Origin of the sequence: Streptococcus sp. 2018110 (assembly GCF_019754115.1) — a bacterium.
Lineage (GTDB): Bacteria > Bacillota > Bacilli > Lactobacillales > Streptococcaceae > Streptococcus > Streptococcus hashimotonensis.
Genome location: NZ_JAIJZO010000007.1, coordinates 1 through 106,239, shown reverse-complemented (window position 1 = coordinate 106,239; position 106,239 = coordinate 1). Strand labels below are relative to the sequence as shown.

90 protein-coding genes, 2 pseudogenes and 1 riboswitch are annotated in these 106,239 nt (G+C 42.6%); of the genes and pseudogenes, 70 read left to right on the top strand and 22 right to left on the bottom strand.

All coding sequences use genetic code 11. The annotated features are described in order from the left end of the window. The 7 genes from K5Q34_RS06075 to glnA form a co-directional block, all read left to right on the top strand. Window positions 1–2,468 (top strand): isopeptide-forming domain-containing fimbrial protein (locus tag K5Q34_RS06075; RefSeq protein WP_221864678.1); only part of this gene is annotated, 2,468 nt, incomplete at its 5' end. A gap of 146 nt (window positions 2,469–2,614) precedes the next feature. Beyond that, a complete protein-coding gene (locus K5Q34_RS06070) occupies window positions 2,615–3,187 on the top strand; it encodes a TlpA disulfide reductase family protein (RefSeq protein WP_014637336.1) in 573 nt (190 codons plus the stop codon). A 249-nt stretch (window positions 3,188–3,436) separates the two neighbouring features. Beyond that, a complete protein-coding gene (gene gap, locus K5Q34_RS06065; RefSeq protein ID WP_002938507.1) occupies window positions 3,437–4,447 on the top strand; it encodes a type I glyceraldehyde-3-phosphate dehydrogenase in 1,011 nt (336 codons plus the stop codon). 258 nt (window positions 4,448–4,705) lie between these two features. Next, window positions 4,706–5,905 carry a phosphoglycerate kinase gene (locus tag K5Q34_RS06060; RefSeq protein WP_014637337.1) on the top strand — a complete coding sequence of 400 codons (1,200 nt, stop codon included), beginning with the start codon at window positions 4,706–4,708 and terminating at the stop codon, window positions 5,903–5,905. A 631-nt stretch (window positions 5,906–6,536) separates the two neighbouring features. Continuing rightward, the gene (locus tag K5Q34_RS06055; protein WP_221864677.1) at window positions 6,537–7,052 is read left to right on the top strand and encodes an aromatic acid exporter family protein; all 516 of its coding nucleotides are present in this window, start codon (window positions 6,537–6,539) and stop codon (window positions 7,050–7,052) included. A gap of 75 nt (window positions 7,053–7,127) precedes the next feature. Further along, window positions 7,128–7,499 carry a MerR family transcriptional regulator gene (locus K5Q34_RS06050; protein WP_002940041.1) on the top strand — a complete coding sequence of 124 codons (372 nt, stop codon included), beginning with the start codon at window positions 7,128–7,130 and terminating at the stop codon, window positions 7,497–7,499. A gap of 28 nt (window positions 7,500–7,527) precedes the next feature. Then, window positions 7,528–8,874 (top strand): type I glutamate--ammonia ligase, encoded by a 1,347-nt coding sequence (glnA, locus tag K5Q34_RS06045; protein ID WP_011921751.1) that lies wholly within the window; start codon window positions 7,528–7,530, stop codon window positions 8,872–8,874. A gap of 222 nt (window positions 8,875–9,096) precedes the next feature. On the opposite strand, the gene rnjA is transcribed toward glnA, so the two are convergent. Together rnjA and K5Q34_RS06035 are read right to left on the bottom strand one after the other, a co-directional pair. Next, on the bottom strand, window positions 9,097–10,776 hold the full coding sequence (gene rnjA, locus K5Q34_RS06040; RefSeq protein ID WP_002938522.1) for a ribonuclease J1: 1,680 nt from the start codon (window positions 10,774–10,776) through the stop codon (window positions 9,097–9,099). Window positions 10,777–10,779: 3 nt separating this feature from the next. Then, window positions 10,780–11,010, bottom strand: coding sequence for a DNA-dependent RNA polymerase subunit epsilon (locus K5Q34_RS06035; protein WP_002938523.1), 231 nt, complete (start codon window positions 11,008–11,010; stop codon window positions 10,780–10,782). Between the two features lie 654 nt (window positions 11,011–11,664). Here K5Q34_RS06035 and tsaB point away from each other — a divergent pair. Genes tsaB through tsaD form a run of 3 tightly spaced genes read left to right on the top strand, consistent with a single transcriptional unit; the run spans window position 11,665 to window position 13,782 of the window. Next, window positions 11,665–12,348: a tRNA (adenosine(37)-N6)-threonylcarbamoyltransferase complex dimerization subunit type 1 TsaB gene (gene tsaB / locus K5Q34_RS06030; protein ID WP_172115698.1), complete on the top strand. Its 684-nt coding sequence runs from the start codon at window positions 11,665–11,667 to the stop codon at window positions 12,346–12,348. Continuing rightward, the gene (gene rimI, locus K5Q34_RS06025; RefSeq protein WP_221864676.1) at window positions 12,345–12,785 is read left to right on the top strand and encodes a ribosomal protein S18-alanine N-acetyltransferase; all 441 of its coding nucleotides are present in this window, start codon (window positions 12,345–12,347) and stop codon (window positions 12,783–12,785) included. Before tsaB ends, rimI begins: the two co-directional genes overlap by 4 nt. Then, window positions 12,775–13,782 (top strand): tRNA (adenosine(37)-N6)-threonylcarbamoyltransferase complex transferase subunit TsaD, encoded by a 1,008-nt coding sequence (gene tsaD, locus K5Q34_RS06020; protein ID WP_024384205.1) that lies wholly within the window; start codon window positions 12,775–12,777, stop codon window positions 13,780–13,782. The genes rimI and tsaD overlap by 11 nt, the downstream gene beginning before the upstream one ends. 37 nt (window positions 13,783–13,819) lie before the next feature. On the opposite strand, the gene K5Q34_RS06015 is transcribed toward tsaD, so the two are convergent. Further along, window positions 13,820–14,656 (bottom strand): AraC family transcriptional regulator, encoded by an 837-nt coding sequence (locus K5Q34_RS06015; RefSeq protein WP_014637344.1) that lies wholly within the window; start codon window positions 14,654–14,656, stop codon window positions 13,820–13,822. 214 nt (window positions 14,657–14,870) lie between these two features. On the opposite strand from K5Q34_RS06015, the gene K5Q34_RS06010 reads away from it, so the two are divergent. From K5Q34_RS06010 to K5Q34_RS05980, 7 genes are all read left to right on the top strand, one after another. After that, complete coding sequence (locus K5Q34_RS06010; protein WP_074391343.1) at window positions 14,871–16,145, top strand: sugar ABC transporter substrate-binding protein; 1,275 nt, start codon at window positions 14,871–14,873, stop codon at window positions 16,143–16,145. A 67-nt stretch (window positions 16,146–16,212) separates the two neighbouring features. Further along, a complete protein-coding gene (locus tag K5Q34_RS06005) occupies window positions 16,213–17,106 on the top strand; it encodes a carbohydrate ABC transporter permease (RefSeq protein ID WP_029178229.1) in 894 nt (297 codons plus the stop codon). A gap of 10 nt (window positions 17,107–17,116) precedes the next feature. Then, window positions 17,117–17,947, top strand: coding sequence for a carbohydrate ABC transporter permease (locus tag K5Q34_RS06000; protein WP_024406860.1), 831 nt, complete (start codon window positions 17,117–17,119; stop codon window positions 17,945–17,947). A 9-nt stretch (window positions 17,948–17,956) separates the two neighbouring features. After that, complete coding sequence (locus K5Q34_RS05995; protein WP_221864675.1) at window positions 17,957–20,158, top strand: alpha-galactosidase; 2,202 nt, start codon at window positions 17,957–17,959, stop codon at window positions 20,156–20,158. 288 nt (window positions 20,159–20,446) lie between these two features. Further along, window positions 20,447–21,148 carry an AzlC family ABC transporter permease gene (locus tag K5Q34_RS05990; protein ID WP_024406858.1) on the top strand — a complete coding sequence of 234 codons (702 nt, stop codon included), beginning with the start codon at window positions 20,447–20,449 and terminating at the stop codon, window positions 21,146–21,148. Then, on the top strand, window positions 21,135–21,458 hold the full coding sequence (locus K5Q34_RS05985) for an AzlD domain-containing protein (protein WP_105151009.1): 324 nt from the start codon (window positions 21,135–21,137) through the stop codon (window positions 21,456–21,458). Before K5Q34_RS05990 ends, K5Q34_RS05985 begins: the two co-directional genes overlap by 14 nt. A gap of 9 nt (window positions 21,459–21,467) precedes the next feature. Beyond that, window positions 21,468–22,490 carry a YeiH family protein gene (locus tag K5Q34_RS05980; protein WP_221864674.1) on the top strand — a complete coding sequence of 341 codons (1,023 nt, stop codon included), beginning with the start codon at window positions 21,468–21,470 and terminating at the stop codon, window positions 22,488–22,490. A 140-nt stretch (window positions 22,491–22,630) separates the two neighbouring features. On the opposite strand, the gene K5Q34_RS05975 is transcribed toward K5Q34_RS05980, so the two are convergent. The 3 genes from K5Q34_RS05975 to K5Q34_RS05965 form a co-directional block, all read right to left on the bottom strand. Next, window positions 22,631–24,256 (bottom strand): hypothetical protein, encoded by a 1,626-nt coding sequence (locus K5Q34_RS05975; protein WP_172115703.1) that lies wholly within the window; start codon window positions 24,254–24,256, stop codon window positions 22,631–22,633. 9 nt (window positions 24,257–24,265) lie between these two features. After that, window positions 24,266–24,964, bottom strand: a complete 699-nt coding sequence (locus tag K5Q34_RS05970; RefSeq protein ID WP_172115704.1) for an ATP-binding cassette domain-containing protein — start codon at window positions 24,962–24,964, stop codon at window positions 24,266–24,268. A gap of 359 nt (window positions 24,965–25,323) precedes the next feature. Continuing rightward, complete coding sequence (locus tag K5Q34_RS05965; RefSeq protein ID WP_172115705.1) at window positions 25,324–26,499, bottom strand: NAD(P)/FAD-dependent oxidoreductase; 1,176 nt, start codon at window positions 26,497–26,499, stop codon at window positions 25,324–25,326. Window positions 26,500–26,736: 237 nt separating this feature from the next. Here K5Q34_RS05965 and K5Q34_RS05960 point away from each other — a divergent pair, with 237 nt between their 5' ends. The 8 genes from K5Q34_RS05960 (at window position 26,737) to K5Q34_RS05925 (ending at window position 36,633) form a co-directional block, all read left to right on the top strand. After that, window positions 26,737–28,137, top strand: a complete 1,401-nt coding sequence (locus tag K5Q34_RS05960; protein ID WP_172115706.1) for a glycoside hydrolase family 1 protein — start codon at window positions 26,737–26,739, stop codon at window positions 28,135–28,137. Between the two features lie 169 nt (window positions 28,138–28,306). Beyond that, window positions 28,307–28,801: a DUF536 domain-containing protein gene (locus tag K5Q34_RS05955; RefSeq protein WP_012774919.1), complete on the top strand. Its 495-nt coding sequence runs from the start codon at window positions 28,307–28,309 to the stop codon at window positions 28,799–28,801. A 373-nt stretch (window positions 28,802–29,174) separates the two neighbouring features. Beyond that, a complete protein-coding gene (locus tag K5Q34_RS05950; RefSeq protein ID WP_172115707.1) occupies window positions 29,175–31,217 on the top strand; it encodes a BglG family transcription antiterminator in 2,043 nt (680 codons plus the stop codon). Window position 31,218: 1 nt separating this feature from the next. Further along, window positions 31,219–31,503 (top strand): PTS sugar transporter subunit IIB, encoded by a 285-nt coding sequence (locus K5Q34_RS05945; RefSeq protein ID WP_002935998.1) that lies wholly within the window; start codon window positions 31,219–31,221, stop codon window positions 31,501–31,503. Window positions 31,504–31,556: 53 nt separating this feature from the next. Continuing rightward, window positions 31,557–32,903, top strand: coding sequence for a PTS ascorbate transporter subunit IIC (locus K5Q34_RS05940; protein ID WP_221864673.1), 1,347 nt, complete (start codon window positions 31,557–31,559; stop codon window positions 32,901–32,903). 1 nt (window position 32,904) lies between these two features. Beyond that, a complete protein-coding gene (locus K5Q34_RS05935; RefSeq protein ID WP_044674546.1) occupies window positions 32,905–33,753 on the top strand; it encodes a transketolase in 849 nt (282 codons plus the stop codon). Then, complete coding sequence (locus tag K5Q34_RS05930) at window positions 33,750–34,676, top strand: transketolase family protein (protein ID WP_172115709.1); 927 nt, start codon at window positions 33,750–33,752, stop codon at window positions 34,674–34,676. Before K5Q34_RS05935 ends, K5Q34_RS05930 begins: the two co-directional genes overlap by 4 nt. 190 nt (window positions 34,677–34,866) lie before the next feature. Then, window positions 34,867–36,633 (top strand): glycerophosphodiester phosphodiesterase, encoded by a 1,767-nt coding sequence (locus K5Q34_RS05925; protein WP_221864672.1) that lies wholly within the window; start codon window positions 34,867–34,869, stop codon window positions 36,631–36,633. Between the two features lie 37 nt (window positions 36,634–36,670). On the opposite strand, the gene K5Q34_RS05920 is transcribed toward K5Q34_RS05925, so the two are convergent. Beyond that, window positions 36,671–36,970, bottom strand: a complete 300-nt coding sequence (locus tag K5Q34_RS05920) for a YbaB/EbfC family nucleoid-associated protein (protein WP_221864671.1) — start codon at window positions 36,968–36,970, stop codon at window positions 36,671–36,673. Between the two features lie 275 nt (window positions 36,971–37,245). Between K5Q34_RS05920 and K5Q34_RS05915 the strand changes: the two genes are divergently transcribed. The 3 genes from K5Q34_RS05915 to K5Q34_RS05905 all read left to right on the top strand — a co-directional run bounded on the left by K5Q34_RS05915 (window position 37,246) and on the right by K5Q34_RS05905 (window position 42,684). After that, on the top strand, window positions 37,246–38,409 hold the full coding sequence (locus K5Q34_RS05915) for an SIS domain-containing protein (protein ID WP_221864670.1): 1,164 nt from the start codon (window positions 37,246–37,248) through the stop codon (window positions 38,407–38,409). A gap of 250 nt (window positions 38,410–38,659) precedes the next feature. Further along, on the top strand, window positions 38,660–39,862 hold the full coding sequence (locus K5Q34_RS05910) for an IS110 family transposase (RefSeq protein WP_301182776.1): 1,203 nt from the start codon (window positions 38,660–38,662) through the stop codon (window positions 39,860–39,862). 311 nt (window positions 39,863–40,173) lie between these two features. Next, the gene (locus K5Q34_RS05905) at window positions 40,174–42,684 is read left to right on the top strand and encodes a G5 domain-containing protein (protein WP_221864669.1); all 2,511 of its coding nucleotides are present in this window, start codon (window positions 40,174–40,176) and stop codon (window positions 42,682–42,684) included. 71 nt (window positions 42,685–42,755) lie between these two features. Here the strand turns inward: K5Q34_RS05905 and K5Q34_RS05900 are convergent, their stop codons facing one another. Then, entirely contained in the window at window positions 42,756–45,023 is a 2,268-nt protein-coding gene (locus K5Q34_RS05900) for a Xaa-Pro dipeptidyl-peptidase (RefSeq protein WP_172115547.1), read from the bottom strand. A gap of 181 nt (window positions 45,024–45,204) precedes the next feature. Between K5Q34_RS05900 and K5Q34_RS05895 the strand changes: the two genes are divergently transcribed. Both K5Q34_RS05895 and K5Q34_RS05890 read left to right on the top strand, forming a co-directional pair. Further along, entirely contained in the window at window positions 45,205–45,939 is a 735-nt protein-coding gene (locus K5Q34_RS05895; RefSeq protein ID WP_172115549.1) for a CppA N-terminal domain-containing protein, read from the top strand. After that, window positions 45,936–46,883 carry a serine hydrolase domain-containing protein gene (locus K5Q34_RS05890; protein ID WP_172115551.1) on the top strand — a complete coding sequence of 316 codons (948 nt, stop codon included), beginning with the start codon at window positions 45,936–45,938 and terminating at the stop codon, window positions 46,881–46,883. The genes K5Q34_RS05895 and K5Q34_RS05890 overlap by 4 nt, the downstream gene beginning before the upstream one ends. Window positions 46,884–47,337: 454 nt before the next feature. On the opposite strand, the gene pflB is transcribed toward K5Q34_RS05890, so the two are convergent. After that, entirely contained in the window at window positions 47,338–49,683 is a 2,346-nt protein-coding gene (pflB, locus tag K5Q34_RS05885; protein ID WP_024406841.1) for a formate C-acetyltransferase, read from the bottom strand. 315 nt (window positions 49,684–49,998) lie between these two features. Here pflB and dinB point away from each other — a divergent pair, with 315 nt between their 5' ends. From dinB to K5Q34_RS05860, 5 genes are all read left to right on the top strand, one after another. Then, window positions 49,999–51,066: a DNA polymerase IV gene (gene dinB, locus K5Q34_RS05880; protein ID WP_105184024.1), complete on the top strand. Its 1,068-nt coding sequence runs from the start codon at window positions 49,999–50,001 to the stop codon at window positions 51,064–51,066. Window positions 51,067–51,108: 42 nt separating this feature from the next. Beyond that, window positions 51,109–51,528: an Rrf2 family transcriptional regulator gene (locus K5Q34_RS05875; protein ID WP_044767603.1), complete on the top strand. Its 420-nt coding sequence runs from the start codon at window positions 51,109–51,111 to the stop codon at window positions 51,526–51,528. Window positions 51,529–51,767: 239 nt separating this feature from the next. After that, window positions 51,768–52,394, top strand: a complete 627-nt coding sequence (locus tag K5Q34_RS05870) for an NAD(P)-dependent oxidoreductase (RefSeq protein WP_172115553.1) — start codon at window positions 51,768–51,770, stop codon at window positions 52,392–52,394. A gap of 106 nt (window positions 52,395–52,500) precedes the next feature. Then, on the top strand, window positions 52,501–53,421 hold the full coding sequence (locus K5Q34_RS05865) for a 1-phosphofructokinase family hexose kinase (protein ID WP_172115555.1): 921 nt from the start codon (window positions 52,501–52,503) through the stop codon (window positions 53,419–53,421). 47 nt (window positions 53,422–53,468) lie between these two features. Then, window positions 53,469–54,107: an endonuclease III domain-containing protein gene (locus K5Q34_RS05860; protein WP_161949725.1), complete on the top strand. Its 639-nt coding sequence runs from the start codon at window positions 53,469–53,471 to the stop codon at window positions 54,105–54,107. A gap of 167 nt (window positions 54,108–54,274) precedes the next feature. Here the strand turns inward: K5Q34_RS05860 and K5Q34_RS05855 are convergent, their stop codons facing one another. The 3 genes from K5Q34_RS05855 to rnhC all read right to left on the bottom strand — a co-directional run bounded on the left by K5Q34_RS05855 (window position 54,275) and on the right by rnhC (window position 58,358). Then, window positions 54,275–56,764 carry an ATP-dependent RecD-like DNA helicase gene (locus K5Q34_RS05855; RefSeq protein WP_208541991.1) on the bottom strand — a complete coding sequence of 830 codons (2,490 nt, stop codon included), beginning with the start codon at window positions 56,762–56,764 and terminating at the stop codon, window positions 54,275–54,277. 64 nt (window positions 56,765–56,828) lie between these two features. Beyond that, window positions 56,829–57,458 carry a signal peptidase I gene (lepB, locus tag K5Q34_RS05850; protein ID WP_105143673.1) on the bottom strand — a complete coding sequence of 210 codons (630 nt, stop codon included), beginning with the start codon at window positions 57,456–57,458 and terminating at the stop codon, window positions 56,829–56,831. A 9-nt stretch (window positions 57,459–57,467) separates the two neighbouring features. Then, window positions 57,468–58,358, bottom strand: a complete 891-nt coding sequence (gene rnhC, locus K5Q34_RS05845; protein ID WP_172115559.1) for a ribonuclease HIII — start codon at window positions 58,356–58,358, stop codon at window positions 57,468–57,470. An 84-nt stretch (window positions 58,359–58,442) separates the two neighbouring features. On the opposite strand from rnhC, the gene K5Q34_RS05840 reads away from it, so the two are divergent. Next, a complete protein-coding gene (locus K5Q34_RS05840; protein WP_221864668.1) occupies window positions 58,443–59,426 on the top strand; it encodes a Gfo/Idh/MocA family protein in 984 nt (327 codons plus the stop codon). A gap of 262 nt (window positions 59,427–59,688) precedes the next feature. Then, window positions 59,689–60,822 carry a LysM peptidoglycan-binding domain-containing protein gene (locus K5Q34_RS05835; RefSeq protein WP_221864667.1) on the top strand — a complete coding sequence of 378 codons (1,134 nt, stop codon included), beginning with the start codon at window positions 59,689–59,691 and terminating at the stop codon, window positions 60,820–60,822. 571 nt (window positions 60,823–61,393) lie between these two features. Here K5Q34_RS05835 and treC read toward each other — a convergent pair. Both treC and treP read right to left on the bottom strand, forming a co-directional pair. Beyond that, window positions 61,394–63,019, bottom strand: coding sequence for an alpha,alpha-phosphotrehalase (treC, locus tag K5Q34_RS05830; RefSeq protein WP_221864666.1), 1,626 nt, complete (start codon window positions 63,017–63,019; stop codon window positions 61,394–61,396). 340 nt (window positions 63,020–63,359) lie between these two features. Next, entirely contained in the window at window positions 63,360–65,354 is a 1,995-nt protein-coding gene (gene treP, locus K5Q34_RS05825) for a PTS system trehalose-specific EIIBC component (RefSeq protein WP_114866154.1), read from the bottom strand. A 233-nt stretch (window positions 65,355–65,587) separates the two neighbouring features. Here treP and treR point away from each other — a divergent pair, with 233 nt between their 5' ends. From treR to K5Q34_RS05695, 26 genes and pseudogenes are all read left to right on the top strand, one after another. Beyond that, window positions 65,588–66,301: a trehalose operon repressor gene (gene treR / locus K5Q34_RS05820; protein ID WP_044683691.1), complete on the top strand. Its 714-nt coding sequence runs from the start codon at window positions 65,588–65,590 to the stop codon at window positions 66,299–66,301. Window positions 66,302–66,358: 57 nt separating this feature from the next. Beyond that, window positions 66,359–66,670 (top strand): hypothetical protein, encoded by a 312-nt coding sequence (locus K5Q34_RS05815; protein ID WP_002935948.1) that lies wholly within the window; start codon window positions 66,359–66,361, stop codon window positions 66,668–66,670. Continuing rightward, complete coding sequence (locus K5Q34_RS05810) at window positions 66,667–67,215, top strand: CvpA family protein (RefSeq protein ID WP_002935945.1); 549 nt, start codon at window positions 66,667–66,669, stop codon at window positions 67,213–67,215. Before K5Q34_RS05815 ends, K5Q34_RS05810 begins: the two co-directional genes overlap by 4 nt. Window positions 67,216–67,553: 338 nt before the next feature. Further along, a complete protein-coding gene (locus tag K5Q34_RS05805; RefSeq protein ID WP_221864665.1) occupies window positions 67,554–69,887 on the top strand; it encodes an endonuclease MutS2 in 2,334 nt (777 codons plus the stop codon). A 169-nt stretch (window positions 69,888–70,056) separates the two neighbouring features. Beyond that, window positions 70,057–70,446, top strand: a complete 390-nt coding sequence (locus tag K5Q34_RS05800) for a DUF1310 family protein (protein WP_205028769.1) — start codon at window positions 70,057–70,059, stop codon at window positions 70,444–70,446. Continuing rightward, window positions 70,439–70,612: a hypothetical protein gene (locus tag K5Q34_RS05795; protein WP_205028770.1), complete on the top strand. Its 174-nt coding sequence runs from the start codon at window positions 70,439–70,441 to the stop codon at window positions 70,610–70,612. Before K5Q34_RS05800 ends, K5Q34_RS05795 begins: the two co-directional genes overlap by 8 nt. Before the next feature lies 1 nt (window position 70,613). Continuing rightward, window positions 70,614–71,003, top strand: coding sequence for a DUF1310 family protein (locus K5Q34_RS05790; protein ID WP_221864664.1), 390 nt, complete (start codon window positions 70,614–70,616; stop codon window positions 71,001–71,003). After that, window positions 70,996–71,400, top strand: a pseudogene (locus K5Q34_RS05785) (triacylglycerol lipase); the annotation flags it as partial. The gene K5Q34_RS05790 and the pseudogene K5Q34_RS05785, both read left to right, overlap by 8 nt. A 65-nt stretch (window positions 71,401–71,465) precedes the next feature. Continuing rightward, window positions 71,466–71,843 carry a DUF1310 family protein gene (locus K5Q34_RS05780; RefSeq protein ID WP_044762595.1) on the top strand — a complete coding sequence of 126 codons (378 nt, stop codon included), beginning with the start codon at window positions 71,466–71,468 and terminating at the stop codon, window positions 71,841–71,843. A 2-nt stretch (window positions 71,844–71,845) separates the two neighbouring features. Beyond that, window positions 71,846–72,634: pseudogene (locus K5Q34_RS05775) on the top strand (esterase/lipase family protein); the annotation flags it as partial. Window positions 72,635–72,719: 85 nt separating this feature from the next. Next, complete coding sequence (locus K5Q34_RS05770) at window positions 72,720–73,112, top strand: DUF1310 family protein (RefSeq protein WP_221864663.1); 393 nt, start codon at window positions 72,720–72,722, stop codon at window positions 73,110–73,112. Beyond that, window positions 73,105–73,509: a hypothetical protein gene (locus K5Q34_RS05765; RefSeq protein WP_253214094.1), complete on the top strand. Its 405-nt coding sequence runs from the start codon at window positions 73,105–73,107 to the stop codon at window positions 73,507–73,509. Before K5Q34_RS05770 ends, K5Q34_RS05765 begins: the two co-directional genes overlap by 8 nt. A gap of 47 nt (window positions 73,510–73,556) precedes the next feature. After that, window positions 73,557–73,955 carry a DUF1310 family protein gene (locus K5Q34_RS05760; RefSeq protein WP_221864662.1) on the top strand — a complete coding sequence of 133 codons (399 nt, stop codon included), beginning with the start codon at window positions 73,557–73,559 and terminating at the stop codon, window positions 73,953–73,955. Further along, a complete protein-coding gene (locus K5Q34_RS05755) occupies window positions 73,942–75,207 on the top strand; it encodes an alpha/beta fold hydrolase (RefSeq protein ID WP_221864661.1) in 1,266 nt (421 codons plus the stop codon). Before K5Q34_RS05760 ends, K5Q34_RS05755 begins: the two co-directional genes overlap by 14 nt. Continuing rightward, a complete protein-coding gene (locus K5Q34_RS05750; protein ID WP_024413256.1) occupies window positions 75,186–75,572 on the top strand; it encodes a hypothetical protein in 387 nt (128 codons plus the stop codon). The genes K5Q34_RS05755 and K5Q34_RS05750 overlap by 22 nt, the downstream gene beginning before the upstream one ends. 12 nt (window positions 75,573–75,584) lie before the next feature. After that, on the top strand, window positions 75,585–75,905 hold the full coding sequence (locus K5Q34_RS05745) for a hypothetical protein (RefSeq protein ID WP_221864660.1): 321 nt from the start codon (window positions 75,585–75,587) through the stop codon (window positions 75,903–75,905). Between the two features lie 397 nt (window positions 75,906–76,302). Then, a complete protein-coding gene (gene trxA, locus K5Q34_RS05740; RefSeq protein ID WP_012775426.1) occupies window positions 76,303–76,617 on the top strand; it encodes a thioredoxin in 315 nt (104 codons plus the stop codon). Window positions 76,618–76,757: 140 nt separating this feature from the next. Continuing rightward, the gene (locus K5Q34_RS05735; protein WP_221864659.1) at window positions 76,758–78,287 is read left to right on the top strand and encodes an AMP-binding protein; all 1,530 of its coding nucleotides are present in this window, start codon (window positions 76,758–76,760) and stop codon (window positions 78,285–78,287) included. Window positions 78,288–78,326: 39 nt separating this feature from the next. Beyond that, window positions 78,327–79,265 (top strand): peptide-methionine (R)-S-oxide reductase MsrB, encoded by a 939-nt coding sequence (msrB, locus tag K5Q34_RS05730; RefSeq protein ID WP_074391370.1) that lies wholly within the window; start codon window positions 78,327–78,329, stop codon window positions 79,263–79,265. Window positions 79,266–79,401: 136 nt separating this feature from the next. Then, window positions 79,402–80,259, top strand: a complete 858-nt coding sequence (locus K5Q34_RS05725; RefSeq protein WP_221864679.1) for a helix-turn-helix domain-containing protein — start codon at window positions 79,402–79,404, stop codon at window positions 80,257–80,259. Window positions 80,260–80,440: 181 nt separating this feature from the next. Further along, window positions 80,441–82,426 carry a DUF1430 domain-containing protein gene (locus K5Q34_RS05720; protein WP_105115835.1) on the top strand — a complete coding sequence of 662 codons (1,986 nt, stop codon included), beginning with the start codon at window positions 80,441–80,443 and terminating at the stop codon, window positions 82,424–82,426. Window positions 82,427–82,445: 19 nt separating this feature from the next. Further along, a complete protein-coding gene (locus tag K5Q34_RS05715; RefSeq protein ID WP_221864658.1) occupies window positions 82,446–84,428 on the top strand; it encodes a DUF1430 domain-containing protein in 1,983 nt (660 codons plus the stop codon). Window position 84,429: 1 nt separating this feature from the next. Next, window positions 84,430–85,062: an ABC transporter ATP-binding protein gene (locus tag K5Q34_RS05710; protein ID WP_221864657.1), complete on the top strand. Its 633-nt coding sequence runs from the start codon at window positions 84,430–84,432 to the stop codon at window positions 85,060–85,062. Between the two features lie 262 nt (window positions 85,063–85,324). Beyond that, a riboswitch (glycine riboswitch) is annotated at window positions 85,325–85,429 on the top strand. 109 nt (window positions 85,430–85,538) lie between these two features. Continuing rightward, complete coding sequence (locus K5Q34_RS05705) at window positions 85,539–86,873, top strand: sodium:alanine symporter family protein (RefSeq protein ID WP_221864656.1); 1,335 nt, start codon at window positions 85,539–85,541, stop codon at window positions 86,871–86,873. A 257-nt stretch (window positions 86,874–87,130) separates the two neighbouring features. After that, the gene (locus K5Q34_RS05700; RefSeq protein WP_221864655.1) at window positions 87,131–87,979 is read left to right on the top strand and encodes a mechanosensitive ion channel family protein; all 849 of its coding nucleotides are present in this window, start codon (window positions 87,131–87,133) and stop codon (window positions 87,977–87,979) included. 10 nt (window positions 87,980–87,989) lie between these two features. Continuing rightward, window positions 87,990–88,577: a DUF4352 domain-containing protein gene (locus K5Q34_RS05695; protein WP_221864654.1), complete on the top strand. Its 588-nt coding sequence runs from the start codon at window positions 87,990–87,992 to the stop codon at window positions 88,575–88,577. Window positions 88,578–88,801: 224 nt separating this feature from the next. Here the strand turns inward: K5Q34_RS05695 and gdhA are convergent, their stop codons facing one another. Continuing rightward, complete coding sequence (gene gdhA / locus K5Q34_RS05690) at window positions 88,802–90,148, bottom strand: NADP-specific glutamate dehydrogenase (RefSeq protein ID WP_014636785.1); 1,347 nt, start codon at window positions 90,146–90,148, stop codon at window positions 88,802–88,804. Window positions 90,149–90,379: 231 nt separating this feature from the next. On the opposite strand from gdhA, the gene K5Q34_RS05685 reads away from it, so the two are divergent. The 4 genes from K5Q34_RS05685 to K5Q34_RS05670 all read left to right on the top strand — a co-directional run bounded on the left by K5Q34_RS05685 (window position 90,380) and on the right by K5Q34_RS05670 (window position 96,562). Then, window positions 90,380–93,019: an LPXTG cell wall anchor domain-containing protein gene (locus K5Q34_RS05685; protein WP_221864653.1), complete on the top strand. Its 2,640-nt coding sequence runs from the start codon at window positions 90,380–90,382 to the stop codon at window positions 93,017–93,019. Window positions 93,020–93,216: 197 nt separating this feature from the next. Further along, the gene (locus K5Q34_RS05680) at window positions 93,217–94,155 is read left to right on the top strand and encodes a dihydroorotate oxidase (RefSeq protein WP_172115596.1); all 939 of its coding nucleotides are present in this window, start codon (window positions 93,217–93,219) and stop codon (window positions 94,153–94,155) included. 332 nt (window positions 94,156–94,487) lie between these two features. Beyond that, entirely contained in the window at window positions 94,488–95,720 is a 1,233-nt protein-coding gene (locus K5Q34_RS05675) for a CapA family protein (protein ID WP_221864652.1), read from the top strand. An 11-nt stretch (window positions 95,721–95,731) separates the two neighbouring features. Then, window positions 95,732–96,562 carry a Cof-type HAD-IIB family hydrolase gene (locus tag K5Q34_RS05670; protein WP_221864651.1) on the top strand — a complete coding sequence of 277 codons (831 nt, stop codon included), beginning with the start codon at window positions 95,732–95,734 and terminating at the stop codon, window positions 96,560–96,562. 265 nt (window positions 96,563–96,827) lie between these two features. Here the strand turns inward: K5Q34_RS05670 and K5Q34_RS05665 are convergent, their stop codons facing one another. The 4 genes from K5Q34_RS05665 to K5Q34_RS05650 form a co-directional block, all read right to left on the bottom strand. Continuing rightward, on the bottom strand, window positions 96,828–97,610 hold the full coding sequence (locus tag K5Q34_RS05665; RefSeq protein ID WP_024400374.1) for an ABC transporter permease: 783 nt from the start codon (window positions 97,608–97,610) through the stop codon (window positions 96,828–96,830). A 1-nt stretch (window position 97,611) separates the two neighbouring features. Further along, entirely contained in the window at window positions 97,612–98,391 is a 780-nt protein-coding gene (locus K5Q34_RS05660) for an ABC-2 family transporter protein (RefSeq protein WP_024410263.1), read from the bottom strand. After that, complete coding sequence (locus tag K5Q34_RS05655) at window positions 98,384–99,367, bottom strand: ATP-binding cassette domain-containing protein (RefSeq protein WP_074391377.1); 984 nt, start codon at window positions 99,365–99,367, stop codon at window positions 98,384–98,386. Before K5Q34_RS05655 ends, K5Q34_RS05660 begins: the two co-directional genes overlap by 8 nt. Before the next feature lie 84 nt (window positions 99,368–99,451). Continuing rightward, window positions 99,452–99,985 carry a TetR/AcrR family transcriptional regulator gene (locus K5Q34_RS05650; protein ID WP_015646379.1) on the bottom strand — a complete coding sequence of 178 codons (534 nt, stop codon included), beginning with the start codon at window positions 99,983–99,985 and terminating at the stop codon, window positions 99,452–99,454. Window positions 99,986–100,110: 125 nt separating this feature from the next. Here K5Q34_RS05650 and K5Q34_RS05645 point away from each other — a divergent pair, with 125 nt between their 5' ends. Further along, the gene (locus tag K5Q34_RS05645; protein ID WP_221864650.1) at window positions 100,111–102,570 is read left to right on the top strand and encodes a YhgE/Pip domain-containing protein; all 2,460 of its coding nucleotides are present in this window, start codon (window positions 100,111–100,113) and stop codon (window positions 102,568–102,570) included. 49 nt (window positions 102,571–102,619) lie between these two features. Here the strand turns inward: K5Q34_RS05645 and K5Q34_RS05640 are convergent, their stop codons facing one another. Genes K5Q34_RS05640 through K5Q34_RS05630 form a run of 3 tightly spaced genes read right to left on the bottom strand, consistent with a single transcriptional unit; the run spans window position 102,620 to window position 104,749 of the window. Further along, complete coding sequence (locus K5Q34_RS05640) at window positions 102,620–103,684, bottom strand: DUF4097 family beta strand repeat-containing protein (RefSeq protein ID WP_221864649.1); 1,065 nt, start codon at window positions 103,682–103,684, stop codon at window positions 102,620–102,622. Continuing rightward, window positions 103,681–104,436, bottom strand: coding sequence for a DUF1700 domain-containing protein (locus K5Q34_RS05635; protein ID WP_012775489.1), 756 nt, complete (start codon window positions 104,434–104,436; stop codon window positions 103,681–103,683). Before K5Q34_RS05635 ends, K5Q34_RS05640 begins: the two co-directional genes overlap by 4 nt. Beyond that, entirely contained in the window at window positions 104,423–104,749 is a 327-nt protein-coding gene (locus K5Q34_RS05630; protein ID WP_002937550.1) for a PadR family transcriptional regulator, read from the bottom strand. Before K5Q34_RS05630 ends, K5Q34_RS05635 begins: the two co-directional genes overlap by 14 nt. Window positions 104,750–105,042: 293 nt before the next feature. Between K5Q34_RS05630 and K5Q34_RS05625 the strand changes: the two genes are divergently transcribed. Together K5Q34_RS05625 and K5Q34_RS05620 are read left to right on the top strand one after the other, a co-directional pair. After that, complete coding sequence (locus K5Q34_RS05625) at window positions 105,043–105,423, top strand: CidA/LrgA family protein (RefSeq protein WP_044757765.1); 381 nt, start codon at window positions 105,043–105,045, stop codon at window positions 105,421–105,423. Continuing rightward, window positions 105,416–106,111, top strand: coding sequence for an LrgB family protein (locus tag K5Q34_RS05620; protein ID WP_002937552.1), 696 nt, complete (start codon window positions 105,416–105,418; stop codon window positions 106,109–106,111). The genes K5Q34_RS05625 and K5Q34_RS05620 overlap by 8 nt, the downstream gene beginning before the upstream one ends. The last annotated feature ends 128 nt before the right edge of the window (window positions 106,112–106,239 follow it).

Here is a 106,239-nt window from a genome sequence, read left to right as displayed (position 1 = left end):
ACGCAAGTGCCGACGCAACGATTGCGGTTCAAGACCAACGCTTGACAGTCACCCTTTCAGAAGCACAAGTGAAAGCTAACGGCGGTAAAGAAGTCGTAGTGACATTTAAAGCTAAGATTCGTCCAGGCGCGAACCTCTCAGCCTATAAGGTAGACGGCAAGACCGAGATTCCGAATACGGCCGATTATGTGATCAATAACAACCCAGAGACGAAGAAGAAATCAAATGAAGTACCAGTAACTCCACCAAGTCCAGAGAATCCACCGATTGTCAAGGACGTAAATGGTAAGGAAAGTGATACATTAGCGAATCGTTATGATGTCTTTACTTACCATATTTCTACAAGTGTACCGAACGATGCAACAGCATTTACAATCACGGACACTCTTGTTCCTGTTCTTGAATTCAGTGGTGATATCGCTGTTGAAATTGATGGAAAACTTATTTCAGCAAATACAACAATAGATAACCAAACATTAACAGTAGACTTGACAGAAGAACAAGTACGAAATAATGGTGGTAAACCTGTAGTTGTTACCTTCAATGCTAAGATTCGTTCAGGAGCAAATCTTTCAGCATATATTGTTGATGGAAAAACTGCTGTTCCGAACACAGCGGAATATGTAATCAATAACAATCCAGAGACGAAGAAGAAATCTAATGAGGTTCCAGTTTATCCTCCAACTCCTGAAGGAGGAGAACCAGAGATTGATAAGAAAATCAATAAAACATTGGATTACTTAGAAATTGCACGAGGTAAATCTTACAATTACGATATAGCAACAACTATTCCAGAAGATATTGTTGATTATAAAGAATTTGTAATTACCGACCAGGTTGATTCAGCTCTTCAAATCAATGGAGATGTAGTAGTTGATATCGATGGATATAGTGCAGAAGGAATTGTAGATGTAGTTGTTGATGGACAAGCTGTCACAGTAGCAGTAAAAGATTTCTCTAAACTAGAGGGACGTTCAGCAATTCATATCTTTATTCCAGCTACAATTCGTCCAGAAGCGGACTTATCTACTTATGTGGATAATTCGGTTCCGAATACGGCTAATCTTCACTTTACGAATGGTCCAGGAGTGACAAAAGATAAGTCAACTGTTCCAGTTATCGTTACTCCACCAACTCCACCGACACCAGTACCACCGACACCAGGGGATCCTACTAAGACGGTGAATACAGCTGATGGTAATGAACAAGCATTCCATTTGGATCTGTTGCAACGTACCTCAGACTTCCGATATGATATTGCGTATACAATTGAAGCGGATAGCCAGTATACAGCATTCACAATGGAAGATACTTTGGAATCTGTTTTAAATATCCAACGTGTGGCAATTAAAGTTGGATCTGGTGAAAACTTAGTGTTAAAAGAGTTTGCTGAATTAGAAGCGAAGTTGGCAGAAGCCAAGGCGACTCTAGAAACTCTAGAAGCTAAGAAAACAGAGATTACCAATACTGTAAGTTCGGTCGCTACTATGGCTACTGAATTAGAAGCTCAAAAAGTGCGTATAGCTGAAATTGAGCAAGAGTTGGCAATAAAAGAAGCAGAATTAGCTACAGCATCTACAGCATCTACAACAACTCCTTCAACAACAGAGGAGACAGATGGAACATCAGTAGTAGATGAAAATACTGACAATAGTCAGCCTGTAGTTGATAAGCAGGCAGAAATTCAAGCCTTGACTGTTGCGATAGAGCAGTTGAAGGCAAGTAAAGACCAGGTTCAACAAACAGTTGTGGAATTGGAACAACAAATCGAAGTTGCAAATACTAGCGAAGCAAGTCTTGCAGCATTAGAAGTTGAAATTCGAAATGCTACAGCCTCAATTGAAGAGCTTGAAAAACAACTTGCTGAAAAAACTCCTAAAGCAACCGTTGCCCGTGAAGTTGAAGCGGCTCTCTTGGCAGTCAATGAGAAGGGTGAATTAACAGATGCGTCAGCAGCTATTTTAGGACAAGTAAGTATCGATAAAGCTACAAACCATGTAGTGTTTGATATTACGAACCCAGATGTGCTGGCTAGTCTACGTGGTCGTCAAGTGACTATGTCGATTTATGCGATGATTAATCCTGAAGCTGATTTATCAAACTATGTTACTGATAAGGGAATTGAGCTCGTTCCTAACACAGCTTCTGTAACATTTGATCGTAATCCACAGACTAAGAAGAAGACAAATACTGTTACAGTAACTCCTCCACCACTTCCAGAACCACCGGGACCACCAACACCGCTTCCACCGCTTCCACCAGTGGAACCACCGGTACCATCGGATCCACCAACTCAACCAACCCCACCAACCCCACCAACACCGCCTACAACTCCACCAGCAGAATCAACCCCACCAACTCCAGGAAAAACACTTCCTAAGACGGGTGTTGCTGAGAATGGAATGTATGCCCTTGTTGGAATGATTCTAGGAACTCTTACACTTGTGTTTAGAAGACGGAAGCAGTAAGATAAACTCTGAAGAATCAATAAGCATGTATTAGGTGCTTAAACACAGATGACTCGGGTTCAAGTTAACATTAACAATGAACCTGAGTTATTTTTGTTTTTTAGTTAAAAATTATGATATAGTAATAGAGAAGAATGGAGGAAAATATGAGAAAAAGAGATATTTTTGCTACCGGTGTAGTTGCAACCCTTGTGGTAGGTGGTGCAGTCTACTTGGGGACGACAGCTAATCTAACACAGAGTGCACCGACGACTGAAGTTAGCCAAAGCTCTAGTCAGCCTTCGGACGGTGAATTACTTTCATTGACGGAAAAAATTAGCAAGATTACATTTTTGGATAAAAGCAATAAGGAAACTAGTCTGGCTGATTTTGCAGGCAAGCCATCCATTGTTGTATTCTGGGCAAGTTGGTGTCCAGATTGTCAGGCACAATTACCTATTTTGGCAAAGCTATATGAAAAATACGGAAAAGATGTTAACTTTATTTTTCTAAATGTTGTAGATGGTACACGCGAAACGGCAGAGAATGGTCAAAAATATTTGGCTGACAACTATAAGTTCACCTACTATCAAGATAAAGATATGGTTGCAGCAGACAGTATGGAAGTCACTAATATTCCAACGATGTTTATTCTGAATAAAGACCAAGATGTGGTATCTGTATTCCGTAGCAATCAAACAGAGCAGACATTGGCTGATGTATTAGATACTGTGAAGTAGTCTAAATTTCGTCAATCGCTAGATTGAACAAGAGTGATATATCATTATTTCCCAGGCAGCTTCGGCTGCCTTTTTCTATGTAAGTTCCTGCATTAAAGTATGCAAACTCTTGCAATTTTCGGTAAATAGTTATATAATAAAAACGTTGAAAAGATGCTTGTAGGCTTACAAGTTAATATTTTCACAAAAGGATTAAAAGGCTTGCCTTTTAAAATAAAGAACTCGATTTTCATAAGGAGGAAATCATTCATGGTAGTTAAAGTTGGTATTAACGGTTTCGGACGTATCGGTCGTCTTGCTTTCCGTCGTATCCAAAACGTAGAAGGTGTTGAAGTTACTCGTATCAACGACCTTACAGATCCAGTAATGCTTGCACACTTGTTGAAATATGACACAACTCAAGGTCGTTTCGACGGTACTGTTGAAGTTAAAGACGGTGGTTTCGAAGTTAACGGTAAATTCGTTAAAGTTTCTGCTGAGCGTGAGCCAGGAAACATCGACTGGGCTACTGATGGCGTAGATATCGTTTTGGAAGCTACAGGTTTCTTTGCTTCTAAAGAAAAAGCTGAGCAACACATCCACGCTAACGGTGCTAAAAAAGTTGTTATCACTGCTCCTGGTGGTAACGATGTTAAGACTGTTGTTTTCAACACTAACCACGACATCCTTGATGGTACTGAAACAGTTATCTCAGGTGCTTCATGTACTACAAACTGTTTGGCACCAATGGCTAAAGCTCTTCACGATGCATTTGGCGTTCAAAAAGGTTTGATGACTACAATCCACGGTTACACTGGTGACCAAATGGTTCTTGACGGACCACACCGTGGTGGTGACCTTCGTCGTGCACGTGCTGCTGCTGCAAACATCGTTCCTAACTCAACTGGTGCTGCTAAAGCTATCGGCTTGGTAATCCCAGAATTGAACGGTAAACTTGACGGTGCTGCACAACGTGTTCCAGTTCCAACAGGTTCTGTAACTGAATTGGTTGCAACTCTTGACAAGAAAGTAACTGCTGAAGAAGTAAACGCTGCTATGAAAGCTGCTGCTACTGAATCATTTGGTTACACTGAAGACCAAATCGTATCTTCAGATATCGTAGGTATCTCATTCGGTTCATTGTTTGATGCAACTCAAACTAAAGTTATCGAAGTTGATGGCGAGCAATTGGTTAAAGTTGTTTCATGGTACGACAACGAAATGTCTTACACTGCACAACTTGTTCGTACTCTTGAGTACTTCGCAAAAATCGCTAAATAATCCTTAGTGAAAATCGAAGAGGCTTCGGCCTCTTTTTTTGTATTTTCGGATTGCTGGAATATGGCTGTTTTCTTATGCTAAAAATATGAATGAGATGAGTTGTTTCTGATTTGGCAACCTTAGAATTTGAAAAATCTGATTACGAGGCGATAGTTTTAGATTTCATAACATTTGTGAAAAAAATATCTTTATGCAAGAAAAAATACAGAAAATATGATACAATGGTAAAGTAAATATAATTTAAGGAGTTCTTATCTAATGGCAAAATTGACTGTTAAAGATGTAGAATTGAAAGGCAAAAAAGTTCTTGTTCGCGTGGACTTCAACGTGCCTTTGAAAGATGGCGTTATCACTAACGATAACCGTATTACAGCAGCTCTTCCAACTATCAAGTATATTCTTGAGCAAGGTGGACGTGCAATTCTTTTCTCTCACCTTGGTCGTGTGAAAGAAGAAGCTGACAAAGAAGGTAAATCATTGGCTCCTGTAGCAGCTGACTTGGCAGCTAAATTGGGTCAAGACGTTGCTTTCATCGCAGGTGCTACTCGTGGTGCTGAATTGGAAGCTGCAATCAATGCTTTGGAAGATGGACAAGTTCTCCTTGTTGAAAACACTCGTTTCGAAGATGTTGATGGTAAGAAAGAATCTAAAAACGACGAAGAACTTGGTAAATACTGGGCTTCACTTGGTGATGGTATCTTTGTTAACGATGCATTTGGTACTGCACACCGTGCACACGCATCAAACGTTGGTATCTCAGCAAACGTAGAAAAAGCAGTAGCTGGTTTCCTTTTGGAAAACGAAATTGCTTACATCCAAGAAGCTGTTGAAACTCCAGAGCGTCCATTTGTGGCAATCCTTGGTGGTTCAAAAGTATCTGATAAGATCGGTGTTATCGAGAACCTTCTTGAAAAAGCAGACAAAGTTCTTATCGGTGGTGGTATGACGTACACATTCTACAAAGCTCAAGGTATCGAAATCGGTAACTCACTTGTAGAAGAAGATAAGCTTGATGTGGCAAAAGCACTTCTTGAAAAAGCTAATGGTAAATTGATCTTGCCAGTTGACTCAAAAGAAGCTAACGCATTTGCTGGATACACTGAAGTTCGTGACACGGAAGGCGAAGCAGTTTCAGAAGGATTCCTTGGTCTTGACATCGGTCCTAAGTCAATCGCTAAGTTTGACGAAGCTTTGACTGGTGCGAAAACAGTTGTTTGGAATGGTCCTATGGGTGTATTTGAAAACCCAGACTTCCAAGCTGGTACAATCGGTGTAATGGACGCTATCGTGAAACAACCAGGCGTGAAATCAATCATCGGTGGTGGTGACTCAGCAGCAGCAGCTATCAACCTTGGCCGTGCAGACAAGTTCTCATGGATCTCAACTGGTGGTGGTGCATCAATGGAACTTCTTGAGGGCAAAGTGCTTCCAGGACTTGCAGCTCTTACTGAAAAGTAAAAACTTGCGACGAAAAGAGTTGGGCAACCAGCTCTTTTCTAGTGCAAAGGCTAGATTTTCTGTGAACGTAGTGAGTTAGAAAATCAGCCTAGGTAAAGGCTAAAATGCAACGGATTTCCGTTGCATTTTGTGCATCGTGTAGAGTTTCTATGAAGCTAAGCGAGTTAGACAGTCTAGCAAGGTGTACTTCCAGGGCTTGCGGTGCTTACTGAAATGAAAAATAGGCGGTAAGTTAACTCAACATATCTGGGAGATATTTTGAGGTTGGAAATAGAAGAAGCGAAGCTTCTGTCAAAAATGATTCTGTAGCTTGTTGCTTTGTTTTTTTCTTGGTGCTAACTTCAAATAGTCCACTGGGCTATTTGAACCCCTCAAGGCTGAATCTTGGTCACAACTGCCATTCAACTACTGCGCACAAAATATAAAATTCAAAAAAGACGTTGTTTTTTTGCAGCGTCTATTCGTTTATCTTACTTCTGGGTTCCTTCTTGCAGCTGATTTAAAGTGACAGATTATTGGTTTTTTGAAAAGCTGGCGTGAACAGGAGGCTTTTCCAGTCGAGCTTAGGAGAAAAGAAAAGCTGGGCAGGTATTTGCTATTCTATTTTCCGAAATCATGTTAGAATAGAGGTATGTTAAAAAAATATACATTTGATCCAAAGAAATTTCGGTTGGGGATGCGGACGTTCAAATCGGGTTTGGCAGTCTTCCTAGTTATTCTTTTGTTTGGTTTTATGGGGTGGCAAGGGATTCAGATTGCGGCTTTGACGGCTGTGTTTAGTTTACGAGAAGACTTCGATCAGAGTGTCCATTTTGGAGCTTCTCGTATTCTGGGTAATTCTATTGGTGGTTTTTATGCGCTACTTTTCTTTATTTTGGATAGATTATTCTTAGATCATTTTTGGGTAACTGCGATTTTTGTTCCGATATTTGTCATGTTAACGATTATGACAAATGTGGCGATGAATAATAAAGCGGGAATTATTGGTGGAGTGTCAGCTTTATTAATTATTACATTGTCTATTCCTGCTGGTGATACGATTCAATATGTGTTTATTCGTGTGTTTGAAACCTTTATCGGAGTTTTCATTGCGATTCTAGTTAATTATGATGTGAATGTTATAAAAAAACGTTTTCAGGATAAATGATGTCACAAAATATAACATCGTCTATTGACCTCAAAAAAAAATTCTCCTATAATGGTAGGCAGAAAGGAGTTCGTTATGAGAGAAAAAGAGTTTCGTCGTTCCTTAGCCATCTTTCCGATCGGTAGTGTGATGAAGTTGACAGATTTAACTGCTCGTCAAATTCGTTACTATGAAGATCAAGGCTTGATTAAGCCCGATCGCAATGAAGGGAATCGTCGCTTGTATTCTCTAAACGATATGGACTTACTTTTAGAAATCAAGGATTTTTTGGATGAAGGTTTGAATATTGCTGCGATTAAGAAGGAATATGCAAATCGGGAAGCGAAAGCTAAGGTCCAAAAACAGCAGAAAACCTTGACTGATGAAGATGTCCGTCGTATCTTACATGATGAATTCAGTCGTCAGGGACGATTTTCAAGTCCTAGTTCCATTTTCCGTTCGTCGTAATTAGCTTTTAAAATAGAGGAGAAAAATAATGACATTCACAGTGGCAGATATCAAGCGCGATATCAAAGAGAAAAACGTTACCTTTCTACGTCTTATGTTTACAGACATCATGGGAGTGATGAAAAACGTAGAAATTCCAGCAACTGATGAGCAGGTCGAAAAGGTTTTGTCAAATAAGGTCATGTTTGATGGTTCATCTATTGAAGGATTTGTTCGTATCAATGAATCAGATATGTATCTTTACCCAGACTTGGATACATGGACTATCTTCCCTTGGGGTGATGAAAATGGTCGTGTAGCTGGCTTGATTTGTGATATTTATACAACAGATGCTAAGCCTTTTGCTGGTGACCCACGTGGAAATTTGAAGAAATCGCTTCGTCACATGGAAGAGGCAGGTTTCTCTTCATTCAACCTTGGTCCAGAACCAGAATTCTTCCTCTTTAAGATGGACGAACAAGGAAATCCAACGCTTGAAGTAAATGATAAAGGTGGTTACTTTGACCTCGCACCAACGGACTTGGCTGATAATACACGTCGCGAAATCGTCAATGTCTTGACAGAGATGGGCTTTGAAGTTGAAGCGAGTCATCACGAAGTGGCAGTAGGTCAGCATGAAATTGACTTCAAATATGCGGATGTCTTAAAAGCTTGTGACAATATTCAAATCTTCAAGTTAGTTGTTAAAACAATTGCTCGTAAGCATGGTATGTATGCGACATTTATGGCCAAGCCTAAGTTTGGTATTGCTGGTTCAGGTATGCACTGTAACATGTCACTCTTTGATAAGGATGGGAATAATGCCTTCTTTGATCCAGAAGATCCTCGCGGTATGCAGCTGTCTCAAACTGCTTACCATTTCCTTGGTGGTTTGATTAAGCATGCTTATAACTATACTGCTATTACAAACCCGACAGTGAACTCTTACAAGCGTTTGGTTCCAGGCTTTGAAGCTCCTGTGTATATTGCTTGGGCTGGTAAAAACCGCTCACCATTGGTTCGCGTACCTGCATCACGTGGAATGGGAACTCGTTTGGAATTGCGCTCGGTTGATCCAACTGCCAACCCATACTTAGCTATGGCCGTTCTGTTGGAAGTTGGCTTGGAAGGTATTCAAAATAAAATTGAAGCACCAGCACCAGTAGAATCTAATATCTATGCAATGTCTGATGAGGAGCGTCGTGAAGCAGGTATCACTGATCTTCCTTCAACTCTTCACAATGCATTGAAAGCTCTTCGTGAAGACGAGGTAGTTCGTGCAGCTCTAGGTGATCATATCTATACGAATTTCTTGGAAGCTAAGAAAATCGAATGGGCAAGCTACGCAACCTACGTTTCTCAATGGGAAATCGACAACTATTTGGATATGTATTAAACAAAGGACCCCGACGGGTCCTTTGTTCATGAGCTGAGAAATTGGAAAGCGAGTAATGGTCCAGTGGAGTGAAGTAGTCTGGGAAGAGACTGTTTCAGCCTGAGCTAAGAAATAGAAGGGCGAGGGGATGGACATGAGCTTGAAATCGGTCTTTTTTCAAGCTGGGCTATCTTGTTACTATAAAATAAATCCCAGAGGTTTCACCTATGGGATTTTAGTGTGTTATCGGTCAGGTGTCAGAATCATTGGGATAATGATTGGTTCACGCTCTGTTTTTTCGTATAGGAATGGTCGTAGGGCGTTAACAATGGCGCCGTTGACTGTTTGGATATTTGCGTCTTTGTTGCGCATGGCGATGCGGATAGCGTTGAAAAGGACGCGTTGGCTTTCGCGAATGAGCTCGCCAGATTCTCTCATATAGATAAAACCGCGACTGAGGATGTCTGGTCCTGCTAATATCATCTTAGAATTAAAATCGACAGTGGCTACTGCAAGGACAACACCATCTTCTGAAAGATCGCGGCGGTCTTTGAGGACTGCTGCGCCGATTTCACCGATGCGGTTTCCATCGACATAGATGTCTTGGGCGTTGAATTGACCTGCGAGACGTGCAGAATCTTTTGTCAGAGCAAGGACATCTCCGTTTTCCATGATGAAGATATTATCTTTTGGAACGCCTGTATCAACAGCTAGGCTGGCATGGATTTTTTGCATGCGGTATTCACCATGGACAGGCATGAAGTATTTTGGCTTGATCAGGCGGAGCATGAGTTTTTGCTCTTGTTGACCACCGTGCCCAGAGGTGTGGATGTTGTTAATTTTACCGTGAATCACATCGACACCGGCTTCAATCAGGATATTGATGAGCTTGTTGACACCTGTGGTATTTCCCGGAATAGGGCTGGACGAGAAGATGACCGTGTCGCCTGGCTGGAGTTGCACTTGACGGTGGGTACCGTGGGCGATGCGAGAGAGTGCTGCCATAGGCTCCCCTTGGCTCCCTGTACAGAGAATCATGATCTCGCTGGCAGGGTATTCTTTGATCTCGTTTGGCTCGATGAAGGTATCCTTAGGCACCTTGATGTAGCCGAGCTCGATACCGTTAACAATGGCCTTTTCCATGGAGCGTCCAAAGACAGCGATCTTGCGTCCGGTCTTAACCGCTGCATCAGCCGCCTGTTGGAGACGGAAGATGTTGGAGGCAAAGGAAGCAAAGATAATGCGTCCGTGGATGCCTTCAATCAATTTCATAATGGACTGACCGACCACTTTTTCCGAGTTGGTAAAGGTTGGAACTTCAGCATTTGTCGAGTCGGAGAGGAGGCAGAGAACGCCTTCTTCACCGAGGGCAGCCATGCGGTGAAGGTCTGCTGGCTCGCCAACTGGAGTGAAATCGAACTTGAAGTCACCGGTACAGACGATTTTTCCTTGCGGGGTGTCAACGACGATACCGAGTGGTTCTGGAATGGAGTGGGTGGTACGGAAGAAGCTGACTTTGAGGTGCTTGAAGGTCAACTCTGTATTATGATTGATTTCATGCAGAGTCGCATCACGGAGCAGTCCGTGTTCTTCCAATTTGCCTCGAATGAGGGCGAGGGCTAAAGGTCCAGCATAGATTGGGACATTGGCTTGCTTGAGTAAGAAGGGAATGCCTCCGATGTGGTCTTCGTGCCCGTGGGTAATAACCAGACCTTTCACGCGGTCTAGGTTTTCAACGATGTAGGAGTAGTCTGGGATAACGTAGTCGATACCCAATAGGTCATCTTCTGGGAACTTGATACCGGCATCGACGATGAGAATTTCATCCTTGTACTCGATACCGTAGGTGTTTTTCCCGATTTCTCCCAAACCACCGATGGCGAAAACGCCAACTTCATGAGGTTTTAGATTGACTGATGACATGGATTAAAACTCCGTAATTTTGAAATCTGCGTGCTCTTTCTCGTATTCAAGATGATTGTCTGATAAGAGGTCGATAAATTCGATGTTGTATTCAGGGCGGTTGGTTTCCACCAATTCACGCGCGATAATACGACCTTCCAATTCTGATGCAGCATCGATGTCTAGATAAAGAGCGCGTGTTTGCTCGCGACGTGGGCTAATTTTTGATTCTTGATAGAATACTTTATAAATCATGTGTAGTATAGTTCCTTTCTTTTTGACTGGCAACTATGAAAAAAGCCCCAAACAGTTGGGTATGTTTGGTAATGTCTATTCAATTTTCTCGAGTTGTCAATTTATTCAGTCTAAATGTACTCTTCATTATACCATAAAATATGCTGATGGTAAAAGGGTTTGGTAGGAAAATGGAAAAGTGTCATGATTTTCAGAAATTCGGTATTTCAGAAGGGGATAAATCAAAGAAATGAGTTAGGATTCCGAGTGTGTTGGGATTACTAAGACTAAGTTCAATTGTGCCGAGAAATGCCTGTCAACTGCCAGATAGTGATGTGACTTACTAGAATGACAAATCGATTCGATCCATTAACCTACTTGAAATCACAACCGATTCTTTTCATTATTTGAAAAAATATCCAAGATGGCTTACAATAGAGAGTAGCATTGAAATACTCTTCGAAAATCAAAATCAGACGTTGTTGACTTGATTTGATGAGTGAAAGGCTCCAGTGGAGCCTTTCAGCCTGTTACCTTGAAATAAAATAGTAACAGGGTTCTATCTGCATAAGTAGAAACGAACTACGTTCGCCTATCTCCAACCTCCAAAGGTTCCCCAAACCTTTGGAGCTAGTCTGATTTTGATTTTCATTGAGTATAAGGAAAGAGGAGAAGATGAAAATACTAGCCCTAGACAGCTCCAACCAGGCCTTATCGGTTGCCTTGGTGGAGGACGGTCGCTTGCAGGCGGAAACCCTGCTGGCTGTCAAGAAAAATCATAGTATCAGCCTCATGCCTGTGGTCGATTTTTTGGTGGCACAGGTGGGCTGGACACCCAAAGACCTGGATCGGGTTGTGGTCGCTCAGGGACCTGGCTCCTACACGGGGCTTCGTGTGGCCGTGGCGACTGCCAAGACCTTGGCCTACACCCTCAAGATCGACTTGGTGGGGCTATCCAGTCTTCAGTCCCTGGTTCCGTCCAGCCTGACGGGTCTGGTGGTGCCCCTCATCGATGCCCGCCGTAACTGCGTCTATGCAGGTGTTTATGAAAATGGCAGAGCAGTCGAGGCAGACCGCTACTGGTCTTTTGAAGATTTACTTTCTAGTTTGTCTGGTAAGGAAAACATCACCTTTGTCGGAGAAGTAGAAAACTTCATGGAGCAAATCGAGCAAGCACTGCCAACTGCCCATTGCCAAACCAGTCAGCCGTCTGCCTATCAGCTGGCGGTGATTGGTCAAGACTTGCCAGCGGCAGATGTCACCAGCTTTGAGCCCAACTATCTCAAACGAGTAGAGGCAGAGGAAAACTGGCTTAAGGACAACCAAGCTGGCTCAGAAAGTTATATCAAACGTGTATGATAGAGATTAAACACTACGATGGTCAGGAAAATCTGGCAGAGGCTGTTTTGGCAGTTATGCAGTCGGTTTATGAGCAGTCTCCATGGACCTTGGAACAGATTGCCTCCAGTATGGCTAGTCAGGATGAGGATTATTATCTGGCCTATGAGGGTCAGGAATTAGTTGGATTTTTGGTTGTGCAGACGGTGCTGGATGAGATGGAAATCTTGCAGATTGCTGTCAGGGCTGATTTCCAGAGGTTGGGAATCGCCAGTCAGCTGATGGCTGCTGTGATGGACTGGGATGGGGACATCTTCCTCGAAGTGAGGGAGTCCAATAGCGCAGCTCAGGCCCTCTATGCACGCCAGCATTTTACCAAAATAGGAAAACGAAAAGACTACTACCGCCATCCTGTCGAGGACGCGGTGCTAATGAAGAGAGAACGTGATGAAAGATAGATTGATTTTGGCGATTGAGACTTCGTGTGACGAGACTTCGGTGGCTGTTTTGCGGAATGAGGCGGAGCTTTTGTCCAATGTCATTGCCAGCCAGATTGCCAGTCACCAGCGGTTTGGTGGGGTGGTGCCCGAGGTGGCCAGCCGTCACCATGTGGAAGTGATTACGGCCTGTATCGAGGAGGCCTTGTTGGAGGCGGAGGTGACGGCAGAGGACCTGACGGCTGTGGCGGTGACCTATGGGCCTGGCTTGGTCGGTGCCTTGCTGGTCGGGATTTCGGCTGCCAAGGCCTTTGCCTGGGCTAATGGTTTGCCACTCATTCCTGTCAACCACATGGCAGGGCATTTGATGGCGGCGCGTGCGGTCAAGGAGTTGGAGTTTCCGCTCTTGGCTCTTTTGGTCAGCGGTGGGCACACGGAGTTGGTCTATGTGTCAGAGGCGGGCGACTACAAGATTGTCGGTGAAACGCGAGATGATGCGGTCGGCGAGGCCTATGACAAGGTAGGACGGGTCATGGGTCTGCCCTATCCAGCTGGTCGTGTCATCGATGAGTTGGCACATGAGGGGAAAGACATTTATGACTTCCCTCGGGCTATGATAAAGGAAGACAATCTGGAGTTTTCTTTTTCAGGTTTGAAATCCGCCTTTATCAACCTCTACCACAATGCCCAGCAGAAAGGGGAAACCTTGTCCAATGCGGACCTGTCAGCTTCTTTCCAAGCCTGTGTTATGGACATTCTCATGGCTAAGACCAAGAAGGCCTTGGAGAAATACCCTGTTAAGACCTTGGTCGTAGCGGGCGGTGTAGCAGCCAATCAGGGATTACGAGAGCGGTTGGCAGCTGAAATCACCGATGTGGAGGTCATCATTCCCCCGCTTCGCCTCTGCGGTGACAATGCTGGTATGATTGCCTTGGCAGCCGTTAGCGAATACAACAAGGAAAACTTTGCTGGTTGGGATTTGAATGCCAAACCAAGTCTAGCTTTTGAGAATTTATAGAATAAAAACCTCTTACGTTTAAGGATACGTAAGAGGTTTATTTGTGGATTTTTCGCCAGCGATTTGGAGAAATTTGGTAATGCCTTTTAAAAGCAGTTGAAAAATTGAATTGGTTGGAGTAGCCGATTTCTTCAGCAATTTCCTGTAGTGTCTTAGTGGTGTTTTTTAAGAGTTCGCAGGCTTCGCTGAGTCGGTATTGGATGATAAATTGTTGAGGTGAGATGTTCATTTGCTCCTTGAATAGCCGACTGAAGTAGTGGCGATTGAGGTTGCATACTTGTGCCAAATCGTCGACGGATATAGCTTTCTCATAGTTTCGTTCTACGAAGTTGATGGCCTCTCGTATATAAAATTCCTTGTTTTCATCGTGTTTACTGCTTGTTTTGGTCAGAGAGCAGTCGATGAGATAGGAGATAAAGAGGTAGAGGTGCCCAAGAAGGCAGGCGCTTTTTTGGTGATGGAGCGCGAGAATTTGTTTCATTTCATGGTAGACAGGGCTAGAGGTTGGCATTTCTCGTTGCGAAAAAATAGGTTGTTCTTTCGAGAGCCCTGCTTGTCTGAGAAAATGCTCAGTTTTCAGACCGTCAAATTCAAGCCAGATATAGGTCCAGGGGTCCTTTGCGTCTGCTTCGTAGCTACAGATGGCATCTGGGGAGATAAGAAAGCCCTGTCCTGCGGTTAGGTGGTATTCACGTTGGTCGGAGGTATCGTAAAAAGTACCTGAACCAGAGATGATGTAGTGAAACAGATAGTGTTGTTTCATAGTTGGGCCGAATGAGTGAAGTGGTTTACAGGCCTCCATCCCAAATTGAATAGGGTAAAAATCTACATAGGATCTGTTATTAAAGACGTAAAATTCAGGTTGTATTTTCATTGTATTCTCTCCACAAAAATTGTAAAGGTTTACAAATAGTATAACATATTTATATGTAAATGTGACATTTTATTTGAAAAAATTAAAAAATATCCCAAAATCATATAGAAGATGTCAAATATTCCTATTTTATTATAAAGCGCTTACATGTTATAGTTATAGTAGAAACAACAAAGTTCGTCGACGTATTCGACAAAAGAAAAGGAGTATTACCATGAAGAAATTTGGTCGCTATGTTACCTTGCTTGCGGCTGCAGGCCTACTGGCAGCGTGTTCTACTTCGACTGAGTCTAGTAAAGCTACGGAAGGAAGTGGTTCAGGAAAGACAGAAATATCCTATGCCATTTGGGATTCTGGTCAGGAACCTGGTTTGAGAAAGATTGCGGATGAATTTGAGAAAAAGAATCCAGATATTAAAATCAATATTCAAGTATCGGATTGGGATTCCTACTGGACTATGCTAGAAGCTGGTGCGACAGGTGGTTCATTGCCTGATACCTTCTGGATGCATTCAAATGAGATTTATCGCTATGGTTCCAATGAAATGCTATTGCCGTTGGATGAATACTTAGCCAAGAGTGAAGATGCTAAACTAGCTAATTTCCCAGATGGTTTGAATGAAATCTACAATATAAATGGTAAGCAGTACGCTATTCCAAAAGATTTCGATACAATCGGTCTTTGGTACAATAAGAAATTGTTTGATGAAGCAGGTATTCCATATCCAGATGATACTTGGGATTGGAACAAGTTGAAGGAAGTGGCAAAACAATTGACCAAGCCAGATGGTAGTCAATATGGTTTTGGTGCTGGTTTGAGTAACCAAGAGGGCTACTACAACTTTATCTATCAAAATGGTGGTAAGGTCATTACTGATGATTTGAAATCAGGCTACGATGATCCTAAGACCATTGAAGCCTTGGATTACTACTTTAGCTTTGTCAAAGAGAAAATTTCACCAGCTATTACAGTGGATAAAGAGCGGGCCGAAGCATTCCAAAACGGTCAAGTGGCTATGAGCGTCTTCGGTTCTTGGAATTTATCTGGTTTCACTGCTAATGACTACATTCGTGAAAATGCTGATGTAGCTGTCTTGCCAAAAGGGCCAGATGGAACTCGTGCAACCATCTTTAATGGATTGGGTCATGCCATTGCTGCTACTACTAAACAGCCAGATGCTGCTTGGAAATGGGTTGAATACCTCAGCTCAAAAGAGGCACAAGAAATGCAGGCAACACTTGGTGTGGCAATCTCGGCTTATAAAGGCGCGGCAGATACTTGGGTAGATTCAAATAAAAACTTTGCTATCAAGAATTATGTTGACATGGTGGATTATGCACAGATTCGTCCATATTCACAAACAACCATTAAGTGGGAAGATAAGGCTTACGAGCTATTGAAACCTGCTTATCTTGGAGAAAAAGCAACTGAAGAAGCTGCCAAAGAAACAGCTGATATGATGAATGCTGAATTAGCAACTGAAAAATAGGTAGGAGGTCTTGGGAAGTTGATTCTTCCCCGGACCTTCTTATTAAATGAAGAAGGATGGGGATAAGATGTTCCGAAAAAAAGGAAGTTTAAATGAGGCAATTTGGGGATGGGCAATGGTAGCGCCGACCATTATCGGATTGGTTGTGCTCAATATTATTCCTATTTTCCAAACCATGAAGATGAGTTTCCATAAGAGTGGAGATTTCGGTAAAGGTGACATCTTTGTCGGCTTGGCAAATTACCAACGAATGCTAGGGGATGCGCAAGTGTGGCAGGCGACATGGAATACCTTGAAATATACGATTCTAGTTGTTCCAGCTACCGTTGCCTTGGCCATGTTGCTTGCGGTTTTGTTGAATTCTAAGATTAAAGGGAAGCATATTTATCGGACAATATTTTTCCTGCCTATGGTGGCAGCACCAGCCGCGGTGACTATGGTTTGGAAATGGCTCTACAATACGGACTTCGGCTTGATTAACTATGTCTTGCGTCGTTTGGGACTGGGTGCTGTGAACTGGATTGAAGATCCAAAGATTGCTCTCTATTCAATTGCTCTGATTGGAATTTGGAGTACTGTTGGCTATAGCATGATTTTAATTTTAGCTGGTTTACAAGAAATTCCGACGGATTTTTATGAGGCGGCTCGCATTGATGGAGCTAGTCCAGCCAAGCAATTTTTCTCCATTACCCTGCCCTTGGTTTCACCGACCTTGTTCTTTGTTGTGGTAACCAGTGTTATTCAATCCATGCAAGTCTTTGATGTTATCTATATGATGGAAGACATCCGAAGTCCTGCCTATGATAAGACGGTATCTCTGGTTTATCTGTTTTACAATAATTCCTTTAAATATTCGGATAAGGGCTACGGTTCTACCATTGTCATGTTGTTGTTATTGATTATTCTTGTCATTACTTTCGTTCAGATGAAGGTACAGAAAAAATGGGTGCATTACCGTTAAGGAGGTTCATGTGAAACAATCAGCTTTTAAATCAACTATTTGGATGCATGCCTTCTTGATTTTAGTGGCAATGGGCATGCTGATCCCATTCGTTTGGATGGTGTTGACGTCTTTTAAAACGGTGACCGAATCCACTCAGATGAATCCTTTCCAATTTTTACCAAGTAAGTGGATGGTGAGCAATTATACGGAGGCTATTCGGACTAATAATTTTCCGATACTCTATCTGAACACCATTTTGATGATGTTATGGCGTATCTTTAGCTCGGTTATGTTCTCAGCTATGGCAGCTTATGCCTTTGCTCGCTTGGAATTTCCTGGGCGGAATTTCTTGTTTGGTCTGGTTCTTTTCCAGATGATGGTGCCACCTCAGTTATTCGTCATTCCTCAGTATTTGATGATTGACCAACTTGGTATGCGCAATACGATTTTTGCTCTGGTATTTCCAGGAATTGTCAGTGCCTTTGGTACATTCTTACTCCGTCAATTTTTCATGGGTCTTCCAAAAGAATTGGAGGAATCTGCAAAATTGGATGGTTGTAATATCGGGCAGACCTTCTTTAAGGTCATGTTGCCTTTGGCCAAGTCTGGCTTGATTGCCTTAGCGATTTTTACGGCTTTGTTTGCTTTCAAGGATTTGTTGTGGCCATTGATTATCAACTCAGAAGCGGACAAGGCTACCCTGTCTAGCGCACTTTCTAAGATTCAGGGAGCTTACGCTGTTAACTATCCTCAGCTCATGGCTGCAAGTGTTTTGGCTATTTGGCCGATGTTGGTACTGTATGTGATATTCCAGAAGCAGTTTATCCAAGGGATTGCGACATCTGGTGGAAAATTATAGGAGGCTACAATGGGAATTATCTTTCATGAAAAGACAAAGGAATTCCATCTTTACAATGAGTTTATTAGCTATGTGTTGACGGTCTTGCCTAATGGTCATATTGGTAGTTTGTATTATGGAAAGCGGGTAACAGAAACTGCTTCCTATCAGTATGTACGTGAAGATGAGTATCGTGCTTTGACTTCCTTTGTAGAAGACGATGACCGTTTCTTCTCACTCCAATATGCCAATCCTGAATTTGCTTGTTATGGTACAACGGACTATTTTTCTCCGACTTTTGAGTTGGTGCAGAAGGATGGTAGCAGCCTATCGCACTTTGTTTATCAAGGGCATAGGATTTATGCTGGGCGATCGGCTTTGAAGGGTCTTCCTCATCTCTATCTGGATGAGGAGGAACAGGCAGATAGTTTGGATATTTATTTGTTGGATGAAGAGTCGCAGACCCGTCTGGTCTTGTCTTATACGATTTTTCGAGACTATCCAGCGGTGACCCGCTCTGCTCGTTTTGAACAACTCGGAGAACAATCTGTCTGTTTGAACCGTGCCTTGAGTATGACACTCTGTCTGCCTGATATGGACTATGACTGGTTGCATTTGGATGGGGCTTGGGGGCGCGAGCGGCATCTGCAATTATCGCCTCTTCATCAAGGTTGTCAGTCTATTTACAGTCTCAAAGGGGCTAGTAGTGCGGAGCACAATCCTTTCATGGCTTTGAAACGACCAAATGCGGATGAGCATCAGGGAGAGGTACTGGGCTTCTCGCTCGTCTATAGCGGAAACTTTTTGGCGCAGGTGGATGTGAGTTCTTTCCAAAAGACGAGAGTGAGTATGGGAATCCATCCTGAACGTTTTTCTTGGACATTAGATAAGGGAGAAGAGCTCCAGACACCTGAGGTGGTTATGGTTTATAGCGAGCATGGTTTGAATGGTATGAGCCAAACCTATCACCGCCTCTTCCAAAAACACCTGGTGCGTGGCTATTGGCGTGATAGAGAACGGCCTGTTCTCTTGAACAACTGGGAAGCTATGAGCTTTGATTTTGATGAGGAAAAAATTCTTTCCTTGGCTAAGGAGGCTGCAGGTCTTGGTGTTGAACTATTTGTCATGGATGATGGTTGGTTTGGCAAGCGAAACCATGATCGAGCAGGCTTGGGAGATTGGACGGTCAACCGAGAGAAATTACCAAGTGGCTTGACAGGGATTATTGACCAAGTTCATGCTATGGGAATGAAATTTGGACTTTGGATTGAACCTGAAATGGTCAATAAGGACAGTGATTTATACCGAGCGCATCCAGATTGGATTTTCCATCATCCTCAGCATAGTCAATCGCACGGACGCCATCAATATACCTTGGATTTATCAAGAGAGGATGTTTATCAAAATATTCATGACCAACTTCACCGGCTGTTGGCTGAGCATGACATTGATTATATCAAGTGGGATATGAATCGCTATATGACAGAGGTCTTTACATGTACACGGGAGGCGGAGCGGCAAGGCGAGACCTTCCATCGCTATATTCTCAATCTCTACCGTTTATATGATAGCCTGATAGCAGCTTTTCCGACGGTTCTGTTTGAATCTTGTTCAAGTGGTGGAGCTAGATTTGACCCGGGGATGCTCTACTATGCACCTCAAACCTGGGTCAGCGATGACACGGACGCCATGGAACGCTTGAAAATCCAATATGGAACGAGTCTGGTCTATCCTTTGAACAGTATGGGTTGCCATGTGTCAGCTAGTCCCAATCAGCAGTTGGGACGAGCTACGCCATTGAATACACGTGCCAATGTTGCATTCTTTGGAAGTTTTGGCTATGAGTTGGATTTGTTTGATTGTAGCCAAGAAGAGTTGGAAGAGATGAAAGAGCAGATTGCCTTTTACAAGGCTCACCGTGAGATTTTCCAACAGGGTATTTTCACTCGCCTGAAAAGTCCATTCGATGGTGAGATAACGGCTTGGCAGGTCCAATCCTTGGATGGTCAGCAAGTTATCGTGGGTTATTATCGTCGGTTAACAACTGCCAATCTTGCTTATCAACGCTTGTATTTGCAGGGGTTGGAAGAGGAAGCGGTCTATCACCTTGATGGAGAAGTTTATACTGGTAGCCAATTAATGCATACAGGTTTGTCGATTCGACATGGGGACCATGTTGGAGACAATAAGGACTTTACTTCTTGTTTGATGGTTCTCCAGAAACAACAGTAGCATCCCTATCCCTCTAGGTTCAGCCATTGGTTGAACCTATTTTGTGTGGAACTCAGGAAGTTTATTGCACTTTTTCAAGTATAAAGGCATAATGCTTGCTTAGCTATAAGGGAAGGCTTGAAAAACGAGTTGCAATGTGAGAAAATGAGAGAATACTTTTTATGAATTATAGTCTTTTAGTTTACTTTTAGTACTAGGCAACGAGCCGCAGGCGTAACTGGAGTTAGGCAAGGTGAATTAACGACGTAATAAAAGATAAACTAAATGACGATATTAAGGAGATATGGAATGAAGGAACACTCTTTTCGTGAGGGCTTGCGGGATGCCATTCCCACAGCTCTGGGCTATGCCAGTATCGGTTTAGCCTGCGGTGTGGTATCGGTCAATTCAGGCATTTCAGCAGTGGAAATGGCTTTGATGAGCCTCTTGGTCTATGCAGGGAGTGCCCAATTTGTCATGTGTGCCATGATTTTGGCAGGTGCTCCCTTGTTGTCGATTGCGGTGACGGTTTTCTTTGTCAACTTGAGGAATTTTCTCATGTGCCTGCATACGACGACCATTTTTCAGGGAAATAGGCTGGGCTCCAACATCTTGATTGGCTCATTTTTAACAGATGAATCCTATGCGGTTCTCTTGCGGAAACACATTGAGGGAAAGCAGATTGCCCCTAGCTGGATGTACGGCAACAACTTTGCTGGCTATGCTTCTTGGGCTATCTTTACCACTCTGGGCAATCTCATCGGTGGTTTGATTCCAAATCCCGAGCAGTTTGGCTTGGATTTTGCCTTGGTTGCCATGTTTGTCGGCATTTTCTCAGGTCAGTTGGAGGCTATGGCTCGGACCATTCCTTTGAAAAAAATCGGCTTGATTTTGCTGGCGGTTGGTCTAGCCTATGTCGGCCTGTCTGTGCTAGTGTCGTCTTATGTGGCTGTGCTCTTGGCGACGATTTTGGGTTGTTTTGTGGGGGTGATGATTGATGATAAAAACTAGTATTCTACTGATTATTCTGGCGGCGGCCCTAGTGACCTGGGTGCCACGCGTCCTGCCTTTTGTACTGACGCAGAACAAGTCCCTGCCTCCAAAGTTGGTGAAATTTCTCAGCTTCCTACCCATCACCATTATCTTTGCTCTGACCCTGTCCAGCATCATGGACGAAGAAGTGGGCTCCCTCCCCAACCTTCTCCCTGTCGAAAGTCTGGCCCTCATTTCGACCTTTTTGGTGGTCCTGAGGACCAAAAATATCCTCCTCGCAGTAGTGGTTGGCGTCTTGACGACAGCTGCTCTCCGCTTGATTTTCTAGGAGGGGCTTATGGTTAAGGAAAATGCCAGAGGTGTGGTACTTTGTCTGGTCTTGGCTTTGGTGGGACAGTGGTTAGGTGGCTTGTTTCCATTGGTGGGTGGGCCTGTTTTTGCCCTTCTAATCGGGATGAGCCTGCATTCCTACATTTCAAGGAAAAATGCCTTTCAGCCAGGCTTGACCTTTACCTCTAAGAAAATCTTGCAGTATGCGGTGATTTGCTTGGGTTTTGGACTAAACTTATCAGCGGTCCTTGCAGTCGGTCGCCAATCTCTACCGATTATTCTGTCAACTATCAGTTTCGCTTTGTTTTTGGCGTTTTTGATGTGGAAATGGTTGCCTATTTCATCTCATCTGGCGACCTTGATTGGCGTTGGGACCTCTATCTGTGGAGGGTCAGCCATTGCGGCGACAGCTCCCATTATTCAGGCGGATGATGAGGATGTAGCACAAGCAATCTCGGTCATCTTTCTCTTTAATGTCTTGGCGGCCCTGGTCTTTCCGACCTTAGCAACCTGGCTTGGTTTTTCGACCGATTCGGGTCAGGCCTTTGGGATGTTCGCCGGAACGGCGGTCAATGATACCTCGTCGGTCACCGCAACAGCAACCACTTGGGACAGCCTCTACGGCCTGGGCAGTCAGACCTTGGACACGGCTGTGATGGTCAAGCTGACGCGAACCTTGGCCATTATTCCCATTACGTCGGTTTTGGCAATTTGGCAGGCTAGAGGGAAGGGAGTTCAGGCAGACAAGAGTTCGCTCTTGGCAGGTTTTCCAACCTTTATCCTCTATTTTATCCTAGCCAGTTTGGTGACAACAATCGCGGGTCACTTTGGATTGGGTACGGACATTTTTACTCCGCTTAAAACCCTGTCCAAGTTTCTCATTTGTATGGCCATGGCAGCCATTGGTTCGCGGTCTAATGTGTTTGCCTTGGTGAAAAATGGCAGAGCTGCTCTTTTTGTCGGACTAGTTTGTTGGCTAGGCGTGACCCTGTTGACACTGGTTTGGCAGGCGATTTTGGGAATTTGGTAAAATAAAACTCTTCGAAAATCAAAATTATCCGTTGTCAACTTGGTTCGATGATCCTCAGTTCTATCCTCACCTTCGTTTCCTAGGCTACTCTTGATTTTCATTGAGTATAAAACAGCCTTCTCTTGCGAGAGGCTGCTTTTTTATGCTTTCAATCTAAAAGTCTGCGGAGCTTTTTTCAGCAAAATCCAGTAACCGATGCTGACATAGGCAATCATAGTCAGAGAAATGAGTAGGATGTACAAGTGACTGCCAAGCTCCAGCTTGATATTGAGATAGGCTACCCAGTAGAGGGCACCGCTGAGAAATTTATAGACTGGGTTGACCACCTCCATGTCCTTGGTAAAGGGTTGGAGAATATAGTAGATAAAGAGATCGTGGAAGGAGAAGAGAGCTGTCAAACTCAGCAGAAGCAGTGCAGTTAGGAGATAGGTTTCAATAGGTAGCTGCGCTCTAGTAAAGATGATGAGGGCCAATAGTAGAGATCCAGAGAAGGCAGCATTTAATTTAACAGTTTGCAGAAAACGATAATGAAAGCCTGCAATAATGGTTTTTGCTTCGCGGTAAAATGGATAGTGGAGCATAGAAATATCGCAGTTAACAAAGACCATCTGTGCGACAGCCTTGCCCATGGAGGCGGCATACATGACCATGAAAGCAAATGGAAGTCCCTCGATATAGTTGGCATTGCTTATCTCTATATCCTCTTTTGAAAACCAACGGATTCCTTCAAGAAAGAGGATAATCGCCAAAAGACACCCCAAGCGGAAGAGCAGTTTTCTAGTGAGGATAGAGCGGTAGCGGTCAAATAGCAGAGCGTTTAGGTAGGTCATGCCAGATAGGTGGGATAGGTCTTTTCCAGTTTCCATATTCAGTTTTGTCTGCATCTCCAAACCCTGGCGAGTATATTCATTGCCCTTGGTCATCTCAACAATTTTCTTGTCCATTTGTAAGGACTGGTCCATGCAATACTGGAGATAGTCTAGGTGATTGGTCTGTTGCTTCAAATAACCATAGCTAAGCCAAATGAGCAAGACCTGACAGACAAGCACAGGCAGTAAAAAGATGGGCGACAGATGCTTGCGGAAAAGGATAAGGCAAGCAATAGCTGCTAGACCAGTACCCAAGATAATCCAAGATTGCCAAGAGTTTCGACGTGCCAAAACACCTCTGTTGAATAGTGCTCGATTGAGAGCCTGTCCGGTAAAACTTCCTGCTGGAATGGTCAGTAATCCTAGAGGCAGATAGAGCCAATTTCCTGACAGGATAGAAAAAATCAGTAGGGCAGGCAGGTAGGACAGACTGGTGATAATGGGCTCTACAAAGAGTTGACTCTGGAGAAAACTAGATTGAGAAAGTCCAAAATTTTGCATGAATTCCCGCTCGGACTTGGCGATAAAAGGCTCAAATCCCTTGCCAAACCGATAGATGAAGCTGACAAAGGTTATCCAAATGGAAAAGCCTAGAAGCCAGTTTTCATCTTGGATTTGCCAAGAGGTTAGATGCCCGTTCGCTAGGAGATTAATCCAGAAGGAAGCAAAGTAGAAATTCAAGGCCAGCCACAAACCCTTGACCAGAAAGCGACTGGGGATGGAGAGGATGTGCAGGACCAAAAAGAGACCAGACTTAAAGCTGTAAGACTTGAAAATACTTTCTGGAATGCTCTTTCCCACAAGTGGCAGTTTCCGTAGATAGTAGAAAAATCCATTGACGGAGCGATGGAGGGCATACTTTTCCCGATACCAAAAATAACGTAGAATGGTTTTCATAAACTCCTCCTAATCTGCTGTCAGCAAGGCAACCACTTCCTGTTCAAAGTCAGGGTCGTGGAGTTTGTTACTCGGAACTGCTTGCAATTCTTGGTGATGGAGCAAAACAATCTCGTCACAGAGATCCTGAGCCAGCTGCAAAATGTGGGTAGAAAAGATAATGACGGAATCCTTCTTAGCCTCCCGAATTAGTTGTTTGAACTCGTGGGCAGCCACAGGGTCAAAGGAGGTCAGAGGTTCATCTAAGAGAAGGACAGGTGGCTGGACAATCAAAGAAAGAAGCAACTGGACCTTGTTCTGCATACCGTGGGAAAAATCCTTGAGCAGACGGTGCTGGTCTTCAAAGCCGATTCCTACCAAGAGCAACCAATCCTCAGGACGACGTGCGTCTTTGAGCTTGTCCTTGTGGATATCCATATAGAAACGTACAAATTCATAGGCTGTCATAAAGGCAGGCAGCTGCGGATAGGTCTGGGTAAAACCGATGTCCGTATTATCGTAGTCAAGAGCTTCCTCGCCTTCTACAAACTGGATACTGCCACTGTCCAGGGTCATATTGCGAGCAATGCAGTTGAACAAGGTCGTCTTACCAGCACCATTTCGCCCCAGCAAGCCGTAAATCTTTCCTTGTTCAAATTGAAAACTAGTATCCTCCAGAATAATCTTGTGATCAAATTTTTTAGAAATAGAAGAAAGTTTCAGTTGCATAGCCAATCTCCTTTTGTTGTATTGTTATGGTTTTATCATACAATAATAAACAAAAAAATTCAAGCAGATTTTTGCTTGAATTTCTCAGTCATGAGATAATTAGTAGTGTACTACTCAAAGGAAATCGAACTCAGACTAGCTCCAAAGGTTCGGGGAACCTTTGGAGGTTGGAGATAAGGCGAACAAAGTTCGCTACAAAAAGGTTCGGGGAACCTTTGGAGGTTGGAGATAAGGCGAACAAAGTTCGTGACACTAGATGTAGATAGAATGCTGCTACCTTTTATTTTTAGGTAGCAGGCTGTAAAGCTCCAATGGAGCTTTACACTCATCAAATCAAGTCAACAACGTCTGAGTTTGATTTACGAAGAGTAGGAACTCCCTGCCACCCAGCCAGTTGCTAGACAGTAGGTAATGTTAAAGCCACCTGTATGGGCGTTGATGTTCAAGACCTCTCCTGCAAAGTGGAGGCCAGGAATTTTCTTACTTTCCAAGGTTTTTGGATTGATTTCCTTGAGGTCAACGCCACCCTTGGTCACAAAGGATTTGGCTAGGGACATCTTTCCTGTAATCTTGATGGGTAAAGCTTTGAGGAGGGTGACCAGGTCAGCCAGGTCCTTTTGAGAAACTTGCTTGACCTTGCTATCGTAGTTTTCAGCGAAAAAGTCTGCTAGGCGGTCTGGTATGAGTTCTCTGAGGGCATTCTTGACGGATTTTTCCCTGTTGGCTTCTAAATGTTCAAACAAATCTTGTTCAGAATGGGTCGGCAGAGCATCGAGAAATGCGGTTTCGCCGCCTTTGACAAAACTAGACAGCCGAAGGGCAGCGGGTCCCGACAGGCCAAAGTGGGTAAAGAGCAGGTCGTGGGTGATGACGTGCTTGCCGTAGGTCAGGGTGACGTCGTCTAGGGAGATGCCTTGGAGCTTCTTGTGGGGGAAGTCAGTCAGAACGGGGCTTTCAGCGGCCTCAATCTCCGTGACTTCCAGCTTGAAGTGGCGGGCAATGTCGTGGCCAAAGCCAGTCGAGCCAGTGGAAGGATAGGTCTTGCCGCCAGTGGTGACAATCAGCTGGGGAGCTGTAAAGGTCTCCTCGCTAGTCTTGACATGGAAGAGGTCGTCAATCTTGCGAACGGAAACCACCTCAGTCCCTGTACGGATGTCCACGCCATTTTCCAGCATCTTCATCTCCAGGCACTTGATAATGGTCTGGGAACGGTCGGTGGTCGGAAAGACACGGCCGTGGTCCTCCACTTTGAGCTTGACCCCGTTTTCCTGAAAGAAATTCATGATGTCATGGTTGTCAAACTGAGAAAAGACGCTGTATAGAAAGCGGCCATTTCCAGGAATGCCAGCCAGCAGGTCTTCCAAGGTGCCGTTGTTGGTCACATTGCAACGTCCGCCACCTGTGCCAGACAGTTTCTTGCCCAAACGTTTGTTTTTTTCGAGGAGCAGGGTCTTCTTGCCGTAAAAACTGGAAGAAATCGCAGCCATCATGCCGGCTGGCCCCGCTCCGATAATAATGGTATCTACTGTATTCATGCCTTTATTGTATCATATTTTCATCAAGAAAGTAGTTTGAGTCTTTGCTATGATTTGTGGAGTTTTTTCTTGAAATTGCGGAAGACCGTTGACGGGATAGGAGAGTATACTTAGACTAAGGGAAATTAGTTTTTATCAGGAGCCTGTATGTACAAGCAGAGTAATTTTGTGGAAGCTGCATTGTGAATCTAGGTTCTAACAATTCCGTCTGTAGCATGAAAGAAAGTAGGTAGAAGAATGGTAACTGAGCAAAGAGAGTATCGTTTTACAGAAGGTTTTTTGTGGGGCTCCTCCACTTCAGGGCCTCAAAGTGAAGGAAGCGTAGCTGGTGATGGAAAGGGATGGAATAACTGGGATTACTGGTACAATCAGGAACCTGAGCTCTTTCACCAGCAAATAGGACCGGAACAAACATCGACTTTCTATGAACATTTCCAGTCAGATTTGGATTTGTTGGTGGAAACAGGTCATAGTATTTTTCGCACCTCTATACAGTGGTCACGTCTGATTCCGGAAGGGATAGGCGAGGTCAATCCGCAAGCTGTGGAGTTTTATAGGGCTGTATTTGCAGGTATTCGAGAGCGTGGGATAAAGCTTTTGGTCAATCTCTATCATTTCGATTTACCCTATGTCTTACAGGAAAAAGGGGGCTGGGAAAATAAGGAGATTGTCTGGGCCTATGAGGCTTATGCTCGCCAGTGTTTCAGCCTCTTTGGAGATCTGGTGGATCATTGGATTACCTTTAATGAACCCATTGTTCCAGTAGAATGTGGCTATCTAGGAAGCTATCATTATCCTTGCAAGGTGGATGCAAAGGCAGCTGTGGTCGTAGCGTATCATACTCAACTGGCTAGTTCTTTGGCTGTTCGGGCCTGTCACCAACTACACCCAGACCATAAAATTTCCATTGTTCTTAATCTTACTCCTGCCTATCCAAGAAGTCAGAGTCCAGAAGATTTACAGGCAGCGCGGATTGCTGAGCTATTTCAAACGAGAAGCTTTTTGGATCCATCTGTTTTGGGACAATACCCAAGGGAACTGGTTGACATTCTTGAAAAACACGGTTTACGTCCAGAAAGCACAGAGGAGGAATTGACTATTATCAAAGAAAATAGGGTTGACTTCCTGGGGGTAAATTATTACCAGCCCCTGCGCGTGCAGGCTCCTTCAGAAGATGGATGGAACGGAGAAGCCACTTTCCTATCCCAATATTTCCTGCCTTATGATAAGCCTGACAAGAAAATCAATCCCCATAGAGGCTGGGAAATTTATGAAGAAGGGCTGTACGACATTGCCAAAAATATCCAGGAAAACTATGGGAATATCGAATGGTTGGTAACTGAGAACGGCATGGGAGTTGAAGGGGAGGATGTTTTTGAAGAAAATGGCGTCATTCAGGATGACTACCGGATTAACTTCATGGAAGACCATTTGATTCAGCTCCATCGAGGTATTGATGAAGGAGCGAACTGTAAGGGCTATATGGTCTGGACCTTTATTGACTGTTGGTCTTGGTTAAATGCCTATAAAAACCGATACGGCTTGGTCTCGCTTGACCTCCAAACTCAGAAGCGTATCGTCAAAAAATCTGGATATTGGTTCAAGCAAGTGAGTGCTAAAAATGGTTTTATTAGATAGAATGTATATTTCGTTTCTACATAACATTGCATTGAGATAGGATGCTTTTGAGGTTTGTGATTATCCACTAATGCTTGGTAAGAAAATTCCCCTAGATTTGACAGGGATAGGGTTCTGTGGTAATATTTTAATGATACAAACTATGAGAAATGTAAGTACCGAGGATATTATGGGAATCGAAAAAACAGTCAGTGAGTTAGCTGAAATTTTAGGAGTGAGCCGGCAGGCTATGAATAATCGTGTCAAATCACTTCCTGAAGAATTTGTAGATAAAAATGACAAGGGTGTGACCGTTGTAAACCGTGCTGGCTTGATTAAGTTGGAGGAAATCTACAAAACAACCATTTTTGAAGATGAGCCGATTAGCGATGAAGTCAAGCATCGTGAATTGATGGAAATTTTAGTTGACGAGAAAAATGCTGAAATCATCCGCTTATATAGTCAATTAAAAGCCAAAGATAAGCAACTTGCCGAAAAAGATGAACAACTCAAGGTCAAAGATGTGCAGATTGCTGAGAAGGATAAACAGTTAGATCAGCAACAGCAATTGACATTAAAAGCTATGGCCGATAAGGAAGTTCTCAAGTTGGAATTGGACGAAGTTAAAGCACAGGCAGAAGAAGTGCAAGCTAAAGGCTTCTTTGCACGTTTGTTTGGGAAATAAAAAGGTCCGGGGGACCTTTTTATCATGAGCTTGGAAACAAGAGAGCGAATAAAGGTCCGGGGGAGTGAAACAGTCTGGGAAGAGACTGTTTCAGCCTGCGCTAAAAAATGGAAGAGCGCGGTAGGAAATCATGAGCTTGGAAACAAGAGAGCGAATAAAGGGCTGGGGGAGTGAAACAGTCTGGGGATAGACTGTTTCAGCCCGCGCTAAAAAATGGAAGATGATATGTGATATAAGAAGATTGGTGGGCACCAATCTTTTTTAGTTTAAGTAGTGAGCACAATTGAATTTTTGTTTTTCATTATATTAATTGGGCTCAAAGACTCTAGAAATCAGAAATGAAAAGGGATACAATTAAGACAAGGAGGAAAATATGGTTGATAATCGTACCATGGCAATTCTGATGGAATTGTTTGCGAATCGAAAAGAAAGTTTGTACGAACTTAGTATTCAAACAGGAATTGAAAAGGAGCAGCTACATTCTAATTTGGAACTAGTCAATCAATTGTTGCAAGAACATTCCTTCCCGCAGATACAATACAAAGATAGCGAGTTTGTTATTTCTACGGAGCTTTACAATCAAAAAGAAAGTGTATTCTCGCTCTTTCGCAATCGCCAGATCTATCTTTCGCAAGAAGAAAGACAGCTTCTTATCTATCTTTATACATTTATCCGAAAAGAATTTGTATCAAACGTTCACTACCAAGAATTATTGAGTGTGAGCCGTAACACAACGTTGACGGATATTAAGAATGTAAAGGAACTTTGCTTGGACTTTCAAGTACGTTTGGAATATACGAGGGCGAAAGGCTATCATCTAATTGGTCGAGAAGAAGATAAACATCGCTTGGCACTTTATGCACTCAGTAATTGTTTGCAGTCTTCGATTGGTGTGTGGGCTTTGGATTATATTCTTAAATCTTGGGGTGAGGAAAATCCTATTGAAGAATTGAAAATAGTGAGTCAACAAGCTTGCAATTATTATAAAGTCTCAGCTTTAGAAGAGAGATTGGATGAATATTTGTATTTTTTGATATTTCTATTTATCCGTCAGGCGCGTGTTGGCAACCTTATTAACTGGAATTTTGAAGGAAAGGTAGGGTTTGTAAAAGATTTTCTGCAACGCCTTTGGAAATTATTACGTTTAAAAAGTACTAGCACATTAGAATTAAATGCTGCGACACAAGAGTATCTGTCACATTTACTGCAAGGATGCTTAGAAGGTGAGAGCGGAGAAAAGGATGACCTATTTTACCACTTGACTGTAGAAATAGTGGAAGAGATGGAACGTTTGTCCTTAATTGCTTTTGAACATCGCTCGGAAATGATTGAAGGTTTGCAACGTCACCTAATTCCTGCTTACTACCGTTTAACATCTCGTTTGGTAAATGTCAATTCATATACTGAAACCATCAAAGAAGAGCATGCCGACTTGTTCTATCTTGTAAAAAAAGCTTTGCGGCCTTTGGAAGAGCATCTAGGTTTTACTATACCAGATAGTGAGGTATCTTATTTTGTCATCCACTTTGGTGGCTACATCGAAGCAGGTCAACAACGTTCATATCGTTATCGGGCCTTGGTTGTTTGCCCAAATGGAGTGAGCTCTTCGCTGATTGTAAAAGAAAATCTACGGCAACTATTTCCTAATATCTATTTTGCCGATACCCATTCCTTACAGGATTGGAAGATGCTAGACATGACAGACTATGACATGGTATTTGGAACTATCAAGCTGAATATAGAGCTACCATTTTTCTTGGTATCCCAGCTGATGACCTCTAATCATAAAAAAGAATTATTTCATTTGGTTAATCAGCATTTCCCAAATGCGGCTTATTTTCCGATTGAGATTGAGCAGTTATTATCACTTATTGGGAAACATGCAACCATTCATCAGGAGCAGGCTTTAAAATATGAATTGGTGCAGTTTCTCAATCAACGCTCCCATGAGCAAAGGGGAAGGAGTCCTATGTTAGAAGAATTGATTACAAAAGAGACCTTTCAATGGTCTGAGGAAGTTTTAGATTGGCAAAAAGCAGTTGCCCTGGCTGCACGACCTCTGGTAGATAAAGGAGCTATAGAAACTCGATATATTGATGCTATGATAGCGAAGGTAGAAGAGTTTGGTCCTTTTATTGACCTAGGTAAAGGAATTGCGATTCCACATGCACGACCAGAAGATGGGGTTAATGAGGTAGGGATGTCAATGTTGGTATTGGATAAGCCAGTTTATCTATTGGATGACCCTAGTCATGAAATTCGGCTGTTCATTTGTATTGCAGCCGTGGATAATCAAACCCATCTCAGAGCACTCTCGCATTTGACAAAAATTTTGCGAGAAGAAGAAAATATTCAACAACTTGTCGGCGCCAAAGAATTTGCCGACGTACAACATTTATTAAAGGAGGAACAGTAATATGTTACGAATTGGAACAGCCTGTGGCTCAGGTTTAGGCTCTAGCTTCATGGTTCAAATGAATATTGAATCCATTTTGCGAGATTTAGGTGTATCAGATGTTCATGTGGAGCATTATGATCTAGGTGGTGCCAATCCGAGTGAAGCAGATGTGTGGATTGTCGGACGTGACCTGGCTGATTCTGCAACTCATTTAGGAGATGTTCGAATATTGAATAGTATTATTGATATGAATGAGTTGAGGGAACTCGTCACGGCTATCTGTCAAGAAAAAGGTTTGGTTTAAATCGTATACACAGGGGATGACCCGCAAAGATGAAATTATAAAGGAGACAGAAAATGATATTGGATTTTCTCATTGATATTGCTAAAACTCCGGCAATTCTGGTTGCTCTCATTGCTATTCTAGGTTTAGCCTTACAGAAAAAGCCCGCAGCAGATTTAATTAAGGGGGGCTTGAAAACTTTTGTTGGTTTTATTGTTGTTGGTGGTGGAGCGAATATTATTGTTGGCTCGCTTGAGCCATTTGGTCAAATGTTTGAACAAGCTTTCAACTTGAAAGGGGTTGTTCCAAATAATGAAGCTATTGTAGCGATGGCTTTGGATAAGTATGGAACTGCTACATCCTTGATTATGTTACTTGGAATGGTCTCCAATATTGCTATTGCTCGCTTTACACGCTTTAAATATATTTTCTTGACAGGACACCACACACTATATATGGCCTGTATGATTGCAGTTATCATGAGTGTTGCAGGATTCACTTCTGTCGGCTTAATTGTGATGGGTGGGTTGGCTTTAGGTCTGATTATGACACTCTCCCCAGCCTTCGTTCAAAAATACATGATTCAATTGACAGGAAATGATCATGTTGCTCTAGGTCACTTCAGTGCACTTGGTTACTGGTTGAGTGGTGTAGTAGGCGGTTTGGTCGGTGATAAGTCTAAGTCTACGGAGGATATTAATTTCCCTAAAGGTTTGGCATTCTTGCGTGATTCAACTGTCAGCATTGCCATTTCTATGTCCTTGATTTACATGATTGTGGCTTTGTTTGCAGGCGGTGATTATATTAAGGAAAACCTTAGTGGCGGTACTAACAGTATGATTTATGCCTTGACCCTAGGTGGAACTTTTGCAGCAGGTGTTTTTGTTATCTTATCTGGTGTACGCTTAATTTTGGCGGAAATTGTTCCAGCCTTCAAAGGAATTTCAGAGAAGTTGGTTCCGAATTCCAAACCAGCCCTAGACTGTCCAGTTGTTTATCCTTATGCACCAAACGCCGTGTTGATTGGCTTTATCTCTAGTTTTGCAGGTGGTATTGTCAGCATGATTATTCTTGCCTTGACTGGCGGTGTCGTTATCCTTCCAGGTGTCGTACCACACTTCTTCTGTGGAGCTACTGCAGGTGTTATGGGGAATGCCTCAGGTGGTGTTCGTGGAGCTGTTTGCGGTGCCTTTATGCAAGGCGTTCTCATCAGTTTCTTGCCAGTGTTCTTGCTTCCAGTTTTGGGAGACCTTGGTTTTGCAGGTTCAACATTCTCAGATGCAGATTTTGGACTATCAGGTATTTTCTTGGGAATTCTTGCTAAAAATGGCGGTATTCTCACAGTTTCTGTTGGTATTTTTGCAGTATTGGCCTTGATGCTTGGATTGTCATTGGTGAAAAAAGAACAGAAAGAAGGATAATATGACTAGTGGTACAGCTGATTTGAAACGATTTGCCAAAGAAATTCGCTACCATACCTTGGCGACTTTGAATCAATTAGGATTTGGTCATTATGGTGGTAGCTTATCAATCGTAGAAGTGTTGGCTGCTCTATATGGAGAAATTCTGGACATTCGTGTCCAGAATTTCTCTTCTAAGGAGCGGGATCACTTTATTCTGTCTAAGGGACATGCAGGTCCAGCACTTTATAGCACGTTGTATTTGAAAGGCTTCTTTGATAGAGATTTTCTCTTGTCGCTAAATCAAAATGGAACACATTTGCCTTCACACCCTGATCGAAACTTAACGCCAGGGGTGGATATGACAACAGGTTCGTTGGGGCAAGGGATGAGTGTCGCGACAGGTGTTGCTTATGGTAAGAAGATAGAACAGTCACCGTACTATACCTATACTCTGGTAGGGGATGGGGAGCTTAACGAAGGTCAATGCTGGGAAGCGGCTCAGTTTGCAGCCCACCACGAACTATCGAAACTGATTTTGCTTGTGGATGACAATAAAAAACAACTAGACGGTCGTACCCATGATATTTGCCAAACCTTTGATTTTGTTGAAAAATTTCAGGCTTTTGGTTGGGAATCAGTGCGTGTGAATGGTGCCGATATAGATGCTATTATAAATGCTATTCTAACAATGAAGTCAAGTAAGTCTCCTCAACCAAAATGTATCGTTCTTGATACTACTAAGGGGCAGGGAGTTGCCTTCTTAGAAGAATTAGAAAGCAATCACCATTTGCGTTTGTCGGGTCAATTACGGGAAGATTTAGAGCAAGTAACTCTTGTTTTAGCGAGAGAGTTGGAGGTGACGGAATGAGACAGACAAAGGAGATGCGACTGGTTTATAGTGATTTTCTAGCTCAGGTAGGGCAGGAAGACACAACCATAGCAGCTATTGAAGCAGATTTATCCAGTTCAATGGCTACCAACAAATTGTCCTCTGTTCTGGGTGGACGCTATGTCAATGTAGGTATCATGGAGCAGGAAATGGTAGGGGTAGCAGCCGGACTATCTCTTCTAGGATACAAGCCATACATTCATACTTTCGGACCATTTGCTAGTCGTAGAGTCTATGATCAGGTGTTTATCTCTCTAGCTTATGCCCAGCTTAATGCCACGATCATTGGTTCCGATGCGGGGGTATCAGCGGAGATGAATGGTGGGACTCACATGCCGTTTGAGGAGCTGGGTTTAATGCGGCTCATTCCAAAAGCGCGTGTTTATGAGGTCAGTGACGATGTCCAGTTTCAAGCTGTTCTTAAAGAAACCATCAAGGTAGACGGGTTGAAGTACATTCGTACCATTCGGAAAGCACCAACGGCTATTTATCAAGGTGGAGAAGATTTTAGCAAAGGCTACTGTGTCCTTAGGCAAGGGGAGGATATGACCTTGCTTGCGAGTGGTATTATGGTAGAGCAGGCATTAAAGGCGGCGGATCAGTTAGAGGCTCAAGGAGTATCTGTTCAAGTCATTGATCTTTTTCGTATCAAACCAATTCATGAAGACATACCAGCTCTATTATCGGGAAGGCCAGTATTAACTGTAGAAAATCATAATCGAATTGGCGGCCTAGGTAGTAGCATTTGTGAATTAATGGCTACGGATTTGATGACCCCAGTACATCGAATTGGTATTGAGGAATCTTTTGGTCAAGTTGGTCAACAGGCATATTTGATGGATGTTTATGGACTGACAGCAGAGCATATTGTTAAACAAGCACAATTAATGTTACAACAATAGTGAGATAGTGATTCGTATTTTATGTAGCCTTTCGATTTACTTTGGCTTGGAAATAGTAAAGCAAATCAAATGTAAGAAATCAAGCTCCGCTTAGGAACTTGATTTTTTCTATACTTCATTCATTACTTTCACAATCTTCCATCCTTGATGAAGGCTTGCAATTCCTGTCAGAATATGGGACACTAGAGTCATGAAAAAGATACAACGTGAATTTCAAAAAATATATTACAACTTAGACAAGATTCTTTTGCTCTTTTTTACCCTGTTTACCTTTATGGAATTTGTTTGGATACCGCTCAATTCATGGATTTCTGAGGGGCTCTTAGCTATGACAGGGCATGCCTACCTTTCACCGACGAATTTGTTGTCGGTGTTTGCTGAAAATCTGCTCGTGACAGGCTTGTTTATTCTCCTCTTTTTTGTCAACATTGCCATTGCCTATCTAGAATTAGCTCTATTGTTCACAGGGGTTTGGCAACTGTTGGATGAAAAAGTCAAGCACCTCCCCGACTATTTACGGGATGTACGAGATAGTATGGTGGCGATTATCCGTCACAGCAGCCTACCAAAGGTTTTATTTCTGCTCTTTTACTCAGTTATTCTTCTCCCGTTTTTACGACGGGTATTAAATATCTATTATTTTAATAAAATCGTAGTACCCCAATTTATCGTAGATTACCTATCTAACACAGTCTGGCTAGGGATATTGATTTTGTTCTTTCTCCTCTTGTTCTTCTGGCTCGCATCACGCTTTATGTACGCTCTGCCGAACATTTACTTTGAACACAGGAGTGTGAAGGAGTCCATCGCTTATTCTTGGAAGAAGACCAGGGGAAGAAAACAAGTCAGTTCCTTTTTCCGTCTGATTTGGCTGGTCACTTTTCCAGTCCTCCTATTTACAGGAATAGGGATATTGCTCTATCTAGTACAGTTAGTGGCTGAACCTTATCTACCAGACACAGGCCCTTCATATTGGCTGGCAGTTGTTTGTTATGCAATCCTAAAATTAGCCTACTACGGAGTAGTTGCGCTCTTTATGATGGGATTCATTAGTCTCTTAACAGGGAAACAATTGCCAAACTACCGCCGTAAACGCCTCCGTCATCGCCTGCGATTGGCAATTTTACTAGTATCTGGTCTGGTATTCGGTACCCAAGGAGCGCTTGCACTCTACTATCCCTTCGATACCCTGCCAGTTACCATTTCCCATCGCGGTGTTGACAATGGCAATGCTGTCCAGAACTCAATCGAGGCCCTAGAGAAAACCTCTCAACTCAAGCCAGACTACATTGAGATGGATGTTCAGGAGACGAAGGATGGTCAGTTTATTGTCATGCATGATACGGATTTATTGGCTTTGACGGGCAATCCCGGAGGTACACATGACTATACTCTTGCAGAGTTGACAGGGATGACTGCATCAGAAAACGGCATGGCAGCTCCAGTTCCTTCTTTTGACGAATATCTTGAAAAAGCGGATGAGCTGGGACAGAAATTATTGGTAGAAATTAAAGTGACCAAGGCAGATTCGCCAAACCTCACCCAGAATTTCTTAAAAAAATACGGTCAACGTTTGATTACCAAAGGACACCAGATGCAATCATTAGATTACCGTACTATTATCGAAATAAAGCAGTATAGCGAGAAATTAGTATCCTTCTTTATTCTTCCGTTCAACTCTATCTATCCGACGACGGTTGCTGACGGCTATACTATGGAGTATACCTCGCTTGATCAAAACTTTATGGTAAAATCTTGGATTCGTGGGAAGTCAGTTTATGCTTGGACACCGAATGAAGAAGAGAGTATGACCAAGATGTTGCTGCTACAAGTGGATGGTATCATCACTGACAACATGACTGATCTCCAAAGTCTGATGGAGGAAATGAAAGAGAATCGACGTTATCCAGACCTCTTTTTCCTGCAATTTCAGTCTTTGATTTATAATTTTGAATAAAAAAACGCGAGAGGAGAATATCCAATCGCGTTTTCTTTTAAAAAGGTAATTTACCTGCAAAGGCACCTAGTTTTTTCTGAGTTGCCTCGTCAACTTTTGTAAGTGCAGCGTTGACGGCTTGGATTGTCATTTCTTGCAAGGTTTCAAGGTCGTCTGCATCCACAACATCAGCCTTGAAGTCGATAGAAATCAATTTCTTATCTCCAGTAAAAGTAGCAGTAACCAAGTCCTGTACAGAGCTACCAGTAAATTGAGTGGCAGCCAACTCAGCCTGGCTCTTCTCCATTTGTTTTTGAAGTTTTTGAGCTTGGCGCATCATGTTTTGCATGTTCATCATAAGATTTTTAAGATTCCTTTCGTACCAAGGGTTTAGACCTTGTTTGTAATTTTTCCTTGCCTTATTTTTCCTTATTGTTAAAAATTTTCAAAGGCAGAGGCGTAGTAAATATTATAACATGTTTTATGTAGATAATGCTACCTTCTTAAAATAAGTTATAGTCAGCAACATCGGATATAAATTTGACATATTAATCTATTTTAAATTGACTTTTAGGGATAAATTCGCTATAATATAAGAAAAAACTGGTTATAACCAGAAATCAAGGAGGAGCTATGTTCCGTTTAGCAAAAGAAGAACTTGAAAAGTTGGGAGCTATGATTACGGCGACCGAAATTTATCAACAGCCAGGCTTATGGAAGGAAGCGTATCAACTCTATCTTGACCAATTGGAAAAAATCGAGAGTTTTCTAAAATCAATCAAGGAAAAACATGACTTTGTTCACGTTGTTTTTACAGGTGCAGGGACTTCTGACTTTGTTGGTCAAAGCATTGCCAACTACCTCAACCAAGTCAATGACTTGAAACACATTCGTTTTTCTGCCATTGGTACAGTAGAGCTGGTTGGTCGTCCATATGATTATTTGCAGGCAGATGTGCCAACAGTTTTGGTATCCTTTGCTCGTTCAGGTAATTCACCTGAGAGTGTGGCAGCAGTTGAAGTCGCTAAGCAATTGGTAGATAAATTGTATCAAGTGACCATTACCTGTGCACCAGAAGGTAAGCTGGCACTAGCGGCTGAAGGAGATGCTGAAAATCTCCTGCTCTTGCAACCAGCTGGTTCAAACGATAAGGGCTTTGCCATGACGGGTTCTTACAGCTGTATGGCTCTGACAGCCCTCCTCGTCTTCTCACCAGCCAGTCAAGAAGAAAAAGCTGCTTGGGTTGAGACTATTGCCCGTCTGGGTCAAGATGTCTTGGACCGTGAAGACTACGTGCAAGACTTGATCAACCTTGATTTTGAGCGAGTGATTTACCTCGGTTCAGGTGGTTTCTATGGTCTTGCCCACGAAGCTCAGTTGAAAATTCTGGAATTGACAGCAGGCAAGATTGCGACCATGTACGAGTCACCACTCGGTTTCCGTCATGGACCAAAATCCTTCATCAACGAAAAGACCTTGATTTTCCTCTTTACCTCAAACGATGGCTACACACGCCAGTACGATGTGGACTTGCTCAATGAAGTCCATGGTGATGGCATAGCAGAGCGGATAGTGGCATTGTCGGCTGATAAGTTGGTCGGTACAGAAGCAGCCAACTTTGTCTTGGCAGAGGGCGGAGCAGATTTGCCAGATGTCTTCTTAACCTTCCCTTACATCATCTTTGCCCAAACGGTATCCATTATGGCAGCTATCAAATGCAAGAATTTGCCAGATACACCATCTCCAACAGGCACCGTTAACCGTGTGGTGCAGGGTGTGATTATACATCCACTATAAAACATACTAAGATTAGTAGTGAAGAAATCTCCGACGAGAGAGAGTACTCACTACTTTTTTCATTCTCAAGATGATAAAGTAGAGGTGTCTTGTTAAGTCGAGAACTCTTTTGACGCTAGACGTCGCATCAAAAACTGGCAAGGCACCTGTTTTAGAAAGAATGTTATCAAAGTATGTGGGACGCCAGACGTCGAGTATTGAAAATGACATCACTAAAACAAGGAATCATTCAAGACAAAGAGGTAATATCATGCGAGTAGTATTTGGGATTGACGTGAGTAAGGTAAGTTCAGAAGTGGCCATTCTAGTCAATGGTGAGAAAGTTCATGGCTATACCATGTCCAATGATGCCATTGGCTTTTCTCGGTTACTTGGAGATTTGAAAACCGTCCACAAGCCAGAAATCATCTTTGAAGCAACAGGTGTCTATTCTCGTCGTCTTCAAGCTTTTCTGGATGAACATGGCTACGCTTATACACGACTCAATCCCTTAGAAGCCAAGAAGCAACTGGATAGCTTGCGTGTGCGAAAAACAGATCAAATTGACGCTGAAAAACTAGCTCAATCTCAGTTTGTACTGAATCGTAAACCCACTTATGTCCAAGAAGAAGTCTATCAAGATCTGCGGGATCTCAGCCGTTTCTATCAGAATCTGACCGAGGACATCGTTCGAGCTAAAAACCGCCTGCACAAGGTCTTACAGGTCACTTTCCCTGAATTGGAAAATATCTTGTCAACACCAACTGGTGAACAATACTGGAACCTGGTCATAGCTTTTCCTTGCAAGGACTTCGTGCTTGATTTAAGCAAGGATGAACTCTCAGAGAGCATTCGTCAGTCCACCTCAAAACGGATTTCGGACAAGCGTGTGGCGTACTTGGCCGAGAAACTGATAGCACTAGCTAATCAATCTTATTGTGCCGTCAAGAAAACCTCTCCAATGCTGGAAGAGGTCCGTTACTATACAAAAGAATTGCTTAGACTTTCTGAACAGAGACAGGCAGTCTTAGACGAAATGGTGGAACTAGCTCAACCATTACCTGAATATGACATTCTGCTCTCTATTCCTGGAATAGCTGAGACTACTGCAACAAGTATTGTTGGCGAACTGGGAGATATTCGCCGTTTTCAGTCTGCCAATCAAATCAATGCCTTTATCGGTATTGACCTGAGACACTATGAATCTGGTAACTTCATCGCTAAGGAACACATTACCAAACGTGGAAATCCCTACGCTAGAAAGATTCTGTTCAAGTGCATTCATAATATCGCTTCAGCTAGTCACACCAATCCTTGCCATATCGCCGACTTTTATGAGAAACGAAAAAGACAATCGCAAACGACTTCTACGAAGCCACACACGATTGCCTCCATACATCGTCTCATTCGGACAATGTATTACCTCATTACGCATAATAAGCTTTACGATTATACTTCTACCCAAAATCGGTAAAACTGTTTATGCTCTATCATTGTAACACCTTATCAAAAAATTTCAACATAAGGTGTTGCTTTTGTATACACTTTTTACACTAAACTTTAGTCCAAAATAAAATAATTTCTTTATTTGGATTACGAGACTCAAAATATTTTTCGTCAAATACCTTGATGGACTTGACAAATGGTAGAAAAGAGTTACATGTATTCAATGATGAAGAAATGTAGCTATTCGGTAGAGTTTTAATATATAAAAAATACACCCGACACCTGAATATCATGGTACAATAACAGTATATAATAAAATATAAATTAGGAATAATAGAAATGGAAACTGCAAAGAAAAAATTCAGATATAGTATTCGTAAATTTAAAGTCGGTGTAGGCTCAGTGCTAATTGCCACTTGCTTACTTGGGGCTGGGGTCTCGATACCAACCGCTTTTGCAACGACAGTGGCTTCGGAATCTACTCAAGTTGAAGCAACTCAACCAACGGGAGAAACCGAGCCAACAGTACAGATTACTGGAACAGTAAGTACAGAAAATACGAATCTTGAATCAAAAGTTGCGCCAGAAGCTAAGGAAGAAGTTCCAGCAACATCAGAAACTCCAGTTGCTGAAAAGGCAGATCTAGAAGTGAAGTCTGCTGAACAAAATATAGCCTCTGAACCTGAAAAATCAGAAGAACCAACTCCTGCCCCAGCAGCCCTCACAAGCGAAGCTAAGGAAGAAATATCAGAGAATACCGAAGTTAAAAATTCACCTCTTCAAAATCTCAAAAAACTTGTAAAAGAGCTAGAAAGAGATTTGGAAGAGCTGGAGGTGTTTAGAGATTATACTAAATCAGATTATTCACTGCAAAAAGAAACTTGGGAATCTTTTTTAAGTGTTGGAGAGGCAGATATAAAACTTGCTCATACACTTGAAGAGGGGGATGCTAAGATTCAAAGTGTATATGGAAGATTGGCTGATTTTAAACACCATATTACGATGGAACGATTAACACGTGAGGTTGCTCAGTATCGTAAAAAATATATTAACGATCCAGAAATTGAAAAAGAGTATAAGACATATTTAGAGCAAAGAGAGGATAGCGGTACTTTTAGCCAAGAAGGAGATTTACTTAGAGTATCTGTTGGGAATTCAGAAGCAGCACTCAAAAGGATTAAAGAGAGAGCTGAAGAAATAGAAGGTGATAACCTCAAAACAGAAGTTCCTAAGGAGGCACCTAGAGTAGCCGAAAAACCAAAATTAGATTTTAAAGTTCAAACACGAACAACATATCAATTTTTAGATTTCGAAACGAAAGAGCAGGAAGATCCAAACTTGCCACTTGGTGAGAAAGAGGAACGACAAAAAGGTGAGAGAGGCGAAGAGTCTGAGACTTATCAAGATGTGATTGTTGGTGATACAATTGTAGCAAGTACCCTCATTTCCAAAAAACGTAAAGATCCAGTTGATCATCTGATTGCAAAAGGTACTTTGGTAGAGAAACATCCCGATACAGCACCGACAGCTCCTGAAAAACCAAAATTGGACTTTACTGTTAAAGAACGAGTAGAGCGAGAAATTTTGGATTATATGGTTGAAGAACAAGATGATGCTAGTTTGCCGCTCGGTCAGACAAAGGTTCTTCGAGAAGGTCAAAAAGGTGAATTGGTTAAGAAATATCAAGATGTGATTGTTGAAGGGAATGTCATAGCAAGTAATCTCCTTTCAGAAGACCGTAAAGCCCCAGTCAACCGTCTGATTGCAAAAAACATGTTAGTAGAGAAACATCCTGATACAGCACCGACAGCGCCTGAAAAACCAAAATTAGAATTTACTGTCAAAGAGCGAGTAGAGCGAGAAATTTTGGATTATATGGTTGAAGAACAAGACGATGCTAGTTTGCCACTTGGTCAGACAAAGGTTCTTCGTGAAGGTCAAAAAGGCGAATTGGTTAAGAAATATCAAGATGTGATTGTTGAAGGGAATGTCATAGCAAGTAATCTCCTTTCAGAAGACCGTAAAGCCCCAGTCAACCGTCTGATTGCAAAAGGCATGTTAGTGGAAAAAACACCAGATATTACGTCGAAAGCTGAGGACGAGGCTCTAAAACCAATGGAACCAGAGGCTGATAAGCCGACTCCTCCAACACCGGAAGCACCAAAAACGGAAATGTCAGACGCTGAGCAACCAAAAGTGGACAAACCACAAATGGAAGCACCGAAAACTGATAAAGTAGAGTCTGACAAACAGATGCCAGAGGCTAAGCAACCAGAAATGGAGCAACCGAAAGCAGAAGACATGCCGAAGGAGGAAATGCCAAAGGCTGAGCACCCAAAAGCGGAAGACTCTACACCTAAGACAGCAGTTCCAGAAGTCGCGCCAAAAACAGCGGAAAAACCAAAGCTAGATTTCACAACAAAAGAACGAAAGGTAGAAGAAGCTCTCCCTATCAAAGAAGAAATCAGATATGATGCAAGCCTAGCGCTTGGCAAATCATACCTTCTTCAAGAAGGAAAAGCAGGTAAAACAGTATCTGTTTATCAAGATGTCATAGTTGATGGTAAAGTTGTCGCAACCAACCTATTATCAGAGACTGTTGTTGAAGGTCAAAATCGTATCCTTGTAAAAGGTAGCTTGGAAATGAAGAAAGAAGAAGTAAAAACAACTCCTTCAGTACAATCGAATCCGACACTGAGTCACAAAGGTGCACCTTCTGCAAACAAAGCAACCCTACCTGCAACAGGTGAACAACGCAATAACCTAGCCTTAGTAGGCCTTGGTTTAGCTGGAATTAGCTTGACAGTAGTCGCTACAGCTATAAACAAAAAATCTAAAGATCAAATCTAAACCATTATGAAACAGCGACAAAGAGGCCGGGCGGAAACGCCCAGCCTCTTTTTAGAACTGAAAATCAAATATTAGTGCGGTAAAATTAACTGTGATTGACTTAAATCAAGGTGGATTTGCCATTGAGAATTGTCCCGAACAGTGCACTCAAAGTCAGTGGTGTAGAGAATCAGCTCTAAGACATCACCTTTTTTCAGCTGATAAATAGTCGGTTGCAGTTTCCAGCTCAGGTCCATCCACTGGTCTGGCACCACTTCCTCGACAGTCATCAGGTCGGTGCGGTTCTGCAGGTTCATAAAGCCCTTGGTCACCAAGCGTTGCGGCATCTCCACATAAGGCAACTCCAGCAGATTTTCTTGGGCATGGTAACGACCGTTGTCTAGACTCAATCTTGCTTTAGGCGCAGGAATTGGAGCTAGGCGTTTTTTATTTCCCTTGTCCAATAGCTGAGCAGATAAGAGGCCTTTGGCTACACTAGAAGCTACACGGAGTTTCAGCGTGACCTGTCCATTGAGCAGGAGGTCCTCCGTTACAGGTAGTTCGATGCTGACTTGATTGGCCTTGCCTGCATAGAGGTCTTGGTGGAAGGCAGGGTAGGATTTGCCGTAGCGGTCAAAATCTTCTTGGGCATACTGATTGGAAATGGTCTTGTTTCCAGTTCCCAGTGGCAAGACAGCCTCGTTTGCACCGCCAAAGGTGTCCAAGGTCGTCCAAGTCTGCTCACCGCTGTTGTCCTGCCAGATAACCGTTGGCAGTTGGTAGTTGTTCTCGTAACCTAGCAGTTTTTGACTGAGCAGGGCGTTCATGGACTCGCGGAAATCAATGGACTGCCAGTTGTTCATATAAACATGGGCCCCGTTGTGGAAGAAGAGGTGCTTTTTGATCTGGCTTGGTAGGGCATGAAACATATTCCAGACGTGAATCGGCTTGACATTCCAGTCCTGTGAGCCGTGGGTAAAGACCACCTCGCACTTGACCTTATCAGCGTGGAGCAGATAATTGCGGTCATGCCAGTATTGATTGTAGTCGCCGCTGGTGCGGTCCAGGGCGGAACGCTCGGCAGCCAGTCCTTTTTCGTAGGCTGCTTTATTGCGGAGGAAGTCGCCTGCTTGCAGACTTTTCGAGTAGGTCAGGGCGGTCAAACTGTCCAGATCCTCGCCTGGATAGCCGCCAGGGCTGGTCACCAGCCCGTTTTCACGGTAGTAGTCATACCAAGAGGAAATCCCTGCTTCTGCGATGACGACTTCCAATCCGTCCACGCCAGTTGTTGCCAAGGCATTGGACATGGTACCGAGATAAGATAGTCCTGTCGTCGCCACCTTACCATTGGCCCAATCGGCCTTGACCTCAATCGAGCGAGTATGGTCTGTGTAGGCCTTGGTACGACCGTTCAGCCAGTCAATCACCGCTTTGTAGCCCTCAACCTGCTGGTAGTCGCCAGATGTCATGTAGCCCGTCGAACCTAGCGTGCCAACACCAGACACGTGGAGGCTGGCAAAGCCGCGAGCGAGGAAGTAGTCATTGAGGGAGTATGAAGTAATGTGCCCCAGTTTTTCAGTAGCAGGGCTGACAGGCAGGTCTCGCTGGTCCAAGTCTAGCTTGGTGATGCTGGACTGCTTGACCTGAATGGTACCGACTTGTTTTTCAGCCAGTTCCCCTTCCATCTTATGCAGGGCCTTATCGCTGGCTACATCGTTCACTCCTTGATGATAGGGACTGTTGGTAATCACCGCAGGGATTTTCCCGTCAAAGTGAGGACGGAGAATGGAAACCTTGACAATGTCAGTCTGTCCAGTCCCCGCCGTATCAACAGGTGTTTCGACATAGACCACCTCACGAATAAGGTTTTTAGTCGAAAAGGTTGCCAAGGATTTGCCATTGAAGAAGTGGTAGCGATTGTCCTCTGGGATTAGGTCGTCGCTGACCAGCTGGTCAATCAAGGTGTTTCCAGACTTGGTACGGGTATTGAGGAGTTGGTAGAGGTTATCGATGACATCTCCGTAGACAATAGGAAACTGGCTGGTCTTGCGGAATTCCTCCACATCTGTATAATCTACACCAGGCACGAAGCCTAGCAACTGAAAGGCCACTTGATAGAAAATCAGGTCTGTCAACTCACGGTCAGACTGGAAGAAGGTCAGCAGGTCTGTGTCCCAATCCGCAATCATGTTGGACAGGGCAAAGTCGGTATTTTCTGTCAGGAAATGACACTTTCTGACAAAGGTTTCTAAATTTGTCTTACTACTTGCATTAGGAATCAGTTGAAATCCCAGAGAATCAAGTTCTTGCAAGTAGATAGAGGTCTCTTTTTTTATGAAAGAAAATTGATTAAAGCGCATAAATTCTCCTCTTTTTTAGGATAATAGTCTATAATAGCTATTATATCTGATAAGCCAGTGTTTGTCTAAAAATTATCAGTATATATAAAAATATTAATGTATAAAACGACGATACAATTAGTTGTAAAATGATGAAATTTTTTATACAATATTGTAGAATGACTGAGGAGTGAAATGTATCGTGTTGAGAAAAAATGAAGCTATAGTCCCTATTTTACGTATTAATAATAGGGCTATTAATCAAGGATTTTTAGAAGAAAATCTAGGAATGAAAACCAAGCTAGAAGATGGTCCTTTTGCTGATTTTGGAGATAGAACAAGTCCAGAAACGAAGCTCGTTTTGACAGAATCTCCTGGTAATCGCACCCGTGCTGTCGAAGGGCTTAAAAAACTGAATAAAATTGTGATAAAAGTAGATAATGCCTCTGAAATTGAAGCTTTGCTGGCGCAAGGTTCACAGTATAGTAAGCTCTACCAAGGAAAAAATGGCTATGGTTTTGAAGCTGTGTCGCCAGAAGGAGACACCTTCCTTTTGCATGCAGAAGCGTCTCTTGATGACCTAAAAGCGATCCTTCCACCTGTTCCATTTAAGGTGCAGGATGACTTTTCTGGTCTGACTGCTTTTACAGTAGAATCTATTTGGCTTAATACCCCACAAGCTAGTATCAGCCAAGACTATTATGAGGCCATCCTACCTCAACAAGCCTTTTTGCGTTTTGTTGGAGCAGAAGGTAAGGATTTATTAACTCCTGCAGAACAAGTTTGGGATTTAGAAGGCCTGTGTTTTCCCGTCGAGCAGGACTTTGATTGGGTGCATTTGGAAAGCCAGTTGGAAGGACCATTCTTTAAAGATAAAAAAGCAAGCTTTATCCAAACGGTTGACCCAAGTGGTATTGAATTGTGGTTCGAAAAATGAGACAAGCGATTTTAGATAAGATTTCAGAGCAGATTGGGCAAGGAGTTTATCCTGGTGCCAGTCTGGCTCTTTTTTCTAAGGGTCAGTGGCAGGAATATTATTTAGGGACTCAGGATGGTCAGTTACCAGTTGAGGCGGGTTTGACCTATGATTTGGCATCTGTTTCCAAGGTGGTTGGAGTGGGGACTCTTGCGACTTTTCTGGTTAATAGCGGAGCTTTGGAGCTAGATAGGACCTTGCAGTCTTATTATCCAGCTTTTGCGGATAGTCAGGTCACCATTCGGCAATTATTGACCCATACTAGTGGTATCGATCCCTTCATTCCCAATCGGGATAGTCTGGACGCCGACCAGCTCAAGGAAGCGATTTTGAAGATTACCGTAACGGATAAGAAAGATTTTCTCTATACAGACATCAATTTTCTCCTGCTGGGCTTTTTGCTGGAGGAACTGAGTAGAGACAGTCTAGACCAGCTGATTAGTCGAGACGTTCTAGAGCCCTTTGGTATGTCCCAAACCTCCTTTGGACCAGTCAGTCAGGCGGTGCCGACGGTGCGTGGCGTCAAAGCAGGTGTGGTGCATGATCCCAAGGCGCGTGTCTTGGGCCTCCACGCGGGAAGTGCGGGCCTCTTTTCGACCGTAAAAGATTTGGAAATCTTTTTGGAACACTATCTGACGGCTGACTTTGCGGTGAATTTAACGCAGGATTACGGTTTTGATGATAAGCGCAAGCGGTCTCTGGCTTGGGATAAGAAGGGGGACTGGTTGTCGCACACAGGCTATACGGGGACCTTTATCATGTATAACCGTCCCTTGCAGAAAGCTGCGATTTTTCTCTCGAATCGTACTTTTGGCAAGGATGAGCGGGCCCAGTGGAAGTTGGATAGAAACCAGGTTATGGCCTTGATTCGGCAAGTTCTGGAGGAAGAAGAGGCTATTGACTAATACTCTTCGAAAATCAACATTATCCGTTGTCAAGAGCCTTGATGAGTGAAAAGCTCCAGTGGAGGTTTTCAGCCTGTTACCTTGAAATAAGAAAGTAACAGAGTTCTATCTTCGACTTCGTTTCTTAGGCTACTTTTGATTTTCATTGAGTATATAGTCGTTTAGTTTTTCTTTTATTGCTTCGACGAGTGAGGAAACATCGTTTCCTTATTTCCAATTTCAAACACTCCACTGGAGTATTTGAACTCGCTTTGCCGTACTCTGCAGGGGTGACTTGCTCCGCAAGTGCTATCTCCAACCTTGCACAGTCACTCGACTGTACAAGCTGTCTGCAGCTTGTTGCCTAGTACTAAAAGTAAACTAAAAGACTATAACTATCCTTCCGCAACACTCAGAAGATTTTTCGACATAGTAAAAAGGACCTGCATGTGCAAGTCCTTTTGTCTTTGTTTGATTAAACTTGGCCTGAAACTTCTGCAGCGTGGTCGTCCATTGAAAGAACTTCGTGGAAGACACGTTGTGTCAATTCAGTTTTTTGCTCTTTAGTGAGGTATTTGGTGTTTACGCAGTATCCAGAGATACGAACGATAACATCTTCACCAGCCATAATCTTGTCGTAAACGTCGTTCAAGTCCATAACGTTCAAGTTGACGTGTTGACCACCTTGTTCGAAGTATCCGTCAAGGATTGTCACCAAGTTGTTCACTTGCTCATCGAATGTTTTACCAAGAGCTTTTGGTGAAACTTGAGTTGTCAATGAGATACCGTCGTTGGCATGTTTGAAGTTGAGTTTAGAAAGAGTATTCAAGTTTTGCAACCAACCACCACGAGATTTAGAAGTTGGGTTGGCACCTGGTGGGAAGAATTCCACTTTAGAAGTGTTAACAGAACCATCTTCGTTGAGGAATACACCGCGGTGAACTGGTGAGTTAGCTGTTTGTTTAGAGTAAGCAACGTTTGAAGTGATTGTCAAGATAGACACAGTTGCTTCAGCATTCTTGTACAATTTGTGCTTGTTCAAGCGAGAGAAGAATGCTTCCATGAGCCATTTCGCGATGTCATCTACACGGTCGTCATCCTCACCATAACGTGGGAAGTCGCCAGTTACTTCGTAATCGTAGATGAAGCCATCTTCGTCACGGATTGGTTTCACTTGTGCGTACTTGATAGCAGACAATGAGTCAACAGTATTTGCGAAGCCACAGATGCCGAAGCCCATGTTTGCACGAAGGTGAGTTGGCAAGAATGCCATTTGAACTGCTTCATAGTTGTATTTGTCAGTCATGTAGTGGATGATGTTCATAGCATCTACATAAGTGTCAGTCAACCAGTCAAGGGCTTTTTCAAAGTTGGCAATAACTTGATCGTAGTCAAAGATTTCAGAAGTATTTGGTTCAACACCATCGAACACTTTATAATCTTTGTGAACATCATCGTAACCGTTGTTCCAGCTTGAAAGAAGAGCTTTAAGAACGTTTACGCGAGCACCGAAGTACTGAATGTTGTGGCGTTGGTCTTCGCTTTCTGGATCAAGTGGAGATACACAGCAAGAGATACATGACATTTCACCATAACCATCTTTTGCCATTGTTGTCACACCTTCGTATTGGATAGAAGAGTGTTTGTGGCTCATTGCCATACAGTAGCGACGGAATGAATACGGAAGTTGGTCTGACCAAAGAACTGTTAAGTTTGGTTCTGGAGAGTTACCGATGTTGTCAAGTGTGTTCAAGAAACGGTAGTCCATCTTAGTAACACGGTGACGACCATCGTTACCCATACCTGCCATAGATGTTGTCAAGAATGTTGGGTCACCAGAGTAGATTTCGTCGAAGGCTTTTGTACGAGCGAATTTCACTGTACGGAGTTTCAATACGAAGTCATCAACAAATTCTTGGATTTCTGATTCAGTAAATGTACCACGAGCCAAGTCACGCTCTGCATAGATGTCAAGAACGATCGGCACACGACCAAGAGAAGTTGCTGCACCGTTGATAACACGACATACTGCCATGAAGGCGATGTTTGTCCATTGGATAGCTTCTTTGGTGTTCATCGCAGGTTTGCGAACATCAACACCGTATAAGTCACCTAAGCGTACAACTTGTTGCAATGCTTGGTATTGAAGGTTGATTTCTTCACGAAGACGGATTGATTCTTCATCGATTTCAGTAATCGCATTCCAGTCAGCTACTTTTTCTTCCATCAAGTAGTCTGCACCGTAAAGTGCCAAACGAGCGTACATACCGATGATACGACCACGTGAGTATGCATCTGGAAGACCAGAAACGTGGTGTGAGTGACGAGCACGGCGGATGTCAGCTGTGTAGGCACGGAAGATACCGTCGTTTACAGTTGTAGCGTGTTTTGTATAGATTTCATGGAGGAGTGGGTCTGGAGTATAGCCGTTTTCGATAAGAGTTGTTTCAGCCATACGAATACCACCACGTGGCATGAAATTGAGTTTGAAGAGCTCATCGTTTTGGATACCGAAGATGAGTTCGTTCTCTTTATCGATGAAACCTGCTGGAATATCAGCGATAGAAGTAGCACGATCTACGTCCATTGGGAAGCGAGTGTCTTCGTAACCAGCTTTTGTTTCTTCGATGATTTTTTTGATATGAAGTGAACGCTCAGTTGGGCCTGCGAGGAAGCTTTCATCTCCATCGTATGGAGTGTAGTTGGCTTGAACGAAGCGTGTTACACTTGCCTTATCTTGCCAATCTGTACCTTTAAAGCCTTCCCAGGCTTGGGCGAAAATGTCTTCAGCAACATTTTTTGTTTTAACTTTTGTTGACATGAGGGTTCTCCTTTTATGCTTTTGGGTATCGACTTTATATCAATACCAACATGTCATCATTATACCATTTGAAAACACTTTCTACAAGACAAAAATACTTGAAAATAAATGAAAAACCTTTCAAGGAATATGAAAAAATTTGAAAGACAGAGTTGGTATTTTCAAAGTGAATTTCTGCTTGTATTTGTAATAAGGTGATAAGCTGTCGTTTATTGTATTGGTAAGATGGCTAGTTCAACGAATCTAAAGGCTGAAACTTCCTAAGAAATGCGGTATAATATAGCGAGTTAAACTTGTAAACAGGAAGAGGCAGTCATGTTAATTTTTCCCTTAATCAATGATTTATCTAGAAAAATTATTCATGTAGATATGGATGCTTTTTTTGCTGCCATTGAGGTCAGGGATAATCCTGCTTTGAAGGGCAAACCTGTTATCATTGGGGCTGACCCAAGACTATCTGGCGGTAGAGGAGTGGTGTCTACCTGTAATTATGAGGCGCGTGCCTTTGGTATTCACTCGGCTATGTCCTCAAAAGAAGCTTATGAACGTTGTCCCCAGGCTGTCTTCATTTCTGGCAATTATGAAAAATACCAGGAAGTTGGGCGACAGGTTCGAGAAATTTTTCATCGCTATACTGATTTGGTGGAGCCCATGTCTATCGATGAGGCTTACTTGGATGTAACAGAAAATAAGTTGGGCATCAGCTCTGCGGTTAAGATTGCCAAGCTTATCCAATACGATATTTGGAATGAATTGCATCTGACAGCTTCCGCAGGCGTTTCCTATAATAAATTTTTAGCAAAAATTGCCTCTGATATGGAAAAACCGCACGGTTTGACCTTGATTCTACCTGAAGATGCTGTTGGTATTCTCGCCTCCCTGCCTGTTGAAAAATTTCACGGTGTGGGGAAGAAGACGGTAGAACGCCTGCATGAGATGGGGGTCTACACGGGGCAAGATTTGCTAGATGTACCAGAAATGGTTTTGATAGATAGATTTGGGCGTTTTGGCTTCGACCTTTATCGGAAAGCGAGGGGCATTTCTAATTCGCCCGTTAAAGTGGACCGTGTTCGTAAGTCAATTGGAAAGGAAAGAACCTATCGCAAACTTCTTTATCGGGAGGAGGATGTCCTGAAAGAGCTGATCAGTCTCTGCCAACGGGTCGCAGCCAGTTTGAAGCGGAATGGAAAAAAGGGGCGAACAATTGTTTTAAAGGTACGTTATGGTGACTTTTCTACCTTGACGAAACGTCATAGTCTAGAGGTGTATACGGACCAGACGGAAACGATTGAGAAAGAGGTTCGTCAACTAATTGAAGAAATTGGGAAGATTGAAAAAGGGATTCGTTTGCTGGGTGTGACCGTGACTAATTTTCAAACTTGAGTTCTGTTTCAGTCTATGATAGACTGAAAAAAAGGAGAAGAGATGCAAATTTCAAGTAGATTTACCATTGCCAGCCATATCTTGGTTCTCTTGGCTCTGGAAGGAGAAAAAGAAAAACAGACCAGTACTAGCATTGCAGGCAGTGTCGGGGTTAATCCTGTCATTATAAGAAATATTTTGTCCCAACTCAAGGAGGCTGGTCTGGTAGAAGTAGCGCGTGGTGTTGGAGGTGCTCGCTTGGCACAGGCTCCAGACCAGATTACACTTTTGCACGTCTATCAGGCTGTGGAGTTGTTTGGAGAAAAAGGTCAATTATTCGCTTTTCATGAGCAACCCAATCCAAACTGTCAGGTAGGCCGCAATATTCATCCCCTGCTAGATAGCCGTTTGGAAAATGCTCAGTCGGCTTTGGAAAATGAACTTGCTAAGACAAGGCTTGCTGATCTCTTGGCGGAACTATAGTCGTTTTATTAGGTCGATGTAAGGAGAAACTTTGTTTCCCTATTTCCTCCTTCAAACACTCCACTGGACTGTTGAACTAGTCTGTAGCATGTTGCACTAGCCCTAAAAGACTAGTTAGTGAATCATCCTTGTGATGATTTTTTTAAATTTTTAGTTGTAACCATTGACGTTACAATGAAAATAATTTATAATTGTGTTGTAAACACAATTATTACAACAAAAGCAAGTGAGGTATCAATATGAAAATAGCTATTATTGCAGCGAATGGTCAAGCAGGTCAAACCATTGCAAAGGAAGCAGTAGAACGTGGTCATCAGGTGACGGCTATTGTCCGTTCTGAAAACAAGAGCGTAGCCCAAGAAGTGATCCAAAAGGATGCTTTTGCTCTTACCAAGGAAGACTTGGCAGGCTTTGATGTAGTAGTCAATGCTTTTGGTGCTTGGACACCAGAAACCTTGCCGGGTCACGCTCGTCTTGCGGAGCATCTAGCGACCATCCTTGCTGGTAGTCCAACTCGTCTTTTAGTAGTTGGTGGTGCAGGCAGTCTTTATTTAGACGAGAGCCAGACAGCTATGCTGAAAGATACACCAGATTTCCCTGCGGAATATCTGCCAATCGCTGAGGCTATGGGTGCTGGTCTAGACCTCTATCGTCAGGCGACAGCTATCAACTGGACCTATATCAGCCCAGCAGCCGATTTTGATGCAGAAGGCTCAAAGACAGGTGCCTACACTATTGCTGGCGAGGTTTTCCAAGTCAATGCCCAAGGTGAAAGCTATATTAGTTATGCCGACTATGCTGTGGCTTTGGTTGACATTGCTGAAAAAGGTGTCTACCAGCAGGAACGAATTTCCGTATTTGCATAAAAAAAATTAAATGGTCTAAAAGATAGTTCCCGTCGAGGAATTATCTTTTTATTTTTTTGTTTGTATATAGTATAATAATATAAATAAAAGGGAAAAGGAGACCGATATGATTCACTTGATTTGTCCCAATTCAGCTCTGGACCGTACGCTACTTGTTGAAAAAATTGAAAAGAATATTCCCCTGAGACCGACGGAAGTGAGGGATTATCCTGGTGGAAAAAGCTTCAACGTGGCCTATGCCCTCCGTGAAAACGGTGTGACAGACTACATCATTCATACTATTTTGGGTGGTCAGATTGGTCGTTATATTCAGGAGCTTAATGCTGATAGTGGAAATACCCTGCGCGTGGTTGAAAATAGCCAGAATACTCGGACGTGTAATATCTATGTTGAAACCAGTACAGGCGATGTAGTACTATTTTATGAAAAAGGTTTTGAACTAACAGAGGATTTGCTCAACCAATTCACTCAGCAGATTGAAAATAGCCTGCAAGCTGGCGACATCCTAGTCTTTTCAGGCAGTCTGATGAAGGGGATGCCGGATGACTATATTCAGCAGTTTATTGAAAAATACCCAGAGGTGCAGACCATAGTGGACACCAGTGGACCAGCCTTACGTGCAGCTTATCAAGCTCGCCCAGCCCTGATCAAAATCAATAATGAAGAGCTGAAAGATATTTATCCAGAGCTGGATGAAGAAAGTCCTGAGGATATTTTACGAATACTGAAAGATGTAACCCCTCATGAGAACATCATCATTACCATGGGAGGTAAGGGTAGTCTGGCAAAAATAGGTCAGCGGTTCTTCCGAATTCAGTCACCTAAGAAAGAAACGCGTAATCCGATTGCCGCAGGGGATTTCTACCTGGGCTTGCTAGTCAAGGGAATCAGTCAAGGTCAAGCTCCAGAAATCTTTTTGAAAGAAGCGGCAGCCTTTGCAACGGCCAATTGTTTGAATTATTTTCCAGAGGTTGAAGCAGAGCAGTTTGCAGCGATTGTGGATACAATAGTACTAGAGGAACTGTAGTATTGTATCCCTTTACTCATCGTGCTATAATGGCAAGGAGAAACAAGATGAGATGGGGGATAGTAGTGGAACAGTTGACGGTTCTTTACCAAAATTTAAAACGGCGATATGGTGAATTTCACTGGTGGAACGATGAAAATCCCATAAAGGATTTGGTATCTATGATTCTTATTCAGCAAACAACGGAAGCAAATGCCAAGCGTGCTTTAGAACAGTTGGAGGGACGGTTGACAATTCATTCGCTTTTAGAGATGCCTGTGGAGGATTTACAAGAATGCATTCGCCCAGCAGGATTCTTCAAGCAAAAATCACTCTACATTCGGTCAGTGGTTGAGTGGGCCAATCAGTTCGATGGAGATTTTTCTCGTCTAGATAATGTTGAGACAGCAGTACTCCGAAAAGAGCTGCTGAGCTTGAAGGGGGTTGGCAATGAAACTGCGGATGTTATTTTGCTCTATTTGTGTCGAAGAAGTGTTTTTGTGGCGGATCAATATGCTCTTAGACTATTTAATCGGTTAGGACTTAGTCAGTCTAAGGATTATTTGAGTTTGAGACAGGAATTTACAGAGCAGATAAAAGATTGGTCGGTAAAAGACGCTCAGGAGCTTCATGCACTGATTGATGAACATGGCAAGCAGTTCAGATTAACAAAGGGGCGGCTTGATGAATCATGGTTGATGATATAGTCCATTAGTGTATCTTTTATTACTACGAAGAGCGAGGAAGCCTTATTTCCGAGTTCAAACGCTCCACTGGACTGTTGAAGTAGCCAGCATATCGTTGCCTTGTACTAATAAGCAAACGAAACGACTATAGAAGAGTAAAACCAGCAAATCTATTGACTTGCTGGTTTTTATGCTTTAAAAAACTCTTCAATATCTGCCTGATCTATGCCAATCATGGGGTCGATGGTTAGCAGGTTGTCCACCGTCAGAATATATTCTCTGGGTTGTCCACTTGTTTTTTCTGGCTGGTCTTGGTCAAGAAGGGACAGTTGTTGGCTGTTTTCTGTTACGGGCTCTGTTTGTTCTAGCCTATCTGACTGGGCAGGTGGCTGGTTTTGCGTGGCTGTGGCTGTTTTGCTTTCGTTGTTTTCAGTCAGGCTTTCCTTGCTGTCCTGCTCTGCCATTTCCCCTTGGAAACGTGGGACCAGATAGGTTTTCCTAACGGTTCCGGCGTTTTTGACGGCGTAGTCGAAGGCGGAGATTTCGCCTAGGAGGATGAGCTTGCTCTTGGAGCGGGTGATGGCGGTGTAGACCAGGTTGCGCTGGAGCATGCGGTGGCTGGTGCGGGTAATGGGAAGGATGACCACCTGGAACTCACTGCCTTGGGACTTGTGGATGGACATGGCATAGGCCAGGGTAATCTTGTACCATTCGTTACGGGGATAGGTGACCTCGCTACCGTCGAAGTTGATGGTAATCTCGTCCTGCTTGGAGTCGGTGTACTTGGCAGGCAGGAGGTCAGTAATATAGCCCAGATCACCATTGAAGACATTGGCCTCAGCATCGTTGATAAGGTGGATGACTCGGTCGCCTTGGCGGAAGGGCTGCTCGTTGTGGAGGAATTCCAGCTCACCGTCTTCTAGGGGATTGAGCAGGGCCTGGGTCATGGTGTTGAGTTGGTCAATGCCTGCGGCACCACGGTACATAGGTGCGAGGATCTGGACCTCTGTTGCAGGGATACCTGACTTGATGGCTGCGCCGACAATGCGTTCAATCAGGGCTGGAATTTGTTCGTTTTGCGCTTCAAAATAGGAACGGTCAGCCTTTTTCTCACGGAAATCGCTCGGCAGGGCACCTTGGCGAATCTGGCTGGCTAGGGTAACAATGGTCGAATCATCGGATTGACGGTAGATGCGTTCCAGAGTGATGCTGGGTAGCTTGTCGATTTTCAAGAGGTCAGCTAGGACCTGACCGGGACTGACAGAAGGTAATTGCTCCGCATCGCCGACAATCAGAACTTGGGTCTGGGAGGAGATGTTCTGGAAGAGCTGGTTTGCCAACCAAGTATCGACCATAGAAAACTCATCCACGATGATAAAGTCGGCATCCAAATAATCATCACGGTAGGATTCTTCCTGTCCTTCTACCAGACCGAGGTGGCGGTGGATGGTGGCAGAAGGCAGACCTGTCAATTCATTCATCCGTCTGGCTGCTCGTCCAGTTGGAGCGGCTAGGAGGACAGGGCATTCTTCTCGGTTGCGAGTAAGGTCAATCTTATGCAAGATGGCATAGACTGCGATAATACCGTTGATAACCGTTGTCTTTCCAGTTCCTGGTCCGCCTGTCAGAATGAATAGCGGATTGGTAATGGCTTGGACAATGGCTTCTTTTTGAATGTCATCGTAGGTAAGGGAGGACATACTTTCCAGCTCTGCTATGGCAGCCTCAACGTCTGCGCGTGGGAAGGGCTTGAAGCCATTTTTTCCCATCAGGCGGGTCAAGTTTTTATGGATACCATGTTCGGCAAAGTAGAGGCTGTTGTCAAAAATCTTTGTGCCTTCTTGCTGTACCTTGTCGTCTGCAATCAATCCCGTCAATTCTTTGGCAACAGCGGCAGGGTCCAGTTCTGTATGGCGGGATTTTTCCAGCAGTTCAAGGGTTGCTTCCAGCAAGTCTCTGGCCTCCACATAGGTATCGCCTGTTTCCATGGAGCGATGAATGAGGCTAAAGAGCATACCTGCCCGAAAGCGTTGGGGGGAATCGCTGGCAATTCCCAGGTTTTCCGCAATCCTATCGGCAATGGTGAAGCCGAGGCCCTGGACATCTTCGACCAGTTGATAGGGATTTTCTTCAATAATCTGAAGTGTTTTTTCCTTATACTGGTCTTGGATTTGAAAGGCCAATTTATTGGGAATGCCATACTCAGCTAGTTTTGCCAAGATCAGCTCGGTTCCATAATTGAGGCGGAGTTTCTCCACAAATGCCTGCATGTTCTTGCTGGATAGGCCTGTGATTTGGGTTAGTTTTTCAGGTTCAGCTAAAATCTTATCAATGGTATCCTCGCCATAGAGCTCAACGATTTTTTCCGCTGTTTTACGTCCAATTCCCTTGAAATGGTCGCTGGAGAAATACTTAACCAGACCAGCTGAGGTAGGCTTGCTGCGTTCGTAACGAGAAATTTGTAGCTGTTGACCATACTTGGGATGGGTGACCAGATTGCCATAGAAACGATAGTCTTCTCCTTCAATGACATCGGCAATCGTCCCTGTTACAATAATTTCGTAGTCGTCATATTCTGCGTCAGTTTCCTCGATTTCAAGGAGAAGGATTTTATAAAAATTACTAGGATTTTCAAAAATAATCCGGTCAATAGTACCGGTAAAATACACTTCGTTCATAGAAAATAGTTCCTAAAATAGTGAAAAAAGAAGTTTGGAACGGATTGCTCCAAACTTGTTTGTATTAATCAACAGTCCCAATACGATTGAAAGGCCACATGCGAAAGACAACTTCTCCTTTGATGTTTTCACGGGAAAATGTTCCTACACTACGACTGTCTAGTGAGACAAGGCGGTCATCTCCCATCAGGTAGTATTGTCCTTCTGGGACTGTCACGGTAAAGTCTACGTAACCATTGGCATCTTGTGTGAAAGCTTCAGCAGATTGGGCCACAGCTTGGAATTGTTTGTTGTAAGAATAGACTTCTTGAAGTTTATCTTTCTGGAATGCAGCTAGATATTCATCTAAGTAAGGCTCGTCCACTTTTTGGTCGTTAACATAGAGGACATCGTTTTCGTAGCGAATAGTGTCACCTGGCATACCAATCACACGTTTGACAATCAGTTTTTCCTTGCCATCGCTGTCTGTCTCGCTGGCTACAACAATATCAAAGCGGTCGATAGAGGTCGTTTTTAGCATGATGAGTTTTTCTTGGTGTTGAAGCGTTGGGTCCATGGAATGGCCATCGACAGAGACAGGATTCCAGATAAAGTAACGACTGGCAAAAAAAGCTACCATAAACAGTAAAAAGATGCCCCATTCAGCTAAGAAGGCGACTAGTGGTGAGCGTTTTGTTTTTTGGATTGCTCCCATATTTTTTCCTCATTTCAATAATTTTTGTGCTTTTTGCGTATTGGCAAAGTGGAGTTTGGCAGTTTGGTTGAGACCAGCCATACCATATTGTCTTAAGATGCTTGCTGCGACTTGGTCGGATTTACTGCCCGCACCAGACGGTAGATTCATCCCAACTAGTTGACCAAGCTGGACAAGATTTTCTAAAAACATAGCTCTAGCAATAATAGAAGATACTGCCACAGCCAGATACTTGCCCTCAGCCTTTTCTTCTAGAGTGACGGGGTTGGCAAATTGATTGGCTTCCTTCTTCAAGTACTTTTGATAATTTTGACTGGAAGTGAAGGCGTCAATGACAATCTTCTCAGGCTGGACACCCTTTTGCAAGAGTAGGAAAATAGCCTGATTGTGTAGGGCGACCTTGACAGACACCGCATTGTAGCCTTGCTCGATGACTTCGTTGTATTTTTTCGGTGACAATAGCAGAGCTTGGTGGGGGATTTTCTCTTTTAAGAGAGGGGCGATTTGGCAGATTTTTTGGTCTGTCATTTTCTTGGAATCATCCACACCAAGCGACTTGAGAAAGGCATGGTCTTCTGGGCGGACAAAACTAGCAACGACTGCCAAACCTCCAAAATAAGACCCGTTTCCAACCTCATCTGTACCAATCATGGGCAGGTTTTGACCAGGTATGGTCGTCTGTCCAGACTTTTCTGGCTCATAGCCCCAGAGCCCTGCTTCCTGCTCTGCCATTTCCCCCTGAAAAACGACTTTTCCAGAAGTGTAGATGGACAGGCTGGCACCGGTCAGTTTGAAAAATGCTTCTATGTAAGGATTTTTGCTGGTCTGCCGATAGCGGTCATAGTGAGCCATCATGGCTTGTTTTTGCTGGGCAGATGCCTTTAGTACAACGGTATTCATGTTCTTATTGTAACACAAATGCTAGTTAGAGTGTGCAGAAAAGGGTGGAATTTACTATAATGGTAGAAGAAAGTGAGGTACACTATGGAAGTGCAAATGAAGTATAAATGGGCGACTCTGGGAACAGGTGTCATTGCCAACGAATTGGTTCAGGCCTTGCAGGCTATGGGAGGAAATCTTTATTCGGTAGCCAACCGTACCTATGACAAGGGTGTGGAATTTGCGCAAAAATATGGCATCGAGAAAGTTTATCGAGAAATCGATGAAGTGTTTGGGGATCCTGAAGTAGACATTATCTATATTTCTACACCTCACAATACCCATATCAATTATTTGAGAAAGGCCTTGAAGGCTGGAAAGCATGTCCTCTGTGAAAAGTCTATTACGCTTAATTCAGAAGAATTAGCAGAAGCCATTCAACTGGCAGAAGAAAATCAGGTTATCCTGGCAGAAGCCATGACCATTTTCCACATGCCAATCTATCGTCAGTTGAGCCAAGTGGTTGCCAGTGGCAAGCTTGGAGATTTGAAAATGATTCAGATGAACTTTGGTAGCTACAAGGAATACGATATGACCAACCGCTTTTTCAATAAAAACTTGGCAGGCGGTGCCCTTTTGGATATTGGTGTCTACGCTCTGTCCTTTGTACGTTGGTTTATGACGGAAAAGCCAAGCCAGGTTTTGTCCCAGGTCAAATTGGCTCCGACAGGTGTGGACGAGCAGGTAGGGATTTTGCTCAGCAATGATGTAGGGGAAATGGCGACCATCGCCCTGACCCTCCATGCCAAACAGCCAAAACGTGGAACGATTGCCTACGACAAGGGCTATATCGAACTCTACGAGTATCCTCGTGGTCAGAAAGCAGTCATAACCTATACTGAAGACGGTCGTCAAGAGGTAATCGAAGCGGGCGAGACAGCCAAGGCCCTTTCTTATGAAGTGGCGGATATGGAAAAAGCTGTCGCAGGCATCGAAAACACCATGCACCTAGCCTACACCCAAGATGTCATGGAAATCATGACCCAACTCCGCAAAGAATGGGGCTTGGTTTATCCTGAAGAAATGTAAGGTTTTGACTAATCCGAAAATTGAAATGAGAGTGAGCTAGTAGCCAATTATTGGGTTACTACCTTATTCTCATTTTTTTTATCGTCATTTAGTATTATCTAATAATATGACAGTCAGATGACATTTATATTGATTGTGTGACAGAAAAGTCCTAAGATTACATAGTGGAGACAGTTTATTTAAAAGAACGGTTGAAGGCTTGTTTTTCAGATTTAATTTAGGTAAGATAGAACCATCTCGAAAATAAAGAAGGAATAAGATTATGAAACGTAAGAGAACAAATAAACCACAACATATGCGTCGCAAGAGAAAAACACCCATCATGAAAAACAATAAGAAGATGTTATACACATCTTCATTGGCTCTTTCCCTCTTTAGTACAGGGATGATTTCGACAAATGTTTTAGCCCTCGAATGGGCTCCACGTACTGTTTCTGAAATTAGCCCAGAAATTGTCCAAGAAGAAGGAAAGATGACCTATACTGTTCAGTATGGGGATACCTTATCAGCCATCGCCTCAGCTATGAATATTGATATGGACTTGCTGGCGAAAATGAATCAAATTGCAGATGTCAACTTGATTTTCCCTGATACGGTACTGACGACGACTGTTGACCAAAACAATCAAGTGACTCAGGTTGAGATTGAAGCTCCTGTTCAGGGAAACACAAATGAGACCGTTCAGGCAACTGTTGACCTAACAACCAATCAAGTAACGGTTGAGGATACGGTTATTCCGTTGGATCAAATTTCATCAGTTACTGACTCAGCACCCGTAGAGGAAGTTGTAGAACAGCCTGTAGTAGAAGCACCTGTAGAGGAAGTTGTAGAGCAACCTGTAGTAGAAGTGCCTGTAGAGGAAGTTGTAGAGCAACCTGTAGTAGAAGCGCCTGTAGAGGAAGTTGTAGAACAGCCTGTAGTAGAAGTGCCTGTAGAGGAAGTTGTAGAGCAACCTGTAGTAGAAGTGCCTGTAGAGGAAGTTGTAGAACAGCCTGTAGTTGAAACTCCACAAGTGACAGCCCTATCAACCACTACAGCAAGTACAAGTGCTTATGATGTTGGCTTGCAACCTCGGGTAGCAGCCTTCCGCGCAGAAGTGGCAAATGCCTTTGGTATTACCTCATTCTCTGGTTACCGTGCAGGTGATTCAGGAGACCATGGTAAAGGTCTGGCAATTGACTTTATGGTGCCTGAGAGCTCAGCTCTAGGAGATCAAGTGGCAGCTTATGCAGTTGCAAACTTAGCTTCTAAAAATATCAACTACATCATTTGGAAGCAGCGTTTCTATGCGCCGTATGACAGTATCTATGGTCCAGCCTATACATGGAACCTGATGCCAGACCGTGGTAGCGTTACAGAAAACCATTACGATCATGTGCATGTATCTTTTAATTAGACTTACAAAAATAACCGTTTCAGCCTTATCTGAAACGGTTATTTCTTTATATGTAGTAATATAGTCGAATGAATTAACTTTCAAACAAGGAACTGAGGTGCAGGCAGCTAGAATGAGGCTGGGCAAAAAGTCCAGCCACGCTTCTCAGAGTTCGTGTCAACATCTCAGCGCAGTGGTTGATTGGCAGATTTGTTCGTGTTTCACACTTCAAATCTGACCTAATCAACTGTGCGGGGGTGGGAAGACGAACTCTTTTTTAGACCAGTCGAGTTCTTTCCCACTCCCGTTCTAGTTTGAAAATAAGGCTTGCGAAACAAGTCACTTTCGTAGAGTACGGCAAGCCGAAAGTGATGATGTATCAAAGTTAATTCAAATGACTATAAAAAAGAAACAACTATCTCCCCCCAGATAGCTGTTTCGTGCGCAAATCACAGTATAAAATATATTCCTAAAAGAAACCTTAAACCAAGAACTTGCCTTCACAAGTAACATACTGAGCTGCGAAGGCAGGTTCTAATTTTAGGAAAATTAAAATTGACATGTAGAGTGTTGTTTTCGGATGCTTTATCGTTTATTTAACTTGAACCGCCAATGCTTGGTAAGGTTTGAGAATGATTTTTTTGCCTAGTTTGTTGTCAGGATAGTTGCTGATGAGGACTTGGCCGTGGGCATAATCGTCTGCCAGGTCGAGCTCAACTTCTTCTGCGAAGAAATTGTTGAGGACTAGCAGTTTTTCGCCGTTCAGCAAGCGTTCAAAGGCGTAGACTTTCTGGCTATCCTTGTAGGCTGCCTTGTAATCCCCTTCTGAGATGAGGGGGAGTTCTTTTCGGAGTCGAATCAACTCTTGATAGAAGGTAAAGATTGATCCAGTTTTTTCCTGTTCAACGTTAATCGTTTGGTAGGATTTGCCAGCCTTCAGCCAAGGGGTTCCTGTTGAGAAGCCTGCATTGTCAGAAGCATCCCATTGCATCGGGGTGCGGGAATTGTCACGGGACTTGGCCTGGATAATCTTGAAGGCCTGCTCAGGTGTATGTCCCTGGTCCAAGAGCATCTGGTAGGCATTGATAGACTCCACATCGACATAGTCGTCCATGCTATCGTAGTCGGGGTCAATCATGCCGATTTCCTCGCCCATGTAGATGTAAGGCGTGCCGCGTGACAGGTGGATAGAGGCTGCCAGCATGGTTGCTCCTTCCTTGCGGAAATTCTCCACATCAACAAAGCGGTTGAGGGCACGAGGTTGGTCGTGGTTGTCGTAGAACAAGGCATTCCAGCCATTTCCAGCTGACATCTCCTCGCCCCAAGTGTGGAAGAGGCGTTTGAGTTCCTCAAAGTCAAAGTCCATAATGGTCCATTTTTGACCGTCCTTGTAGTCCACTTTCAAGTGATGGAAGTTGAAGGCCATGGACAATTCTTCCCGCTCAGGAGCTGTGTAGAGAATGCAGTTTTCAATGGTGGTGGCAGACATTTCCCCAACGGTCATGAAGCCTTTGTCGCTACCAAAAGTAGCATTGTTCATCATCTTGAGGTAGTCGTGGGTAATCGGACGGTCGGTGTAGGCTGGTTTGCCATCGTTGATTGGGCAATCTTCTAGGACTTCATCCTTACCAATCAGGTTGATAACGTCGAAGCGGAAGCCTTTGACGCCCTTGTCTTTCCAGAAGTTGACTACCTTGAAGAGTTCGTCGCGAACATGCGGATTTCGCCAATTGAGGTCGGCTTGGGTCACATCAAAGAGGTGGAGGTAATATTTCCCGGTGTCGCCAAAGGGTGCCCAGGCATTGCCGCCGAACTTGGAAACCCAGTCAGTTGGCTGGTCACGCAGAATAAAGAAATCCTGGTAGTATTTGTCGCCAGCTAGGGCCTTTTGGAACCACTCGTGGTCTGTCGAGCAGTGGTTGAGGACCATGTCTAGCATGAATTCGATACCTAGCTCTTTGCCGACAGCCACCATGTCTTCAAAGTCAGCCATGGTACCAAAATCAGGATTGACGGCTGTATAGTCTGAAATGTCATAGCCGTTGTCCCGTTGCGGACTTGGGTAGAAGGGATTGAGCCAGATCATGTCAATCCCTAGCTCCTTCAGATAAGGTAGTTTTTCAATAATCCCACGCAGGTCGCCGACACCGTTTCCAGTTGTATCCTTGTAAGATTTTGGGTAGATTTGATAAACAACCTTTCGTTTGTCTATTGTCATTTTGCTCTCTCTTTCTTAATTTTTTCCTTCTTGCATAAGCAATGATAGGGAGTGGGAAAGAACTCGACTAAGTCAAAAAGAGTTCGTCAACAAGTCTTTATTTCTAGTTGTTGAGCTGAAACAGTCTATCCCCAGACTGTTTCACTCCCACCCCCGCATAGCTCCAAAGGTTCGGGGAACCTTTGGAGGTTGGAGATGAAGCGAACTTTGTTCGCAACAGTCGTGATGGTCAGATTTGGAGTGTGAAACACGAACAAATCTGCCAATCAACCACTGCGCTGAGATGTTGACACGAACACTGAGAAGTGGGTCAGGGCTTTTTGCCCAGCCTCCTAGAACATTAATTCTTTGTAACTGTCAGAATAGCTTCGCCTTGCGAGATGGCACGAGGAAGATTTCCGATAACTTGAGTGTCAAAGTCAGTTTGGTTGGTCACGATAACTGGTGTTTCACCAACAAGACCAGCAGCCTTAATGACATCGATGTCAAAGCTAATCAATTTATCGCCAGCTTTTACCTTGTCGCCTTGTTTGACATGGGCTGTGAAGCCTTTGCCTTCCAATCCAACAGTATCCATACCAATGTGCATAAGGAACTCAACTCCGTTTGCAGCAGTGATACCAACGGCATGGTTGGTTGGGAAGAGGACAGATACTTCACCATCGACTGGAGCAACCAAGACACCTTCGCTCGGGTCAATAAGGACACCTTGTCCCATGACACCTGATGCAAATACAGGGTCAGTAGCTTGTGACAATTCTTTGGCTTGACCAGTAAGTGGGCTGATCAATTCGATAGCAGCGCCAGTTTCAACAACTGCTTCAATTGGGGCTACAACTTCTTCAACAGTTTCTTCTTTTTTTGAAAATGCACCTGTACGTTTGAAAACAGCTGTCAAAATCATTGGGACAACAATCGCAACAATCATTGTCATAAAGAATGCACCCCAGTATTCAGCCTTGATAGACAAGATACCTGGAAGACCACCGATACCGATAGAAGTAGCTTGGATATTGAAGGTTACAGAAAGTAAGCCTGCGATACTTGAACCAATCATCGCTGCTACGAATGGGTAAATGTATTTTACGTTGACACCAAAGAGGGCTGGCTCAGTAACACCTAGGTAGGCAGAAATAGTTGCAGGAAGTGAAACCTGAGCTTCTTTTTCATTGTGACGGTTCATGAGGAAGTAGGCAAATACTGCAGAACCTTGAGCGATGTTAGAAAGAGCAATCATTGGCCAGAGACCAGTTCCACCAGCATCCGCGATCAATTGCGTATCGATAGCGTTTGTCATGTGGTGAAGACCAGTGATAACGAATGGTGCATAGAGGGCACCGAATACCGCACCGAAGAGCCATTTCAATGGGCCTGTCAAACCTGCCAATACGATAGTTGACAACCATTGACCGATTGTCCAGCCGATAGGACCAAGGACAGTGTGAGCCAGGATAATAGCTGGAAGAAGTGATAGGAATGGTACGAAGATCATTGAGACCACTTCTGGCACAACCTTACGCCAGAAGATTTCCAGATAAGAAAGTGCCAAACCTGCAAGGAGGGCAGGGATAACTTGCGCTTGGTAACCGATGCGGGCAATACTAAATGCACCGAAGTTCCAAGACCAGTCGCTGGCAATGGTTGCTGCATCTGTACCAGGTACAGCATAAGCGTTGAGCAACTGAGGAGAAACCAAACAGATACCGAGGACGATACCAAGGATTTGTGAAGTTCCCATTTTACGAGATACAGACCAAGTGATACCTACTGGCAAGAAGTGGAAGATGGCTTCACCTGGCAACCAGAGGAAGTGATTGACGCCATTCCAGAAAGGAGAAACCTGAACGATGGTGTTCCATACAGGGTTACCGTCAGCGTCAAAGACCAACTGCCCGTCTTTCATGGCTTGTCCAAGCCATTCCATCTGAACGCCTTCCAAGACGTTACGGAAACCGAGAATCAAACCGCCGACGATAAGGGCAGGAATGATTGGTGTGAAGATTTCCGCCAACATGGTCATAACACGTTGGATGGCATTTTGGTTGCTTTTAGCGGCTGACTTAGCAGCTTCTTTTGATACGCCTTCGATACCAGACACAGCTGTAAAGTCATTGTAGAAGATTGGTACATCGTTACCGATGATGACTTGGAATTGACCAGCGTTGGTAAATGTTCCTTTTACAGCAGGAATGTCTTCGATGACTTTTACGTTTGCTTTTTTCTCATCTGCAAGAACAAAGCGCATGCGTGTTGCACAGTGTGTTACTGCATCGACATTCTCTTTTCCGCCAATAGCTTCTAGGAGCTGTTTGGCTTCTTTTTCAAATTTTCCCATATATTTTTCCTTCTAGACGGCTTATGGAATCCGTCACCCTATATTTTTTAGACATCTCCCAAAAGTATGTCTTTTTTGAAATTTGTACGGACAAATTTCTTTTGTGGTATTATTGTATCCGATTTCAAAAAATAATGCAAGCGTTTTTGCTTAGTTTTTTTTAATTTTGAAATGAATTTTGTTATAATGTTGATAGTTGTATGCTATTTGACAGATGAATTTGCGAGGAAATGATGAAAAAATACCAAGAAATTTATAATGACTTAAAAGAAAAAATACGGACAAATGTTTATCCGGCAGAAAGCTCCCTACCGACAGAACAGCAGCTTCAGGAAATCTATGGTGTTAGTCGTGATACGGTTCGTAAGGCGTTGGCGATTTTGACTGAGGGAGGTTTGATTCAAAAAGTGCAAGGGCGTGGTTCAATGGTCCTTAAGCAAGAAATTCTCAATTTCCCAGTTTCAGGGTTAACTTCTTATCAGGAATTGACAAATGTTCTCCAGCTTTCTACCAAGACAGATGTTGTCAGCTTAGATATGATTACCGTTAATAGTAGCCTTTCGCATTTGACAGGTTTTGAGCCGTATAGCAAGGTGTGGAAAGTTGTCCGTACACGTTCGATTGACGGTAAGGTCTCTGTTGTGGATACAGATTATCTTGCTGTTGATGTCGTGCCAGAGTTGACAACTGCTATTGCTGAAAAATCCATTTACGAATACCTAGAAAATAAGTTAGGCCTTGATATTGCTTATGCACAAAAAGAGATTACGGTAGAGCCGACCAGTCGAGAAGAGCGCGATCTAATGCAATCGAAGGATGATTATTTGGTCTTGATTAAATCTCGTGTCTATCTCGGTGATACCCAGCAATTCCAATATACAGAAAGCAAGCATAAAATTGATAAATTCCGCTTTGTAGATTTTGCTCGTAGAAAGCATTCTTTATAGGAGAGATTAGCCAAATCAAGTTTTTTACGCTATAATAGATAGAAGAAGAGGTAAGATATGGCAAACTTAAATCGATATAAATTTACATTTGGCGAGAAGCAATTAACCTTGACAACTGAGCATGATAATTTATTCATGGAAGAGATTGAGCGTATTGCACAGGAAAAATACCAAGCTATCAAAGAAAAGATGCCGACGGCGGACCCTGAAACCCTCGCGCTTTTGTTGGCAATCAATGCTCTATCCGTTCAACTAACACGCGAGATGGCATTTGAACAAAAGGAACAAGAACTTGCAAGCGTCAAAGAAAAGGTCTTGAAAAAGAATGTGACCTTGATTGACTTAGATGAGCTTGAGGACAAGGTATGATTTCATTAGCAATTATTCTCATTTTGGCATGGAGTTTCTACATTGGCTACAGTCGTGGTCTAGTTCTACAGGCGTTTTATAGCATGGGAAGTATTATTGCTCTGGTGGTTGCGACGGCTACTTATAAAAAATTGGCATCCTTCCTTTATCTCTGGGTGCCATTTGCCAATGCGACTCAGGGGAGCTCCAACTATTATTTTGATGAGAAATATCTCTTTGACCTAGATATGGTATTTTATGCGGGATTGGCCTTTCTTTTGATATACGTCTTGGTTTACGCTATTGTGCGTTTCATAGGAATATTTGTCCATCTATTAGAGGCTTTTAATCCTGATACAAAAACGACCAATCTCATAAGCGGTGCCTTGGCTGTCTTGGTGACTTTTATTTCTCTTCAGATTGTGATGGTCTTGCTATCAACTATTCCGTTAGCGATGATTCAAGATAAATTGCACAGTAGTTTTCTTGCCAACATCATGATTCAGTACACACCATTCACTAGTAGCTTTTTAAAATCTCTCTGGTTGAGTAATATAGCAGGGTAAGGGAGACCTTATCCTTTTTATCGTCATTTATACTCTTCGAAAATCAAAATAGAACGTTGTTGATTTGATGTGATGAGTGTCAAGCTCCAGTGGAGCTTGACAGCCCGCTACCATAAATAAGAAAGTGGCAGGAGTATATCTGCGCATGGAGAAACGAACTTCGTTCGCTCTATCTCCAACCTCCAAATATTTCCCAAGCCTTTGGAGCTAGTCTGATTTTTATTGAGTATTAGTTGACTGTTATACTTTTAATGTAAGAGACTGGGAAAGACTATATTTTTATCTTATTATTGTTTTGATAATGAGATAAACCTAAGGAAAAGACTAAGTAGGAACAAATGAATAATAAAATTATTGAAACCCTTGAATTTCACAAGGTAAGACAAAAAATTGAGCCCTATCTCTTGACGGAACAGGGCTTTGAAGAATTACGACAGTTGGAGCCCATGGTGGAAGTCCACCGTATCCAACAGGCCTTCGACGAGTTGACAGACATAGCGCAGATTTTTGTGGAAAATCCTTATTTCAGTCTGGCTGCTACTAGTGACATTGGTCCAGCCATGCGTCGTTTGGAATTGGATACAGACCTCAATATCGCTGAGCTATTAGCTGTTAAAAAGGTCCTGGAAGTTTCTAAATCTCTCTTGGATTTTTATGGAAATCTGGAAAATGTCAGTCTTAGCCAGCTGGATAAACTCTTTGAGAAGATTGAGCTTTTTCCACATTTACAAGGCTCCCTCCAGTCCATCAATGATGCTGGTTTTGTAGAGGATTTTGCCTCTGAAAAACTAGCCCGTATTCGAAGAAAAATCCGTGAAGCTGAAGACCAAGTTCGTCAGGTCATGCAGGATATTTTGAAGACCAAGGGGGACATGCTGTCCGATAGCATTTTGGCAAGCCGTAATGGACGCAATGTCCTTCCTGTTAAAAATACCTATCGCAATAAGATTGCAGGGGTTGTCCATGACATTTCTGCTTCTGGCTCGACTGTGTATATTGAACCGCGGGCAGTGGTGACATTGAACGAAGAAATCAGTCACCTCCGAGCAGAAGAACGCCATGAGCTCAACCGTATCTTGCAGGAATTGTCGGATATGCTCCGTCCGCATAGTGGCGTGATTCGTAACAATGCATGGCTTATCGGACATATTGATTTCGTCCGTGCTAAGCATCTCTTTGCGCGTGATCATCAAGCAGTTGTCCCCAAACTATCTGAGAAGCAGGATATTGCCCTTCTCAACGTTCGACATCCGCTCATTGCAGAGCCTGTACCAAATGACCTGTATTTCGGTAGTCAGTTGACGGCTATCGTGATAACAGGTCCCAACACAGGTGGTAAGACCATCATGCTCAAGACCTTGGGATTAACGCACCTTATGGCTCAGTCTGGTTTGCCTATTTTGGCTGATAAGGGCAGTCGGGTAGCTATCTTCAAAGAAATTTTTGCGGATATTGGTGATGAACAGTCGATTGAGCAGAGCTTATCAACCTTCTCCAGTCACATGACCCACACGGTTCAGATTTTAGCGGAGGCAGATCAAGATTCCCTCATTCTCTTTGACGAGTTGGGGGCTGGGACCGATCCGCAGGAGGGCGCGTCTTTGGCAATGGCTATTTTGGATGACCTTCGTCTGCGTGGGATCAAGACCATGGCGACCACCCACTACCCTGAGCTCAAGGCCTATGGGATAGAAACCTCTGGTATTGAAAATGCCAGCATGGAATTTGATACCAATAGTCTGCGTCCGACCTATAAGTTTATGCAGGGTGTTCCTGGTCGCTCTAATGCCTTTGAAATAGCAAGACGTTTGGGCTTGTCGGATATCATCATCCAGTCAGCCCAATCTTGGACGGATACGGACAGCGATGTCAACCGCATTATTGAGAAATTGGAAAACCAAACGGTTGAAAGCCGCCGTCGCTTAGACAAGATTCGTGATGTGGAGCAAGAAAATTACAAGATGAACCGAGCCCTCCACAAGCTCTATGACGAGCTCAATCGTGAGCGGGAAAATGAGCTCAACAAGGCACGCTTGGAAGCCAAGGAAATTGTAGATATGGCATTGGCAGAAAGCGAGGACATTCTTAAAAATCTTCATGCTGCAGCCAGTCTTAAGCCCCACCAGATTATCGAAGCCAAGGCAGAGCTGAAAAAGTTGGCACCTGAAGTGGTAGATTTGTCTAAGAACAAAGTCTTGAAAAAAGCTAAAATTCAGAGGGAAGCCAAGGTGGGCGATGACATTATCGTTACAGCTTATGGACAACGTGGGACCTTGACCAATCAGCTTAAAGATGGACGGTGGGAAGCTCAGGTTGGCTTGATTAAGATGACCTTGGCCAAAGATGAGTTTGAGTTAGTCAAGGCGGAAAAGGCAGAGCAGCCTAAGAAACGCCAGGTTCACACAGTCAAACGTGCCAATGTACGAGGACCAAAAGCCCGCTTAGATCTCCGTGGCAAACGCTACGAAGAGGCTATGATGGAACTGGATGAATTTATCGATCAGGCCCTTCTCAACAATCTGGCACAAGTCGACATTGTACACGGTATTGGTACAGGGGTTATCCGAGAAGGGGTGACCAAGTACCTACGCCGAAACAAGCAAGTCAAGGAGTTCGGCTACGCTCCACAAAATGCAGGTGGCTCAGGCTGTACCATTGTGACGTTTAAATAAGGAATTAGCAAGCAAGGATAGAGTCAGTCTATTCTTGCTTTTATATTTCTGCGATATAGGGAATAGGATGGGTCAAAATACAGTTCAAGTACTTACTAGGTTATGCTATACTATACTTATGAGGTAAGAAAGCGTCTTACTTGATAGGATTTCATAAAGGAGGTCTAGGATGAAAAAAGTAATGAAGATCATTGTCGGCATTTTGTTAGTAATCGGGATTGGAATAGGAGGAATTGGATATATGCAACATAAAGAACATGAAGAAATGGTCGCAATCGCTACTAGTGAAGAGGCGAAAAAGGTTTATGAGGATATGATGTATCATTTAGATGAGAAAGCACTGACAGAAGATGGAGTGATCCAATGGTATAAAGTGGATGAGAGCAGTTTAAAATACAACCCGATGGGGGGATTAAATGTCAGCGTTATAGTAAACGAGGATGAATATATGGATATAAGTTACAATCTAATTGATAATGGGGATGGCACCTATCATTCAACATTCTATACCGTCTCTCCAAAATTATCAAAAACCTTAAAGGAGGAAATAGATGAATAGATATGTAGAAGATCCGCACCTTCAAGTAGGAATGACTCAATATAACAAAGATATGATAGAAGGTCGCGATGTTTATACTGAAAATAAACAATTTGTCGGCACAGTCACCCTCGACTTCGACAATGAAAATGGCAATGGTGAACAGGTTTATGCTAAGGAGGTCTAAGATGAAAACAGTTGTCAAAATTCTAGTTGGCATTATTGCCGCTATAGCACTTGGAATAGGAGGATTTAAGTTGATGCAAAAAATTGAACACGACCAGATGGTAGAGATTGTGAAGAGTGAGGAAGTGAGGGAAATGGTTGAGGAGAGGTTAATTTCTTATGACGCTAAAGCGTTAACTGAAGAAGGAATAATAAGGTCCTACTCCATTGACAATGTCTCAATTCACCACAATCCAATGGGAGGGATAAATTTTTCCGTATATTTGAATAACGATGACAATCTCTATATAAATTATGGGATTGAAAAAAGAAAGGATGGCATTGTTAAGCTAGCTGGAGGCGGAAAGTCATCCGATTTAACTAAGTTATTAGGTGAGGAAGCAAATGAATAATTCAAAAATAAAAATAAATTTAACTGATTTTGATAGACAACAGGTAGCATATGAAGAATATACTCCATATTTAAAAGGTGATGAAGTTGTAATCACAAATTTTTTTGACGAGGAAGTTTCCATCGGCACAGTCCGTAAGGTACTCAAAGATGCAACAGGCTTGGATGGCTATGTGGTTGAAGAGCCTGACGGCAATGTGACAGTCTTGTTCCAAGGTTCTAAAGGTCCAGGGAAGGAAGGCTCTGCAGCAGATTGGCTGGATAATGATTTGCCGATGGCGCACAATATTATATCTAATAAGTCAGAAGTGACGCCCCAACTTCAGTCTGCTTCCAGAAGTCTGAACCAGGTTCTGAAGGACTACCCTAATGCTAAAATTACAGTCTACGGTCACTCGTTTTATGCTATACTATGAGGTAAGAAATGCTCTTATTTGATAGTATTTCATAAAGGAGGTCTAGGATGAAAAAAGTAATGAAGATTATTATCGGCATTTTGTTAGTAATCGGGATTGGAATTGGAGGAATTGGATATATGCAACACAAGGAACATGAAAAGATGGTCGCTATTGCTACTAGTGAAGAGGCGAAAAAGGTTTATGAGGAATATTTAAGGATGGAAGAACCAGCAGCTCTTACCAAGGAAGGTAAAATTAGAACATACGAGGTTGAGCTGGAGGAACTGGGATATAATCCGATGGGTGGTCTAATGACAAAGATTTATGTCAACAATGATAAAAAGAAAACGATGAGTTTTAATCTAATTGATAATGAAGATGGGACATATAGTACAGCTTATTACATACTATCTGGAGAATTATCAACATTTTTAGAGGAGTAGCTATGGCAGGAAAATATATAGATGATCCTCATCTTCAAATTGGGATGAGTCAGTATAACAAAGATATGGTGAAGAATAGTGTAGTCAAAACCCCGAATGGCTCTCCTGTCGGCACAGTCACCCTCGACTTCGACAATGAAAATGGCAATGGTGAACAGGTTTATGCTGTCGTGAAAGATCCAAATTTGCCCAAAGACCAGGTTACGGAAGTAACGGTTCTCTTTCGAGGCTCGACTGGACCAAATGAAGTATTGTCAAAACCTGCAGATGTGTGGAATGACTGGGTTGAAAACGATCTTTTTTTAGGTTTGCGCGTCTTTGCCCAAGATCATCCGAACTATACCCAGAACCATGACCATGCGAGTGGACAATTAAAAGCATCTTCGGAAGCTCTAAATACAATAATGGCTACCTACCCAAATGCAAAAGTCAATCTGTACGGTCACTCCCTAGGTTCGATGGATGTCCAGTACGCCATTGCTAATTTATCTGACACCGACATTAACCGTTTAGAGAGCGCGTATATCTATAACGGCCCTAATATATACGGCATCCTAGACGACCAACAGAAAGCACGGGTCGACTCCGTCAAAGGGCTGATTCATAATTATGCAGATCCCAAAGACCCTGTCAGTATGGTTGGGCGTGACCTAGACAAAGGAAGTTTAGATTCCGTTGGGATGGTCCACTTCGTGGAAAGTAAGGATATCGATCTTGGCAATCAGCACATGACCTATGGCTATCAGTTAGACTCTTCTGGCAATATTAAGGTCCTACAGACTTCTTCCACTTAATATATTTAAACCACTAAATTTATGTTATACTATGAGGTAAGAAAGCGTCTTGCTTGATAGGATTTCATAAAGGAGGTCTGATATGAAAACAGTTGTTAAAATACTAGTTGGCATTATTGTCGCTATAGCACTTGGAATAGGAGGATTTAAGTTGATGCAAAAAATTGAACACGACCAGATGGTAGAGGTTGTGAAGGGTGAGGAAGTGAGGAAGATTGTAGAAGAACAACTTAAATATCTAGATAATGAAGCCCTTTCAGAGGAAGGGCTGATAAAAACATATGAAATCGATGATTCTTCTATCATTCATAGTCCTATGGGAGGGATAAGTTTTAATATTTTCTTGAATTCAGATAGAAAGTTAAGAGTGGTGTTCGAATTAGAAAAGGATTCTAATACAGGAAAAATTGAATACTCCGGGGGAGGGTATTCTTCTGAAGTGAAAAAATTAGTTGGAGAAATAAACAATGACTGAAAAGTATACTGATCGTGATCGACAGAAAATTGCCAACAAAGAGTATTCAGCTTACAAATTTGGAGATGAGGTAAATATCGGAACCCTAGAACACCCTAGATACATCGTCACAGTCCGTAAGGTACTCAAAGATGCAACAGGTTTGGATGGTTATGTGGTTGAAGAGCCTGACGGCAATGTGATAGTCTTGTTTCAAGGTTCTAAAGGTCCAGGGAAGGAAGGCGCTGCAGCAGATTGGCTGGATAATGATTTGCCGATGGCGCACAATATTATATCTAATAAGTCAGAAGTGACGCCCCAACTTCAGTCTGCTTCCAGAACTCTGAACCAGGTCCTGAAGGACTACCCTAATGCTCAGATTACAGTCTACGGTCACTCGTTTTATGCTATACTATGAGGTAAGAAAGCGTCTTACTTGATAGGATTTCATAAAGGAGGTCTAGGATGAAAAAAGTAATGAAGATTATTATCGGCATTTTGTTAGTAATCGGGATTGGAATTGGAGGAATTGGATATATGCAACACAAGGAACATGAGAAAATGGTCGCAATCGCCACTAGTCAGGAGGCGAGAAAGGTTTATGAAGATTTCATGAAAAAAAGAGATCCCAATGCCTTTGAAGAAGATGGGGTCATTCAATCTTATGAAATTGACACGAACAGTTTAAAATACAATCCTATGGGCGGGTTGATGGTGCAAGTAACAGTTAACAATGATTCTGCTATGTATATGGATTTTAATTTGATTGATAATGGTGAGGGCTCTTATCACTCCGCATATAAAGGAGTCTCTGCTAAACTATCTAAAAAGCTGAGAGAGGAGAGTGCCAATGGGGAAAATTAAATATGTAGACGAACCTAATCTTCAGGTAGCAATGTCTGAATACGATACGGGAATTACAAAAGATTACGAACTATACGATCAGTATGATAATCCCATCGGCACAGTCACCCTCGACTTCGACAATGAGAATGGCAATGGTGAACAGGTTTATGCTGTCGTGAAAGATCCAAATTTGCCCAAAGACCAGGTTACGGAAGTTACGGTTCTCTTTCGAGGCTCGACTGGACCAAATGAAGTGTTGTCAAAACCTGCAGATGTGTGGAATGACTGGGTTGAAAACGATCTTTTTTTAGGTTTGCGCGTCTTTGCCCAAGATCATCCGAACTATACCCAGAACCATGACCATGCGAGTGGACAATTAAAAGCATCTTCGGAAGCTCTAAATACAATAATGGCTACCTACCCAAATGCAAAAGTCAATCTGTACGGCCACTCCCTAGGTTCGATGGATGTCCAGTACGCCATTGCTAATTTATCTGACACCGACATTAACCGTTTAGAGAGCGCGTATATCTATAACGGGCCTAATATATACGGCATCCTAGACGACCAACAGAAAGCACGGGTCGACTCCGTCAAAGGGCTGATTCACAATTATGCAGATCCCAAAGACCCTGTCAGTATGGTTGGGCGTGACCTAGACAAAGGAAGTTTAGATTCCGTTGGGATGGTCCACTTCGTGGAAAGTAAGGATATCGATCTTGGCAATCAGCATATGACCTATGGCTATCAGTTAGACTCTTCTGACAATATTAAGGTCCTACAGACTTCTTCCACTGAGGGGGTAAATGCGATCATCATTGAAATAAGTCGTTTCCAACAGATGAAACAAACCCTATCCCGTGGTGGCTTCAGTTCGCGTGAAACCATCTATCTGGACAGCGAACAAGCCCGCATCCTGGCTCAAGGACTGGTTAAGGTTGCGGAAACCACTCACCAAACACTCGAAAAAGAGACCACTTCCACCCTTACAGAAGTAAATGAAGTCTACAGTAGCTTAGGAAATGTCCCTTTTGGCTTCATTTTGAGTCCTGATGAAGTGAGACAGGCCTACAGCAGTGCAGGTGTTGACTATCATAGTCTGGTAGGAGATAGCACCAATCAAGTCGAGAAGTTTATCACTCGTTCCAATCAACTCAAGCAGGATTTAGTGGACTTAGAAAGTCAAATCCAAGCAGGGATCGAGCAGAAAGTAACGGAAGACCAGACGTTAGCACAGAGGATACAAGAATGGACCAGTACGATAAATTAAAGACAGAGTTAATGAAGAAAGAGTGGGAATGGGAGGATATTGAGAACCAACAACGAAAAGCTCAAAAAGAACTACAAGAACATTATGAAAATGTTGAAGAAACCACTCGAATATTGACTCGAATGTTGGAAGAAAAGTATCAAGAAGTTCTGTTTGAATTGCGACAAGTCGGAGATGAGACAGGAGACTTGCACCAGTTACTCAACAATGGCATGTCCGAATGGCATACCGCAATCGATCAAGAGCGATACAGCTCCATTCACCGATTGGATCAGAAACAAGAGGACTTGGATACCTACTACAAAAACCAGTACCGAAAAATGCAAGATCAGATTGACGAAATTTATACAAAATATCGAGAATAGAAGGGAGAGCCAATGCATCAACTTTATCAAATGTTGCAAGATTTATATACCAAAGCTGACCAGATAGACTACGTGACGATTAATGCTATAGAGAAAGAAATTGAACGTTGGCTGATTCGCTCTATCTATGCTCCACTCAAACTGCGAGAAAAGAATGCAATTTTAAAACAACACAAGAAGAAAGTTCAAACAATTGGAAATGATGGAGAAAATTCCGTAAAATTGATTGCAAACAGTTTTGATACAAGTATAAAAGGCGAGTTTTCAAAAAAGGTACAACAAGTTGTGAAAGAAAAGGCAAAAGAATATACAAAATTGGAAGAGGTAGATTAATATCTCATCCTGTAGCACCCTTTCGTAAATCTTTTCCCATTGCTACAACTGGATTTGACAGGAAGAACAGTCACCCAGTCCCCCCTCGTCTCCCTGCGGTCTAGTTTAGAATGACCAACATGCTTTCAAATCACAATTGTCTAAGCATGTCTATCTCATTTCTCTTCCGTAGCACCTACTCCGTCACCTTGTCTCATTGTTACAATTGGATTTGATAAGCAAAACAATTTTTCATTTCTCGCTTGTATCGTTGCGGACAAGTTTGGCTTTACCCATTTGTTTTTACAACTGAAATTTTTATAGATAGGTTTAACTCATTTCTCTTCCGTAGCAAAAATTCGCTTTCTGTTTTTTTTTGGTGTAGAATGATAGTAGAAAAACAGAAACGGAGAAAATTATGGTTCAAGTTATTACAGATGCAAACTTTGAAGTTGAAACACAAGAAGGCGTAGTCCTTGTTGACTTTTGGGCACCATGGTGTGGTCCTTGTCGTATGCAAGCACCAATTTTGGAGCAATTGGCAGATGAAGTGGACGAAGATGAATTGCGTATTTACAAGATGGATGTTGATGAAAATCCAAACACAGCTCGTCAGTTTGGAATCATGTCTATCCCAACACTTTTGTTCAAAAAAGATGGACAGGTTGTGAAACAAGTTGCTGGTGTCCACACGAAAGATCAAATCAAAGCTATCTTGGCAGAGATTGGTTAATTGAAAATGTAAACAAGTAGTGAGTTCAGATTCGCTACTTGTTTTTTTCACAACTGAAAGTATGTTCAAAAAATCAGATTGTGAAGGTTGGCACAAGATGTTATAATAACCTTATCATTGTCATTTTAGAAAGGTTAGATATGTCAACTATTAATTACAAACCATTAAATCTCTATCGTCAGTTTAAAACAGCAGCTCAAGAGTTTCCAAATGTTGCCATTTATTTTGACCAACCCTACGCATCCTTCCCTGAATTAGGATTGGAAAATACCTATCAAACAGTTTTTGAGGCCATTCAAAGAAGAGCTGCCCAATTTGCAGCAGCAGGTATTGGCTATGGGGACAAGGTGGTTCTGTATAAGAGCCCAGCTTTTGACACCTATTTGTTAGCAGTAGCGGTAACGGCATTGGGTGCTGTTCCTGTTATGATTTCCTACCATTTGCCATCTTCGAATTTAGATGTGTTTGCGGAGCGATTGGAAAAGTCTTTCATTGTCTATGACCAGGAAACGGAAGAACGTGTGGCAGGAATGACCCGAACTGACCTGGTTACAAAGGTATTCTTACCCCAAGTCCTAGTGCAAGAAGCAGTTGCTTTTGAAGAAAATCTCCTGCCAGAAGATGTCATTCAGTACATGACCCATACTTCAGGAACGACAGGTGTTCCAAAACTAATCTGCCACACAGCACAGACCATGGGCTGGCGAGTAGCATGGCAACAGACTATTTTTGACAAGATGACGGAGAGAGGCTTGCTGGCCTTCCACATCTCCCCTGTTCATTCACGCTATAATATCGGCGTGTCGTCGGCGATTGGGCTAGGATTCCCCCTCTACCCGCTTTCTTCTGCAAGAAAAGATGATGTTGAACGGGCGCTTGCTCTTCATCGTCCAAGTGCTCTGGAAACCCATCCTAATAACTTTGTCCAATGGGCAAGATTGGCCAAGGAAAAACCAGAGGTCTTTAGTAGCATTCGTTATTACCATTCAACCTTTGATGCTATCAATATTGGTACGCTTCGCGCCTTCTTGGAGGCTTCTAAAGAGCAACATCCAGTCTTTATGCAGGTTTATGGTCAAAGTGAATGTGGTCCAATGATTTTACGTTACCATCGTTTGGAAAATCTAGGAACAGTTAGCGGACGAGATATGGGGATTGGTCTGGAAGGTTACACAGAAGCACGCATCACAGATGCCCAAGGGAATCCTCTCCCAGCTGGAGAAAACGGACATATCCAGTTCCTGTCAAAAGGCCGTGCTGTGACCTACTATAAAGAAGATGCCCGTTTCCAAGATAATGTGTACGGTGCTTGGTGGGATAGTGGTGACTACGGCTGCATGACTCCAGAGGGTACACTTCTTCTAAAAGACCGTCAGGTTGACCTCATTGAGCACATCGACAGCAATCTTGCCTTGGAGGATTTATTGCTGGATAAATTGGACTTTTTATCAGAAGTCGTGATTATACGCGATGTCAATGGTGCACCACAGCCGATTATCGCTCTGGCAGAAGATACTGAGATGAACTGGGAAGCTTGGTGGGCAATGGTTGCAGATCTACCACTATTGAAAGAACCCATCTTGATGGCTTATGACGACATTCCACGTACTGCGACCATGAAGGTTCAACGCCTCAAAATGGAAGCAGAAATGAAAGAAAAAAATCTGTAAGGGTGACGAAACCACGCTTGCAGATAAGAAGGAGTTCACATGAAAGAAATTTATCTAGCAGGCGGTTGTTTCTGGGGGATGGAAGGCTACTTTTCCCAGATTGATGGTATTCTCGACACCAGTGTTGGCTATGCCAATGGACAGGTGGAGACGACCAATTATCAACTCCTCAAACAAACAGATCACGCAGAAACACTCTATCTAGCCTATGATGAGACTCGTATCCATTTGCGGGAAATCCTCCTTTATTATTTCCGCGTCATTGATCCCTTCTCTGTCAATCAGCAGGGGCCTGACAAGGGGCGCCAGTATCGGACTGGTATCTATTACACAGATGAGGCTGATTTGCCGACCATCGAGCAGGTCATGACGGAGCAGTCTCAGCTCTTTGGCGGACGTCCCCTAGCCGTTGAAGTGGAGCCACTCGCGCATTACATCCCCGCCGAAGACTACCATCAGGATTATCTCAAGAAAAATCCCCAAGGGTACTGCCATATCGATCTTGGGCAGGCAAAAATCCCTCTGATTGATGTTGCCGACTACCAAAAGCCAGACCAGCAGGTCTTGAAAGACAGCTTGACCGATCTCCAGTATCAAGTCACTCAAGAAGCTGCGACGGAAAGACCCTTCGAAAATGAGTTTTGGAATAGCGACCAAGCTGGCATCTACGTCGATATTACGACTGGTGAGCCCCTCTTTCTCTCGACGGACAAATTCGATTCAGGCTGCGGCTGGCCCTCCTTTACCAAACCAATCAGCAAAGAAGTTGCGACTTATTTCCAAGATTTCTCCCACGGCATGAACCGCATCGAAGTTCGCAGTCGGGCTGGTCATGCTCATTTAGGTCATGTCTTTGACGATGGTCCGAGAGACAAAGGCGGTCTCCGTTACTGTATCAACTCGGCAGCCCTTCGTTTCATACCGAGAGAGGAAATGGAAGAAGCAGGATATGGCCTGTTTTTGGAGTTGATTAAATAAATTTATGAGCGCAGAAAGTCTATTCGCAAAGAATAGGCTTTTTGTGTATTAAAATTGTATGTTCAGAAAGATGATTTTGATATAATAATCTATATAGAGATTTTTCTTAAGGGATATATATGGAAAGGTTATGAAAATGATTCTTAGTAAACGTTTTAAAAATAGAAGAAAGGAACTTGGCTTTACTCAAAAGGAACTTGCAGAGGGAATTTGTGAGCAGAGTTTGATTAGTCGAGTTGAAAAATTAGGAGTTGCTCCTACATCGGATATATTATTTGCCTTATCACAACGCTTACAGGTGTCTATGGACTATTTTTTTGATGAAAGTGTATCAGATAAAGCGCCTGATATTACGGTATTTAAACGATTGGTGGACAAAGCTCTGTTCACTCGTTCCTATGATCAACTGGCTTATCTTGTAGAGGCAGAGAAGCAGAAAGAAGCTGTTCATTCGCAGGAAAGCAGTGAATATTTAACTTATCTGGCTTGTATAGTGGACTTCCATCATTATCATAAGGAAGATACTGCAATTGTACGTATGGAAGAACTTAGTCATCGAATCAGTAAGACATCTAGTTTTTATCTGGATGTATACAATAGCTTGGTTAATTTTTATGCCTTGACTTCTCGAGACGAGGCTTTAGACAGTTTGTATGAGGGGATTTCAGAAAAGCTTAGCCACTTGGATATATCAAACACAGAGAGTTTTCATAAGTATATCAAGATTCGCTACAATCACGCTCACTATCTTTTTAAAAGGAAGAGGCAGTCACAGGCAATTGATGAATTGACAGACCTAATCGAAATCTTGCGAGACAAGAAGAGTTGTTATCTTTTGGCAGATACGCTTTGTTTAATCGCAAATGTCGGAGAGGGATTTCTATCAAAAGATGAAATTCTCTCCTATTATAGAGAAGCGGAATGTCTATTCAAATTTTTTGGTCCGCAAAATAGTTATCTTAGTTTGAAAGAATATCTATCGAAAGATATTTAATAATCAAGTATAGATTTTTTATAAAAATAATTAAAATTGGTTGAAAATCAACTGTTAATATGTTAAGATAAAATAAAAAGCTATATCAACGAATGTTTGAGAACATGTTGATTTTGGTTACGGGTTCTAATGATAGGGAGGTGGTGGAGTCCACCTCCTTTTTGTACAAATGGGGTTCGTTATGAAAAAAGTATTTACTTATTTATCTACTTTTAGCGTCTGTCTCTTCTGTATATGGTTAGTGAGTCTGCAACTTGATTCTTTAGTTTATCATTACTATCCATCGGTTTCCATATTAAGTCGAGGGGAAGAAGTGACCTATGAAGAAGTGTCGGATGCCCTGACAAATTTAGCTGAAAAGGAAAATAGTCTAATTGCTAAGACAATAACAGAAACAGATGATAGTGGGCGAACTACTACCAGTTATGATGTTTTTGGGAAGGGGGAGCTTCCACAGGGCTTGGTCAAAGCGGATAGGTTAGTAGCTAGTCAGGTCAACTTAGCTGAAAATTACTATGTTGTAAAAGGGAATCTGGACATCAAAGCGGTAGAAAATGTCTTACAGTCACTAGGATTGGTGGATAGCTATATTTATAGACCGACCCTATTAAACAGTTTAAGTCTATTTCTTGGTAGAGGAGCTCCGAGCTTAGGCCTTATTATCTTTATACTCACAAATCTTGCATTGACAGTAGTTGGACAGATTGTCTACTTGCGGTCAGCAGGGATAGAGATACTTTCAGGTGTGAGGAGTTGGCAGATTGCTAGTCGTTTTTTAAGAGTGGATGGAAGAGATATAGCATTGGCTACAGTAGGGGCGCTTGTTTTTGGACTGATTGCTATTTTAATTTTGGGTTGGCCAATGGTATATTATCGTTTTGTAGCAATCGGTATTGCCTTTTATGCTTGTTTGCTTTTGTTCCTATCTTTATCAACAAGTGTTGGATTCATGATTGCATTAAACATTTCTCAGTTACAAAAGCTAATGAAGGGAGCGTTGCCTCTCAAGGCGATTTTTGCTATTTTACTAATAGGTCAGTGTTTAGCGGTTTGTATCATCTCTATTGGTGTTAGTCGAACATTGACATATGTTGGAGTTCTCCATACACTAACGATAGGAGAAAAGGCTTGGCAAGAAAGACAAGATGTTTTTAGTCTGTCTTTGAATCGTGAAGCATTCACAGCTGATGAAGCGATGGCTCAGCAACAAAGAATAGCTTGGTCTCATGTAATTTTAGAATCATATGCGAAAAATAATGTAATGTTAGTCCAGCACCATTTACGGCATAACACACTAAAACAACATACCATCATTGAATCCAGCAAGGAAATTCCTCTAGAAAGGGTGCTGTATGTGACGCCGAATTATATACAATCAGAAGGTGGCCTGTACGATTTCAATCAGCTGGAAGAGATAAAGCAATTAGGCAAGGGAGAAATTGCATTATTATTACCAAAGAGTTTGCAAAATGATGCGAGTGTTTACCAAGCGTATTTTGAGGACATGGTAGGAAAATTGCTTGCGGATGGAGAAAAATCCATAAGTTTGCATTCAAACGTTTATTACATTTCAGACGAGAAGCGATGGTTCATTTACAATCATACTCCTATAAATTATGAGCAATCTTTACAGGCTCCGTTGATTGTTGTTCTATCACCTGAAAGTTTTGAAGAAACGTCCTATTTTTGGGAAAATGCCTTACCAGATTTTGTATTTTTCAAAGATAAGGAGATGCTGGAACAGCTGTTGGACAAATACAATTTACAAAATACAATAGGTAGCTTATTATCTAGCAGGCAACAGTACAACACCCTGAGAAAAAATGTTCAACTTGAAATTCTTATGACCCTATCTCCGACAATCCTTGGAATATTCACTTCCATACTATTGTTCAATACGATGAATCTTCTATATTTTGAGACCTTTAAAAGAGAAATAGCCATCAAGCGGATAGCAGGGATGCGTTTTATCGAATTGCATGGTTCTTATCTAGGAGAACAAGTCGGCTCCGCTCTTGTTGGTATGGGTTTGGCAATGTTTATGACAAAGTCAGTTATTGTTTGCCTAGGAGTAGTTGTGGCTCTGTTGATAAATAGTTGGATGTTACTGAACAAACAAGCGAAAAGGGAAGAAAAAATCCAGTTGAGTGTATTAAATGGCAGATAGTTAATGAGATGAAGTTAGAATGAAAGGAAAATTTGTACTTGTATCGACGATCATTCTAGCCGTCTTTATGATTTGGTTGGGCGTCAGCCAAAAGGAGACTATGCTTGTTCATTATTATCCTTCTGTGACCACCTTGTCGGTATCTGAGGACGTGACTTACTCAGATGTACGACAGCGATTAGAGGAATATTCTCAACAGACGGATAGTGTGATTGCCAGGCGGGTGATTGAGCCAAGTACATCAGGTGGACGTACCTTTTCCTATGATAACTTTAGTAAATCTCCCCTGCCGAGAGGGCTGGAGGAATTTCAGGCATCAGAAAAGGTGGAGTCTGCACTTTTAACCAAATATTTTATTCTCCAAGGAAAAGCGACGGTAGAGGAACTTCGGTCTCTTCTTGTTTCGATTGGATTTGACGAGGTTCAGATTCGGAAGCCTTCGACTATTGCTACTTTACTCGCATTTCTGACACAAGGTGGTCAATTCTTAGCCATACTGGTCTTTCTCATTACCTATATGGCTTTGGTCGTGATTGCCAATGTAAGGCAATTGCGCACAGCAGGCATCCGTTTGATTGCAGGAGATTCACGTTGGCATTTATTTCTACTATCTCTACAGGAAAATGCGAAAGAGATAGCTCTAGCTATCCCATTTGTGGTTCTTCCAGCAGTTGGACTGGCCTATCTCATCGGATTAGATAGCTATTCTGTCTACTATCTGGTCGCAGCCTTGGTGGGCTATCATTTCTTGCTTGGTTTGATTGTCCTTTTTTTCGCTGCTACATTTACCTTGGGCATTCGAACCTATCACTTTTTACCCTTGTTAAAAGGGAAGATGCCCCTGCAAGGAATCCTGACCATTATGGTTATGGGACAAATGCTGGCTCTACTGGTGGTGTCATTGGGTGTGGCTCAAACCGTCTATTATTCAGGAATTTGGCAGGAATACGAAGTAGGCACCCAGCAGTGGGAGAAAGAAGAGGATTACTATAGTTTGGCTTGGAACATTGCTGCGGATGGTCGCTCAAGACTAAATTCGCCTGAAAATTGGTATCCTTTACTAAAGCAAGCTTTGGAGGAAGACGGCGCGCTCTTTGTCAAAAGTAATTTGAATGCCTATTTAATGGGCTCCCAACTGGAAGATGGGACAAGCCTTGACAGCTACCATCCAGCAGGAAACACCCTCTACGTTAGTCTAAATTATTTGCAGATACAGGATGTAAACTTGTCGGACGAAGCATTACCTTCTCTACAAGAAGGTGAATTTCAACTTCTATTACCTGAAAAATTGCGCCCTGAAAGCGATACCTATCTCCATCTTTACCAAGACTATATCAATCGTATGGTTAGACCTGCTAATCAAGCAAGCTCAGCTACCATCAAGGGAAAAGTTGCCTATTTAAAAGATGGGCAGAAGCAATTTATCTACAATCATCGTTCTGGTCAACATGTGCAATACCTGACAGACCCTATTTTAGTTGTGCTGGCACCGTCAAGTCTGGGAAAAGAATCTGCTGATTTTTGGCTGAATGAAGTAGATAGCAGTCTGCTATTTAAAAACAGAGATAAACTTTTGCGCGAATTGAAGGCAAGAAATCTGTTTCAGTTTGTCAATGAAGTGAGAAGTAGTTCCTCCCTATTTCAAGAACTATTAGATCGTATTCGGATAGAGACCATTTCAACATCTATGGGTGCCATTTTAGGGATTGTGACATCAATTGTCCTGTTTAATACCATGAATCTTTTATACTTTGAAGAATTTAAACGTGAGATTTTCATCAAAGAAATTGCAGGGATGGATTTCTTGGGAATCCATAAGAAATACCTAACGTTCCAACTGCTTTCCCTCTTGTTGGCCCTTGGAGCAAGCATGGTAGTGACAGGTCACATTTTCATAAGTAGTATCAGTTTTGCCTTGTTTATGGTCAATGCCCTCTGTTTATTGAGGTGGCAGGCGAGGAGAGACGTAGCTTGGAATATCCGTATTTTGAAAGGAGCCTAGTATGTTTTCTATCCAATCAATTCAAAAGAAATTTGGGAAACGCAGCTTGTTTTCTGATGTAACGCTAGACTTGCAGGCTGGAAAGGTCTATGCCTTGATAGGTGCCAGTGGTAGCGGAAAAACGACCTTGCTGAATATTTTAGCCAAGTTGGAGTCCTATGATGCAGGTGACATTCTCTACAAGGGGAAGGATTTGAAAAAGGTGAAGCCCCATCTCTTTTTTAGGGAGGAATTAGGCTATCTCTTTCAGAATTTTGGTCTTTTAGAAAGTCAGACAATCAGAGAAAATCTGGATTTGGGACTGATTGGTCAGAAATTGTCCAAAGACGAAAGGAAATCGAGGCAGGAAGCGGCACTTGATGCAGTTGGTCTGTCTTATCTGGACTTGTCCCAGCCTATCTATGAACTCTCAGGAGGGGAAGCTCAACGGGTAGCACTTGCTAAAGTCATCCTGAAAAATCCTCCATTGATTTTAGCAGATGAGCCGACGGCTGCCTTAGATCCTAAGAGTTCCCAAGAAATTATGGATATTTTGTTATCCTTGAAGAGCCCCGATCGGCTAATTGTGATTGCGACCCATAATCCTTTGATTTGGGAGCGAGCAGACCTTATCATAAAAATGGAAGACTTGTAAAAATTCATACTCTTCGAAAATCAAAATTATCTGTTGTCAAGAGCCTTGATGAGTAAAAAGCTCCGGTGGAGCTTTTCAGCCTGTTACCTTGAAACAAGACAGTAACAGAGTTCTATCTTCGGCTTCGTTTCCTAGGCCACTTTTGATTTTCATTGAGTATCAGAAAATATTCTTGATTTTTTCGTGAAATTAGATTAAAATAAAACTAGATAAAACTGAATAACCGGTTGATATTGGGTAGAAGGGAAACTGACTGTTCAATGGACGGAACTCTGGAGAGACCATTTTGGCACCGAAGGGGCAAGGTAGTTCTGCTTGGAAAAGTAGAGCTACTGAAACTCTCAGGTAAAAGGACAGAGCGTTGAAAAATAAGCTTTTTCTGTATTTTTCACGTTGATTCTAGAGGTTGAAGGGTTCAGCCTCTTTTTGTTTTTCCGGCAGCTTTATCGGATTAAGAATTATGCTTAGGAGGAACTATGTTAGAACTATTTAAGGCTATCAACAATCTTGTTTGGGGACCGCCTCTCTTAATACTTTTGGTCGGTACAGGTGTTTACTTTACGCTCCGTTTAGGGATGTTTCAAGTTAGCAAGTTACCAACCGCCTTTCGTCTGATTTTCTCTAGTGACCAGTCTGGTCAGGGAGATGTGTCTAGCTTTGCGGCTCTTTGTACAGCTTTGGCAGCGACAGTTGGTACGGGAAATATCGTCGGAGTGGCAACAGCCATTACGACAGGTGGACCAGGGGCTCTTTTTTGGATGTGGGTAGCGGCCTTTTTCGGGATGGCAACCAAGTATGCGGAAGGATTTTTAGCCATTAAATACCGTACAAAGGATGCCAATGGTCAAGCAGCAGGTGGGCCTATGCACTATATCACCTTGGGGATGGGACAGAAGTGGAAACCCTTGGCTGTTTTCTTTGCTGTCTCAGGTGTCCTCGTAGCGCTTTTGGGGATGGGGACATTTTCACAGGTTAATTCGATTGCATCTTCCATGTCTTCGAGTTTTGGATTAGCTCCCCAGTTGGTCAGCATTGTGACAGCCATTTCAATTGCTCTCTTTATCTTTGGGGGAATTGAAAAAATATCGGATGTTTCGACCAAAATCGTTCCTTTCATGGCAATTTTATACATTTTGGCAAGTTTGATAGTCTTGGTAGTTCACTGGAATGAACTGTTGCCGACACTTGGTTTGGTTCTGAAATCTGCCTTCTCACCTGCAGCAGCAGTAGGTGGCTTTGTAGGGGCAACTGTAAAAGAAGCGATCCAACGTGGTATTGCGCGTGGAGTGTTTTCAAATGAATCTGGTCTAGGTTCGGCGCCTATCGCAGCTGCAGCAGCCAAATCGGATAATCCTGTTGAGCAAGGTTTGATTTCTATGACGGGTACCTTTATCGATACGATTATTATCTGCACCTTAACAGGTTTGACAATCTTGGTGACAGGTCAGTGGTCTGTCGAAGGATTGGAAGGAGCTCCTCTGACACAGGCAGCTTTTGCAACAGTTTTTGGCAATGCAGGATCTATTGCCTTGACGATTAGTTTGGTACTTTTTGCTTTTACAACTATTCTCGGATGGTCTTACTATGGTGAACGCTGTATCGAGTTTCTATTCGGTACCAAATCCATCTTGCCTTATCGTCTGTTATTTGTGGCAATGGTAGCCCTTGGTGGTTTCCTCAAACTAGACTTGATTTGGACCATTGCAGATATTGTAAATGGTCTCATGGCCCTACCAAACTTGATTGCCTTACTAGCTCTCTCTCCTGTTATCATCAAGGAGACACGCCAGTATTTTGCAAAGAAGAAATAAGATAAAAGACAGTCGTTTGGCTGTCTCAGATTGAAGAAAAAGTCCATTTTGGACAATTTTCTTCAATCTTTTTTCTTTATGTTGAAAATAAAAAACTCTCAGAAACGCGAAATATCAATGTTTCTAAGAGTTTAATGACTTGCTATCTTTCGCAAACTTCTTCAATTTTTAATATTTTTAGGAGTTTGTCTACGTTCTAAGTCAGCCACTTGGCTGTCTTTTTGTTCTTTTAGGATGTTTTCTGCTATAATTATCTCATGAATGATTTTATTACAAAGTATTTGTCTCAATTTAACATTGAGGCCATTGTGACAGCAGGTCTAAATAAGGTTTTATCGCTTGTTTTACTCTTTGTTGCATTTTACATTATCAAGAAGATAGCCAAAGCTTCTGTGAAAAAGGTTTTGGTTCCCTCTCTAAAGGTATCTACACAAGACATTGGTCGTCAGAAGACCATCAGTCGTCTGATGGAAAGCATCCTAAATTATCTACTCTACTTTATCCTTATCTACTGTATTCTGAGTATCCTCGGTTTGCCGGTATCCAGTCTTCTTGCAGGAGCCGGGATTGCTGGGGTAGCTGTTGGGCTGGGCGCACAAGGTTTTCTCTCAGACTTGGTCAATGGATTCTTTATCTTAATTGAACGACAGTTTGACGTCGGAGATGTGGTTAAGTTAACCAACGGGCCCATTACCATTTCAGGAACCATCGTTAGCATGGGAATCCGAACAACACAAGTACGTGATGCAGATGGGACATTGCATTTTATTCCCAATCGCAACATTCTAGTGGTGTCCAATCAGTCAAGAGGGGACATGCGTGCTCAAATCGATATTCCACTCAAATTTAATACCGATTTGGAACAAGTCTATCGCGTAATAGAAGAGGTCAATTTGAGAGAAATCAGCAATTTTGACCAGATTACAGGTGTGACTGTATTAGGTCCCCAAAACGCTATTTCGGGACAGTTTGTATTTCGTGTTAATCTTTTCGTAGCCAACGGTCAACAGAACAAAATCTATCATCAATTCTTTGGTTTTTATCAAGATGCTCTGCGTCAAGCAGGAATAGATTTACCTTCAAGTGGACCAACTGTTTTAAAATAAGGAGTTTATTATGCAAACAAAAGATTTTGTCGTTGAAAATGGGCAGATGTATTATAAGAAGAAACCCTTGCACAAACAGCCTCTCTTTTGGACAACCATTGCTGGTGCCGTTCTCTCCTTTATCCTAGGAGTAACCTGTTTTATTTTTATGATTGGCCTAAGCGCAGCAAATTTTGATAATTGGGATATAGGTAGTGACGGATACATTGACGAGACTGTGGAATACACGGAGTATCAAGTTGGTGACTCAGTTGATTTTTCTGATGGTCTTCATGTAACAGTAACGTCTATGGGCAAAGACGATAGCGTAGAACTAGTAGATAGCTACTACAGCACAGCTTATGTTGTTGAAATGGAAGTTGAAAATTCGACCGCAGAAGAACTCTATTTTGATGAATACTATTTCAGTCTCATGGACCCCGTTAGTCAGATTCCATTTTCTCTGGATTTACGGACCTATGATGTGAATCTAGTTGAAAAGTTGAAGCCAGGAGAGAAAGTACAAGTAAAACTTATCTACGGTATAGATGATGAAACAAACTTTGGTTTTACATACGAAGATGCCATGTGGACAGAATTAGTCGCAGAAGGTATCTAATCGCTGTAGAAAAAGTTTTAAATACTGCACAATTTTGCGGGTTTATAACGCTCCTTGGTTCAGATTGTTCGGCTTGATAATCGACCTATCTGTTATTTTTACATTTTAAAAAGGAGAACATGTTTATCCACTGTTCTCCTCTTTTTTTAACGAAAAATACCCCCAAAATTAGCACGTCAATCTTGGGGGCGTTTTTATTATAGTTTAGTAAACTAAAAGTAAGCTTATACTAAACCTTGGGCAATCATGCTATCCGCAATTTGTTCAAAGGCTGCGATGTTAGCACCTGCAAGGTAGTCTGTACCAAGGTCGTATTTTTCAGCAGTTTCTTTAGCTGTGTTGAAGATGTTTGCCATGATGTCTTTAAGACGGCCGTCTACTTCTTCACGAGTCCATGAAAGACGAAGGCTGTTTTGGCTCATTTCAAGGGCAGATACGGCTACACCACCAGCATTGGCTGCTTTAGCAAGGCCGTAAAGAACGCCATTTTCTTTGTAAACTTTGATAGCATCAAGGTCAGATGGCATGTTGGCACCTTCAGCCACACAGTAAACGCCATTTTTCACAAGGGCAGCAGCTTGCTCGCCGTTGATTTCGTTTTGAGTCGCACATGGAAGGGCAATGTCAGCCTTGCCATCGTAGTTCCATACAGAACCTTCGAAGTACTTAGCAGTCGCTTTTTCTGCAGCGTATTCTGTCAAACGAGCGCGGCGTTTTTCTTTGATGTCCACCAAGAGGTCAAAGTCGATACCAGTTTCGTCAATGATGTAACCATTTGAGTCTGAAACAGAGATAACTTTTGCACCGAGTTCAGTAGCTTTTTGAACAGCATATTGGGCAACGTTACCAGAACCTGAGATAAGGACTGTTTGGTCTTTGAAGGATTTGCCGTTTGCTGCCAACATGTTATCAGTGAAGTAAACCAAACCGTAACCAGTTGCTTCTGGACGGATAAGAGAACCACCGAAGCCAAGAGGTTTACCAGTCAAGACACCTGCATCAAACTGGCGAAGGCGTTTGTATTGACCGTACATGTAACCAATCTCACGACCACCGACACCGATGTCACCTGCAGGGACGTCAAGTGAAGGTCCGATGTGTTTTTGCAATTCAGTCATGAAGCTTTGGCAGAAGCGCATGATTTCAGCATCAGTTTTTCCTTTAGGATCAAAGTCTGAACCACCTTTACCACCGCCGATTGGAAGACCAGTCAAGACGTTTTTGAAGATTTGCTCAAAACCGAGGAACTTCAAGATGGATTGGTTTACAGTTGGGTGGAAGCGAAGACCGCCTTTGTAAGGACCTACAGCTGAGTTGAACTGAACACGGTAGCCGCGGTTGACTTGAACATTTCCATCTTTATCTGTCCATGGAACACGGAAGCTGATGATACGCTCAGGCTCAACGATACGGGCCAAGATGTTTTCTTCGATGTATTCTGGGTGTGCTTCAAAAACAGGCTCAAGTGTAGAGAAGAGCTCTTCTACAGCTTGAAGGAATTCTGTTTCATGTGGGTTGCGGGCTTTGACTGCTTCAAAAGAAGCTTGGATGTAAGCTTTGGCATTTGACATGGGATCACCTGATTTCTTTTTTATTTATTAAATTGTCTGACAATTTAATTTATCTGATAATTATTATAGCACCATGATTTTTAAATGTAAAGAAAAAAATGATAATTTTTCTAAACTTTCTGAGCAAGTTGCGAGTAGACAAAAAGTAGACTTTCTTTACATACGAACATTGACAAATGAGGAATGATAGTATAATATAAAAGTTGTAAGTAAAATATAGGGGTAATATATATGAAAAAGAAATCTGTTGCTATTCCAGTAACGCTTGCTACAGGTGTTTTAGCTGTTGGGACAGTTGGTTTTCAAGCAAACCAAGTCAGTGCCGATACTATTGTTCCTACTGTCTCAGAAGAACAAGCTGCACCAGTAAAAGTTGTTAGTGAGCAAGAGCTTGCAAATGCACAGGCAGCTGTGACAGAAGCTGAGCAAGTTGTCCAAGCTGCTTCAAATACTGCTACGGCTAAGGAACAAGTTGCTGCTAACGCTGTTCAAGGCGTTGTGGAGGCGACTGATAATCTAGCAAAAGCTGAAGAGCTTGTAGCGAAGGCTACTGAGGAAGAAATCGAAAAGACTCAGACTACTATAGAAGAGTTAAAAGAAACAGCTGCCAGTCAAGAAACAGCTCAAACTCTTGCTGAAAAGGAACTGGCTGAGGCTAAGAAGGCTGAAAAGGTTCCAGCTGAGAAGGTGGCTCAAGCACAGACAGCCTATGAAAAAGCTAATTCTACATTATCTGCCGCACAAGCTACGGCTACTGCAGCAACTAACCAAGTTGCCGAAGCCCAAGCCGCTCTTGCAACAGCAGAGGCAAATGTAGCGACAACTACCAACCAAGTTGCAACTGCCGAGCAAGCAGTTCAGGCAGCCCAAGCCGCTTTGCAAACGGCTGAACAAGCTGATAAGGAAACAGCTCAACAATTGGCGGTAGCCAAGGAGAACTTAGCTCAAGCCAAACAAGCACAGGCCGCTGCTGAGGCTGATTTGGCTACAAAAGTAGCTGCGGTGACTACGGCTGAATCAAGTGTTAAAGAAGCCCAAGCGGCAGTTGCAGCAGCAGAAGCATATCTAGCTAGTTTGGTTTCAGATGGAACAGAATTAACTCCGCTAGAATTCTTCGGAGCAGAGGTTGAAGAGCCGTCTGAAGGAAATGCTATGGTGGGTGTGTCAGGCACCTTCTACGAACCTGATCAAGCAGCTATCTTAGCTAGAATTAATGAAATTCGTAAGGAAGCTTTTGATGAGGGCCTTGTAGATCGTTATGTACCTCTTAAGTGGTCAACTATTTTAGAGTATACAACTCAAATTCGTGCTGCAGAGGCAGAGTATACCTTGGGGCACATTCGTTGGACAGATAAGAGCGTCTTTACTGTAGACACTGATAATCCTGAAATTGTAGCCGTACGTTCTGAGAATTTGGCTTGGAATTTTGGTCGATCAGGTGATGCAATGTTGACGGCTATTGAGCAGTTCTACGCAGAAAAAGAAGATTTTGTGAACCAGACTCCGGATGCGGTAGTAGGTCACTATGTATCACTAATCAACCCGAATTACACCCATACAGCCCTATCAGCTTTCTTGTCAGCTGGCAATGATGGGTGGACAGGTGTGGCACAACACTTTACTGTAGGGGATACCTCAGAAGAAGCGGTTGGTTTATACGGTGATGCCGTACAGATTTTAGAAGCCAAAGAAGATTATTTATTTGATTACGAATTGCTAACGCCTGAAATAATATCAGATGTCAATCAGAATATAGTGCTGAATGTTTCGGCAGTTTTTGCCCCTTACGATAACTATGCCCGTGTCGTATCTGTTTATTCAGGACTAACTTGGGAATCTGCAGACGAGAACATTGCTGCAGTTTCAGAATCAGGCGTGCTTACAGGTATCTCAGAAGGCGAAACAAGCGTGTATGTAACCTTCCCAAATGGCAAGAAAGAAACGGTCAAAGTCAAAATAGTTGATATTCAAAAAGCACGCGATGCAGTTGAGCAAGCTAAAGCGAATTTAGCGAAGCAGGAGGCCGAACTTGCGAAAGCTAAGACAGCACGTCAAGCGGCACAGACAAGTGTAGAGACTGCGAAAGCTACCGTTGCAAATCGTCAAACAACTTATAACCAATTATTATCTGTTGAGTCTAAAGTAACGAAAGCTCAAGCAGAACTTGATAAGGCTCAAGCTACTCTTACGGATGCAAAAGAAAAAGCAGCCGCTGCAAAACAAGACTTAACTACTGCTGAGCAGACACTTGCTGATAAAGAACAAGCAGCAAGTGTTGCAAAACAAGATTTATCAGTCGCTCAAGTAGCACAGACGACTGCAAAAAATGCTTTATCAGAAGCACAGGCAAGCCTATCCGCTTTACAGGAAATAACTGCAACGAGAGAAGCAGCTTTGAAACTTGCAGAGGCTAACCTTGCCAAAACAGTCGCAGATTTGAAAGCAGCAGAAGCTTATCTTGCAAGCTTACTCAATGCACAAGAGAACTATCGTTTAGCTCAGCAGTTGCTTGAGGAAGCGAAAGTAGCGGCAGCAGAAGCTCTTGCACAACGTGATGCAGCCTTGGAAGCCAAACAAGCAGCGCAGACAGATTTTGAAACTGCTCTAACAAAATATAAGAGCATGAGACTTGCTTATGAAGCACAGTTAGCTTTGCAAAAAGCGGCGGAAGCTAAAGAATTGAAGCAGGCTCCTGTAGCGACTCCTAAACCATTGTCAAAACCAGAAGTTTCTCAAACAAGTAGCAAGGTAACTGCAACCCAAACTAAGACTCTACCTGCAACAGGTTCTGTTGAGTCAATGTTAGGATTGACAGGTTTGGCATTGCTAGGAACATTAGCTCTTGCTAACCAGCGTAGACGTAGAAATTAATAACCTAGAGAGAGTTCCATTTGGACTCTCTTTTTAAAATACGAACATTGACAGCGATTTGCCTTATCTCGAGAGAAGCTATGCTATAATGAAACAAATAAAAAAGACGCTCTTTGTTATGCCAATTGGGAAAGCCGTCAGTTTTTTATGGCTGGTTGACAATGGTTGGTATCTATTGAGCGAAAATAGGAGGAAAGATGGTTTCAACAGCAACGACACTCGGTGGATTTACCTTTGGTAATTGTTTGATGAATGCGGCAGGGGTTTGGTGTATGACCAAGGAAGAATTGGATGCGGTTAAGAACTCGAAGGCGGGTACTTTTGTGACAAAAACAGCAACCTTGGACTACCGCGCGGGTAATCCAGAACCACGTTATCAGAATGTTCCGCTTGGTTCTATCAATTCGATGGGCTTGCCAAATCAGGGCTTGGCTTACTATTTGGATTATCTACTAGAATTGCAGGAAACGGAGCCAGAACGCACATTTGTTTTATCTGTAGTTGGAATGTCGCCTGATGAGACTCATGAGATTTTGAGAACTGTAGAAGCCAGTGATTTTAAGGGGGTAACAGAGTTAAATCTTTCTTGTCCCAATGTCCCTGGAAAACCGCAGATTGCCTATGATTTTGAAACGACAGAAACCATCTTGCAGGAGGTCTTCACTTACTTTACCAAACCACTCGGTATTAAGTTACCACCTTATTTCGATATTGTGCATTTTGACCAAGCAGCAACGATTTTCAACCAGTTTCCTTTGAAGTTTGTCAACTGTGTCAATTCGATTGGAAATGGTCTCTATATCAAGGATGAGTCAGTTGTCATCAAGCCTAAAAATGGTTTTGGTGGTATCGGTGGAGAGTATATCAAGCCGACTGCTCTTGCCAATGTCCACGCTTTTTACCAGCGCTTGAAACCGGAGATTCAGATTGTTGGGACTGGTGGCGTCTTGACAGGTCGAGATGCCTTCGAACACATTCTCTGTGGTGCCAGCATGGTTCAAGTTGGAACAACCCTGCAAAAGGAAGGTGTGGCAGCCTTTGAACGCATTACGGCTGAATTGCAGGCCATCATGGCTGAAAAAGGCTACGAGACCATTGAAGATTTTCGTGGCAAGCTACAGCACTTAGATGATTAAAATCATCTGTTGAAGACATAAAAAGAAGCTAACATTGTACCGTTCTCCCAGATAGTCTTTTAGGGAGTTAGGAAGGGATAATGTTAGCTCTTTTTAAATGGTCTGTGAAGATCGACCTGATAATCGTTTGAGGAATGGAATACATAGTCGGAAACATATATTTGTGAGATGGAATTCTGATTTTATTTAGATTTTTTAGCAAAAATGTCGTATACTAATATTAGAACATCTATTTATAAGTGATGTACTTTTATGGAAGAAATAGTTTTTTGAGGGACTACTGACTGTATTTTGAACAAAGGTTCTTAAGTAGGGAGTATGAGGGTAAAGGTATGGAGAAAAGGGCGAACTCTATTCGCAGAAAACGATATGCGTCCTATCGGACAAAGATGCATTTGTTTTTTATTTGTGGCTTAGCGACTATTATCTTGGCGATTATTATTGTAAGCGAACACCTAGTTCCTAGGCTGAATCAGGCATCAGAATCAATGCACTCAGATAATTCTGTTCGCATCATGGCCCACGGAGATTTACTCTATCACTTGCCTATTCTTCGAGGAGCAGAACAGCCAGATGGAAGTTACGATTTTTCTGAGAATTTTACCTACGTAAAGCCCTGGATAGAACAGGCTGATTTCGCTATCGCAGACTTTGAAGGGACCATTTCCCCAGATGTCGAATTAGCAGGTTACCCACTTTTTAATGCGCCTGCCATTGTCGCCAACAATATCCATGATGCAGGCTACGATTTAGTAGATTTGGCCCACAATCATATCTTGGACTCACATCTTTCTGGATTGGTTTCCACTGTCAATACATTTAGAGATGCAGGTGTGGATACAGTCGGTGTCTACGCCGAAGGTAATCGGGCAACTGCACCACTCTACATTCGGGAAGTCAATGGTATCCGTATAGCTGTTTTAGCCTATGCTTACGGTTTCAATGGGATGGAGGCTTTGCTGAGTCAGGAGGAATATGATGCCTATTTATCGGATTTTGATAAAGAAAAGATGCGGGCAGAGATTGAGCGAGCCGAGAAAGAGGCAGATATTACCATCGTCATGCCTCAGACGGGTGTGGAATATCAGTTGGAGCCTACGGAGGAACAGACCAGTTTGTACCATCAAATGGTTGATTGGGGAGCAGACATCGTTCTTGGTGGGCATCCGCATGTAGTCGAGCCCGCAGAGATTATTGAAAAAAATGGTCAGAGAAAATTGATTATCTATTCGATGGGGAATTTCCTGTCCAATCAGCGTATTGAAAGCATGGATGATACACCAAATTCCCAATGGACCGAGCGGGGTGTCTTGATGGATATAAGGATTCAGAAAGAGAATGGGCAGACAAGTATTCGGACAGCCCAAGCGCATCCAACCTGGGTGAATCGTATCTCTCAGGGAACGTATTCACTAGATGGTTATGAGCGTTTTAGCTATCAGACCTATGTATTGGAAGACTGGGTCGCTGGTGGTCGATACTATGGACAATTGGATCTAGATACGCAGGCGCGTGTGGATACAGCCTATCAAGAAATGAAAGACTTTGTCAATTTGGTATGGTAAGGAGAGAGAAGATGACAGTTCGATTAATTGCAACAGACATGGATGGGACCTTTTTAGATGGCCAGGGGAGTTTTGATAGGGAGCGATTTTCACGGGTCTTGGATCAACTAGATCAGAAAAAGATTCCCTTTGTCATCGCGAGTGGCAATGGGATTGGGCGATTGCTACAATTATGCCAAGGATTTGAGCAACGACTGATTTTTGTAGCTGATAATGGTGCCCATGTGTATCAAAATGGCAAAACAATGATTCGACGTGCTATTCAGCAAGAAGAAGTCGAAGCAATACTGCATTTTTTCAAAGGACGTTGGGCGGATATATGTTTGATGTTGTCGAATGAAGAAAACATTTATATGCAGGCTGGGGCAGGTATGCCATTTGCAGGGACGGATTTGCCAATAGAACCAGCTCAAATGGCTGCCTTCCAAAATCGTGTGACCTATTTAGACGACCTCAGTGCCTATCCTAATTTAGAACCTATTTATAAGGTTGGTCTCTGGGTTCCTGAAGCGCGTGTAGAATCGATAACGGAAGAGTTTAACCAGGCTTTTCAAGGTCAGCTGGTTGCAGTAACTAGTGGCTATGGCTCCATTGATATCTTGCCGCAAGGGATTCATAAGGCGTGGGGCTTGGAACAGGTTTTGACCAGTTTGGATATCGAACCTGAACAGGTGATGGCCTTCGGTGATTCAGACAATGATATTGAGTTATTGTCCTATGTTGGGTATACCTATGCCATGGAAAATGCGACAGACAAGGTCAAGGCGGTTGCCAAATACCTGGCTCCAAGCCATTTGGAAGCAGGTGTGCTTCAGGTCATTGAAGAATATATAGTCATTTAGTTTATCTTTGATTACTTCGACGAGCGCGGAAACGTCGTTTCCTTATTTCCAACTTCAAACACTCCACAGGAGTGATTTGAACTCGCTTTGCCGTACTCCAGTACAGCCTGCGACTTTTTGATGCGAACGTTGTTCGCTTTATTTCCAGCCTCCAAAGGTTCCCCGAACCTTTGAAGCTAGTACTAAAAGCAAACTAAACAACTATATTTTATAAGTATATAGAAAAAAGCTAGTGTTCTCAATCCAGAGAATGCTAGCTTTTTTTTTAATTTCCAACGCTGGTGAACTTGGTCATACCATGGCGGAAGAGTTTGTAATTGATGGTAAATAAGATCAGGACAACTAGTGGCAGAGCCAGTCCCCACATAGACAAGTCTAAGAAGTAGAGGGCTGGGAAATAGGCTGTAAAAGCATAAGGGAAAACAAAAATCAGCAGGATTTGAATGATTTTTGGATAGATATTGAGTGGGTATTGAGCCATCTGATTGAGGGCGAAAATTCCCATGGTCAAAGGGAATGATTCTACAATCCAAAATGCTAGAGCAGTTGGACCGAGCTGAATAGCTGCATAGAGTAGGCCAATACAAATGGCAATAAAGATTAGTAGGGCTAGTTTTCCAAGACTCCATTCCATACCCAGTTCCTTGGAAGCTTGGGCTAGTGCAAGGGAACCGATAAGTGTTGTTCCGATTCCTTGTGGCTGGATTCGTTCACAGATAAGCTGAAAAAGAGGATTGACAGGCATGAGGAGGAGGCGTTCAAATTCGCCTTGTCGGATGTAGCGACTGCCAAACATCCAGAGATTGTCAAAGAAAATCAAGTGAATGGAGCGTCCGACGGTTGCTATTCCATAGATGAAAAGCATTTGACCGTAGTTGAAACCAGCGATTTCCTTGATATTTCCAAAGAGGATGTTGAGGAAAATCAGGTAGACAATTTGTTCAATCAAAGAGGAGAATAGCCCGATGAAGAAGTCCACCCGAAAGGACATCTGGGCCATCATGTAGACCTTGATGTTATATAGATAGAGGCTGATATATTTCTTCATGTTAACCTCCAAAAATGACAATACGACGCTTGGCTTGGGACCAAAGAGCGGCGATGAAGCAGGCTAGAATGGGTATCCATATAACTTGCAGTCCCAAAGCTCTTAGATCGCTCTCCTGTCCCAATAAAATGGAAACTGGAACGTTAACCGCATAATTATAGGGAAGGAGTTTCAAAAAGTTTTCCACAGCCTGTGGATAGAAGCTGAGTGGTAAAAGCGCCCCAGAAGCCAGATTGAAAAGCCCCATCCGTAGGAGCATCACTCCCCAGGCGTTGACTGTAAAAAATGCTAAGAAGCCAAAAGCCATATCCAGTAATTGAACGATAAACATCCCTAAAATCGAACTGACCAGAAAGAGCAAAATGGTCTGGCCATCAGGCAGGTAGAAATCTTGATGAACAAGTAGAATACCGATAAATACGATGGCAAATTTTATCAGTTCCAAGAGCTTATTTCCAAGGTCTTTGAAAAAGAGAGCTAGGATAAAGGAATAGGGCCTGAGAAATTCTCCAGCAATGCTTCCTTTTAAAATGCTGTAGGACAAATCTTCTCCGAGTGAGAAGGAATTTAAACTGGCTAGTAGATTAGCAAAGATGATGTATGTAGTAAAGGTTTGCAGGGTAAAGCCATTGACTTCTGATTGAGTGAAGAAAATGGTTTTCCAAACATAGAGAGCCACCAAAATCTTCACTGCCAGTGAAACGAAAGTCGCTAGAAAGAAAGCCTTGTACTGCATGGCATTCATCATGGTCAGGCGGGTCATGTAGAGATATTTACGCATGGATACCCTCCTCATAAATTTGGCGGACCATGGTTTCAATTTCCAATTCCTTCATGGTGACATCCTCAATTGAATAATGATTGAAAACTTGCTCAATCACCTGGGCACTAGTCCAGACCTTGCTTTGGTAGTGGATTTCAAAGTGAAAATCATCTTTACGAACAAATTCCAAGCCTTCCAATTGTAAGTCCTGTTCAATTGGTTTTTCTGTGGAGAAGAGAATGGTCTTGACTGTGGAAAAGCGTTCTTTGAGGACGGTCAGTGAACCATCGTAGACTTTTTTGCCCTTATCAATGATAAAAATCCGCTCACAGAGGCTTTCAATGTCCTTCATATCATGGGAAGTAATCAAGAAAGTGGTCTGGTATTCTTGATTCATATAGCGGATGAAGGAGCGAATGGTCTCCTTAACGCTGGCATCCAAGCCGATGGTTGGCTCGTCCAAAAAAACGACGGCAGGCTGGTGGATAAAGATAGCCGCAAATTCACAGCGAACCCGTTGGCCGAGCGACAGATTACGGATTGGTTGCTTCATAATATCAGCCAAGTCCAATAGATCAATCAAGACAGCTAATCGCTCTTTGAATACCTTATCTGGAACATCATAAATTTTTGCGTGAAGGATAAAAGATTCCTGGACAGGCAAGTTCCAATCCAAATGGGATTTTTGCCCAAAGAGAACTCCAATTTGTTTATTGACTTCTTTACGGTGTTCTTGCGGATTGAGTCCGTTGATGCGAACCTGTCCTTGGTCTGGGAAGAGAACTCCGGTAAGCATTTTGATGGTGGTGGATTTACCAGAACCGTTAGAGCCGATATAGCCGATGATTTCGCCTTTTTCTACCTGCAAGGAAATGTCTTGAACAGCAGGGATTGACTTTTTCTTTGGCTTGAAAAAGGCCTTAATCGAACCTTTGAGACCGACTTCCTTATCTATGATGGAATAGGTTTTTGATAGATGTTCAGCTTGAATCATATCATAATCTCCTGTTTGAAAACGTTTGCGTAAGATAAGGATATTATAACATATTCCCCAGAAAGTGGCGGTAAAAAGTCACATTTAAGGTAACATTTTTATTAGAAAATCGGTCATATATTGAGGAGATTCTTGCTTACCATTTTTAATCCATACCTGCATGATACCGAAGAAGGCATGTGAAAAATAGATGCTGCTGTATTCTTTTTCCAGTTGTGATAAATTCTCTTTTCCTAAGCGCTCCGCTAAATCATTGGCAACAAGAAGTCGGACCTTATTGATAAGAAAATTTTGGATTTCTTGAGTTCCGTTATGGGTCAGTAGGGCGGAAAGCAATTTTTCACGATAGAGCAACTCGAAAATTTCTAAAAATGATGATTGGCGATTGCCATCATAACGGTCAAATATAGCCTCTAATTTGTGAAAAAGTCCTTGTTGGTAGGAGTCGATTAATTCGTACTTATCCTTATAGTGGGTATAAAAACTGGAACGACTGATACCAGCAGTCTGGGCTAGGTGGGTGGTTGTAATGTCATTAAATCCTTGTGATTCCAAGCAGGTTACCATAGCTTCTAAAATAGCCTGTCGAGTTCGTTCTTTCCGATTATCTGTTCCCATAATTTCTCCTTTTGAACATTTTTGGACACAATGTCCAAAAACAATTCTTCTGACTTGATTTTGAAAATGATACTTGTATAATGTATTTTATCAGTTTTTGGACAGTATGTCTAAAGGAGTTGCTTATGTTACGAAAAGTGAAGAATATTTTAAAAAAGCCAATGACTTTGGTTACCATTATTGGTATTGCCTGTGTCCCAGCCTTATATAACATTAGTTTCCTAACCTCTATGTGGGATCCTTACGGCCGACTAGACCAGTTGCCTGTAGCAGTTGTCAATCAAGACCAGTCGGCGAGCTTTCAAGATAAAACCCTCACCATTGGTGATGATATGGTGGATAATATGAAAGAGAGCAAGAGTCTGGATTTCCACTTTGTATCAGAAACGGATGCGGAAAAAGGTTTGGAAGAAGGGGACTATTATATGGTCATCACCCTACCAGAAGATTTATCAGAAAAAGCATCTAGTCTCTTGACGGATCAGCCTGAACCACTAACGATTTCTTACCAAACCTCTAAAGGTCACAGCTTTGTCGCTTCTAAGATGGGCGAATCAGCTATGGAGAAATTAAAGGAATCTGTTTCAGAGACGATTACCGAAACATACACCTCTGCCGTTTTTGACAGTATGGGAGAGATTCAATCTGGCATGGTCGAGGCGGCAGATGGTAGCCAACAATTAACAAATGGAGCTAGTCAATTGGAGTCAGGCAGTCAAACACTTTCAAATGGACTGACTACTTTAACGACTTCGGGTCAATCACTCGTGACAGGAGCAAATCAATTGGCCACCGGTCTTGTATCTTATACAGATGGAGTCAATCAGGCTGCGACAGGCAGTCAAACACTGTCCAGTGGCTTAACGACCTACACAAATGGGGTGGCGAGTCTTGCTTCAGGTGCGGAGCAATTAAATGCCAATTCCTCTCAGCTCATCGCTGGGGTGGGACAATTGCAATCAGGAGCAAGCCAGGTTGAACAACTGGTAACGGGAGCCAATCAATTGCAGGCAGGCTTGAAGCAACTCGCTAGTTCAACTAGTTTGTCTGCTGAACAGTCTAGTCAGATACAGGCCTTATTGACAGGACTTCCTCAGTTGCAAGCAGCCATCAGTCAATTAAATGATAGCCTCTCAAGTATAGGAGGACTTGCAGTAGATACCTCTACTCTATCTAGCCTCTTGACAGAGATGGGGGCTCAAGCTCAAGGATTGTTGACTGCAGCCCAAGCTGATAAAACAGCCAGCATTGCAGCCTTGCAAGCAACGGCTACCTATCAGAACTTGACAGCTGATCAGCAAGCTGAATTGGTTGGCGCCCTCCAAAACTCGCCTTCGACAACAGCGACAGCAGCCCAAACGATTTTGGGTCAATTGTCTCAACTCAGTCAAGCCTTATCTAGCCTACAAAGTCTTTCTGGAATGGCAACACAAATGAGCCAGCTACAATCAGCTGTCGGTCAGATTAACACGGCTGCCAATCAAGCATTGCCAGGAGCTACAACAGCCATTGAAAACCTATCAAGTGGCTTGAGTCAGGTCAACACCGCTTTGAACCGGCAAGTTCTACCAGGAACTCAAACCTTGACGAGTGGTGTGAGTCAACTTCAAACGCAATTATCAAATGGAGCGAGTCAACTCATGTCAGGAGTAACAGCCTATACCGCAGGTGTTGCCCAATTAGCAACAGGTGGCGCCCAGTTGGTTGCGAATAATAGTAGCATCCAATCAGGAGGTGGTCAGTTAACATCAGGATTGGCAACCTTGGCATCCAACTCCAGTCAACTTGTCAGCGGTTCAGGACAACTGGCATCTGGCAGTCAGCAATTAATTGCTGGTGCGGATCAATTAGCTAGTGGCGGTCAAACCTTGACAAGCGGTATCTCCAGTCTTCGTACAGGTAGTGAAACCCTAACAAATTCACTCAGCTCAGCCAGTCAACAACTATCAGTCATCTCTGTAGAAGACAAAAATGCACAAGCAGTTTCTCAACCAGTCACCTTGGAACACAGCGACCAAGATGATGTGAAGACCAACGGTGTCGGAATGGCTCCTTATATGGTATCTGTCGCACTAATGGTTGCAGCCTTGTCAGCGAATGTTATTTTTGTCAAACACATTGATAATCGTTCCTACAAGAATCGTTGGGATTGGGCTAAAGGGAAATTGTTACTTAATGGTACGATAGCCAGCCTAGCAGCACTGATTCTGTACGGTGTTCTTCGCTTGATTGGAATCGATCCAGCTCATCCTATGGCAACCTTGGGATTAATCCTCTTAGCTTCATGGACCTTTATGGCCCTCGTTACAGCCTTGGTGGGTTGGAACAATCGTTTCGGCTCCTTCGCAAGTTTAATTATCTTGTTACTACAGCTTGGATCAAGCGCAGGTACCTACCCAATCGAACTTAGCCCACGCTTCTTCCAAGTCATTCAGCCTTATCTTCCAATGACCTATTCTGTTTCAGGCCTTCGTCAAACCATTTCTATGTTTGGAAATAGTAGTCATCAAGTTTGGATGCTGAGCCTCTTCTTAGTAGGCTTTATGGGACTAGGTCTCTTGATTTATAATCAAAAAGATGAATAAATAGAAAACCAACTGCTCCATGTGAACAGTTGGTTTTTGGTTGATGTAGTTATTTTGGTGTTGGTGTTCGTAAATTAATGGTTGCGTTAGTTGAAGTAATGGTCAGGCTATTATTGCTCTCTTTTTTCTCCAAAGTTAAGGTTTGTTTATCCTCCTCTTTTTTGATCGATAATGTTTGATACTTATCTTTAGTGAAAATACCGACGTTTTCAGCTTGTTCGTTGAAGTAACTCATATCACCAACAGCTTGCTTTAGTTCTTCGAGGGTTTCATAGTGGTAGCCTAAGTGTTCCGCAAGTGTTTTGATGTCCAGCTGTGTACTGATATTCAGATTGATGTCTTGTAAGCTCTTATCTGTTAGGTTTATATTTGTAACAGATAGGCTGTGTTCGGAAGGAGTGAGGACGTTTTTTCCTAGGAGAGTTAATTGATTTGCATTCAGTTCTTGGTAGTTTTTAATGGTAACATTTTCAAAACTGGTTTCAGATAGGTGGATGCTACTTTCCTGGAGGTTGATGTGCATATCTTTTAGAGTGGATTGTGTCGCTTGGAAGTAGCCTGCTTCAATCTGACCGCTGTCAATAGTCACCTTGTCAAGAGTGACACCACCAGACAGATTTGCCTCTTTGATATGGATATTCTCAATCGTGAAACCGCCAAAATCATAGAAGTGGAGATTGTGTCCCTCTAATTTATCCAGTGTCTTCCCTTTAGGCACTTCAATGGTGACGGAGAAGACATTGATACGACGTTGGGCCAACCTTTCTCCAAGATACTGCATAATTCCTTCGATAGCAAAAGATTCTTGTTGTGAAGAAAGGGTCAAAGTGCCCTCTTTTTCTGCTAGTTTTAAGGGGGATTGCATATTGTTGTCGGAGTTGGCATAGGTCACATGGTAGTTGCTATCGCTAGACTCCTTGATATAGACGCTGTGGGGGATAAAGTCAATTTTAATGGTATTCAAATCTGTGAAGGTCTTATGGACTTCCGTCGGAGCAGCAACCTCTTCCAAGCGGGTTACGCCTCCTGTGAAAAATCCAATGCCAGCCAGAATTAAGCCTGCAATCAGGCTGACAAAGCCGATAATAATGGCGATGGTTAGTTTCTTTTTCATGCTCGTTTACCTCGTTTCAAGATCCATTTGAAGCAAGCCTTGACCAGTCGCCAAGACCAGTAGGCAAAAAATCCAGTCAAGATGTAGATGAGAATAGCTCCGCCAATCAAAGACAAACCTGAGCCAAACCCCATGAGGAAGATATTGAAACCTTCTGACATAAGGCTAAAGGCTTCCCAAATCAGATAGCCGCCGCTGGTGAGAAGTCCGACACCCAGAACAAAGGCACCGACAATGAGGGCCAAGATGAGCGCCACCAATCCCAATAGACTAGCTAGGAGAATAAGCAAAAGTGGAATGGCGATAGGCAGGGAAATGACAGCTAGGATAGCCAACCAGAGCGTTCGTTTTGTTTGGCTAAAATTACGGAAGTAGCGACCGAGGAAAAAGGCGCCGAGGATAAGAGTTGCAAACAGAGGAATGACTCCGATAAACTCTCCCATGATAAAGAGTAGGAAGAAAGAGAAGAGACCTGTCATACTTAAGGCTCCCAGACCAACCCAGAGTTTCCAGTTGAGTTGAATAGGTTCTTGCTGATCCTTCTCCTCTTGGATTTGTTTGTTGAGCATGTTGTTGATGAGTTCGCTGGCAGCTTCTTTTGGTGAACCAAGTTCTTCTATAATTTCTGTTTCACGCTCTGGTCCAGCCTCGTCAAAATACTCATTAAAGAAGCTGATGGCTTCAAAGTATTCTTTGTGGGGCAGTTTTTTGAGATATTTTTCTAACTGCTCCATGTATTCAGTTCTTGTCATGGCGGACGCTCCCTTCTATGATGCCGTTTATCGTGTTTGTATAGGTATCCCAGTCATCTTTGAGTCGGACCAATTCTTCGTGACCTAACTGAGTTAGGCTATAATACTTGCGCATACGACCCTGATATTCTTGGGAATAAGTAGTCAAAAAGTCATTTTGCTCCAATCGCTTTAGGATGGGATAGAGGGCGGACTCCTTGATGTTGGCAATTAATTTAATGGTCTGACAGATTTCATAGCCATAAGAATCATCGGATTCCAAAATAGCCATGATGAGAAATTCTGTCAGCACTGCGGGGACTGGAAAATGCATAGGACGCTCCTTTCCTTTGTTGTTAGTTGGGTTCGGTTTTGATATATAGTGTTCAGTTGTATATATCAAAATTTGTTATATATTAAATATACACCTACAAAAATAAATTGTCAAGTGATTATGTGCAAAATAAATAAAATAGCTTTAGACAAATTTTTAATGTGTAAACGTTTTATAGCCTTGAAAAATATTTTCAGAGTAGTAAACTTAATAACAGTACTAACATTAAGGGATTTTCTGGACTAAAAGAGAATGACCTCAGATGGATTAGTAGTATTTAAGGTGGTGTAAAGATGAAACTATATGTTCAGTTTATGATTATTCTAGTATTTTCATTTTTAGGGGAAGCTATTTCGACTATTTTTCATCTTCCTATTCCGGGAAGTATTATTGGCTTAATCCTCCTATTTTTAGCCCTAGAGTTCAAATTGATTCGTCTTCGCCACATTCATACGGTTGGAAATTTTTTGCTGGCTAACATGACCATTCTTTTTTTGCCTGCAGCGGTGGGCATTATGGAGAGATTTGATGCAATTAAAGATTATTTACTTCCTATTATCATCGTCATTTTAGGCGCCATTTTTTTAAATATCTTAGTAATTGGTTTTGTTGTTCAATTTGTGAAGCGAAAGTTTGAAGGTGACTACATTGATACGGAGGGAATTCATGACTGAACTTTTTTCAAATCCTATTTTTGGTATTATGTTATCAATTGCAGCATATTTAATTGGAATGCTGATTTATCGAAGATTTCCTCATCCAATCACAACCCCACTGTTGGTAGCTACAGGATTGATTATTGTCTTTTTAAAAATGACAGGTATTTCCTATAAGGAATATTATGCAGGAGGTTCCTATCTAAATATGCTTATTGTGCCTTCAACAGTAGCTCTGGGTATCCCTTTGTATCGTTCTTTCCATCTAATGAAACATCACATTCGAAGTATTCTTTTGGGAATTTTTGTTGCCTGTATTGTCAATACTGTCTTTACTGCCCTGATTGCAAAATGGTTTGGAATGGATTTTTTTCTAGCAATCTCTCTTTTTCCAAAATCAGTCACCACTGCTATGGCTGTTGGTATTACTGATAAAATGCAAGGAATAGCAACTGTTACTCTTGTAGTCGTTGTTGCAACAGGGATTCTGACAAGTGTTCTTGGTCCGGTCTTTTTAAAGCTACTAAAAATTGAAGACCCGGTAGCTGTTGGTCTTGCTTTGGGAGGAACAGGACATGCCATTGGAACGGGTACAGCGATAAAATATGGGCATACGCAAGGGGCAATGGCTGGCTTAGCTATTGGGATTACAGGAATTATGTATGTGGTGATTAGTCCTATAGTTGCGCAGATTATCTTACAATAAAAAGAGGCTGGGCAAAAACTAGCCGCTCACATATAAAAAAACGAGCAATTCCAATTAGGAGTTGCTCGTTTTCCATTTCATGCTTTATAATTATAATAACGACAAAACAACTAGAAAGGCATGAAAAT

Excerpts from the sequence above, each read along its gene's own strand:
- K5Q34_RS06070 (WP_014637336.1), top strand. The coding sequence starts at position 2,615 with ATGAGAAAAAGAGATATTTTTGCTACCGGTGTAGTTGCAACCCTTGTG.
- gap (WP_002938507.1), top strand. The coding sequence starts at position 3,437 with ATGGTAGTTAAAGTTGGTATTAACGGTTTCGGACGTATCGGTCGTCTT.
- K5Q34_RS06060 (WP_014637337.1), top strand. The coding sequence starts at position 4,706 with ATGGCAAAATTGACTGTTAAAGATGTAGAATTGAAAGGCAAAAAAGTT.
- K5Q34_RS06055 (WP_221864677.1), top strand. The coding sequence starts at position 6,537 with ATGTTAAAAAAATATACATTTGATCCAAAGAAATTTCGGTTGGGGATG.
- K5Q34_RS06050 (WP_002940041.1), top strand. The coding sequence starts at position 7,128 with ATGAGAGAAAAAGAGTTTCGTCGTTCCTTAGCCATCTTTCCGATCGGT.
- glnA (WP_011921751.1), top strand. The coding sequence starts at position 7,528 with ATGACATTCACAGTGGCAGATATCAAGCGCGATATCAAAGAGAAAAAC.
- rnjA (WP_002938522.1), bottom strand. The coding sequence starts at position 10,776 with ATGTCATCAGTCAATCTAAAACCTCATGAAGTTGGCGTTTTCGCCATC.
- K5Q34_RS06035 (WP_002938523.1), bottom strand. The coding sequence starts at position 11,010 with ATGATTTATAAAGTATTCTATCAAGAATCAAAAATTAGCCCACGTCGC.
- tsaB (WP_172115698.1), top strand. The coding sequence starts at position 11,665 with ATGAAAATACTAGCCCTAGACAGCTCCAACCAGGCCTTATCGGTTGCC.
- rimI (WP_221864676.1), top strand. The coding sequence starts at position 12,345 with ATGATAGAGATTAAACACTACGATGGTCAGGAAAATCTGGCAGAGGCT.
- tsaD (WP_024384205.1), top strand. The coding sequence starts at position 12,775 with ATGAAAGATAGATTGATTTTGGCGATTGAGACTTCGTGTGACGAGACT.
- K5Q34_RS06015 (WP_014637344.1), bottom strand. The coding sequence starts at position 14,656 with ATGAAAATACAACCTGAATTTTACGTCTTTAATAACAGATCCTATGTA.
- K5Q34_RS06010 (WP_074391343.1), top strand. The coding sequence starts at position 14,871 with ATGAAGAAATTTGGTCGCTATGTTACCTTGCTTGCGGCTGCAGGCCTA.
- K5Q34_RS06005 (WP_029178229.1), top strand. The coding sequence starts at position 16,213 with ATGTTCCGAAAAAAAGGAAGTTTAAATGAGGCAATTTGGGGATGGGCA.
- K5Q34_RS05995 (WP_221864675.1), top strand. The coding sequence starts at position 17,957 with ATGGGAATTATCTTTCATGAAAAGACAAAGGAATTCCATCTTTACAAT.
- K5Q34_RS05990 (WP_024406858.1), top strand. The coding sequence starts at position 20,447 with ATGAAGGAACACTCTTTTCGTGAGGGCTTGCGGGATGCCATTCCCACA.
- K5Q34_RS05985 (WP_105151009.1), top strand. The coding sequence starts at position 21,135 with ATGATAAAAACTAGTATTCTACTGATTATTCTGGCGGCGGCCCTAGTG.
- K5Q34_RS05980 (WP_221864674.1), top strand. The coding sequence starts at position 21,468 with ATGGTTAAGGAAAATGCCAGAGGTGTGGTACTTTGTCTGGTCTTGGCT.
- K5Q34_RS05975 (WP_172115703.1), bottom strand. The coding sequence starts at position 24,256 with ATGAAAACCATTCTACGTTATTTTTGGTATCGGGAAAAGTATGCCCTC.
- K5Q34_RS05970 (WP_172115704.1), bottom strand. The coding sequence starts at position 24,964 with ATGCAACTGAAACTTTCTTCTATTTCTAAAAAATTTGATCACAAGATT.
- K5Q34_RS05965 (WP_172115705.1), bottom strand. The coding sequence starts at position 26,499 with ATGAATACAGTAGATACCATTATTATCGGAGCGGGGCCAGCCGGCATG.
- K5Q34_RS05960 (WP_172115706.1), top strand. The coding sequence starts at position 26,737 with ATGGTAACTGAGCAAAGAGAGTATCGTTTTACAGAAGGTTTTTTGTGG.
- K5Q34_RS05955 (WP_012774919.1), top strand. The coding sequence starts at position 28,307 with ATGGGAATCGAAAAAACAGTCAGTGAGTTAGCTGAAATTTTAGGAGTG.
- K5Q34_RS05950 (WP_172115707.1), top strand. The coding sequence starts at position 29,175 with ATGGTTGATAATCGTACCATGGCAATTCTGATGGAATTGTTTGCGAAT.
- K5Q34_RS05945 (WP_002935998.1), top strand. The coding sequence starts at position 31,219 with ATGTTACGAATTGGAACAGCCTGTGGCTCAGGTTTAGGCTCTAGCTTC.
- K5Q34_RS05940 (WP_221864673.1), top strand. The coding sequence starts at position 31,557 with ATGATATTGGATTTTCTCATTGATATTGCTAAAACTCCGGCAATTCTG.
- K5Q34_RS05935 (WP_044674546.1), top strand. The coding sequence starts at position 32,905 with ATGACTAGTGGTACAGCTGATTTGAAACGATTTGCCAAAGAAATTCGC.
- K5Q34_RS05930 (WP_172115709.1), top strand. The coding sequence starts at position 33,750 with ATGAGACAGACAAAGGAGATGCGACTGGTTTATAGTGATTTTCTAGCT.
- K5Q34_RS05925 (WP_221864672.1), top strand. The coding sequence starts at position 34,867 with ATGAAAAAGATACAACGTGAATTTCAAAAAATATATTACAACTTAGAC.
- K5Q34_RS05920 (WP_221864671.1), bottom strand. The coding sequence starts at position 36,970 with ATGATGAACATGCAAAACATGATGCGCCAAGCTCAAAAACTTCAAAAA.
- K5Q34_RS05915 (WP_221864670.1), top strand. The coding sequence starts at position 37,246 with ATGTTCCGTTTAGCAAAAGAAGAACTTGAAAAGTTGGGAGCTATGATT.
- K5Q34_RS05910 (WP_301182776.1), top strand. The coding sequence starts at position 38,660 with ATGCGAGTAGTATTTGGGATTGACGTGAGTAAGGTAAGTTCAGAAGTG.
- K5Q34_RS05905 (WP_221864669.1), top strand. The coding sequence starts at position 40,174 with ATGGAAACTGCAAAGAAAAAATTCAGATATAGTATTCGTAAATTTAAA.
- K5Q34_RS05900 (WP_172115547.1), bottom strand. The coding sequence starts at position 45,023 with ATGCGCTTTAATCAATTTTCTTTCATAAAAAAAGAGACCTCTATCTAC.
- K5Q34_RS05890 (WP_172115551.1), top strand. The coding sequence starts at position 45,936 with ATGAGACAAGCGATTTTAGATAAGATTTCAGAGCAGATTGGGCAAGGA.
- pflB (WP_024406841.1), bottom strand. The coding sequence starts at position 49,683 with ATGTCAACAAAAGTTAAAACAAAAAATGTTGCTGAAGACATTTTCGCC.
- dinB (WP_105184024.1), top strand. The coding sequence starts at position 49,999 with ATGTTAATTTTTCCCTTAATCAATGATTTATCTAGAAAAATTATTCAT.
- K5Q34_RS05875 (WP_044767603.1), top strand. The coding sequence starts at position 51,109 with ATGCAAATTTCAAGTAGATTTACCATTGCCAGCCATATCTTGGTTCTC.
- K5Q34_RS05870 (WP_172115553.1), top strand. The coding sequence starts at position 51,768 with ATGAAAATAGCTATTATTGCAGCGAATGGTCAAGCAGGTCAAACCATT.
- K5Q34_RS05865 (WP_172115555.1), top strand. The coding sequence starts at position 52,501 with ATGATTCACTTGATTTGTCCCAATTCAGCTCTGGACCGTACGCTACTT.
- K5Q34_RS05860 (WP_161949725.1), top strand. The coding sequence starts at position 53,469 with ATGAGATGGGGGATAGTAGTGGAACAGTTGACGGTTCTTTACCAAAAT.
- K5Q34_RS05855 (WP_208541991.1), bottom strand. The coding sequence starts at position 56,764 with ATGAACGAAGTGTATTTTACCGGTACTATTGACCGGATTATTTTTGAA.
- lepB (WP_105143673.1), bottom strand. The coding sequence starts at position 57,458 with ATGGGAGCAATCCAAAAAACAAAACGCTCACCACTAGTCGCCTTCTTA.
- rnhC (WP_172115559.1), bottom strand. The coding sequence starts at position 58,358 with ATGAATACCGTTGTACTAAAGGCATCTGCCCAGCAAAAACAAGCCATG.
- K5Q34_RS05840 (WP_221864668.1), top strand. The coding sequence starts at position 58,443 with ATGGAAGTGCAAATGAAGTATAAATGGGCGACTCTGGGAACAGGTGTC.
- K5Q34_RS05835 (WP_221864667.1), top strand. The coding sequence starts at position 59,689 with ATGAAACGTAAGAGAACAAATAAACCACAACATATGCGTCGCAAGAGA.
- treC (WP_221864666.1), bottom strand. The coding sequence starts at position 63,019 with ATGACAATAGACAAACGAAAGGTTGTTTATCAAATCTACCCAAAATCT.
- treP (WP_114866154.1), bottom strand. The coding sequence starts at position 65,354 with ATGGGAAAATTTGAAAAAGAAGCCAAACAGCTCCTAGAAGCTATTGGC.
- treR (WP_044683691.1), top strand. The coding sequence starts at position 65,588 with ATGAAAAAATACCAAGAAATTTATAATGACTTAAAAGAAAAAATACGG.
- K5Q34_RS05815 (WP_002935948.1), top strand. The coding sequence starts at position 66,359 with ATGGCAAACTTAAATCGATATAAATTTACATTTGGCGAGAAGCAATTA.
- K5Q34_RS05810 (WP_002935945.1), top strand. The coding sequence starts at position 66,667 with ATGATTTCATTAGCAATTATTCTCATTTTGGCATGGAGTTTCTACATT.
- K5Q34_RS05805 (WP_221864665.1), top strand. The coding sequence starts at position 67,554 with ATGAATAATAAAATTATTGAAACCCTTGAATTTCACAAGGTAAGACAA.
- K5Q34_RS05800 (WP_205028769.1), top strand. The coding sequence starts at position 70,057 with ATGAAAAAAGTAATGAAGATCATTGTCGGCATTTTGTTAGTAATCGGG.
- K5Q34_RS05795 (WP_205028770.1), top strand. The coding sequence starts at position 70,439 with ATGAATAGATATGTAGAAGATCCGCACCTTCAAGTAGGAATGACTCAA.
- K5Q34_RS05790 (WP_221864664.1), top strand. The coding sequence starts at position 70,614 with ATGAAAACAGTTGTCAAAATTCTAGTTGGCATTATTGCCGCTATAGCA.
- K5Q34_RS05780 (WP_044762595.1), top strand. The coding sequence starts at position 71,466 with ATGAAAAAAGTAATGAAGATTATTATCGGCATTTTGTTAGTAATCGGG.
- K5Q34_RS05770 (WP_221864663.1), top strand. The coding sequence starts at position 72,720 with ATGAAAACAGTTGTTAAAATACTAGTTGGCATTATTGTCGCTATAGCA.
- K5Q34_RS05765 (WP_253214094.1), top strand. The coding sequence starts at position 73,105 with ATGACTGAAAAGTATACTGATCGTGATCGACAGAAAATTGCCAACAAA.
- K5Q34_RS05760 (WP_221864662.1), top strand. The coding sequence starts at position 73,557 with ATGAAAAAAGTAATGAAGATTATTATCGGCATTTTGTTAGTAATCGGG.
- K5Q34_RS05755 (WP_221864661.1), top strand. The coding sequence starts at position 73,942 with ATGGGGAAAATTAAATATGTAGACGAACCTAATCTTCAGGTAGCAATG.
- K5Q34_RS05750 (WP_024413256.1), top strand. The coding sequence starts at position 75,186 with ATGGACCAGTACGATAAATTAAAGACAGAGTTAATGAAGAAAGAGTGG.
- K5Q34_RS05745 (WP_221864660.1), top strand. The coding sequence starts at position 75,585 with ATGCATCAACTTTATCAAATGTTGCAAGATTTATATACCAAAGCTGAC.
- trxA (WP_012775426.1), top strand. The coding sequence starts at position 76,303 with ATGGTTCAAGTTATTACAGATGCAAACTTTGAAGTTGAAACACAAGAA.
- K5Q34_RS05735 (WP_221864659.1), top strand. The coding sequence starts at position 76,758 with ATGTCAACTATTAATTACAAACCATTAAATCTCTATCGTCAGTTTAAA.
- msrB (WP_074391370.1), top strand. The coding sequence starts at position 78,327 with ATGAAAGAAATTTATCTAGCAGGCGGTTGTTTCTGGGGGATGGAAGGC.
- K5Q34_RS05725 (WP_221864679.1), top strand. The coding sequence starts at position 79,402 with ATGATTCTTAGTAAACGTTTTAAAAATAGAAGAAAGGAACTTGGCTTT.
- K5Q34_RS05720 (WP_105115835.1), top strand. The coding sequence starts at position 80,441 with ATGAAAAAAGTATTTACTTATTTATCTACTTTTAGCGTCTGTCTCTTC.
- K5Q34_RS05715 (WP_221864658.1), top strand. The coding sequence starts at position 82,446 with ATGAAAGGAAAATTTGTACTTGTATCGACGATCATTCTAGCCGTCTTT.
- K5Q34_RS05710 (WP_221864657.1), top strand. The coding sequence starts at position 84,430 with ATGTTTTCTATCCAATCAATTCAAAAGAAATTTGGGAAACGCAGCTTG.
- K5Q34_RS05705 (WP_221864656.1), top strand. The coding sequence starts at position 85,539 with ATGTTAGAACTATTTAAGGCTATCAACAATCTTGTTTGGGGACCGCCT.
- K5Q34_RS05700 (WP_221864655.1), top strand. The coding sequence starts at position 87,131 with ATGAATGATTTTATTACAAAGTATTTGTCTCAATTTAACATTGAGGCC.
- K5Q34_RS05695 (WP_221864654.1), top strand. The coding sequence starts at position 87,990 with ATGCAAACAAAAGATTTTGTCGTTGAAAATGGGCAGATGTATTATAAG.
- gdhA (WP_014636785.1), bottom strand. The coding sequence starts at position 90,148 with ATGTCAAATGCCAAAGCTTACATCCAAGCTTCTTTTGAAGCAGTCAAA.
- K5Q34_RS05685 (WP_221864653.1), top strand. The coding sequence starts at position 90,380 with ATGAAAAAGAAATCTGTTGCTATTCCAGTAACGCTTGCTACAGGTGTT.
- K5Q34_RS05680 (WP_172115596.1), top strand. The coding sequence starts at position 93,217 with ATGGTTTCAACAGCAACGACACTCGGTGGATTTACCTTTGGTAATTGT.
- K5Q34_RS05675 (WP_221864652.1), top strand. The coding sequence starts at position 94,488 with ATGGAGAAAAGGGCGAACTCTATTCGCAGAAAACGATATGCGTCCTAT.
- K5Q34_RS05670 (WP_221864651.1), top strand. The coding sequence starts at position 95,732 with ATGACAGTTCGATTAATTGCAACAGACATGGATGGGACCTTTTTAGAT.
- K5Q34_RS05665 (WP_024400374.1), bottom strand. The coding sequence starts at position 97,610 with ATGAAGAAATATATCAGCCTCTATCTATATAACATCAAGGTCTACATG.
- K5Q34_RS05660 (WP_024410263.1), bottom strand. The coding sequence starts at position 98,391 with ATGCGTAAATATCTCTACATGACCCGCCTGACCATGATGAATGCCATG.
- K5Q34_RS05655 (WP_074391377.1), bottom strand. The coding sequence starts at position 99,367 with ATGATTCAAGCTGAACATCTATCAAAAACCTATTCCATCATAGATAAG.
- K5Q34_RS05650 (WP_015646379.1), bottom strand. The coding sequence starts at position 99,985 with ATGGGAACAGATAATCGGAAAGAACGAACTCGACAGGCTATTTTAGAA.
- K5Q34_RS05645 (WP_221864650.1), top strand. The coding sequence starts at position 100,111 with ATGTTACGAAAAGTGAAGAATATTTTAAAAAAGCCAATGACTTTGGTT.
- K5Q34_RS05640 (WP_221864649.1), bottom strand. The coding sequence starts at position 103,684 with ATGAAAAAGAAACTAACCATCGCCATTATTATCGGCTTTGTCAGCCTG.
- K5Q34_RS05635 (WP_012775489.1), bottom strand. The coding sequence starts at position 104,436 with ATGACAAGAACTGAATACATGGAGCAGTTAGAAAAATATCTCAAAAAA.
- K5Q34_RS05630 (WP_002937550.1), bottom strand. The coding sequence starts at position 104,749 with ATGCATTTTCCAGTCCCCGCAGTGCTGACAGAATTTCTCATCATGGCT.
- K5Q34_RS05625 (WP_044757765.1), top strand. The coding sequence starts at position 105,043 with ATGAAACTATATGTTCAGTTTATGATTATTCTAGTATTTTCATTTTTA.
- K5Q34_RS05620 (WP_002937552.1), top strand. The coding sequence starts at position 105,416 with ATGACTGAACTTTTTTCAAATCCTATTTTTGGTATTATGTTATCAATT.